This is a genomic window from Microbacterium sp. JZ37, from assembly GCF_035188445.1.
Lineage (GTDB): Bacteria > Actinomycetota > Actinomycetes > Actinomycetales > Microbacteriaceae > Microbacterium > Microbacterium barkeri.
This window is the reverse complement of the sequence record NZ_CP045253.1, coordinates 1934308-2044460: the sequence shown is the minus strand read 5'-3', so window position 1 is coordinate 2044460 and position 110153 is coordinate 1934308. Positions and strand designations below refer to the sequence as shown.

Annotated in this window: 111 protein-coding genes, 3 tRNA genes and 1 pseudogene (2 of these 115 only partly in view); 70 read left to right on the top strand and 45 right to left on the bottom strand. The window is 72.3% G+C overall.

Going from position 1 to position 110153, the window contains the following annotated elements; genetic code table 11:
- Both GC092_RS09445 and GC092_RS09440 read left to right on the top strand, forming a co-directional pair.
- Positions 1-365 carry the end of an HNH endonuclease signature motif containing protein gene (locus GC092_RS09445; RefSeq protein WP_324011578.1) on the top strand. Its footprint begins 1696 nt before the window's first position, so only the last 365 of its 2061 coding nucleotides appear in the window; its start codon lies off the left edge, out of view; it ends in the stop codon at positions 363-365.
- A 284-nt stretch (positions 366-649) separates the two neighbouring features.
- The gene (locus GC092_RS09440) at positions 650-958 is read left to right on the top strand and encodes a helix-turn-helix domain-containing protein (protein WP_271171613.1); all 309 of its coding nucleotides are present in this window, start codon (positions 650-652) and stop codon (positions 956-958) included.
- Positions 959-971: 13 nt separating this feature from the next.
- Here GC092_RS09440 and GC092_RS09435 read toward each other — a convergent pair whose 3' ends face one another.
- The 3 genes from GC092_RS09435 to GC092_RS09425 form a co-directional block, all read right to left on the bottom strand.
- The gene (locus GC092_RS09435; protein ID WP_324011576.1) at positions 972-1271 is read right to left on the bottom strand and encodes a hypothetical protein; all 300 of its coding nucleotides are present in this window, start codon (positions 1269-1271) and stop codon (positions 972-974) included.
- Between the two features lie 108 nt (positions 1272-1379).
- Complete coding sequence (locus GC092_RS09430) at positions 1380-2387, bottom strand: hypothetical protein (RefSeq protein ID WP_324011574.1); 1008 nt, start codon at positions 2385-2387, stop codon at positions 1380-1382.
- A gap of 35 nt (positions 2388-2422) precedes the next feature.
- Complete coding sequence (locus tag GC092_RS09425; RefSeq protein ID WP_324011572.1) at positions 2423-3118, bottom strand: phosphocholine cytidylyltransferase family protein; 696 nt, start codon at positions 3116-3118, stop codon at positions 2423-2425.
- 196 nt (positions 3119-3314) lie between these two features.
- Here GC092_RS09425 and GC092_RS09420 point away from each other — a divergent pair, with 196 nt between their 5' ends.
- Genes GC092_RS09420 through GC092_RS09410 form a run of 3 tightly spaced genes read left to right on the top strand, consistent with a single transcriptional unit; the run spans position 3315 to position 5955 of the window.
- Positions 3315-4109 carry an ABC transporter ATP-binding protein gene (locus GC092_RS09420; protein WP_271171617.1) on the top strand — a complete coding sequence of 265 codons (795 nt, stop codon included), beginning with the start codon at positions 3315-3317 and terminating at the stop codon, positions 4107-4109.
- Complete coding sequence (locus tag GC092_RS09415; RefSeq protein ID WP_324011570.1) at positions 4085-5641, top strand: hypothetical protein; 1557 nt, start codon at positions 4085-4087, stop codon at positions 5639-5641. Before GC092_RS09420 ends, GC092_RS09415 begins: the two co-directional genes overlap by 25 nt.
- Positions 5642-5688: 47 nt before the next feature.
- Positions 5689-5955, top strand: a complete 267-nt coding sequence (locus GC092_RS09410) for a DUF3039 domain-containing protein (protein WP_271171619.1) — start codon at positions 5689-5691, stop codon at positions 5953-5955.
- 39 nt (positions 5956-5994) lie between these two features.
- Here the strand turns inward: GC092_RS09410 and GC092_RS09405 are convergent, their stop codons facing one another.
- Positions 5995-7326, bottom strand: a complete 1332-nt coding sequence (locus GC092_RS09405) for a nicotinate phosphoribosyltransferase (protein WP_324011566.1) — start codon at positions 7324-7326, stop codon at positions 5995-5997.
- A gap of 59 nt (positions 7327-7385) precedes the next feature.
- Here GC092_RS09405 and murI point away from each other — a divergent pair, with 59 nt between their 5' ends.
- The 4 genes from murI to GC092_RS09385 all read left to right on the top strand — a co-directional run bounded on the left by murI (position 7386) and on the right by GC092_RS09385 (position 10534).
- Entirely contained in the window at positions 7386-8204 is an 819-nt protein-coding gene (gene murI, locus GC092_RS09400; RefSeq protein ID WP_271171621.1) for a glutamate racemase, read from the top strand.
- Positions 8205-8218: 14 nt separating this feature from the next.
- The gene (gene rph / locus GC092_RS09395) at positions 8219-8953 is read left to right on the top strand and encodes a ribonuclease PH (RefSeq protein ID WP_271171622.1); all 735 of its coding nucleotides are present in this window, start codon (positions 8219-8221) and stop codon (positions 8951-8953) included.
- Positions 8950-9546 carry an RdgB/HAM1 family non-canonical purine NTP pyrophosphatase gene (rdgB, locus tag GC092_RS09390; RefSeq protein ID WP_324011563.1) on the top strand — a complete coding sequence of 199 codons (597 nt, stop codon included), beginning with the start codon at positions 8950-8952 and terminating at the stop codon, positions 9544-9546. Before rph ends, rdgB begins: the two co-directional genes overlap by 4 nt.
- A gap of 76 nt (positions 9547-9622) precedes the next feature.
- Positions 9623-10534 carry a cation diffusion facilitator family transporter gene (locus GC092_RS09385; protein ID WP_324011561.1) on the top strand — a complete coding sequence of 304 codons (912 nt, stop codon included), beginning with the start codon at positions 9623-9625 and terminating at the stop codon, positions 10532-10534.
- 3 nt (positions 10535-10537) lie between these two features.
- Here the strand turns inward: GC092_RS09385 and GC092_RS09380 are convergent, their stop codons facing one another.
- A complete protein-coding gene (locus tag GC092_RS09380; protein WP_324011559.1) occupies positions 10538-11575 on the bottom strand; it encodes an NAD(P)H-dependent flavin oxidoreductase in 1038 nt (345 codons plus the stop codon).
- 50 nt (positions 11576-11625) lie between these two features.
- Positions 11626-11751: pseudogene (locus GC092_RS09375) on the bottom strand (DUF488 family protein); the annotation flags it as partial.
- Positions 11752-11824: 73 nt separating this feature from the next.
- Here GC092_RS09375 and GC092_RS09370 point away from each other — a divergent pair.
- A complete protein-coding gene (locus tag GC092_RS09370) occupies positions 11825-12442 on the top strand; it encodes a flavin reductase family protein (protein WP_324011554.1) in 618 nt (205 codons plus the stop codon).
- A gap of 3 nt (positions 12443-12445) precedes the next feature.
- Here GC092_RS09370 and gdhA read toward each other — a convergent pair whose 3' ends face one another.
- Together gdhA and GC092_RS09360 are read right to left on the bottom strand one after the other, a co-directional pair.
- A complete protein-coding gene (gdhA, locus tag GC092_RS09365; RefSeq protein ID WP_271171628.1) occupies positions 12446-13792 on the bottom strand; it encodes an NADP-specific glutamate dehydrogenase in 1347 nt (448 codons plus the stop codon).
- A gap of 62 nt (positions 13793-13854) precedes the next feature.
- A complete protein-coding gene (locus GC092_RS09360; RefSeq protein WP_324011551.1) occupies positions 13855-16242 on the bottom strand; it encodes an ATP-dependent DNA ligase in 2388 nt (795 codons plus the stop codon).
- Positions 16243-16317: 75 nt separating this feature from the next.
- Here GC092_RS09360 and GC092_RS09355 point away from each other — a divergent pair, with 75 nt between their 5' ends.
- On the top strand, positions 16318-17181 hold the full coding sequence (locus tag GC092_RS09355) for a non-homologous end joining protein Ku (protein ID WP_271171630.1): 864 nt from the start codon (positions 16318-16320) through the stop codon (positions 17179-17181).
- 5 nt (positions 17182-17186) lie between these two features.
- Here GC092_RS09355 and GC092_RS09350 read toward each other — a convergent pair whose 3' ends face one another.
- The 4 genes from GC092_RS09350 to GC092_RS09335 all read right to left on the bottom strand — a co-directional run bounded on the left by GC092_RS09350 (position 17187) and on the right by GC092_RS09335 (position 19240).
- The gene (locus GC092_RS09350; RefSeq protein ID WP_282977525.1) at positions 17187-17927 is read right to left on the bottom strand and encodes a DedA family protein; all 741 of its coding nucleotides are present in this window, start codon (positions 17925-17927) and stop codon (positions 17187-17189) included.
- 48 nt (positions 17928-17975) lie between these two features.
- Positions 17976-18057 (bottom strand) — tRNA-Leu (locus GC092_RS09345).
- Positions 18058-18106: 49 nt separating this feature from the next.
- Entirely contained in the window at positions 18107-18484 is a 378-nt protein-coding gene (locus GC092_RS09340; protein WP_271171632.1) for a PPOX class F420-dependent oxidoreductase, read from the bottom strand.
- A 21-nt stretch (positions 18485-18505) separates the two neighbouring features.
- Complete coding sequence (locus GC092_RS09335) at positions 18506-19240, bottom strand: hypothetical protein (protein ID WP_324011548.1); 735 nt, start codon at positions 19238-19240, stop codon at positions 18506-18508.
- Between the two features lie 171 nt (positions 19241-19411).
- Between GC092_RS09335 and GC092_RS09330 the strand changes: the two genes are divergently transcribed.
- Genes GC092_RS09330 through GC092_RS09300 form a run of 7 tightly spaced genes read left to right on the top strand, consistent with a single transcriptional unit; the run spans position 19412 to position 23812 of the window.
- The gene (locus GC092_RS09330) at positions 19412-20545 is read left to right on the top strand and encodes a TadA family conjugal transfer-associated ATPase (RefSeq protein ID WP_324011546.1); all 1134 of its coding nucleotides are present in this window, start codon (positions 19412-19414) and stop codon (positions 20543-20545) included.
- Positions 20536-21396: a type II secretion system F family protein gene (locus tag GC092_RS09325; protein WP_324011544.1), complete on the top strand. Its 861-nt coding sequence runs from the start codon at positions 20536-20538 to the stop codon at positions 21394-21396. The genes GC092_RS09330 and GC092_RS09325 overlap by 10 nt, the downstream gene beginning before the upstream one ends.
- On the top strand, positions 21393-22337 hold the full coding sequence (locus tag GC092_RS09320) for a type II secretion system F family protein (protein WP_324011541.1): 945 nt from the start codon (positions 21393-21395) through the stop codon (positions 22335-22337). Before GC092_RS09325 ends, GC092_RS09320 begins: the two co-directional genes overlap by 4 nt.
- Before the next feature lie 21 nt (positions 22338-22358).
- Complete coding sequence (locus GC092_RS09315) at positions 22359-22568, top strand: hypothetical protein (protein WP_271171636.1); 210 nt, start codon at positions 22359-22361, stop codon at positions 22566-22568.
- A gap of 2 nt (positions 22569-22570) precedes the next feature.
- On the top strand, positions 22571-22951 hold the full coding sequence (locus GC092_RS09310) for a TadE/TadG family type IV pilus assembly protein (protein ID WP_282977531.1): 381 nt from the start codon (positions 22571-22573) through the stop codon (positions 22949-22951).
- On the top strand, positions 22926-23393 hold the full coding sequence (locus GC092_RS09305) for a TadE family protein (RefSeq protein WP_271171638.1): 468 nt from the start codon (positions 22926-22928) through the stop codon (positions 23391-23393). Before GC092_RS09310 ends, GC092_RS09305 begins: the two co-directional genes overlap by 26 nt.
- Positions 23390-23812, top strand: a complete 423-nt coding sequence (locus GC092_RS09300; protein WP_324011538.1) for a pilus assembly protein TadG-related protein — start codon at positions 23390-23392, stop codon at positions 23810-23812. The genes GC092_RS09305 and GC092_RS09300 overlap by 4 nt, the downstream gene beginning before the upstream one ends.
- A 1-nt stretch (position 23813) precedes the next feature.
- Here GC092_RS09300 and GC092_RS09295 read toward each other — a convergent pair whose 3' ends face one another.
- Positions 23814-25109, bottom strand: a complete 1296-nt coding sequence (locus tag GC092_RS09295) for an MFS transporter (protein WP_324014885.1) — start codon at positions 25107-25109, stop codon at positions 23814-23816.
- Positions 25110-25149: 40 nt separating this feature from the next.
- On the opposite strand from GC092_RS09295, the gene prfB reads away from it, so the two are divergent.
- The 5 genes from prfB (at position 25150) to serA (ending at position 32200) form a co-directional block, all read left to right on the top strand.
- Positions 25150-26259 carry a peptide chain release factor 2 gene (gene prfB / locus GC092_RS09290; protein WP_271171640.1) on the top strand — a complete coding sequence of 370 codons (1110 nt, stop codon included), beginning with the start codon at positions 25150-25152 and terminating at the stop codon, positions 26257-26259.
- 101 nt (positions 26260-26360) lie between these two features.
- Positions 26361-29585 (top strand): lamin tail domain-containing protein, encoded by a 3225-nt coding sequence (locus GC092_RS09285; protein ID WP_324011536.1) that lies wholly within the window; start codon positions 26361-26363, stop codon positions 29583-29585.
- Positions 29586-29602: 17 nt separating this feature from the next.
- Positions 29603-30121: a DNA polymerase III subunit gamma/tau gene (locus GC092_RS09280; protein ID WP_324011535.1), complete on the top strand. Its 519-nt coding sequence runs from the start codon at positions 29603-29605 to the stop codon at positions 30119-30121.
- Positions 30118-30462: a M48 family metallopeptidase gene (locus GC092_RS09275; protein ID WP_324011534.1), complete on the top strand. Its 345-nt coding sequence runs from the start codon at positions 30118-30120 to the stop codon at positions 30460-30462. The genes GC092_RS09280 and GC092_RS09275 overlap by 4 nt, the downstream gene beginning before the upstream one ends.
- Positions 30463-30607: 145 nt before the next feature.
- Entirely contained in the window at positions 30608-32200 is a 1593-nt protein-coding gene (gene serA / locus GC092_RS09270; protein ID WP_324011533.1) for a phosphoglycerate dehydrogenase, read from the top strand.
- A gap of 51 nt (positions 32201-32251) precedes the next feature.
- Here serA and GC092_RS09265 read toward each other — a convergent pair whose 3' ends face one another.
- Positions 32252-32794 (bottom strand): TetR/AcrR family transcriptional regulator, encoded by a 543-nt coding sequence (locus GC092_RS09265; RefSeq protein WP_324011532.1) that lies wholly within the window; start codon positions 32792-32794, stop codon positions 32252-32254.
- A 101-nt stretch (positions 32795-32895) separates the two neighbouring features.
- On the opposite strand from GC092_RS09265, the gene GC092_RS09260 reads away from it, so the two are divergent.
- The 7 genes from GC092_RS09260 (at position 32896) to gltX (ending at position 42352) form a co-directional block, all read left to right on the top strand.
- The gene (locus GC092_RS09260; protein WP_324011530.1) at positions 32896-34425 is read left to right on the top strand and encodes an MFS transporter; all 1530 of its coding nucleotides are present in this window, start codon (positions 32896-32898) and stop codon (positions 34423-34425) included.
- Positions 34426-34465: 40 nt separating this feature from the next.
- The gene (locus GC092_RS09255) at positions 34466-35518 is read left to right on the top strand and encodes a 3-isopropylmalate dehydrogenase (protein ID WP_271171647.1); all 1053 of its coding nucleotides are present in this window, start codon (positions 34466-34468) and stop codon (positions 35516-35518) included.
- A 31-nt stretch (positions 35519-35549) separates the two neighbouring features.
- Entirely contained in the window at positions 35550-36644 is a 1095-nt protein-coding gene (locus GC092_RS09250) for a branched-chain amino acid aminotransferase (protein ID WP_324011528.1), read from the top strand.
- A gap of 88 nt (positions 36645-36732) precedes the next feature.
- Complete coding sequence (locus GC092_RS09245) at positions 36733-38772, top strand: acyltransferase family protein (RefSeq protein ID WP_324011526.1); 2040 nt, start codon at positions 36733-36735, stop codon at positions 38770-38772.
- A gap of 9 nt (positions 38773-38781) precedes the next feature.
- Positions 38782-39546, top strand: a complete 765-nt coding sequence (locus GC092_RS09240; RefSeq protein WP_324011524.1) for a fumarylacetoacetate hydrolase family protein — start codon at positions 38782-38784, stop codon at positions 39544-39546.
- A gap of 1 nt (position 39547) precedes the next feature.
- Positions 39548-40801, top strand: coding sequence for an MFS transporter (locus GC092_RS09235; protein ID WP_324011522.1), 1254 nt, complete (start codon positions 39548-39550; stop codon positions 40799-40801).
- Positions 40802-40843: 42 nt separating this feature from the next.
- Entirely contained in the window at positions 40844-42352 is a 1509-nt protein-coding gene (gene gltX, locus GC092_RS09230; RefSeq protein WP_271171652.1) for a glutamate--tRNA ligase, read from the top strand.
- Positions 42353-42368: 16 nt separating this feature from the next.
- Here gltX and GC092_RS09225 read toward each other — a convergent pair whose 3' ends face one another.
- Positions 42369-43151, bottom strand: coding sequence for an alpha/beta hydrolase fold domain-containing protein (locus GC092_RS09225; protein WP_324011520.1), 783 nt, complete (start codon positions 43149-43151; stop codon positions 42369-42371).
- Positions 43135-43671 carry a quercetin 2,3-dioxygenase gene (locus GC092_RS09220; RefSeq protein ID WP_282977545.1) on the bottom strand — a complete coding sequence of 179 codons (537 nt, stop codon included), beginning with the start codon at positions 43669-43671 and terminating at the stop codon, positions 43135-43137. Before GC092_RS09220 ends, GC092_RS09225 begins: the two co-directional genes overlap by 17 nt.
- Before the next feature lie 111 nt (positions 43672-43782).
- Here GC092_RS09220 and GC092_RS09215 point away from each other — a divergent pair, with 111 nt between their 5' ends.
- Together GC092_RS09215 and GC092_RS09210 are read left to right on the top strand one after the other, a co-directional pair.
- Positions 43783-44661: a LysR family transcriptional regulator gene (locus GC092_RS09215; protein ID WP_324011517.1), complete on the top strand. Its 879-nt coding sequence runs from the start codon at positions 43783-43785 to the stop codon at positions 44659-44661.
- A gap of 89 nt (positions 44662-44750) precedes the next feature.
- A tRNA-Gln gene (locus GC092_RS09210) sits at positions 44751-44822 on the top strand.
- Positions 44823-44918: 96 nt separating this feature from the next.
- Here GC092_RS09210 and GC092_RS09205 read toward each other — a convergent pair.
- Both GC092_RS09205 and GC092_RS09200 read right to left on the bottom strand, forming a co-directional pair.
- Positions 44919-45725 (bottom strand): hypothetical protein, encoded by an 807-nt coding sequence (locus GC092_RS09205; protein WP_324011515.1) that lies wholly within the window; start codon positions 45723-45725, stop codon positions 44919-44921.
- A gap of 33 nt (positions 45726-45758) precedes the next feature.
- Positions 45759-46082, bottom strand: coding sequence for a DUF6176 family protein (locus tag GC092_RS09200; RefSeq protein ID WP_324011513.1), 324 nt, complete (start codon positions 46080-46082; stop codon positions 45759-45761).
- Between the two features lie 22 nt (positions 46083-46104).
- On the opposite strand from GC092_RS09200, the gene GC092_RS09195 reads away from it, so the two are divergent.
- Together GC092_RS09195 and GC092_RS09190 are read left to right on the top strand one after the other, a co-directional pair.
- A complete protein-coding gene (locus tag GC092_RS09195) occupies positions 46105-46350 on the top strand; it encodes a hypothetical protein (RefSeq protein WP_271171657.1) in 246 nt (81 codons plus the stop codon).
- Between the two features lie 9 nt (positions 46351-46359).
- Positions 46360-46824 (top strand): NUDIX domain-containing protein, encoded by a 465-nt coding sequence (locus GC092_RS09190; protein WP_324011512.1) that lies wholly within the window; start codon positions 46360-46362, stop codon positions 46822-46824.
- Positions 46825-46840: 16 nt separating this feature from the next.
- Here the strand turns inward: GC092_RS09190 and GC092_RS09185 are convergent, their stop codons facing one another.
- Both GC092_RS09185 and GC092_RS09180 read right to left on the bottom strand, forming a co-directional pair.
- The gene (locus GC092_RS09185; protein WP_324011510.1) at positions 46841-47155 is read right to left on the bottom strand and encodes a hypothetical protein; all 315 of its coding nucleotides are present in this window, start codon (positions 47153-47155) and stop codon (positions 46841-46843) included.
- Between the two features lie 66 nt (positions 47156-47221).
- On the bottom strand, positions 47222-47413 hold the full coding sequence (locus GC092_RS09180; RefSeq protein ID WP_271171661.1) for a DUF1918 domain-containing protein: 192 nt from the start codon (positions 47411-47413) through the stop codon (positions 47222-47224).
- A 153-nt stretch (positions 47414-47566) separates the two neighbouring features.
- On the opposite strand from GC092_RS09180, the gene GC092_RS09175 reads away from it, so the two are divergent.
- The 9 genes from GC092_RS09175 (at position 47567) to GC092_RS09135 (ending at position 58305) form a co-directional block, all read left to right on the top strand.
- Positions 47567-47776, top strand: coding sequence for a heavy-metal-associated domain-containing protein (locus GC092_RS09175; RefSeq protein ID WP_271171662.1), 210 nt, complete (start codon positions 47567-47569; stop codon positions 47774-47776).
- Positions 47776-48750, top strand: coding sequence for a DUF8832 domain-containing protein (locus GC092_RS09170; RefSeq protein ID WP_324011506.1), 975 nt, complete (start codon positions 47776-47778; stop codon positions 48748-48750). The genes GC092_RS09175 and GC092_RS09170 overlap by 1 nt, the downstream gene beginning before the upstream one ends.
- Entirely contained in the window at positions 48750-50999 is a 2250-nt protein-coding gene (locus tag GC092_RS09165; protein ID WP_324011505.1) for a heavy metal translocating P-type ATPase, read from the top strand. The genes GC092_RS09170 and GC092_RS09165 overlap by 1 nt, the downstream gene beginning before the upstream one ends.
- Before the next feature lie 83 nt (positions 51000-51082).
- Positions 51083-51991: a DUF808 domain-containing protein gene (locus GC092_RS09160; RefSeq protein ID WP_271171665.1), complete on the top strand. Its 909-nt coding sequence runs from the start codon at positions 51083-51085 to the stop codon at positions 51989-51991.
- 70 nt (positions 51992-52061) lie between these two features.
- The gene (locus tag GC092_RS09155; protein WP_324011502.1) at positions 52062-53180 is read left to right on the top strand and encodes a FecCD family ABC transporter permease; all 1119 of its coding nucleotides are present in this window, start codon (positions 52062-52064) and stop codon (positions 53178-53180) included.
- 47 nt (positions 53181-53227) lie between these two features.
- Positions 53228-53992, top strand: a complete 765-nt coding sequence (locus GC092_RS09150; protein WP_324011500.1) for an ABC transporter ATP-binding protein — start codon at positions 53228-53230, stop codon at positions 53990-53992.
- Positions 53989-54987: an ABC transporter substrate-binding protein gene (locus tag GC092_RS09145; protein ID WP_324011499.1), complete on the top strand. Its 999-nt coding sequence runs from the start codon at positions 53989-53991 to the stop codon at positions 54985-54987. Before GC092_RS09150 ends, GC092_RS09145 begins: the two co-directional genes overlap by 4 nt.
- 4 nt (positions 54988-54991) lie before the next feature.
- A complete protein-coding gene (locus tag GC092_RS09140) occupies positions 54992-56668 on the top strand; it encodes an ABC transporter ATP-binding protein/permease (RefSeq protein ID WP_324011497.1) in 1677 nt (558 codons plus the stop codon).
- Positions 56665-58305 carry an ABC transporter ATP-binding protein gene (locus GC092_RS09135; RefSeq protein WP_324011496.1) on the top strand — a complete coding sequence of 547 codons (1641 nt, stop codon included), beginning with the start codon at positions 56665-56667 and terminating at the stop codon, positions 58303-58305. Before GC092_RS09140 ends, GC092_RS09135 begins: the two co-directional genes overlap by 4 nt.
- On the opposite strand, the gene GC092_RS09130 is transcribed toward GC092_RS09135, so the two are convergent.
- Positions 58283-58978, bottom strand: a complete 696-nt coding sequence (locus GC092_RS09130; RefSeq protein WP_324011495.1) for a helix-turn-helix transcriptional regulator — start codon at positions 58976-58978, stop codon at positions 58283-58285. The genes GC092_RS09135 and GC092_RS09130 overlap by 23 nt on opposite strands.
- 90 nt (positions 58979-59068) lie before the next feature.
- Between GC092_RS09130 and GC092_RS09125 the strand changes: the two genes are divergently transcribed.
- Entirely contained in the window at positions 59069-59506 is a 438-nt protein-coding gene (locus GC092_RS09125) for a hypothetical protein (RefSeq protein WP_324011493.1), read from the top strand.
- A gap of 2 nt (positions 59507-59508) precedes the next feature.
- On the opposite strand, the gene GC092_RS09120 is transcribed toward GC092_RS09125, so the two are convergent.
- From GC092_RS09120 to GC092_RS09090, 7 genes are all read right to left on the bottom strand, one after another.
- On the bottom strand, positions 59509-60759 hold the full coding sequence (locus GC092_RS09120; RefSeq protein WP_324011491.1) for a CoA transferase: 1251 nt from the start codon (positions 60757-60759) through the stop codon (positions 59509-59511).
- Complete coding sequence (gene putP, locus GC092_RS09115; RefSeq protein WP_282977560.1) at positions 60756-62258, bottom strand: sodium/proline symporter PutP; 1503 nt, start codon at positions 62256-62258, stop codon at positions 60756-60758. Before putP ends, GC092_RS09120 begins: the two co-directional genes overlap by 4 nt.
- 105 nt (positions 62259-62363) lie before the next feature.
- Positions 62364-63179 (bottom strand): shikimate 5-dehydrogenase, encoded by an 816-nt coding sequence (locus tag GC092_RS09110; protein ID WP_324011489.1) that lies wholly within the window; start codon positions 63177-63179, stop codon positions 62364-62366.
- Between the two features lie 36 nt (positions 63180-63215).
- The gene (locus tag GC092_RS09105; RefSeq protein ID WP_324011487.1) at positions 63216-63851 is read right to left on the bottom strand and encodes an MBL fold metallo-hydrolase; all 636 of its coding nucleotides are present in this window, start codon (positions 63849-63851) and stop codon (positions 63216-63218) included.
- Between the two features lie 67 nt (positions 63852-63918).
- A tRNA-Glu gene (locus tag GC092_RS09100) sits at positions 63919-63991 on the bottom strand.
- 122 nt (positions 63992-64113) lie between these two features.
- The gene (locus GC092_RS09095) at positions 64114-65157 is read right to left on the bottom strand and encodes a DUF4349 domain-containing protein (protein WP_324011485.1); all 1044 of its coding nucleotides are present in this window, start codon (positions 65155-65157) and stop codon (positions 64114-64116) included.
- Positions 65157-65699 carry an RNA polymerase sigma factor gene (locus tag GC092_RS09090; RefSeq protein ID WP_271171673.1) on the bottom strand — a complete coding sequence of 181 codons (543 nt, stop codon included), beginning with the start codon at positions 65697-65699 and terminating at the stop codon, positions 65157-65159. Before GC092_RS09090 ends, GC092_RS09095 begins: the two co-directional genes overlap by 1 nt.
- 237 nt (positions 65700-65936) lie before the next feature.
- Here GC092_RS09090 and GC092_RS09085 point away from each other — a divergent pair, with 237 nt between their 5' ends.
- The 7 genes from GC092_RS09085 (at position 65937) to GC092_RS09055 (ending at position 73543) form a co-directional block, all read left to right on the top strand.
- Complete coding sequence (locus GC092_RS09085; protein WP_324011482.1) at positions 65937-66941, top strand: TerC family protein; 1005 nt, start codon at positions 65937-65939, stop codon at positions 66939-66941.
- 238 nt (positions 66942-67179) lie between these two features.
- On the top strand, positions 67180-68649 hold the full coding sequence (gene leuC, locus GC092_RS09080; RefSeq protein WP_271171675.1) for a 3-isopropylmalate dehydratase large subunit: 1470 nt from the start codon (positions 67180-67182) through the stop codon (positions 68647-68649).
- A 10-nt stretch (positions 68650-68659) separates the two neighbouring features.
- Positions 68660-69256, top strand: coding sequence for a 3-isopropylmalate dehydratase small subunit (gene leuD / locus GC092_RS09075; RefSeq protein ID WP_271171676.1), 597 nt, complete (start codon positions 68660-68662; stop codon positions 69254-69256).
- 67 nt (positions 69257-69323) lie between these two features.
- Positions 69324-70691: a UDP-N-acetylglucosamine 1-carboxyvinyltransferase gene (murA, locus tag GC092_RS09070; RefSeq protein ID WP_282977567.1), complete on the top strand. Its 1368-nt coding sequence runs from the start codon at positions 69324-69326 to the stop codon at positions 70689-70691.
- Positions 70688-71434, top strand: a complete 747-nt coding sequence (locus GC092_RS09065; protein WP_324011480.1) for a lysophospholipid acyltransferase family protein — start codon at positions 70688-70690, stop codon at positions 71432-71434. The genes murA and GC092_RS09065 overlap by 4 nt, the downstream gene beginning before the upstream one ends.
- The gene (locus GC092_RS09060) at positions 71434-72549 is read left to right on the top strand and encodes an NAD(P)H-dependent glycerol-3-phosphate dehydrogenase (protein WP_374727769.1); all 1116 of its coding nucleotides are present in this window, start codon (positions 71434-71436) and stop codon (positions 72547-72549) included. Before GC092_RS09065 ends, GC092_RS09060 begins: the two co-directional genes overlap by 1 nt.
- Positions 72449-73543 (top strand): D-alanine--D-alanine ligase family protein, encoded by a 1095-nt coding sequence (locus GC092_RS09055; protein WP_324011475.1) that lies wholly within the window; start codon positions 72449-72451, stop codon positions 73541-73543. Before GC092_RS09060 ends, GC092_RS09055 begins: the two co-directional genes overlap by 101 nt.
- Positions 73544-73549: 6 nt before the next feature.
- On the opposite strand, the gene GC092_RS09050 is transcribed toward GC092_RS09055, so the two are convergent.
- Positions 73550-74059 carry a DUF3515 family protein gene (locus GC092_RS09050; RefSeq protein ID WP_324011474.1) on the bottom strand — a complete coding sequence of 170 codons (510 nt, stop codon included), beginning with the start codon at positions 74057-74059 and terminating at the stop codon, positions 73550-73552.
- Between the two features lie 49 nt (positions 74060-74108).
- On the opposite strand from GC092_RS09050, the gene thiL reads away from it, so the two are divergent.
- Positions 74109-75095: a thiamine-phosphate kinase gene (thiL, locus tag GC092_RS09045; protein WP_324011473.1), complete on the top strand. Its 987-nt coding sequence runs from the start codon at positions 74109-74111 to the stop codon at positions 75093-75095.
- Between the two features lie 6 nt (positions 75096-75101).
- On the opposite strand, the gene GC092_RS09040 is transcribed toward thiL, so the two are convergent.
- The gene (locus GC092_RS09040; protein WP_324011472.1) at positions 75102-75674 is read right to left on the bottom strand and encodes an RsmD family RNA methyltransferase; all 573 of its coding nucleotides are present in this window, start codon (positions 75672-75674) and stop codon (positions 75102-75104) included.
- Between the two features lie 61 nt (positions 75675-75735).
- On the opposite strand from GC092_RS09040, the gene GC092_RS09035 reads away from it, so the two are divergent.
- From GC092_RS09035 to GC092_RS09005, 7 genes are all read left to right on the top strand, one after another.
- Complete coding sequence (locus tag GC092_RS09035) at positions 75736-77904, top strand: ATP-dependent DNA helicase RecG (RefSeq protein ID WP_324011471.1); 2169 nt, start codon at positions 75736-75738, stop codon at positions 77902-77904.
- Positions 77905-77980: 76 nt separating this feature from the next.
- Entirely contained in the window at positions 77981-78481 is a 501-nt protein-coding gene (coaD, locus tag GC092_RS09030) for a pantetheine-phosphate adenylyltransferase (protein ID WP_271171685.1), read from the top strand.
- A 127-nt stretch (positions 78482-78608) separates the two neighbouring features.
- A complete protein-coding gene (locus tag GC092_RS09025) occupies positions 78609-79103 on the top strand; it encodes a YceD family protein (RefSeq protein ID WP_271172174.1) in 495 nt (164 codons plus the stop codon).
- A 2-nt stretch (positions 79104-79105) separates the two neighbouring features.
- On the top strand, positions 79106-79315 hold the full coding sequence (gene rpmF, locus GC092_RS09020) for a 50S ribosomal protein L32 (RefSeq protein WP_172989695.1): 210 nt from the start codon (positions 79106-79108) through the stop codon (positions 79313-79315).
- 26 nt (positions 79316-79341) lie between these two features.
- A complete protein-coding gene (gene rnc / locus GC092_RS09015; protein ID WP_282977575.1) occupies positions 79342-80022 on the top strand; it encodes a ribonuclease III in 681 nt (226 codons plus the stop codon).
- Positions 80015-80920 carry a bifunctional DNA-formamidopyrimidine glycosylase/DNA-(apurinic or apyrimidinic site) lyase gene (gene mutM / locus GC092_RS09010; RefSeq protein ID WP_324011469.1) on the top strand — a complete coding sequence of 302 codons (906 nt, stop codon included), beginning with the start codon at positions 80015-80017 and terminating at the stop codon, positions 80918-80920. The genes rnc and mutM overlap by 8 nt, the downstream gene beginning before the upstream one ends.
- A gap of 83 nt (positions 80921-81003) precedes the next feature.
- Complete coding sequence (locus tag GC092_RS09005; RefSeq protein ID WP_271171689.1) at positions 81004-81666, top strand: SatD family protein; 663 nt, start codon at positions 81004-81006, stop codon at positions 81664-81666.
- 1 nt (position 81667) lies between these two features.
- Here GC092_RS09005 and cofD read toward each other — a convergent pair whose 3' ends face one another.
- From cofD to GC092_RS08985, 4 genes are read right to left on the bottom strand one after another with little or no spacing between them, the layout of a single operon-like run.
- The gene (cofD, locus tag GC092_RS09000; protein WP_324011466.1) at positions 81668-82639 is read right to left on the bottom strand and encodes a 2-phospho-L-lactate transferase; all 972 of its coding nucleotides are present in this window, start codon (positions 82637-82639) and stop codon (positions 81668-81670) included.
- Between the two features lie 54 nt (positions 82640-82693).
- Complete coding sequence (locus tag GC092_RS08995) at positions 82694-83761, bottom strand: GNAT family N-acetyltransferase (protein ID WP_324011464.1); 1068 nt, start codon at positions 83759-83761, stop codon at positions 82694-82696.
- On the bottom strand, positions 83758-84921 hold the full coding sequence (locus tag GC092_RS08990) for a GNAT family N-acetyltransferase (protein ID WP_324011463.1): 1164 nt from the start codon (positions 84919-84921) through the stop codon (positions 83758-83760). Before GC092_RS08990 ends, GC092_RS08995 begins: the two co-directional genes overlap by 4 nt.
- Positions 84918-85202, bottom strand: a complete 285-nt coding sequence (locus tag GC092_RS08985) for a hypothetical protein (RefSeq protein WP_324011462.1) — start codon at positions 85200-85202, stop codon at positions 84918-84920. Before GC092_RS08985 ends, GC092_RS08990 begins: the two co-directional genes overlap by 4 nt.
- Positions 85203-85745: 543 nt before the next feature.
- Here GC092_RS08985 and smc point away from each other — a divergent pair.
- Genes smc through GC092_RS08965 form a run of 4 tightly spaced genes read left to right on the top strand, consistent with a single transcriptional unit; the run spans position 85746 to position 91831 of the window.
- Complete coding sequence (smc, locus tag GC092_RS08980) at positions 85746-89279, top strand: chromosome segregation protein SMC (protein WP_324011461.1); 3534 nt, start codon at positions 85746-85748, stop codon at positions 89277-89279.
- On the top strand, positions 89276-90397 hold the full coding sequence (locus GC092_RS08975) for a class I SAM-dependent methyltransferase (RefSeq protein WP_324011459.1): 1122 nt from the start codon (positions 89276-89278) through the stop codon (positions 90395-90397). Before smc ends, GC092_RS08975 begins: the two co-directional genes overlap by 4 nt.
- 38 nt (positions 90398-90435) lie before the next feature.
- Entirely contained in the window at positions 90436-91305 is an 870-nt protein-coding gene (ftsY, locus tag GC092_RS08970; RefSeq protein WP_271171696.1) for a signal recognition particle-docking protein FtsY, read from the top strand.
- 25 nt (positions 91306-91330) lie between these two features.
- Positions 91331-91831: a DUF2004 domain-containing protein gene (locus GC092_RS08965; protein WP_271171697.1), complete on the top strand. Its 501-nt coding sequence runs from the start codon at positions 91331-91333 to the stop codon at positions 91829-91831.
- Between the two features lie 6 nt (positions 91832-91837).
- Here GC092_RS08965 and GC092_RS08960 read toward each other — a convergent pair whose 3' ends face one another.
- The 4 genes from GC092_RS08960 to GC092_RS08945 are packed head-to-tail and all read right to left on the bottom strand — an operon-like array spanning position 91838 to position 96748.
- Positions 91838-93334, bottom strand: a complete 1497-nt coding sequence (locus GC092_RS08960; protein WP_324011457.1) for an ATP-binding cassette domain-containing protein — start codon at positions 93332-93334, stop codon at positions 91838-91840.
- A complete protein-coding gene (locus GC092_RS08955) occupies positions 93331-94131 on the bottom strand; it encodes an ABC transporter permease (protein ID WP_271171699.1) in 801 nt (266 codons plus the stop codon). The genes GC092_RS08960 and GC092_RS08955 overlap by 4 nt, the downstream gene beginning before the upstream one ends.
- Positions 94128-95114: an ABC transporter permease gene (locus GC092_RS08950; RefSeq protein ID WP_324011452.1), complete on the bottom strand. Its 987-nt coding sequence runs from the start codon at positions 95112-95114 to the stop codon at positions 94128-94130. Before GC092_RS08950 ends, GC092_RS08955 begins: the two co-directional genes overlap by 4 nt.
- Positions 95115-95119: 5 nt before the next feature.
- Positions 95120-96748, bottom strand: a complete 1629-nt coding sequence (locus GC092_RS08945) for an ABC transporter substrate-binding protein (protein ID WP_324011451.1) — start codon at positions 96746-96748, stop codon at positions 95120-95122.
- A 114-nt stretch (positions 96749-96862) separates the two neighbouring features.
- Here GC092_RS08945 and lipB point away from each other — a divergent pair, with 114 nt between their 5' ends.
- The 4 genes from lipB to ffh are packed head-to-tail and all read left to right on the top strand — an operon-like array spanning position 96863 to position 100676.
- Positions 96863-97501: a lipoyl(octanoyl) transferase LipB gene (lipB, locus tag GC092_RS08940; protein ID WP_324011450.1), complete on the top strand. Its 639-nt coding sequence runs from the start codon at positions 96863-96865 to the stop codon at positions 97499-97501.
- On the top strand, positions 97498-98487 hold the full coding sequence (gene lipA, locus GC092_RS08935; protein WP_271171703.1) for a lipoyl synthase: 990 nt from the start codon (positions 97498-97500) through the stop codon (positions 98485-98487). Before lipB ends, lipA begins: the two co-directional genes overlap by 4 nt.
- Before the next feature lie 20 nt (positions 98488-98507).
- Positions 98508-99107 carry a TetR/AcrR family transcriptional regulator gene (locus GC092_RS08930; protein ID WP_324011447.1) on the top strand — a complete coding sequence of 200 codons (600 nt, stop codon included), beginning with the start codon at positions 98508-98510 and terminating at the stop codon, positions 99105-99107.
- 12 nt (positions 99108-99119) lie between these two features.
- Complete coding sequence (gene ffh, locus GC092_RS08925; protein ID WP_271171705.1) at positions 99120-100676, top strand: signal recognition particle protein; 1557 nt, start codon at positions 99120-99122, stop codon at positions 100674-100676.
- A 1-nt stretch (position 100677) separates the two neighbouring features.
- Here ffh and GC092_RS08920 read toward each other — a convergent pair whose 3' ends face one another.
- Positions 100678-101553 carry an EamA family transporter gene (locus GC092_RS08920; protein WP_324011445.1) on the bottom strand — a complete coding sequence of 292 codons (876 nt, stop codon included), beginning with the start codon at positions 101551-101553 and terminating at the stop codon, positions 100678-100680.
- A gap of 79 nt (positions 101554-101632) precedes the next feature.
- Here GC092_RS08920 and GC092_RS08915 point away from each other — a divergent pair, with 79 nt between their 5' ends.
- Both GC092_RS08915 and GC092_RS08910 read left to right on the top strand, forming a co-directional pair.
- Complete coding sequence (locus tag GC092_RS08915) at positions 101633-102499, top strand: LysR family transcriptional regulator (protein ID WP_324011443.1); 867 nt, start codon at positions 101633-101635, stop codon at positions 102497-102499.
- Positions 102500-102509: 10 nt separating this feature from the next.
- Positions 102510-102923, top strand: coding sequence for a VOC family protein (locus GC092_RS08910; protein ID WP_324011441.1), 414 nt, complete (start codon positions 102510-102512; stop codon positions 102921-102923).
- Between the two features lie 51 nt (positions 102924-102974).
- On the opposite strand, the gene glpK is transcribed toward GC092_RS08910, so the two are convergent.
- From glpK to GC092_RS08895, 3 genes are all read right to left on the bottom strand, one after another.
- Positions 102975-104489, bottom strand: a complete 1515-nt coding sequence (gene glpK, locus GC092_RS08905) for a glycerol kinase GlpK (protein ID WP_324011439.1) — start codon at positions 104487-104489, stop codon at positions 102975-102977.
- Between the two features lie 39 nt (positions 104490-104528).
- Entirely contained in the window at positions 104529-105284 is a 756-nt protein-coding gene (locus tag GC092_RS08900) for an MIP/aquaporin family protein (RefSeq protein WP_324011437.1), read from the bottom strand.
- 108 nt (positions 105285-105392) lie between these two features.
- Positions 105393-107099, bottom strand: coding sequence for a glycerol-3-phosphate dehydrogenase/oxidase (locus tag GC092_RS08895; protein WP_271171711.1), 1707 nt, complete (start codon positions 107097-107099; stop codon positions 105393-105395).
- A gap of 109 nt (positions 107100-107208) precedes the next feature.
- Between GC092_RS08895 and GC092_RS08890 the strand changes: the two genes are divergently transcribed.
- Positions 107209-108183, top strand: coding sequence for a sugar-binding transcriptional regulator (locus GC092_RS08890; RefSeq protein ID WP_271171712.1), 975 nt, complete (start codon positions 107209-107211; stop codon positions 108181-108183).
- A gap of 12 nt (positions 108184-108195) precedes the next feature.
- On the opposite strand, the gene GC092_RS08885 is transcribed toward GC092_RS08890, so the two are convergent.
- The 3 genes in view from GC092_RS08885 to GC092_RS08875 are tightly spaced (at most 10 nt apart) and all read right to left on the bottom strand, a layout consistent with a single transcriptional unit that may run on beyond the window.
- A complete protein-coding gene (locus GC092_RS08885; RefSeq protein WP_324014883.1) occupies positions 108196-109083 on the bottom strand; it encodes a siderophore-interacting protein in 888 nt (295 codons plus the stop codon).
- Between the two features lie 10 nt (positions 109084-109093).
- Entirely contained in the window at positions 109094-109936 is an 843-nt protein-coding gene (locus GC092_RS08880) for an ABC transporter ATP-binding protein (protein ID WP_324011434.1), read from the bottom strand.
- Positions 109933-110153 carry the 3' portion of a FecCD family ABC transporter permease gene (locus GC092_RS08875; protein ID WP_324011432.1) on the bottom strand. It continues 838 nt past the right edge of the window, so the window shows 221 of its 1059 coding nt (coding positions 839-1059); the start codon falls outside the window, past its right edge — the gene reads right to left on this strand; the stop codon is at positions 109933-109935. The genes GC092_RS08880 and GC092_RS08875 overlap by 4 nt, the downstream gene beginning before the upstream one ends.

The following is a 110153-nucleotide window of genomic DNA, read 5'->3' as shown; positions in this document are numbered from 1 at the left end:
TCGCCGACGCCCTCGCCCGCCACCACCGCGACCGCGAGCAGGCCGAGCAGCGCCGCCGCGCCCGCCAGCACGAACGCGAACAAGAGCGCGAACAGGAACAGCACCAGCCGGAACGCGAACAGCACCAGCGGGAGGAGGAGCAGCGCCGGCGGGAGCAGGAGGAGCGGGAGAGGGAGCTGCGGCTGCACCTCGAGATCGAACAGGACATCCGGGAATGGTTCCGCCACTACCGGACAACCCCCGAATACCTCGCCCAAGCCCTCCTCGACGCCGATGACATCGCCCACCACGAAGACATCGACCACGGCCCCGGCACGCCCGCGCGCATCGAACCGCAACCGCAGCTCGCCACAGCAGCACCCTGAAACCGGCCCGCCAGCCGCCCGCCGGTGCGGATGCGGACGTATGGCGGCGGGATGGCGCCAAGATGAACACGTCGACGACAACACGCCAGGCGCGATGTCTTCGACGGCCGTGTCGAGTCGGATGCTTTGGGGTTCCTCGTTTCGTCCGTAGGTTGCTGCGAGCTCACGACTTCGACCTATGGACGAGGCACCTGACCCGCGTCGCGCAGGGCTTATATGCGGTAGCCCGAAAGCCAGGGCATGAGTACCTACGCTTTTCCTGCCACCGTCAGCAAGCTGGAAGGATGCCAGAGCCGCACTCCGACGCGTCGTTGAAGGTGGGGCGCCGCATCGCCCAGCTGCGACACGCGGCGACCCTGAGCGCGAAGAAGCTGGCGGAGTGCGCAGACCTCGATCTCACTCATCTGCAGCGGATCGAGAAGGGCGCGGGCAACCCGACGCTCTACACCCTGCTCCAGATCGCCGTCGCGCTCGAGGTGGAGGTCGGAGAGCTCCTCGTCGACCTCGACGCGGAAGACCTTCCTCAGGGCCGGCGGCCCTACGGATACTCGCGCCGTGACGAGTTCCGGCGTCAGCCCCGAACCTGGGGCTGACCGGCCGCACGCGTCAGAGACAGAACCGCCAGAGGTACTCATCGTCTTCGCCGGGCCGGAACCAGGCGAGCGTCACGAGCGTCGACGCGAGGGCGCGCTCGCACAGGCAGAGCTCGCAGATCTCCTCCGGCAGCACGAGTCCCCAGTGCTCGCTGGATGGCGGCGTCACATCGTCGTGCACGAACGCCCGCACGAAGTCGGCCGGCTCGCGCGATGCATTGAGCACGCGCGGATGGGCGGGGTCCGCTCGGTCTACGCGCCAGGGCACGCGATACGGGGGATCGAACCGTCGTGAGGGGAGCGGCGTGAGCATGCCGTGACGCTACGAGCGGCCTCGGACGAGCATGCGCGAGGGACGGCGGCCTGTCCACAGCCGGAGGCGGCCACGCCGTCGTATCGACGGCTGTGCGCGCGGCGTCGGCTACGGACGCTCGTCTCTCACGTCGCGCTCGTCGCTCGTGTCGACGTCCGCGGCCGGAGTGCCCGCGACATCCGCATCGTCTCGCCGTCCGCGCGGCAGGGCGCGTCCGACCGTATCGCGCCCGAGTCGCGCGACGCCGCGGCCGACGGCTCCGACGCCCGAGCCCATCGAGCCCGCCGCCGCGCGCAGCGAAGCGCCTGCCGTCTGGATCCCTCGCAGGGCGACGCTCTCGAGCCGCTCCGCTCCCGGCTTGGGGGCGAGCCACTCCGGAAGCCGCTCCGGTGCCGGGCCGAACGCCTTGCGCGACGCGACGACGACGCGACGACCGAGGAGGTGGTTGCCGACACCGCCCACCGCCGCGCCGACGCCGAACGGCAGGGCCTTGCCGACGACACTCGCGCCCCCGCGCACCGCGAACTGGTGGATGAACGCGGTCTTGAGACGGTCGACGATCGGCGCGAGAGCGGCGCGGGGGAGCGTCTTCGTGATGAGGTCGCCCCAGTGCGCCGACAGCGACGTGCCCTTGCCGACGACCTGCGCGGCGAGGTGCCGCACGAGATCGACGCCCTCCTCGCCCATCATCAGGGTGAGCACGAGCGCGCGGGCGCGATTCGGATCCTCGACGGCGAATCCGTGCAACTCGGCGAGTGACTGGGCATAGAGGGCCGTCGCCTCGACGAACCCGACCGTCTCGACGCCCGACAGGGCGAGCGTGACGCCGGTGCCGACACCCGGGACCACGGCGGCGGCCCCGACGGCCGCCCCGCCGGACGTGACGCCCAGGAGATAGCGGCGCTCGAGCATCCGCACGATCTGGTCCGGAGTCGCCTCCGGATGCCGCAGCCGGATGGAGCGCAGGTGCGCGAGCACGAGGGGACGCTGCACGCCGAGCACCCGATCGAGCGCGCGGATCGCGAACGGATGCTCCTCCGAGCCGACGGGCGGAAGCCCGCCGCTCCAGGGCGCGTCGTCCGGAAGCGAGTGGATGCGGTGAACCTTGTCGGCCATCACGCCGATGCTACCCGGCCGCCCCCTGGCGACGGTCAGAGGAGTGCCGCGTTGGCCCGCTCGAGGTCCTCGGCGAAGTCCACCTCGACGGCGTACAGGTCGGACACGTCCATCGGGAGGAGGCGCAGCCCGTCCTCGGCGATCGCGAGCTCGAGGCCGCGCTCGAAGTAGTCCTGGTCGTCGACGCGCGACAGCTGGCGCATGAAGGCGCGCTTGTCCCGCTGCGAGATGTAGTTGATGCCCACGGCCTCGCCGATGCCGCCGACGACGGTCTTCGAGAGCTCGTCGATCCAGCCCTCGGGCGTGACCGTGTACTTGACCTCCTCGTCGCTCACCTTGGCGGTGTTGACGGTCACGAAGGACTGGTCGGCCTGGATGTTGCCGATCGCGCGGTCGAGGATGCGCGGGTCGAACACGACATCGCCGTTCATCCAGAGCACGCCGCCGCGGCCGGTCGCCGAGAGGGCACGGAGGAGGCTCTTCGAGGTGTTGGTCTGGTCGTACCGCTCGTTGTAGACGTAGTTCGCGTCGGGGAAGCGCTCGACGATGTCCTCCGCGCGGTAGCCGACCACGGTCGTGATGCGGGCGTCGTCGCCGAAGGCCGCGCGGATGTTCTCGTGCTGCTGCTGCATGATCGAGCGTCCGTCGCTGAGAACCGTGAGGGACTTGGGCAGGACGCGGCCGAGGCGCGATCCCATGCCTGCGGCGAGGATGACGGTCTGGATGGTCATGCGTGACTCCCCTTGATCGGTTCAGTCCGGGTTCATCGAAGATTCACGACGAACTGGCTCTTTCAGGGTAGCGAAGAGACTGTGGATGAGCGACAATGCGGTCCCCATCGGCGGCACTTTGCCAGGACTCCTCCGGGAGGTCGTGACCGGATCGTGATGACCGGGGGCTCCCGATGCGACTTGATACCGTGGGGCGGTGACCGAGGCAGAGATCCGCGAAACCGAGCCGGGGAGCCCTGCGCTGACGCTCCAGGGCGTGTCCAAGTCGTACGGCGGAACGCATGCCGTCGCCGGCATCGACCTCGAGGTCCCCGCAGGCATGTACTACGGCCTCCTGGGGCCGAACGGCGCGGGGAAGACGACGACGCTGTCGATGATCTCCGGCCTGCTGCGCCCCGACCGCGGCGAGATCCGGGTGTGCGGCGTCGATCTGCGCACGCACCCGCGCGACGCGAAGAAGCGGATGGGCGTGCTCCCCGACCGTCTGCGGACGTTCGATCGGCTCACGGGCCGGCAGCTGCTGTACTACACGGGCATGCTCCGGGGAATGAAGCCCGGGGTGGTCGCGGACCGCACGGCCGACCTCGCGGGCGCGCTCGACCTCGGCGACGCGCTCGGCCGCGTGGTCTCCGACTACTCGGCCGGCATGACGAAGAAGGTGATGCTCGCGGCCGCGATGATCCACTCGCCGCAGCTCCTCGTGCTCGACGAGCCCTTCGAGGCCGTCGACCCGGCGTCTGCGGCGAAGGTGCTCGAGATCCTCGACGCGTACGTCGCGAGCGGGGGCACCGTGCTCCTCTCGAGTCACGGCATGGATCTCATCGAGAAGGTGTGCACGCGCGTGGCGGTGCTCGTCGCCGGACAGGTGCTCGAGGAGGGCACGGTCGACGAGGTCAAGGGCGACCTCACCCTCGAGCAGCGCTTCGTCGAGCTCGCCGGCGGACTCGGCGAGGTGGAGGGGCTCGAGTGGCTGCACACGTTCTCCGACTGAGGGCCGCGCTTCTCGTCGGCGCATTCCGCGAGCCGGGGCGCACGATCCCTCGGGCGGTCGGCTTCCTCGCGCTCGTCATCGGCACCGCCGTCACGGCCTCGCGCGCGCTCGCGCTGCCGTCGCTTCCCGACGGCTTCGCGGCGACCGCGCTCGTGCTCTCGGCGGCAGGGCTCGTGCTCTCCTTCGCGATCGCTCCCGCGCTGACGGCGACCGTCGACCCGCTGGATCCGCGCCGGTTCCGCACGCTGGGCGCTGCGCCCGACCCGCTGGCGGCCGTCCTGCTCCTCGCGTCGCTCGTGAGCGTGCCGACGTGGCTGCTGCTCGTCTACGAGGTCGTCGCGACGATCGTCTGGACGCAGCTCGGCGCATCCGCCGGCAGCGCGATCGCGGGCGCAGTCCTCCATCTTCTTGCGTGCGTGCTCGTGGCGCGCGTCGTGATGGCGCTGCGTGCCGCTCTCGGCGGACAGGGACGGCCGGCCGACGCCGCGGGCGTGTTCGTCGTGGCACTCGTTGTCGCGAGCGTGCCGGCGACCATCGCCTCCGCCGCGGTCTGGTCGCCCGGCGCCGCACGGGCCCTCGGCCGCGTCGCGGGGCTCATCGCGGCGCTCGTGCCGGGGACGGCGCTGCCTGCCGGCGAGGCCTCGGGCAGCGGGTCGGTCGGCCTGGCCGTCGCGATCGGGATCGTCGTCGTCGCCGCGCTCGCGGTCGCGTGGGTCGCGCTCGTCCGCCGCCTCCTCACGACGATCGAGCATCCCGTGGTGGCCCGCGGAGGTGCGGGACTCGGATGGTTCGCGCTGCTTCCTCGGACGGCGACCGGAGCGATCGCGGCGCGCAGCCTCGTGTACGGTCTGCGCGACAGCCGCTACCTCGCGAATCTTCTCGTCATCCCGGTCGCCGGCATCCTGCCGGTCATCCCGCTGCTCGTCGCGGGCGTCCCGATCGAGGTCGCCGCGCTCGTCCCGGTGCCGCTCATGGCTCTCTTCTACGGCTGGCTGCCGCACAACGACCTCGCGTACGACGCCTCCGCGGTGTGGCTCCACATCGCGAGCGGCGTGCGCGGCGTCGCCGACCGGGCCGGCCGGCTCGCGCCGGTCGTGCTCATCTCGGTGCCCGTCCTCGCGGTCGCGACCGCCCTCTCCATCCTCGTGAGCGGACGCGGCGACGCCCTGATGCCGGTCGTCGGGGTCACCGCAGCGCTCCTTCTGTCGGGCTTCGGGCTCTCGAGCATCGCGTCGGTCGTCGCGCCGTACGCCGTGGCGCGGCCCGGCGACGGTCCGTTCCAGCAGCCGCAGCGCACCGACTCGACGGGCGCCTGGTCGCAGGCCCTCGTGCTGCTGGGCGCGCTCGCCGCGAGCGCGCCGACCGTCTGGCTCGCGTGGCTCGCGATCGCGGACCGCCAGGTCGAGTCGGTCGCCGTGCTCTGGACGGGACTCGGCTCCGGGGCCGCCGTCCTCCTCATCGGCATCGGGATCGGCGCCGCCGTGTTCGACGTGCGCGGCACCCGCATCATGGAGTTCGCGGGCGCCACCTGACGCCGGAGCCCGCCACGGGCATCCGCCGCGCGATTAGACTGCAGGTCATGAGCACCCCGCTTGACAGTCCCGACCAGGGCGGCACGGCACTCCTCGACCGCGAGCTCGAGGAGCTCCTCCGCGAGGAGACCATCGAGCCCGGAGACCACGAGCGCTTCTCGCACTACGTCAAGAAGGACAAGATCCTCGAGTCGGCGATCACCGGCAAGCCGGTGCGCGCGCTGTGCGGGAAGAAGTGGACTCCCGGGCGCGACCCCGAGAAGTTCCCCGTGTGCCCCACGTGCAAGGAGATCTACGAGTCCATGCAGAAGTGAGACGAGCCGCCGGCGCAGAGGCCGGCGGCTCTTCTCGTCTCAGCGGTCGCCGGCGTCGGCGAACACCGTGGGGATGGCGGGATCGGACTTGCTGAGCGCGAGGGCGCGCACGGGCAGCTCCTCCCGGACGGCGAGGTGATGCGCGCGCGCCGCCTGGACGCCCTCGGGGCCCTCGTGTGCCGCGTCGAACGCGCCGTGATCGACGAGCGTGACCTGGAGCATGCGCCCGCCCTCGATGTCGGCCGCCGTCGGCAGCTCCTCGAACCCGTCGGCGATCTCGACGTACTCGTCGCGCGCCACGCCGTCCTCGAGGCGGCGGAACGCCCGCTTCCGACCGCCCTGGGAGCCCTTGCCCTCCGCCTTCTTCGCGACCGCGACCCATCCGCCCGACGCGTCCTGACGCGCGACGAGCTTGTAGACCATCCCCGCGGTCGGATAGCCCGACCCCGTGACGACCGAGGTGCCCACGCCGTACGCGTCGACGGGCGATGCGGCGAGAGCGGCGATGGCGTACTCGTCGAGATCGCTCGTGACGGTGATCCGCGTCTCGGTGGCGCCGAGTGCGTCGAGCTGGGCGCGCACCTCGGCTGCGACGATCGGGAGGTCGCCCGAGTCGATCCGCACGCCGCCGAGCCCGGTGCCGGCGACCGCGACCGCGCGCTCCACGCCGCGGCGGATGTCGTAGGTGTCGACGAGCAGGGTCGTGCCGCTGCCGAGGGCCGCGATCTGCGAGCGGAAGGCGTCCTCCTCGGTGTCGTGGAGGAGCGTCCACGAGTGCGCGGCGGTGCCCATCGTCGGGATGCCCCACTGGCGGCCGGCCTCGAGATTGCTCGTCGCGCCGAAGCCGGCGATGTAGGCCGCGCGCGCGGCAGCGACCGCCGACTGCTCGGCCGCCCGGCGCGAGCCCATCTCGGCGAGGGGCCGGTCGCCGGCGGCGATGCTCATCCGCGCAGCGGCCGTCGCGACGGCCGCGTCGTGATTCATCACGCTCAGAGCGAGCGTCTCGAGGATGACGGCGTCGGCGAACGAGCCCTCGATCGTGAGGATGGGGGAGCCGGGGAAGTAGAGCTCGCCCTCGCGGTAGCCCGTGACGGTCCCGCCGAAGCGGTAGCTCTCGAGGTACCGCACGGTCTCCGCGCTCACGACGTGCTCGTCCCGCAGGAAGCGCAGCTCGTCCTCGCCGAAGCGGAACTCGCGCAGGAGGGAGAGGAGGCGCCCCGTGCCCGCCACGACGCCGAAGCGGCGCCCGCCGGAGAGGCGCCGGGCGAAGAGCTCGAAGACGCAGTGCCGGTCGGCGGTGCCGTCGCGCAGCGCGGCGTCGAGCATGGTCAGTTCGTAGCGGTCCGTCAACAGGGCCGTGGAGGCGCTCATGGCGGTCAGCCTACCGGCGTGCGCGAGCTGCTCCGGCCCGGCGGGTACGCTGGGACATCGTGAACAACGCGCCGATCGGGATCTTCGACTCGGGCGTCGGCGGCCTCACGGTGGCCCGTGCGATCGGCGACCAGCTGCCGCGCGAGTCGATGCTGTACATCGGCGACACGCTGCACTCGCCGTACGGGCCGAAGCCGATCGCCGACGTCCGCCGCTATGCGCTCGAGGTGCTCGACACCCTCGTCGACCAGGGCGTGAAGATGCTCGTGATCGCCTGCAACACGGCGTCCGCGGCGATGCTGCGCGACGCCCGAGAGCGGTACGACGTGCCCGTCGTCGAGGTCATCGGGCCAGCCGTGCGCACGGCCATCGCGGCGACCCGCAACGGCCGGATCGGCGTGATCGGCACGGAGGGGACGATCGGCTCCGGCGCGTATCAGGACATGCTCGGTGTGAACCCCGGGGTCGAGGTGTTCACCGCCGCCTGCCCGCGCTTCGTGGAGTTCGTGGAGGCCGGCGTGACCGATTCGCCCGAGCTGCTCGCGGCCGCCGAGGAGTACCTCGCGCCGCTGCGGCGTGCGGGCGTCGACACCCTCGTGCTCGGCTGCACGCACTACCCGTTCCTCAAGGGCGCGATCAGCTACCTCATGGGCGACGGCGTCTCGCTCGTGTCGAGCGACTCCGAGACCGCGAAGGACGTCTACCGCCAGCTCGTGTCGGGCGACCTCCTCGCCGACCCGTCGGCGACGCCCGTCCACACCTACGAGGCGACCGGAGCCGACACCGAGACGTTCACGGCGCTCGCCAACCGCCTGCTCGGCCGCGAGGTGCGCGATGTGCGCCTCGTGCGCACGGGCGCGATCGACCTCCCCCGATGAGAGAAGAGGACACCATGACCCAGCGCGCCGACGGCCGCACCCCCGACCAGCTGCGTCCCATCACGATCGAGCGGGGCTGGAGCAGCCAGGCCGAGGGATCGGCTCTCATCAGCTTCGGGGACACCAAGGTCCTGTGCACGGCCTCCTTCACGAACGGCGTGCCCCGGTGGCTCACCGGCCAGGGGCGCGGCTGGGTCACCGCCGAGTACGCGATGCTCCCGCGCGCCACGAACGAGCGGAACCAGCGCGAGAGCGTGAAGGGCAAGATCGGCGGGCGCACGCACGAGATCTCGCGCCTCATCGGCCGCGCGCTGCGCGCCGTGGTCGACACGAAGGCGCTCGGCGAGAACACGATCGTCATCGACTGCGACGTGCTCCAGGCCGACGGCGGCACCCGGACGGCCGCGATCACGGGTGCGTACGTCGCACTCGCGGACGCGATCGAGTGGGGGCGCGACAAGCGGTTCGTCGGGCAGAAGTCGCGCGTCCTGCTCGACTCGGTCGCCGCGGTCTCGGTCGGCATCATCGACGGCGTCCCCATGCTCGACCTCCCGTACGTCGAGGACTCGCGCGCCGAGACCGACATGAACGTCGTCGTCACCGGGCGCGGTCTGTTCGTCGAGGTGCAGGGCACGGCCGAGGGCGCGCCGTTCGACAAGCGCGAGCTCGACGCGCTTCTCGAGCTGGGCGTGAACGGGTGCGCTGAGCTGCGCCGCCACCAGCTCGCCGCCCTGGGGCAGGAGGCGTGAGCCGGCGCATCGTCCTCGCGACGCACAACGCCCACAAGGTCGCGGAGTTCCAGGGCATCGTCGCCAGCACGCGACCCGACTTCGAGGTCGTCTCCTATGACGGACCCGAGCCGGTCGAGGACGGCACGACCTTCGCCGAGAACGCGCTCATCAAGGCCCGCGCGGCGGCCGCCCACACGGGGCTCCCCGCGCTCGCCGACGACTCCGGCGTGTGCGTCGACGTGCTGGGCGGCTCGCCCGGCGTGTTCTCGGCGTACTGGGCCGGGCACGCGAAGGACGACGCGGCGAACCTCGCACTCCTGCTGGATCAGATCTCCGACATCTCCGACCCGCACCGTGGCGCGCACTACACGTCGGTGATCGTCCTCGTCACCCCCGACGGCGGCGAGCACGTCGTCGAGGGCATCTGGCCCGGGCGCATCGCCCGCGAACCACGCGGTGCGGGCGGCTTCGGGTACGACCCCGTGTTCGTGCCGGATGGCCAGGGCGCCGACGAGCGCACGGTCGCGGAGTGGACGGCCGACGAGAAGAACGCGGCGTCACACCGGGCCCGTGCGTTCGCGCAGCTGGGGCCGCTTCTCGCGTCGCTCTGACGTAACGAGAATCATCCCCGTTCCCGACAGCGCGCAGAGCCCCCGAGCGGGCGTCCGACGCGCCTAGCCTGGAGTCATGCACGACCACGCACCGGGCATCCGCGGCGCCGACAGCCGTCGGCTGCTGACGATCTCACTGACCCTCACGGGCGCGGTGTTCGTCGTGCAGGTCGTCGGAGCGATCATGACGGGATCGCTCGCGCTGCTCGCCGACGCCGTGCACATGCTCACCGACGCCGTGGCCCTCGTCGTCGCGCTCATCGCGAGCGCGGTGGCCGCGCGGCCCGCGGACGACCGACGGACGTACGGATATCAGCGCGCCGAGGTGCTCGGGGCGCTCGTGAACGCCGTCATCCTCATCGTGCTGTGCGTCACGGTCGCGATCGAGGGCGTGCGGCGCCTCCTCTCGCCCGACGCCCACGAGGTGACCGGCGGATGGATGCTCGTCGTCGCCCTCGCGGGTCTCGTCGCGAACGCGGTGTCGCTGTGGCTGCTGAGCGCCGCGCAGCGGCACAGCATGAACGTGCGCGGCGCGTACCTCGAGGTGCTGGGCGACCTCGTCGGATCGGCGCTCGTGATCGTCGCCGCCGTCGTCATCCTTCTCACCGGATGGATGCCCGCCGACGCGCTCGCGTCGCTCGCGATCGCGGTGCTCATCGTGCCGCGCGCGATCTCGCTCCTGCGGGAGGTCGTCGGCGTGCTCGCGGAGTCGGCGCCGGCGGGGACGAGCGTCGCCGCCATCCGCGCGCACATCCTCGCGGCCCCCGGTGTCGCCGATGTGCACGACGTCCATGTGTGGCAGCTCACGCGCGGCGCGCCGGTCTTCACGGCGCACGTCGTCGTCGAGCAGTCGGTCATCGACGAGGGGCGCAGCGGCGCGGTCCTGAACGGGCTGCAGGAGTGCCTGGCCGAGCACTTCGACGTCGCGCACTCCACGTTCCAGCTGGAGCAGTCGGGCCACGTCGACCGCGACGACGCGCACTCCTGACCGTCAGCTCCAGCCCGCGACGAGCTCGGCGAACAGCTCGGCGACGTCGTCGTGGCGGGTGAGCCCCGCGCTCTGACCCGCCCACAGCGACAGCAGGTCGCCCCGGTCCTGCACGGCGGCCTCGGCCCGGAAGCGCCCGGTGAGCCAGTTCTGCGCCGGGAAGGGGACGATCGCTCCCGCGTGCTCGATCTCGCGCACGGCGCGGTTCGGGATGCCGCGGGCGAGGCGCCCGCTCATCGCGCGCGTGAGCACGGTGTCGGCTCCCGATGCGATCGCCGCGCGGTGCGACGCGGGCGCGGCCGAGACCGATGTGCGGAGGAAGGCTGTGCCGACCTGGACGCCGTCGGCGCCGAGGGCGCGCGCGGCGGCGACGCCGCGACGGTCGACGATGCCGCCCGCTGCGACGACGGGCACATCGACCGCGTCGACGACCTGGGGGATGAGGGCGAGCCCGCCCACGAGGGACTCCTCGGGCGGCCGCAGCCACGACACCCGGTGGCCGCCCGCCTCGGCGCCCGTCGCGACGACGGCGTCGACACCGCCGTCGGCGAGGGCGCGCGCTTCGTCGACGGTCGTCGCGGTGCCGAAGATCCGGATGCCCGCGGCGCGCAGGCGCTCGACGTGAGCGGGCGACGGGACCCCGAAGACGACGCTCAGCACATCGGGGCGGGCATCCACGACCGCGTCGAGCTGGTCCTCGAAGGGAGGGAGGAACGACGGCGGCTTCTCGGGGATCTCGATCCCGAGCTCGTCGAAGAATCCGCTCACGGCGGCGACCGCGGCCGTGAGATCGACCTCGTCGGGCGCGACCTCGTCGCCGCGCGGCAGCCACAGGTTCACCGCGACCGGGCGCGCGGTCGCCGCGCGCAGAGCGGCGATCGTGTCGCGGATCCGGTCGGGCGCGTAGCCGTACAGCCCGTACGAGCCGAGCCCGCCCGCGTCGCTCACCGCAGCGGTGAGCGCCACGGATGAGACGCCGCCGAACGGCGCGAGGACGACGGGGTGGTCGATTCCGAGCAGGTCTTCGAGGCGTCGGGTCACGGATGCTCCTCCAGATGGTCGCGCAGGACGACGGCGTGGTTGTGCTCGGGGTCGCGATGCCATGCCGCGCGCTCGCGGGAGACGCCGCGGGGCCACAGCCGGTCCACGAGCACACGCCATCCGTCGTCTGCCTCCGCCGCGTCATAGACGCGCTTCAGCCGCGTCACACGGGCCATCCCGGTCCGTCCGCCTCGATACGCTCGAACACGGGATCGACGCTACTCCCACCCGCACCACCCGAGGAGCTCCATGACGACCGTCCGTCATCTCGACATCCGCCCGTCCGTCCTCTACGTGGGGACGCCCGTGATGCTGATCGGCACGGTCAACCCCGACGGCACGCCGAATCTGGCGCCCGCGTCGTCGTACTGGGCGCTCGGGTGGATGCTCGTGCTGGGGCTCGAGAACGACGGCCAGACGCAGCGAAACGTGCGCGAGCGCCCCGAGCTGACCGTGAACTTCCCGTCGCCCGCGCTCTGGAACGCCGTCGAGGCGATCGCGGATACGACGGGGCGCGTCGACGTGCCGCCCGCGAAGGCGGCGCGCTACCGTCACGTCGCCGACAAGTTCGCCGCCGCCGGCCTGACCCCGCAGGCCTCGCAGCACGTCGCGCCGCCGCGCGTCGAGGAGTGCGCCCTGCAGCTCGAGGCGCGCGTCGCGCGGATCACCGACGGCCTCGGCGACTACGCGATCGTGGAGGCGGAGGTGCAGGCCGTGCACGCCGACCCGCGGATCGTGGCGCCCGGCACGGATCACATCGATCCACGGCTCTGGGAGCCGACCATCTACAGCTTCCGCCACTACTTCGGCATCGGCGGCGAGCACGGGCACCGGCCCACGAGCGATACCGCCGGGGCCGGTGCCTGACGCTCAGATGACGCCGAGGGCGAGCATCGCGTCGGCGACGTGCGTGAAGCCCGCGATGTTCGCGCCCGCGACGTAGTCGCCGGGAGCCCCGTACTCGTCGGCGGTCTCGAGGCACCGCGCGTGGATCGAGCTCATGATCTCGGACAGGCGCTGCTCGGTGTGCTCGAACGACCACGAGTCGCGTGAGGCGTTCTGCTGCATCTCGAGGGCGCTCGTCGCGACACCGCCCGCGTTCACGGCCTTGCCGGGGGCGAAGACGACGCCGCCCTCGCGCAGCACGCGCGTCGCCTCGGGGGTCGTCGGCATGTTCGCGCCCTCGGCCACGATGAGGCAGCCGTTCCGCACGAGCGCCGCGGCGGCATCCGCGTCGAGCTCGTTCTGGGTCGCGCAGGGCAGCGCGATGTCGCACGGCACATCCCAGATCGATCCGCCTGCCACGAAGTGCGCGCTGTCGCGGCGCGCGGCGTAGTCGGAGACCCGCCCGCGGTGGCCGTTCTTGATCTCCTTGAGCAGGTCGAGGTCGATGCCGGCCTCGTCGACGACGTAGCCGCTCGAGTCCGACGTGGCGACGACCTTCGCGCCGAGCGCCTGCGCCTTCTCGGTCGCGTAGATCGCGACGTTGCCCGAGCCCGAGACGACGACGCGGCGGCCCTCGAGGTCCATGCCGCGCGCCGCGAGCGCCTCCTTGACGAAGAAGACCGTGCCGTAGCCGGTCGACTCCGTGCGCACCTGCGACCCGCCCCAGGTGATGCCCTTGCCGGTCAGGACGCCCGACTCGTAGCGGTTCGTGATGCGCTTGTACTGGCCGAAGAGGTAGCCGATCTCGCGGCCGCCCACGCCGATGTCGCCCGCGGGGACGTCGGTGTGCTCGCCGATGTGACGGTAGAGCTCGGTCATGAACGACTGGCAGAAGCGCATGACCTCGGCGTCGGAGCGGCCCTTGGGGTCGAAGTCCGAGCCGCCCTTGCCGCCGCCGATCGGCATGCCGGTGAGCGCGTTCTTGAAGATCTGCTCGAAGCCGAGGAACTTGACGATCCCGAGGTAGACCGAGGGATGGAAGCGGATTCCGCCCTTGTACGGGCCCAGCGCCGAGTTGAACTCGACGCGGAAGCCGCGGTTCAGCTGCACGCGGCCGGCGTCGTCGACCCACGGCACGCGGAAGATGATCTGGCGTTCCGGCTCGCACAGCCGGCGGATGATCTCGGCGTCCGCGTACTCGGGCCGCTTGCCGAGCACGGGTCCGAGGCTCTCGAGAACCTCTCGGACCGCCTGGTGGAACTCGGCTTCGCCGGGGTTGCGCCGGATGACCTCGTCGAATACGGGCGTCAGGGCGTCATGGAGTGCTGCCATCGTGTTGCTCCTCTCGCTGGCACACAAGCGCCCACGATAGCGGTTCCTCGACACCCGTCGCGTCACGCCTCCGTGCGGACGTCGTCGGGGGCCTTGTCGGGGCGGAGCCCGCGCCAGCGCGCCTGCCGGAGGCTGCCGCTGCGCGTCCACTCCGCGAACTCGACCTCGCCCACGAGCCGGGGCTCCACCCAGGTGGCGTCGCCCGTGTCCTCGCGGGGGACGTCCTGCAGCGGGCACTCCCGGGTCTCGAGCGGGGCGAGCAGATCGCGCAGGCGCCGCAGCTCCCGATCGGAGAAGCCCGTGCCGACCCTGCCGACGTACCTCAGGCCATCCGCATCGGGCACGCCGAGGAGGAGCGAGGCGAACGAGCCGGCCCTGCCGCCCCTGCCGCGCCGGAACCCGCCGATGACGACCTCCTGCGTGTGCGTGAGCTTGACCTTGAGCCAGTCCTCGCTGCGCGTGCCGGGGCGGTAGGGCGACGACCGCCGCTTCGCGACGATGCCCTCGAGGGCGTGCTCGCGCGCGACGTCGAGGGCGATGTCGACGTCGTCGAAGACCGGCGGCACGATCACCGACGGACCGGCCGTCGCCGCCGTCTCCTCGAGCAGGTGCCGGCGCTCCTCCAGCGGCAGCGGCGTGAGGTCGCGGCCGTCGAGCCGCAGGATGTCGAAGAGGTACAGGAGCACGGGCGCCCGCGTGCTCTCGCGGGCGACGTCGTCGGCGCGCTCGAGGTGCATGCGGTTCTGGAGGAGCGAGAAGCTCGGCCGACCCTGCTCGTCGAGCGCGACGATCTCGCCGTCGACGAGCGCGTCCCACGCGTCGAGGTGCGTGCGGGCAGCTCCCGACAGCTCGGGGTAGCGCTGCGTGATCTCCGCGCCCGAGCGCGCGAAGAGCCGCAGGGCGCCCGAGCGCCACTCGCCGAGCGCGCGCACGCCGTCCCACTTGAACTCGACCCACGGCGGCGACGAGAGCGTCCGGGCGAGCCCCGGCGTGCCGTGCACCGCGAGCATGGGCGCCGGCCGCGCGGGCGGCGCCTCGTCGCGCGCGGGCTCCGCGGCCGCCCCCGGCTGCCGCTTCGTGCGGTGGAGGAGCCACGACGACTTCTCGCCGGATCCCTGGGTGCGGATGAGCGCGATCCGCACCTCGTGGAGCGGGCCGTCCTCGCGTCCGCGGAGCGTCACGATGACCTCGTCGTCGCGCCACTTCTCCGTCTCGTACGTGCCTTCGTCCCAGATGGTCATCGTGCCGGCGCCGTACTCTCCCTTCGGGATCGTCCCGTGGAAGTCGATGTACGCGAGCGGATGGTCCTCGGTCTGCACCGCGAGGCGGTTGCGGTCGGGGGTGTCGGGAATGCCCTTCGGCACGGCCCAGCAGGCGAGCACGCCGGCGCGCTCGAGCCGGAGGTCCCAGTGGAGCCGACTCGCGTGGTGCTCATGCACGACGAAGCGCGGGAGATCCCCGTCGTCGGGCTCAGGATGGGGCGTCTCGGGGACCGGCTCCGGCGTGCGCCCCGCCGTGCGCTTGGCGATGTAGGAGCCGAGAGGGCCGGTCGCGGCCGCGGGCGGGTCGATCCCGGCGAGCGGGTCGCCGATCGCGTCGGCGCGCGCGAGCACCTCGTCGAGCTCGAGGTGCCGCAGGTCGGGGTCGTCGAGCTCGTCCCACGTGCGCGGCGCGGCGACCCAGGGCCGCGCGCGTCCGCGCAGCGAGTAGGGCGCGACGGTCGTCTTCTTGCCGTTGTTCTGGCTCCAGTCGACGAACACGCGGCCCGCGCGCAGGTCCTTGCGCATCGCGCTGACCGCGAGGTCGGGATGGTCCGCCTCGAGTGCGCGCGCGAGCTCGCGGGCCAGCGCCGACGCGTCATCGGAGGGGAGCGGGCGGGGGAGCGCGGCGTAGAGGTGGATGCCCTTGCTGCCGCTCGTGACTGGCTGGGGGTCGAGTCCCATCCCCTGCAGGATCCCGCGCGCGAGCCGCGCGACCTCGGCGCACTCCGCGAGCCCCGCACCGGGGCCGGGGTCGAGGTCGAGCACGAGCCGGTCCGCCGGCCCCGGCGATCCATCCGGCGCGAACCGCCACTGCGGCACGTGGAGCTCGAGGCTCGCCACCTGCGCGAGGTAGACGAGTGTCGCGACCTCGTCGACGAGCGGGTAGTCCTTCGGCCCCGAGCTGTGCTGGATGGCCCTGCGCGGCACCCAGGACGGCGCGCCCGGCTCGAGCGCCTTCGCGAAGAACGCCTCCTCGGGCGCCTCCGTCGTCCCGACGCCTTCGACCCAGCGCTTGCGCGTCACGGGTCGCCCGGCGACGTGGGGCAGGAGAAGCGGCGCGATGCGCGTGTAGTACGCGATCACGTCGGCCTTCGTCGTGCCCGTCTCGGGATACATGACGCGCTCGAGGTGCGACACCCGCAGGCGGCGCCCGGCGACCTCGACGGTCTGCTGCTGGGGCACGGGCATGGTTCAGGCTATGCGCGCGGGGTCGATCCGCGTCAACCCCTGGCGGGCGGCGCGTGGGAGCGCTTCACTGGTGCCATGAGATCGATCTGGAAGGGCGCGCTGACGTTCGGCCTCGTCAACGTGCCGGTCAAGGTCTACGCGGCCACGGAGGACCACGACGTGTCGCTCCACCAGGTCCACGCGGCGGATGGCGGCCGCATCCGGTACCAGCGCAAGTGCGAGGTGTGCGGCGAGGTCGTCGCGTACCGCGACATCGACAAGGCGTTCGACGACGGCGAGCGCACGGTCGTGCTCACCGACGACGACCTGAAGTCGCTTCCCTCCGAGCGCAGCCGCGAGATCGAGGTGGTCGAGTTCGTGCCCACCGAGCAGGTCGACCCGATCACGTTCGACCGCGCGTACTACCTCGAGCCCGACTCGGCGTCGCCCAAGTCGTACGGCCTCCTGCGCGAGACCCTCGAGCGGACCGACCGGACGGCGATCGTGCGCTTCTCGCTGCGGCAGAAGACGCGGCTCGCGGCGCTGCGCGTGCGCGACGGGGTGCTCATGCTGCAGACGCTGCTGTGGGCCGACGAGGTGCGGCAGGCGTCGTTCCCGGCCCTCGAGGACCCGATCAAGGTCAGCGAGAAGGAGCTCGAGCTCGCCGAGAGCCTCGTGGAGAGCTACTCGTCCGACTTCGACCCGGAGGAGTACGTCGACGAGTACCAGAAGGAGCTCCGCACCCTCATCGAGGCGAAGCTCGAGAAGGGCGACGCGGTCGACACCGAGGCGACCTTCGGCGCCGAGGAGGAGAAGGGCGGCGAGGTCATCGACCTCATGGAGGCGCTGCGGGCGAGCGTCGAGCGATCGCGCGCCGCGCGCGGCGGCAAGAAGGAGGCCGAGGAGGCGGAGCCCGAGAAGGAGGCCAAGCCGCGCAAGCGGTCGAAGAAGGCCTCCTGACCGGATCAGAAGTCGGGCTTGCCGTCTCCGTCGATGTCGGGCGCGCGCTCGAACACCTCGGCGTCGAGCACGAGGTCGTCGGCCGGCGCCGCTTCGGCGGCCTTGCGCGCGCGGCGGCGCTCCTGCAGGTAGTGCCAGAGCACGATGAGCGCGGTGCCGCCCACGGCAGCCAGCAGGATCACGTCGATGTACTCCGTGACGATGTCGCGGACCCACGGGATGTACGCGATCACGTAGCCGAACATCGTGAGGCCGAAGCCCCACAGGAGCGCGCCGATGAGGTTGTAGAGCGAGTATCGCTTCCACGGCATATGACCGATGCCCGCCGCGACCGGCGCGAAGGTACGGACGATCGGGACGAAGCGCGCGAGCACCACCGTGATGCCGCCGAAGCGCTCGAAGAAGGCGTTGGTCCGCTCGACGTTGTGGCGGCTGAACACGCCGGAGTCCTTGCGCTCGAACACCGCGGGCCCGCCCTTGTGCCCGATGAGGTACCCGACCTCGCCGCCGACGAACGCGGCGAGCGCGATGAGGCCGCTCACGATCCAGATGTTGACGCCGAAGACGTCGACCGTGTGGGTGAGGAGCCCCGAGATGAGCAGGAGCGTGTCGCCGGGGAGGAGGAAGCCGACGAGCAGGCCGGTCTCGGAGAACACGATGAGGCAGACGACGAGCAGCGCCCACGGCCCTGCCGCGTCGATGATCGCCTGCGGGTCGAGCCACGGGATGAGAGCGATGTGGTGCACGATGCTCCGGATGTCGGTGGGAGGGGTGCGACGCGGGACCGCGTCTCGTGCGGAAGGTGGGACTTGAACCCACACGCCCGGAGGCACAGGAACCTAAATCCTGCGTGTCTGCCAGTTTCACCACTCCCGCGAGTCCGATCAGTCTACGGCGCGGGAGGGAGCGCGACCATGAACGCCGATCACGCCTTCATGCCGGCAGATCCCATCACCCGCTCGACGGCGATCTCGAGGACGACCCGGCGCGGGTTCTCGCGTGGCTGACGGTAGCGCTCCGTGTAGAGGCGCACGGCCTCCGCGACCGCCTCGGGCTCATCCCGCACGCGCGCGGGGCCCTCGAAGCTGATCCAGCGGGCGCCGTCGACGCTGCTCACGGTCGCGCGCCCTGCGCGCGCGGCGTTGACGAACTTCTGCGTGCCGCGTGTGCCGATGATCCGCACGACGCCGTCCCGGTAGGTCATGCCCACCGGGACGGCGTGGATGCGGCCATCGCGGCCGATCGTGGACAGGGTGGCGAGGTGGCGCTCGGAGACGAACGCGAGACCGGCTTCGGAGATCACCTCACCAGCGTGCCAGAGCGATCAGGCGCGGAAGCCCGCGCGGTCGACCTTGCGGTGGTAGCGCATGCCCGCGAGCCCGCCGAGCACCGCTCCGCCGAGGCTCACCAGGAGCGCGCCCACCGCGGTGATGATGCCCACCGTCGTGAGCTCGCCCTCGTTGAAGGGGAGCCGGGGGAACGTGTTGACGTCGGCGAGGATGTTCCACTGTGCACCCGCGACCGCCGTGACGATCGCGACGACGATCGCGATGACGACGGCCCACAGCCAGACCGCGAGGCCCTGCTTCGCGCCGCTGAACCGCGCCATCCGCCCCGCGACGTACCCGCCCGCGTAGTACGACACGAGCAGGATCACGAGCACCGCGACGGCGCCCGCGATGCCGATCGTGTCGGCGTTCTGGGCCGCCTCATCGGCGGTCACCTGCTCGCCGAGGCCGAGAGCCGCCCCTGCTCCCGCGACGAGGGCGGTCAGCAGCGCCGTCATGCCCATCGCGCACAGCCATCCGAAGAAGGCCGAGCCGAACTTGAAGCCGCCGAACTCCTCCTTCTCGCGCGCCACGACCTCCTCGCGGTCGGCGCGGACGGCCGTGGTGTCGGCGCGGGACGCTGTCGTGTCGTCGCGGACGTCGCGCACGTCGTAGGCGCGCGTGGGCTCGTCGCTGCCGTGGCCGGCATCGCCGTCGCCGGCGAGATAGTCCGCGTGCTCCGGGGCGCGCCGGTCGCGGCGCGATTCCGATGAGTTCTCGGGAGTGCTCATGATGCGGTCCTTTCGAGCTCGTCCGTGGTCTCCCCAGTAAGGCATCGGCGCGGCCGCGCACACAGGCCATTGCGCGAACGGCGTCGGCACGGTAGCGGACCGCGGCTGCGCTGTGGATAACTTTCGAGGCCGTCTCGGCGATTCGGCCAGGATGGCCGCGTGGGTCCCCTCATGACCGCGGTCGCGGAGCGAGTCAGGGATCGGCTGCGCGCCGACCAGACCGATCCCTCGCGTGCACCCGAGGCGGTGCTGCGCATCGCGCAGGCGGAGGTGCGCCGGCACAACGACTTCGCCCTCGCCCGCGGTCTCGCGATCGTCGACGACGAGCAGGCGGCCGTGCGCGAGGTGCTCGCCGCCGTGACCGGATACGGCCCCCTGCAGGAGCACCTCGACGACCCGACGGTCGAGGAGCTCTGGATCAACGCCCCCGATCGGATCTTCGTGGCCAGGGACGGCGTGACCGAGCGCCTCCCGCTCGCGCTCACCGACGCGGCGGTCCGCGACCTCGTCGAGCGGATGCTCCACGCGACAGGGCGGCGCATCGACCTCTCGCAGCCGTTCGTCGACGCCGCCCTCCCGGACGGCTCGCGCCTGCACGTCGTCCTCGGCGGGATCGCGCGGAGGCACTGGGCCGTGAACATCCGCAAGTTCCTCCCGCACGTGCGGAGCCTCGATCGCCTCGTGGAGATCGGATCGCTCGCTGCCGAGGCGGCCGACCTCCTGCGCGACGCCATGAGGCAGGGGCGCAGCGTGCTCGTCTCCGGAGCGACGCACGCGGGCAAGACGACCCTCCTGGGTGCTCTCGTCGCCGCGTGTCCGCCTGCGCACCGCATCGTCACGGTCGAGGAGACCTTCGAGCTGGGCGTGGACGCGCCCGACCTCGTCGCGCTGCAGGGCCGGCAGCCGAGCCTCGAGGGCACGGGCGAGATCACCCTCCGGCGCCTCGTCAAGGAGGCCCTGCGAATGCGGCCCGACCGGATCGTCATCGGGGAGGTGCGCGACGCAGAGGCGCTGGACCTCCTGCTCGCGCTGAACACGGGCATCCCTGGCGCCGCGACGATCCACGCGAACTCGGCGGTCGACGCCCTCGCCAAGCTCGCTGCGCTCCCGCTGCTCGCGGGCCGCAACATCGGTCGCGAGTTCGTCATCCCGGCGATCGCGACGAGCGTGGACCTCGTCGTGCACTGTCAGCGGGCCGAGGACGGGCGGCGCCGCGTCCAGGAGATCATCGCTCCCACGGGGCGCGTCATCGACGACGCTCCCGAGACGCGCACCCTCTACCGGACGGGGGAGCGATGGCGGTGATCCTCGTCCTCGGAGCTGCGCTCGCCGCGGGGCTCCTGCTGGCCCTGTCACCATGGCTCTGGCCGCCGCGGGAGCGCGCAGCGCGCGAGCGCCCGTCGGCCCTCGCGGCCCTGCTCGAGTCCGCGGGCTTCTCCCATGTCGCCCCGCGCGTGGTCGTCGCGGTGTGCGCAGGCGCGGCGCTCGTCGCGGCGTCCGTCGCGTGGCTCGTGACGACGGTGGGGGTGCTCGCCCTCCTCGCGGGGCTCGCGGGAGCCGCGTGGCCCCTCCTGTGGCTGCGCTCGCGCGCCGCGCGACTCGTCCGCGCCCGCCGTGCGCTCTGGCCCGACGTCTGCGACCTGCTCATCGCCTCGGTCCGCGCGGGGATGTCGCTCCCCGACGCGGTCTCATCGCTCGCGCGATCCGCGCCTGCTGCCCTCCGCGCGGCGTTCGCGGGCTTCGAACGCGATATGGCGGCGTCGGGGCACTTCGACTCGAGCGCCGATCGGCTGAAGTCCGCACTCGCGGATCCGATGGCCGACCGCATCGTGGAGACCCTGCGCATGGCGCGGCAGGTCGGCGGCACCGAGCTCACCCCCGTGCTGCGGGCGCTCGCCGCGTCGGTGCGCGCGGACGCCGCCCTGCGCTCCGAGGTGGAGTCCCGGCAGTCGTGGACGCGCGGGGCCGCGGTCCTCGGCGTCCTCGCGCCGTGGGTGATCGTCGCCCTGCTCGCCATGCGGCCCGAGGGGGCGGAGGCGTACTCGAGCCCCGAGGGCGTGGCCCTCCTGCTCGCGGGAGCGGCCGTGTCGATCGTGGCGTTCCGGGTCATGCTCCGGATCGGCCGGCTGCCCGAGCCCCGGCGGTGGTTCGCATGAGCTGGGCGACCGACGCGGCGCTCTCGCTCCTCCTGGGCGGGTGCCTCGGTCTCGGCATCTGGTCACTCCTGATTCTCGCTCCGCGCTGGAGCGCGCCGAGCCTCGCACGGCGCATCGCGCCGTACCTGCGCGACATCACCGATCCGGCGGGGACGACGGCGTGGTCGGCCGTCGCCGACCCGGGTGCGGCGATCGCGGGTGGGGCCAGAGCCCTGTGGGCGGCGGCGCAGCGTCGGCTGACGGCCCTGCTCGGGGGTGCGGACGGGATCGCGCGCCGACTCGCGCAAGCGGGCCGCCCGGTCGACGTCGCCGCGTTCCGCGGCCGCCAGCTGGCCGCGACCCTGATCGGGCTCGTCGCCGGCGGACTCGTCGTCGCCGTGCTCGCCGTCGGCGGCACGCTCTCCGGCCCGACGCTGGTGCTGCCGGTCGCGGGCGCCGCCGTCGGGGCAGTCGGCGCAGACCTCGCCCTCACCGGGCGCGCGAAGGCGCGGATGGCGCGGATCGGCGAGGAGCTCCCCACCGTGCTCGAGTTCCTCGCGCTCTGCCTCGCAGCGGGGGAGGGCATCTACGACAGCGTCGGCCGCGTCGCGCGTCTGGGGTCGGGCGAGCTCACGGCCGAGCTGCGCGCGGTCGTCCTCGACGTGCGCACGGGCTCGACCCTGCCCGATGCGCTCCTCGCGATGGCGCGGCGCCTCCAGGTGCCCGCGCTCAGCCGCTCCGTCGAGCACATCGTCGCGGCGCTCGACCGCGGCTCCCCGCTCGCCCAGGCGCTCCAGGCGCAGGCGGCGGACGCGCGCGAGGAGGCCAAGCGCGCGCTCATCGAGCAGGCCGGCCGCAAGGAGATCCTCATGCTCCTCCCGCTCGTGTTCGGCCTGCTGCCCCTCAGCGTCCTCTTCGCCGTCTTCCCGGGCATCGTCATGCTCCGCCTCGGGATCGGCTGACCCCTCGAGAAAGGAAACGACATGAGCAGAATCGACGAGCTCGCCATCCGCCTCCGCACCGCGTGGGGCGACACCCTGCAGGACCTCGCCGAGGACGAACGCGGCGACGTGCCGGGGTGGGTGCTGATCACGCTGATGTCCGCCGGCCTGGTCGTGCTCATCTGGGCCCTCGCCGGGCCTGCGCTCGAGGGGCTGTTCCAGCGGGCGATCAGCAGCGTCGACGGGATCTGACCGTGCTCGGCCCGAGCCTCCGCGACGAGCGCGGCTCGAGCTCGGTCGAGTTCGTCCTCGTGGGCGCCCTGCTCACGGCCCTCACCCTCGCCGTCCTGCAGCTGGGGCTCGCGGTGTACGTCCGCAACGTCCTGCACGATGCGGCCGTCGAGGGCGCGTACCACGCCGCGCTCGCCGACGTGGGGCCCGAAGGCGGGGCCGAGCGGACCCGGCTCGTGATCGCACGCGCGATCGGATCGGCCTACGCGCAGGACGTGAGCGCCGCGGTGTCGGGCGGCGACATCCGGGTCACGGTCCGCTCCGCGACGCCCGTCGTCGGGCTGATCGGCGTGCCGGGGACGCTGGAGGTGACGGCGCGTGCGCCGGTCGAGTCGATGGGCTGACGCGGCCCCGGACGACGAGCGGGGCTCGGCCGCGCTCGAGTTCCTCGTGGGCGGGATCGTGCTGCTCGTCCCGCTGGCGTACCTGGTCGTCGCGCTCGGCGTCGTCCAGGAGCACGCCCTGGGCGTCGAGGCGACGGCACGGCATGCGGCGCACACGCTCGCGCGGACCGGCGGGATCGACGACACGTTCGCGGCGCTGCCCGAGGTGCTCTCGTCGGTGCCGCCCGAGTACGGCATCGCGCCCGACGCCCTCGAGGTCTCCGTGACGTGCGTGCCCGCCCATGTCGGGTGCCCAGAGGCCGGCTCCACCGTCGTCGTGACGATCGGCGCGAGGGTCCCGCTGCCGCTCGTGCCGCCCGTCCTCGGGCTCGATCGCCTCACGAGCATCCCCGTTGAGTCGACGTCCGTGCAGAAGGTCTCGCGCTTCTGGGGCGGCACGTGAGCGCCCGGGGCCTCCTGCGCGACGAGAGCGGGAGCATCCTCCCGCTCACGATCGGGTACGCCGTCCTCGCGCTCGCGCTCATCATCGTGTGCGCGAACGCGACGTCGCTGTATCTCGCGCAGAAGTCCCTCGACGCGGTCGCGGATGCGGCGGCGCTCGCGGGCGCGGACGGCTTCACGCTGTCGCTCGAGGGCGATGCTCCTCTCGCACGACTCGACGACGGCGCCGTGCGCGCGCAGGCCGAGGCGATCGTGGCGGCCGCACCCGGCGACCAGACCCTCGTGGCGGCGGGAACGCCCGACGGCCTCTCGGCGCGGGTGACCGTCGCGACGACGTGGCACGCGCCGCTGCTCAGCGCGTTCGTCCCGACCGGGGTCGCACTAGAGGCGACCGCGACGAGTCGCACGGCGCTGCGCTGAATCAGTCGCGCCGCGGGGCGTAGCGGGGCACGTAGCGCACGAAGGCCGCGGCGCCGACGAGTCCGACGACGCCGACGAGACCGGTCGCGACCGAGAGCGACGCGGCGGCCGTCACGGCCGACACGATGAGCGGCGTCAGGGCCGCGCCGCCATCGGTCAACGTGCGCCACGCGCCGAGGAACGGCGCAGGGTCGCGCTCGGGGGCCACGTCGGCGCCGAGCGTGAGCAGGATGCCCGACGACAGGCCGTTGCCGACGCCGATGACGAGCGCGAGCACGCCGAACCACAGCACCGCGCTGTCGAGGTCGTGGGTGAACGCGAGCGCGCCGAAGCCCGCGCCCATGAGCAGGAGCGCGGGCACCGCCGCCCAGAGGCGGCCGAACCGGTCCATGACCTGCCCGCTCACGTAGAAGAGGGAGAACTCGACCGCTCCCGCGACGCCGACGACGAGGGCGAGGGTCTGCGAGTCCAGGCCGATCGAGACGCCCCACAGCGGCAGCACGGCCTGGCGAGCCGAGCGCACGGCCGCGAGCGACGCGGCCGCGGCTCCCAGCCGGGCGAGCACCCCGCGATGGCGGTGCATGGTCCGCAGAACGCCGATCCGCTCGGTCGCCGGGATGGAGCCGGTCACCGGCTCGCCCGTGTCCTCCTCGTCGAGATCGGCGCGCGCGTCGGCCCGCTCGCGCGCGGCGAGGCGATCGGCGATGAGCGCCTTCTCCTCGGGGTCGGGCCCGAACGCGACGAGCGCCGCGACGCCGAGCAGGCAGACCGCGAAGAACCACACCGAGGCGATCTCGTCGCCGAACAGGGCGAGCAGGCCCGCCGAGACGAACGGCCCCGTGAATCCGCCGAGGCGGAACGAGCCGCCGACGAGGGCGAGCGCGCGGGCGCGGTGCGCGTACGGCACGCGCGTCGTCATGAACGTGTGGCGGGCCACCGCGAACGACGACGCGCAGAACCCGATGAGCAGCACCGAGAGTCCCAGCAGGGCGATGTGCGGCGCGAGGAGCATCCCCGCGATGCCCACGAGCGACGCGAGCGACGCGATGAGCATCGTGCGCCGCTCCCCGGCCTTCGACACGAGCCAGCCTGCGGGGATGTTGCCCGCGAGCTGGCCCACGACGATCGCGGCCGACACGAGCGCGGCGACCGCGAGATCGGCGCCCAGGTCGGCGGCCAGCGCCGGGAGGAGCGGGAGGATGGCTCCCTGGCCGAGCGAGTAGAGGGCCGTCGGCCCGTAGATCATGGGCGCATACCGCCGGATCGGATCGAACGGGGCGTCGGCAGTCGAGGGCATCGGCTTCCACGTTACGCCGAGCAGGATAGGCTGGAGCGTCATGCTTGAGTTCGATCCTTCCGCCGAGATCCAGGCGCTGCGCTCCACGTTCGCGAACATCCGAGAGGTGGTCGACGTCGACAGCGTGCGCGCGGACATCGCGCGTCTCGAGAAGGAGGCGTCGGAGCCCGGCCTGTGGGACGACACCGCGAACGCCCAGCGCGTCACGAGCGCGCTGAGCCACCGCCAGTCCGAGCTCGCGCGCATCGAGGCGGTCGAGCGTCGCCTCGACGACCTCGAGGTGCTCGTCGAGCTCGCCAACGAGATGGGCGACGAGGACTCCGTCGAGGAGGCGCGCAAGGAGATCACTGACCTCGAGCGCGTCATCGGCGACCTCGAGGTGAAGACCCTGCTCGACGGGGAGTACGACGAGCGCGCGGCGGTCGTGACCATCCGCTCGGGTGCGGGCGGCGACGACGCGACCGACTTCGCCGAGATGCTCATGCGCATGTACCTGCGCTGGGCCGAGCGCCACAAGTACCCCGTCAAGGTGATGGACACGTCGTACGCCGAGGGCGCCGGGATCAAGTCGGCCACGTTCGAGGTCGACGCGCCGTACGCCTACGGCATCCTCTCGGTCGAGGCCGGCACGCACCGCCTCGCGCGCATCAGCCCGTTCGGCTCCGCCGACAAGCGCCAGACGAGCTTCGCCGCGGTCGAGGTCATCCCCGTCATGGAGGAGGCCGTCGAGGTCGAGATCCCGGAGAACGACATCCGCGTCGACGTCTTCCGCTCGTCGGGCCCCGGCGGCCAGTCTGTCAACACGACCGACTCCGCCGTCCGCATCACGCACATCCCGACGGGGATCGTCGTGTCGATGCAGAACGAGAAGTCGCAGATCCAGAACCGCGCGGCGGCCATGCGCGTGCTCCAGACCCGACTGCTGCTGCTGCAGCGCGAGGAGGAGGCCGCCAAGAAGAAGGAGCTCGCCGGAACGATCACGGCGAGCTGGGGCGACCAGATGCGCTCGTACTTCCTCTACGGACAGCAGCTCGTGAAGGATCTGCGCACGGGCTTCGAGGTCGGCAACCCCGCGACCGTCTTCGACGGCGACATCGACGGCCTCATCAACGCGGGCATCCGCTGGCGCAAGCGCAAGATCGAGGACTGATCGCCGCGGGCTGACGCCCGCGCCCGGGTGGTCTCCGCGCGTTCACACGCCGCGCGCACGACGGTCGCCGTCCGTTCACCGCGGGCGGCGACGCTCATCGCGTGACGCGCTCTCGTGCCCTCCGCCGGAACCGCTCCCTCGCTCTCCTCGCGCTCGCCGCGGCCCTCGTTCCCGCGTGCGCGACGCCCGCGCCATCCAGCGCCGTCGCCGCGCCGACCGACGGCGACATCGTCATCGACGAGGTGGGCGCCGGGACGCCGGACGACCCCGCAGCGAGCTTCTTCGAGCTGCGCAATCTGTCGCCGCACGCGATCGACCTGAGCGGATGGCGCGTGCACCGCTGCACGGGCGACGGCACGCGCCTCGCGGAGGCGGACCACGAGGTCGACCTCGCTGGCGTCGTCCTCGAGCCCGGCGAGCGGATCACGGTCGGGACGGGCGTCGACGCCGACGTCGCGATGCGCGGGCCCTTCTCGAGCGAGGGGTACGGGCTCGTGCTCGAGGATGCCCGGCGGCGAGCCGTGGACGCCTTCGCGGCGTATCCGTCCGAGCCGTGGCCGACGCAGAGCGAGTGCAGCGCGGCCGGCAACGTCCCGGATGCGCTCGGGGCCGCGCTCGACGAGAGCTGGCAGCGGGTCGCGCGCACGGGCGACCTGGCCGCCGACTTCGTGCGCACCCGCGCGACGCCGCGTGAGGCCGCCGCGCCCGCTGTCGAGCCGGCCGAGCCGCGGGCGCTCATCTCGGAGGTCGCGAGCGCGGGCCCCGGCGGACGTGACGACGACCTCGTCGAGCTGCGCGCCGTCGCCGACGTCGACCTCTCTGGCTGGGCGCTCTACCGCTGCACGCGCACGGGCGCGCTCACTCCGGAGACGCTGCAGGCGCGGTTCGCGGACGGGACGGAGCTGCGGGAGGGCGAGCGCCTGGTCGTGGGCGGCCCGGGATTCCGCGGCGACGTCGACATGCGGACGACGACCTCGCTCGCCGACACCGTGTCGGGCGTGCTCCTCGTCGATGCCGACGGCGCACGCGTCGACGGCGTGAGCGTCTCGAACCACGCCGACACGGCCTGCCAGACGGGCGACGCGAAGCTGCCGTCGGTCCTCGACCACCTGCGCGGCGAGAGCTGGCAGCGGCACGAGGAGACGGGGGAGTTCCTCATCGCCCCGCGCACGCCGGGTCGCGAGAACGCGACGGCCGACGACCGCCTCGAGACCGCCTTCGCGTACGGCGACCCCGGCGTCGCGCTGAGCGAGGTCGCGACCGACCCGGAGCTGCCGAGCGCCGAGCGGCACAATCTCGTCGAGCTCGCGAACTACGGCGACGCCGTCGTCGACCTGAGCGGATGGCGCATCCGCGCGTGCGCGCCGGACGGCTTCCGCGAGCGGACGCCGCTCATCGAGGTGCCGGCCGGCGTCCGGCTCGCGCCCGGGCAGACCTGGCTCGCGGCGCTCGAGGGCACCCGCGCCGCGCAGGGCGCCGACGCGGTGTACGCGACGGCCCTCGGCTACCAGGGATCGGGCGTGTGGATCGAGGACGCTGCCGGAGAGCGCGTCGACAGCGTCGGCATCTTCCACCGCAACGAGCAGGACGCGTCGAACGACGTCGTGAGCCCGTGCACGAAGGGGCTCGCCCTGTCGACCTTCGGAGTCGACCGCCTGGCCGGCGAGACCTGGCAGCGCGTGGGCTTCACGGGCGACGATGCGAACGACTTCCGAGGCGGGCCGTCGAGCCCGGGCGGGCTCGACCTCCACGACGAGACGCCCGTCGGAGAGCTCACAGCCGAGGCTGCGCTCCGGATCGCCGCGGCCACGCCGGCCGATGGCGCACGGGCCGCTCGCGCGGTCGCGGCAGCGGCGGATGAGCCGCAGGCCGTCGACGGCATCGATCCGGTCGTCGCCCGCGCCTTCACCGGAGCGAGCGAGGGCGGGGCCCTCACAGCCGAGGCAGCGGCGGGGGAGCGGCCCGCCGCGCTCGAGACGGCTCGGCTCGCGGCGAGCGACGACGGATGGGCGCACCCGTACGTGCGGTTCGAGCTCGCGCGAGCTGCCGACGGGACGGCCACCTGGTCGGGCGAGGTCGCCGGTCCGGCCCCCGCGCGGCTCTCGGCATGGGCCGCCGGGCGCTGGCACGCGATCGACGAGGAGGCCGCCGCTGACGACGGCACGGTGACGCTCTCCGGCACGCTGCCCGAAGGGACCACCGGCCTGCTCGTGCAGGTCGTGCCGAGCGGCCCCGCCATCGCGGACGCCGCCGACGGTCTCGCCGCTCCCGGCACCTACGACTTCGCCGTGAGCCACCTCACCGACACGCAGTACCTCAGCGAGGCCCACCCGGAGGTGTACCGCGAGCAGACGGCGTGGATCGCGGCGAACGCCGGGCCGCGCGACATCGCGTTCGCCGTCCACACGGGCGACCTCGTCCAGAACTGGGTCGACCCCGACCAGGGCGAGGAGCGTGCGCGTCGCGAGTTCGCCGTCGCGTCGGCGGCCCAGGGCGAGCTCGACGCGGCGGGCATCCCGAACAGCGTCCTCCCGGGAAACCACGACAACAAGCGCGGAGCGACGAACGATCTCTTCAACGAGCACTTCGGCCCGCACCGCTACGCCGATGCCCCCTGGTACGGAGGGTCCATCGCCTCCGATGACGGCAGCGCGAACTGGACCTCCTTCACACGCGAGGGTGCGGAGTTCATCGTGCTGTCTCTGCCCTACGCGTACGCCGAGCGCGAGCTCGCGTGGGCGGAGCGCGTGATCGCGGAGCATCCGCGCGCGAACATCATCGTCGCGACGCACGAGCATCTGCTGCCCGAGGGCGCGAGCGGCTCGGCCGAGCGGGCGACCGAGAACAGGTGGGTCTCGCGCGCCGACGAGCTGTGGGAGCGCATCGTCGCCCCGCACCGCAGCGTCGTCCTCGTGCTGTCGGGCCACTATCATGGGCTCGCCCGCATCGAGACGGATGACGCGGGAGGCATCCCCGGCCACGACGTCGTGGAGATCCTGGGCGACTACCAGGAGTTCCGCACCGAGACGGGGATGCGCGCGACCGGCTTCCAGCGGCTCCTCCAGGTGTCGCTCGCGACCGGAGAGATCGCCGTCGACACGATCTCGGTGACCCTCGGGGAGCACGCGAGCGCGCCGTTCGACTACCCGCAGGCAGTGGCCGACGACGGCCGCGAGACCACGCTCGCGACCGATCGGCCGTGGCGGATCGTCGAGGCCGGCGTCCAGGGGCGCTATGACGTCGCCGACGACGACTTCCGCGTGTCCGTCGGCCTGCAGTACCCGAAGGGGCTCGCCACGAGCGGCCTCCGCATCGCGGCGCCGTGAGCCGATAGCCTGGGCTCATGCCGTCCCGCGACGATGACGCCCTCCGCTGGGAGGGCGACGACGACCCCACGCTCGACGCGCGCTCCGAGACCGCGGCAGAGCCCGGCGAGAATGCCGCGCCGGACGCACCCGGCGAGAAGGATGACCCGTCTGTCCTGCCGGCGGGATGGCGCGCCGTCGGGAAGGGGCGGGACGCCGTCACGACGGCGGACGCCGGTGACGAGGCCGCCCCGCTCGGGAACGTCGCGCTCGTCTCGCTCGGCGTGATCGGCGGCGTCTACCTCCTGTGGACGATCGGATGGTTCCTCGGAGCGACGCGCCTGCGCGAGCGCATCGAGCAGAGCACGAACGCGGTGGCGGACTTCATGTTCCAGGGCAGCATGTGGCTCGCGATCGCGTCGCCCCTCCTGTGGTTCGCGGTGACCTGGCTCGGCACGCGCCGCGCGCCGCTCTGGCGGCGCTTCGCGTGGCTCGCCGCGGGAATCGTGCTGCTCGTGCCGTGGCCGTTCGTGATGGTGGGGGTGGTCGGACAGTGACCTCGACGACGCAGGAGCGCAGGACACCGGGATGGCTCGTCGCGGTCGTCGCCGGGGCGTTCGCCCTCCTCTACGCCTATGCCGTGTGGAGCGCGATCACCTACCTCGTGACGCTCGTGCAGACCACCTCGGCGCAGGGCATCTCGCTGTCGGCCGTCGCATGGGGCGTGCTGCTGCTCGCGGTTCTCGTGCCGATCGCGGCGTTCGCGATCGCCTTCGGCCTGGGCCGCACACGGGGGATCGGATGGCTGGCCGTCGCGCTGCTCGCGGGCCTCGCGGTCACGGCCGTGTTCTGGCTCGACATGCAGGCCTTCACGTCGAACCCGTCGAACCTCTTCTGACCGGCCCCCGCGTCGCCGGATGACGAGCCCGGCGAGAGCAGGGCGCGCGGCTCCGATAGAGTGGTCGCCGTCGCGCCCCCACGGCGTGTGGCGCGTCGAACCCGCCCCCGCGCGCCCGCGCCCATCCGCATCGAAGGATCCATCCGTGCCGAAGCCCGTCGTGCTCATCGCCGAAGAACTCTCTCCCGCAACGATCGAGGCGCTCGGCCCCGACTTCGACATCCGCAATGTGGACGGCACCGACCGCCCCGCGCTCTTCGACGCGCTCGCGGACGCCGACGCCATCCTCATCCGCTCGGCCACGAAGGTCGACGAGGAGGCCCTGGGCCACGCGAAGAAGCTCAAGGTCGTCGCCCGCGCCGGCGTCGGCCTCGACAACGTCGACATCAAGGCCGCCACGACCGCCGGCGTCATGGTCGTGAACGCGCCGACGTCGAACATCATCTCGGCCGCCGAGCTCACGTGCGGTCACATCCTCAGCCTCGCCCGCCACATCCCGGCCGCGCGCGCCTCGCTGGGCGCCGGGGAGTGGAAGCGCAGCAAGTACACGGGCGTCGAGCTCTTCGAGAAGACGCTGGGCGTCGTCGGCCTCGGCCGGATCGGCGCCCTCGTCGCCGCGCGGATGCAGGGCTTCGGGATGCGCGTCGTCGCATACGACCCGTACGTCACGAGCGCGCGCGCCCAGCAGCTGGGCGTCGAGCTGCTCAGCCTCGACGAGCTCGTCGCGCAGGCCGACTTCCTGACGATCCACATGCCGAAGACGCCCGAGACGACGGGCATGATCGGCGCCGAGCAGCTCAAGGCGATGAAGCCGACGTCGTACGTCGTGAACGTCGCGCGCGGCGGCCTCATCGACGAGGACGCGCTGTACGACGCGCTCGTGAACGGCGAGATCGCGGGCGCCGGCCTCGACGTCTTCACGAGCGAGCCGCCGACCGACACGAAGCTCACGGCCCTGCCGAACGTCGTCGTCACGCCGCACCTCGGGGCGTCGACGTCGGAGGCGCAGGAGAAGGCCGGCATCTCGGTCGCGAAGTCGGTCAAGCTCGCGCTCGAGGGCGACCTCGTGCCCGACGCCGTCAACGTCGCCGGCGGCGTCATCGACCCGTTCGTGCGCCCCGGGATCGCGCTCGTCGAGAAGCTCGGCCAGGTCTTCAGCGGTCTCGCCACGTCGGCGCTCACGAGCCTCGACATCGAGGTGCGCGGCGAGCTCGCCGACTACGACGTGAGCGTCTACCGCCTCGCCGCGCTCAAGGGCATCCTGTCGAACGTCGTGAGCGAGAACGTCTCGTACGTGAACGCCCCCGTCTTCGCCGAGCAGCGCGGCATCGAGACGCGCCTCATCGTGGAGAAGGAGAGCCCCGAGTACCGCAACCTCACGACGCTGCGCGGTGCGCTGTCGGACGGCACGGTGCTCACGGTCGCGGGGACGCTCGCCGGCACGCGGATGGTGCAGAAGATCGTCGGCATCAACGGCCACGAGATCGAGGTGCCGATCGAGAAGCACCACATCGTCATGCTCTACACCGACCGCCCCGGCATCGTCGCGGTCTACGGCCAGAAGTTCGGCGAGGCCGGCATCAACATCGCGGGCATGCAGATCGCGCGCCGCTCGGCCGGCGGCCAGGCCCTGTCGGTGCTCACGGTCGACTCGCGCGTCCCCGAGGACCTGCTCGCCGAGGTCGGCGAGGCGATCGAGGCGTCGGTCATCCGGCAGATCGAGATCGCCGAGGCCTGACCCCGGCGCACCGAACGCCCCCGCCCGTCGGGCGGGGGCGTTCGCGCGTGGTCAGGCGCGCGTCGCCCCCTCGACGAGGCGGATGAGCGCCTCCAGGGCCTCGCCGGTGGGGACCGGGCTCGGAACGTCGTTGAGCAGAGCGGAGTTCACGTAGAGGCCGTCGCTCAGCAGGAGCACGAGCTCGAGGGCGGCCTCGTCGCGCACGTGCGGGCGGATGGCGGCCGCCCACGCGTCGCGGAGCTCGGCGAGCGCGCCGCGCGCGAGCGCATTGCCGCCGTGCGCGAGGCGGCCGACGGCGGAGATGGCCCGGTCGAACGGGCCGCCGACGTGCGCGGAGGTCGCGATGTAGTACCAGATCGGCCCCTCGGGTGCGTCGTGCAGGGCCGCCATGTCGTCGGCCGCGAGCAGCCGGAGCCGGTCGACGAGGCCCGCATCGAGCGCGTCCCGCGAGCCGAAGTGGTAGAGCAGACCGCCCTTGGACACGCCCGCTCGGCGCGCGACCGCCTCGAGGGTCGCCGCCCTCTCGCCCTCCTCGAGGAGGATGCTCTCGAAGGCGTCGAGGACCTTCTCTCTGGCGCGGGGCGGGCGGCTCATGCAGACGAGCCTCTCACACGGCGCGCGCTGCCCAGGGCGTGCACAGCCATGGCAGTTACTGTACCATCTGGACGGTACAGTAATTGAGACAGGCGGATGAGATGACGACCGGCACGACGACCCAGCCCACGACGACGCAGCGCGCCGGATGGCGGGCATGGGCCGCGCTCGCGGTGCTCATGCTCCCCGTGCTCCTCGTGTCGATCGACAACACGATCCTCAACTTCGCGCTGCCCGCCATCGCGAAGGAGCTCGAGCCCACGAGCGCCGAGCAGCTCTGGATCATCGACGCGTACTCGCTCGTGCTGGCGGGGCTCCTCGTGACGATGGGATCGCTCGGCGACCGGTTCGGGCGCCGCCTGCTGCTCCTCACCGGCGCGATCGGGTTCACGGTCGTCTCCGTCCTCGCGGCCTTCGCCCCGACAGCCGGATGGCTCATCGCGGCGCGCGCCGTCATGGGCCTGTTCGGCGCGACCCTCATGCCGTCGACCATGTCGCTCCTGCGCTCGCTGTTCCCCGAGCGCAACCAGCGGCGCATCGCCGTTGCCGTGTGGGCCGGCATGTTCTCCGCGGGCGGGGCGCTCGGCCCGATCGTCGGCGGCTTCCTCATCGAGCACTTCCCGTGGCAGAGCGTGTTCCTGCTCGCGGTGCCCATGCTCGTCCTCATGCTCGTGCTCGCCCCGCTCTTCGTGAGCGAGAGCCGCGATCCGAACCCCGGCCGGATCGACCTCCCGAGCATCCTGCTCTCGATGCTCGCGCTCGCGCCCCTCGCCTACGGCATCAAGGAGATCGCCGTGCACGGTCTCGCCGGCGGCGCTCCCGTCGTCATCGGCGCCCTGTTCGGATGGCTCTTCGTGCGCCGGCAGCTGCGGATGACGCAGCCGATGCTCGACATGTCGCTGTTCGCGCGGGCCGGGTTCAGCGGCTCGATGCTCGTGAACCTCTTCAGCGTCATCGCGATGGTGGGCTTCCTCTACTTCGTGTCGCAGCACCTGCAGATGATCGTCGGCCTGAGCCCGATGATCGCGGGCCTCGCGCTCCTGCCCGGCGCCCTCACCTCGATCGCCGGCGGCTTCATCGTCACGCCGATCGCGCGGCGTGTGCGCGCGTCGATCGTCATCCCGTCGGCGCTCCTGCTCTCGCTCGCGGCGTACCTCATCGTGGCGCTCGTCGGCGCACACGACGTCGGGATGCTCGTGCTCGGGTTCGCGCTCCTCGGCGCGGGGATCGGCGCGGCCGAGACCGTGTCGGGGGAGCTCATCCTCGCGAACGCTCCCGCGGAGAAGGCGGGCGCCGCGAGCGCCGTCTCGGAGACCGCGTACGAGCTCGGTGCCGTGCTCGGCACATCCATCCTCGGCGGCATCCTCACGTGGTGGTACCGCTCGACCCTCGTCGTGCCGGAGGGGATCCCCGCGGAGCTCGCGCTGCATGCCGAGGAGACGCTCGCCGGAGCGATGAACGCCGCGGACTCCGTCGGGGGAGCGGCGGGAGAGGCGCTCCGGTCCGCGGCGGCGACCGCGTTCGACGGCGGCGTGACGATCACGTCGCTCATCGGCGCGGGGCTCGTCGTGCTCGCGATGGCGATCGCGGCGACTACCCTGGGAGGACGCCGGGAGCACGCGTCGCACTGACCGGAGCCCCGGCGGATGCCGAGACATCCGAAGGAGAGCAATGCCCCGCGTCGTGAAACTGGCCGTCATCCCCGGTGACGGGATCGGCCCCGAGGTCATCGCCGAGGCCGAGAAGGTGCTCGACGCCGTCACCGCGGGCGGCGACGTCGTCTTCGAGAAGACCCGCTTCTCGCTCGGAGCGGGCCGCTACCTCGAGACCGGCGACACGCTCACCGACGACGACCTCGACGCCATCAAGGCGCACGACGCGATCCTCCTCGGCGCGGTGGGCGGCACGCCCGGCGACCCGCGGCTCGCGGGCGCGAACATCGAGCGCGGCCTGCTCCTGAAGCTCCGCTTCGCGCTGGACCACTACGTGAACCTCCGCCCGTCCAAGCTCTACCCCGGGCAGGACGGCCCGCTCGCCGAGCCCGGCGACATCGACTTCGTCGTCGTGCGCGAGGGCACAGAGGGTCCGTACGTCGGCAACGGCGGCTCGATCCGCCAGGGGACCCCGCACGAGGTCGCGAACGAGACGAGCGTGAACACCGCGTTCGGCGTCGAGCGCGTCGTGCGCTACGCGTTCGCGCTCGCCGAGCGCCGCAGCCGTCGCCTCACGCTCGTGCACAAGACGAACGTGCTCGTCAACGCGGGCCGCCTGTGGCAGCGCATCGTCGACGAGGTCGCGCGGGAGCACCCGGACGTGGCCGTAGACTATCTGCACGTCGACGCCGCGACGATCTTCCTGGTCACGAACCCGGGTCGCTTCGACGTCATCGTCACCGACAACCTCTTCGGCGACATCCTCACAGACCTGGCCGGCGCCGTCACCGGTGGCATCGGACTCGCAGCCTCGGGCAACATCAACCCCGACGGCGACTTCCCCTCGATGTTCGAGCCCGTGCACGGCTCGGCCCCCGACATCGCGGGCACCCAGCAGGCCGACCCGACCGCGGCGATCGGCTCCATCGCCCTCCTGCTCGACCACCTCGGCCTGCAGGACGCGGCCGATCGCGTGTCGCGCGCGATCGAGGACGACATCGCCGCCCGCACGGGCGAGAAGCGCTCGACCGCCGAGATCGGCGACGCGATCGCGTCTCGCCTGAAGGCCTGACACCCACCGACGCGCAGACAGGAATCCGCACATGACGACCACCGACACCACGCTCCCGTCTCTCGACTTCGCGGTCACGAAGAACCTCGCCGCCGTCTCGCCCGCCCAGCGCGCCGAGCTGCTCGAGAACCCGGGCTTCGGCACGATCTTCACCGACCACATGGTCGACATCTGCTGGTCGGTGAAGGGCGGCTGGCACCGTCCGCGCGTGCAGCCCTTCGGTCCGATCAGCCTGTCGCCCGCCGCCGCCGTGCTCCACTACGCGCAGGAGATCTTCGAAGGCCTCAAGGCCTACCGCCACGCCGACGGCGGGATCTACACGTTCCGGCCCGATCAGAACGCGCGCCGCATGCAGCGCAGCGCGCGCCGCCTCGCGATGCCCGAGCTTCCGGAGGAGTACTTCCTGCAGTCTCTGCGCGAGCTCATCGCGGTCGACGGCGCCTGGGTGCCCGAGAAGGCCGACCAGACGCTCTACCTGCGCCCGTTCATGTTCGCGAAGGAGGCGTTCCTCGGCGTCCGCCCCGCGCACAAGTACACGTACTGCCTCATCGCGAGCCCCGCCGGCTCGTACTTCACGGGCGGTGTGAAGCCGGTCAGCATCTGGCTGAGCGAGAACTACGCGCGCGCCGCGAAGGGCGGCACGGGCGCCGCGAAGACCGGCGGCAACTACGCCTCGAGCCTCCTTCCTCAGGCCGAGGCGTACGAGAAGGGGTGCGACCAGGTGGTCTTCCTCGACGCCGACGGGAACGTCGAGGAGCTCGGCGGCATGAACATCGTCTTCGTGAAGAAGGACGGCACGCTCGTCACGCCGGCGTCGGACAGCATCCTCGACGGCATCACCCGCAACTCGCTCCTCGAGCTCGCGGCCGATCGCGGCCTCGCGGTCGAGCGCCGCGCGGTCTCGCTCGGGGAGTGGCGCGACGGCGTCGCGTCGGGCGACATCACCGAGGTGTTCGCGTGCGGCACGGCAGCGGTGGTCACGCCGATCGGCGCGCTCAAGGGCGAGGGCTTCGAGGACGCCCAGCCGCTCGGCGAGCTCGGCCTCTCGCTGCGCGAGGAGCTCACCGACATCCAGTACGGGCGCCGCGAGGACACGAAGGGGTGGCTGTACCGCCTCGACGCCTGAGCGCCCGCTCGCCGCGACGCCCGCCCGGGATGCCGGGGCGGGTGTCGCGCATCACCGTCCGTTCACCTGCGGACGGCACCCTGTCGGGATGATGCGCCGCGCCGGGTTCCGTCGAGACATCCAGGGGCTCAGGGCCATCGCCGTGCTGGCCGTCGTGGCGCAGCACGCGGGCGCGACCTGGGCGCCGGGCGGGTTCATCGGCGTCGACGTGTTCTTCGTCGTGTCGGGCTTCCTCATCACCGGCCTCCTCGTGCGCGAGCTGGCGGAGACCGGCCGCATCGACCTGCCGGCGTTCACGGCGCGCCGGGCGCGCCGCATCCTCCCCGCGGCGCTCGTCGTGGTCGTGCTCACGGTCGTCGGCGCGTACGGGATCGTCTCGCCCCTCCGGCGGGAGACGCTCCTCGCCGACGCGGTCGCCTCGGCCCTGTTCGTGCCGAACTACGCGTTCGCCGTGCGCGACGCGGACTACTTCGGCGACGAGACGCCGTCGCTCTTCCAGCACTATTGGTCGCTCGGCGTCGAGGAGCAGTGGTACCTCGTCTGCCCGGCTCTGCTGCTCGCCGCGTGGGCCGTCGGCCGCCGACTCGGGGGCCGGCGCGGTGCGCGCCGGGCGGTCGCCGTCGCGCTCGGGATCGTCCTCGCGGGATCCCTCGCCGCGGTCGTCGCCCTCACGCCCGTGTCGCAGCCGTGGGCGTTCTTCGCGCTCTGGACGCGCATGTGGGAGTTCGCCGTCGGCGCGCTCATCGCGCTCGTACCCGCCGCCGCTGTCGCGCGCATCCCCGGACTCGTGCGCGCCGCGCTCGGCTGGGCGGGCCTCGCCGGCATCGTCGCGGCGATCGCGCTCATCGGAGAGTCCTCCGCGTTCCCGGGCGTGCTCGTGCTGCTGCCTGTCCTCTCGACCGGCGCGGTCATCCTCGCGGGGATCGGGCAGGACGCGCCCCCGCGGGGGAGCGCGGGTGCCGTGATCGGCAACCGGCCGTTCGTCTTCGTCGGCGAGATCTCGTTCTCGCTCTATCTCGTGCACTGGCCGCTGATCGTGGCCGGCGCGCTGCTGGCCCCCGGCCTTCCCTGGCTTCCCGCGGCTCTCGGCGTCGCGAGCATCCCCGTCGCGTGGGCCCTGTTCCGGCTCGTGGAGCAGCCGACGCGCCGCGCGCGGGTGCTCGTCGATGCACGGCCGCGCCGGACGCTCCTCTCGGCGGCGGGCGCGACGGCGGCCGTCGCGCTGGCCGCGGGGACCGCGCTGGCCGTGGCGCCCGAGCCCGCGCTCGCGACGCAGACGCGGGTCGCCCACGCCGAGCCGGCCGTCCCTCCGGAGGTCACGCCCGTCGTCCCGGCCAACCTCGAACCGGGGCTCGCGGACGCTCCCGACGACGAGTCGGAGGTGTACGACGACGGATGCAACCTCGGCTATCAGGAGGAGCGCCCGCGCCCGTGCTCCTTCGGCGAAGGGGACGAGCGGATGGTCCTCTGGGGCGACTCGCACGCCGCGCACTGGGTCCCGGGGGTGCTCCGCGCCGCGGAGGAGCGGGGGATGGCGCTCACGACGCACACCAAGAGCCGCTGCTCGTCGGCGCTGGCGCGCCACGTGCTCGACGGCAGTGCGTTCGGCGCATGCGACCGCTGGCGCAGCGCGGTGCTCGACGAGCTCAGGGAGGACCCGCCGGAGGTCCTCGTGCTCGCCAACTACGCCGACGAGGAGGTGCCGGACGGCGTCGACGCGGGGCAGGCGTGGCGAGACGGCCTCCGCGAGGTCGTCGACGCGCTGCCCGAGACGCGCGTGCTCCTCCTCGCCGACACGCCGGATCTCGGCACGAGCCCGCTCGACTGCCTCGCGATGAACCTCGAGCACGCGGCCGTGTGCGCGGTCCCCGAGTCGGAGGCCGTCCGCGGGGCGGGACGCGACGCGGTGAGGGAGGTCGCCCGCGAGACGCGCGCGGAGGAGATCGACCTCCTGCCGTACTTCTGCGCGCCCATCGACGGCGCCCCCTCCGAGGAGCCCGCCTGCGCGCCCATCCTCGGCGGGCTGCTGGTCTACCGCGACTCGCACCACCTCACCGCGACCTTCGCGGAGGCGATGGGCGGCGCCCTGGCCGAGGCGATCGACTCCGCGGTGGACGGTCGTGGATAGGCTGGCAGGGTGAAGATCGCGCGGTTCAGCCACAACGACGCCATCACCTACGGGATCGTCGACGGGTCGGAGCTCGTCGTGCTCGCGGGAGACCCGCTGTTCGCGGGGTTCGAGACCACGGGAGCGCGCGTTCCGGTCACGGACGTCGCGCTGCTCGCGCCGGTCATCCCGCGCTCGAAGGTCGTCGCGGTCGGGCGCAACTACCGCGATCACGCCGCCGAGCTCGGCAACGACGTCCCCGCCGAGCCGCTGCTGTTCCTCAAGCCGAACACCTCGGTGATCGGGCCCGGCGACGCGATCGTCCGGCCGCCGCAGAGCTCCGACACGCAGTACGAGGGCGAGCTCGCGATCGTGATCGGGCGCATCGCGAAGAACGTGCGAGCGGAGGACGCCCTCGATGTCGTGTTCGGATACACCATCGCGAACGACGTGACGGCACGGGACCTGCAGCGCAGCGACGGGCAGTGGGCGCGCGCCAAGGGCTTCGACACGTTCTGCCCGATCGGGCCCGCGATCGAGACCGAGTTCGACCTCGCGCAGGGCTCCCTCACGACCCGCCTCAACGGCGAGGTCGTGCAGGAGGCCCCGCTGTCGGACATGATCTTCGACGTGCCGACGATCATCGCGCACGTGTCGGCGGCGTTCACGCTCCTCCCTGGCGACGTCATCCTCACCGGCACGCCGGCGGGAGTCGGCCCCTTCCGGGCCGGCGACACGGTCGAGGTCGAGATCCCGGGCATCGGGCTTCTGCGCAACACCGTGCGCGACGCGTGACATGACCGCCGTCACGGCTCCCGAGGAGGTCGCGCGGATCCAGGGCCGCGTCGTCCGCGTGCTGGCGCTCGGCCAGGTCCTCGGCGGCGTCGCCTTCGGCGCCACCGTCTCGCTCGGGGCTCTCCTCGCCGCCGACATCTCCGGTCAGGAGTCCCTGTCGGGGTTCGCGACCGCGTCCGTCACCCTCGGGGCCGCCCTGTGCGCCATCCCGCTCGCTCGACTCGCCGCCGCGCGCGGCCGCCGCACGGCGCTGACCCTGGGCAACCTCTTCGCCCTCGTCGGCATCGCGATCGTCGTGACGGCGGCGGCCCTGCGCGTCTTCCCGCTCCTCCTCGCGGGGGTCGTGCTCATCGGCGCGGGCAACGCGGGCAATCTGCAGTCCCGGTTCGCGGCGACCGACCTCGCCGCGGGCGAGCGCCGCGGACGCGACCTCGGCACGGTCGTCTGGGCGACGACGGTCGGCGGCGTGCTCGGGCCGCTGCTGCTGACGCCGGGAGAGGCGCTCGGCCGGCTGGTCGGCATGCCGCCGCTCACCGGCGCGTACCTCTTCTCCATCGTCGCGCAGGCGGCCGCGCTCATCCTCTACCTCGTCGCGCTGCGCCCCGATCCGCTTCTGCTCGCCCAGCGGATCTCGCGCCGCGCCGCGGGAGGCGCGGCGCCGCCGGTCGACGCGGACCGCCCCCTCGCGGCGCGCTATGCGATGTTCGCCGTGGCCGCGTCGCATGTCGTGATGGCGTCGGTCATGGCGATGACGCCGGTGCACCTCCAGCACCTCGCGCATGCCGGGCACGGCGGGGCCGTGGGCGCGAACGAGGCCGTGACCCTCCTCGTCGGCACGACGATCGCGCTCCACGTCCTCGGCATGTACGGGCTGTCGCCCGTGTTCGGCTGGCTGGCCGACCGCTGGGGCCGCGTCGCCGTCGTCCTCCTGGGCCAGGGGGTCCTCGCGTGCGCGCTGCTGCTGGCGACCTTCGGGTCCGACGTGCAGGGCATCGTGATCGTCGCGCTGTTCCTGCTCGGGCTCGGCTGGAGCGCGGCCACGGTGGCGGGCGCGGCGCTCCTCACCGAGAGCACGCCGGTCGACCTCCGCCCGCGGCGGCAGGGGATCGGCGACACGCTGATGACCTCGTCCGCGGCCGTCGGCGCCGTTCTCGCGGGCGTCGTCCTCGGGCAGTGGGGCTACGGGGCGCTCGCGCTCGTCGCCCTCGTGCTCGTCGCGCTCACGACCGTGCTGTCGCCCCTCGCGCGGCGCTGAGCGCTCACGGGCCACCGGGCGCCGCGAACTAGACTGGACGGGATGTCTGCTCCCGATCCCCGCACCACGACCGCCACCGGCGCCGACGTGCGCGTGCGCTTCTGCCCGTCGCCCACCGGCCTCCCTCACGTCGGCCTCGTCCGCACGGCCCTGTTCAACTGGGCCTACGCCCGCCACCACGGCGGCAAGCTCGTCTTCCGCATCGAGGACACCGACGCGGCCCGCGACAGCGAGGAGAGCTACCAGCAGCTCCTCGACGCGCTGCGCTGGCTGCGCATCGACTGGGACGAGGGCGTCGAGACCGGCGGGCCGCACGCGCCGTACCGGCAGTCGCAGCGGCATGACATCTACCGCGAGGTGCTCGACAAGCTCATCGCCGCGGGGCTCGTTTACGAGAGCTTCTCGACCGCCGAGGAGATCGACGCCCGCAACGAGGCTGCCGGCCGCGCCAAGCAGCTCGGCTACGACAACCACGACCGCGACCTCACCGAGGAGCAGAAGGCCGCCTTCCGCGCCGAGGGCCGCCAGCCCGCGCTGCGCCTGCGCGTTCCCGACGAGGACCTCACGTACGTCGACCTCATCCGCGGCGAGGTGACCTTCCCGGCCGGATCGTTCCCCGACTTCGTCATCGTGCGCCCGAACGGCGTCCCGCTGTACACGTTCGTGAACCCCGTCGACGACGCGCTGATGGGGATCACCCACGTGCTGCGCGGCGAGGACCTCATGCCGTCGACGGCCCGTCAGCTCTCGCTCTACCGCGCGCTCATCGACGCGGGCGTCACGACCTTCATCCCGCGCTTCGGGCACATGCCGCTCGTCCTGGGCGACGGCACGAAGAAGCTCTCGAAGCGCGACCCGCGCGCCGACCTGTTCCTGCAGCGCGAGAAGGGCATGATCCCCGAGGGGCTGCTCAACTACCTCGCGCTGCTCGGCTGGTCCATCGGCCCCGACCGCGACGTGTTCTCGCTCGAGGAGTTCGTCGCCGCGTTCGACATCGAGGACGTCAACCCGAACCCCGCGCGCTTCGACCAGAAGAAGGCCGAGTCGATCAACGGCGACCACATCCGGATGCTCGCTCCCGACGACTTCGCCGAGCGGATCGTGCCGTATCTCGCGCAGGCGGGCCTCGTCGACGCGACCCCGACCGACGACCAGCGCGCGCTGCTCGCGAAGGCCGCACCGCTCATCCAGGAGCGCCTTCCGCTTCTGGGCGACGCCCCCGGCCTCCTCGGCTTCCTCTTCTCGGACGAGGTCGCGTACGACGACGATGCGCTCGCGGGGCTTCCCGAGAACGCGGGCGTCGTGCTCACGGCGTGCGTCGGGGCCCTCGAGGTCGTGCCGGAGGCGGAGTTCACGGCGCAGGGCATCCAGGACGCGCTGAGCGGCGCGCTCGTCGAGAATCTCGGACTCAAGCCGCGCGTGGCGTACGGCCCGCCGCGCGTCGCGATCACCGGGCGCCGGGTCTCGCCGCCGCTGTTCGAGTCGATGGAGCTGCTCGGCAAGGCCGAGTCGATCCGGCGCCTGAGCGCCCTCGTCCAGAAGCTCGGCTGAGCGGACGCGCGCCGCGTCACCGGGTGACGCGGCGCGCGAAGGCGAGCGCGGGGGACAGGACGACGTCGGGGTCGTCGAGCCCCTGCCACAGGTGGCCCGCCCCCGGCACGAGCTGCAGCGTCGCGTCGGCGCCCGCGGCCACGAGCGCGGCGTGCAGCGCCTCGCTCTGCGCGGCGGGCACCGCCGTGTCGGCGAGCCCGTGCGCGATGTGGAACGGCGGCGCGCCGGCCGCGACCTGACGCGCGGGGCTCGCGGCACGCGCGCGCTCGGGGAGGTCGGCCACGACGCCGCCCAGCAGCGCCTCCTCGCGCGTGGGGCGCTCATCCGACGCCGCAGGTGCGGGGAACGAGACGAGGTCGCTCGGGCCGTACCAGTCCACGACCCCGCGCACCGCGCCATCCGAGAGCCCCGCGAGCGCCGCGAGGTGCGCGCCCGCCGACTCGCCCCACAGGACGATGCGCGTCGCGTCGACCGCGAGCGCGCCCTGGTGCTCGCGGAGCCATGCGAGCGCTGCCGCGACGTCGGCGAGCGGCGCGGGGAACACCGCCTCGCCGCTCAGACGGTAGTCGATCGAGGCGACGGCGAACCCGTCGGCGACGAGCCGAGGGAACCCGTGCTCGGGGGCGAACGTCGGGCACATGACCCGGCGGCTGCCGACGCGCCAGCCGCCGCCGTGCACGAACACGATCAGCGGGGCGCCGTCGGCCTCCGGTCGATGCAGGTCGAGGGAGAGCGGCCGGAATCCGGGGCGCGTCGCGTAGACGACGTCGCGCAGCGTCCGCTCAGTCGAAGAGCTCATAGCCCTCGACGAAGTTGACGTCGTGCTCGGCGCCCGCGGCCGCCATCCGCTCGAACGGGGGGATGTGGAAGCGGTCGGGCTCGGGGATCCCGGGGATGTCGGTGGGGGCGCCGACCGCGCGGAAGAAGTCGGTGAAGGGCGCGCTCGTGACGCCGAAGATCCTGCCTGTGCGCTCGATGCGATACGAGTGGACCGTGCCCTTCGGAACGAACCCGAAGCCGCCCGCCTCGAGGATGCGGGTCTCGCGGAAGCCGTTGCGGTCATCCATCCAGAGGCGGATGGCGCCCTCGAGCACGAAGAAGGTCTCGTGCGTGAGCGCGTGGTAGTGGGCGGGCACCGGACGACCGGGCCGTCCCTCCGTCACGAACGCGTCGAACTGCCCCTCGTTCTGCGTTCCCGTCGTGAGGAGCGTGAAGAGCTGGTCGAACATGACGAGCTTGTCGCCCTGCACCTCGTCGAGGAAGTACGGGGCGGGCGCGCCGGGCAGGGCGCTCGGGATGGCGGGGGCGGTGTCGGACACGGACGACCTCCTTGTCGAGGGGGAAGGAACGGGTTCAGCCTCGCGCGGAGCGCGGCCGCGCGTCCACGTGGAAGAGGCGCACGCGCATTAGCCGCGGGCTAACATCGACCCATGAACGTGTCGGCGACGCAGCTGCGCTACTTCGTGACGGTCGCCGAGCACCTGCACTTCGGCCGTGCCGCGGCGGCCCTCCACATCTCGGGCCCCACGCTCAGCCAGCAGATCGCGCGCCTCGAGTCCGTGGTCGGCGCGCGGCTGTTCGACCGGACGCCGCGGTCCGTGGCGCTGACCGAGCGCGGGCGGGCGTTCCTCCCGCTCGCGGTGGACGCGGATCGCGCGCATCGGGCGGTGGAGGCGTGGGCGTCGGAGTCGGCAGGGGGCGGCACGCTGCGCGTCGGGGTCGTCGCGGCTGGCGCAGGTCCGATCGTGAGCCGTGCGCTCGCCGAGCTCGTGGCAGCGGACGCCGACCTCGACGTCGAGCTCGTGCGGCTGGGCTTCTTCGCGGGGGCGCAGGCGCTGCGCGACGGCGTCGTCGACGTCGTGATCGCCCCACCGTCCGGCGCGAGGGAGGACGGGGTATCGTCCGAGCAGATCGCGACCGAGCCGCGCGTGCTCGTGCTGCGCGACGACCATCCGCTCGCGGCACGCGACAGCGTGCGCATCGCGGAGACCGACGACCTCCCGTTCGTCGTGGTCGGAGCCGCAGAGGGGCCGGTGCGCTCGTGGTGGCTGGTCGACCCGCGGCCGAGCGGCGTGCGCCCGCGCGTCACCGCTGTCGCCGACGACGTCGAGGGCCTGCTGGAGCTGTGCGCCGCGGGGATCGGCGTGAACATCGCGGCGGCCTCCGTCGCGACGCACTATCGGCGCCCGGGGATCGTGTGCGTGCCGATCGTCGACATCGATCCGGTGCCCATCCTCGCGAGCCGGCGGGCCACCTGCGTCTCGGCCTCGGTCGACGCGTTCCTCGAGGTCGCACGCCGCGTCGCGTGAGCGACACGCCATGGGGAACGCCCCGGTTTGGAGGCCCTCGCCGGTTCGGGTAGAGTAGACCCTCGGTACGGCCCAGGCCGGAAACCTCTTGGGGTATGGTGTAATTGGCAACACGGCTGATTCTGGTTCAGTTGTTCTTGGTTCGAGTCCAGGTACCCCAGCTCTGAAGAACCCCCGCTCCGGCGGGGGTTTTCTCGTATGCGGCGCTGTCGATCTGAGCTGCAGGCCGCGCAGGAACTCACTCCCTCGCGCCCCGGTCAGACCACGGGGAAACCGTGCGGCTCTCCTACGCATCCGCCGAGCCAGGACGACATCGCATAGTCGCATCCGACGTCGGTCGCGGTCACAGGCGCCCAGACCGTGTAGACGAGATAGGAGCTTGCGGTCAGCGGCTCGTCGACGTCGACGGTCGTGTGCGCCGTGCGCGGGCCGCCAGGAGCGGCGAGCATGCAGCGATCCGGCTCATCCTCGGGCGGTGCGCCGTCTGGGTCAATCCACCACAAGTCCGGGGTGTACGCGTCGGGGCCCACGGCACCGGCGTCAGGGGTGAGGACGTCGAAGATGAGCTCGCTGCACGTCGGGTCGCCCGCGGTGTGGCCTCCGAGCCATGCGGCGACGGATGCGCCGTCTGTGAGCTCATCCGGCACAGGGTAGAGCTCGATGCTCCGCAGCGAGCATTGCTGCGCATAGAACATCACGATGTCCTGTTCGCCGTCGCCGTCGCTGTATTGCGGTGCGAGCGAGCAGGCCACCTCGGTCCAGGAGCGCACGGGAGCGCCGAGCTGTTCGAGCGGGGCACGGAACTCTTCCCGCTTCGCGAGCAGCGTGTCGCGCTCGGCGGGAAGGCTGTCGACGAGCTGGTGGGCGTTATTCGTGTGGATGATCCGCAGAATCGGCCCCGGAGCGAAGGCGACGAGCCCGACGAGGATCAGGACGAGGAGGGTTCCCGTGAGCCGGCGACGCCGCGGCGACCACGGCTCCGTCTCCGGCGTGTCTGGTTCCGTCGGCTCCTCCATGCCCTTCACGATATCGAGGCGCTCAGCCGGCGGGCTCGGACGTGTCACGCAACCGAGTGTCCATGCGCGGAGTTCGGCGGGCTACGGCAGACGCAGGTCGAGGACGACTTCGAAGGGCGGTCTCCCGCCGACCGCAGACCGCATGACCTCGCGATGCTCCGCATCGATGGCGTGCTCCGACCGCTCGGCGACCGCCTTGGCGCGGTCGGCGTCCTCGCTTTCCATCGCGTAGACGAGAAGGGGCCCGTCCGACGTGTCCAGGATCACGGCCTTCTCATGGGTGATGCCTTCGGCGGCGAGTGTCGCCAGCGCCTCTGCACGACGGGGGCCGTCGACCTCTCGGAGCCAGTCCGCGAGACGCTCCCGCTGACCGGGCTCGATCTGGCGGATGACGAGGGAGATCATCTAGGCATCGTACGGTGGAGCGATGAGCACCGTGATCGAGGTCGAGGGAGAGACGTTCCAGGTCGACACGCGAGAGCAGCCGGGCGGACAGCGCTGCGTTGATTTCAGGTGGCTCACTGGGCCCGCCGACGGCACCTACGGCTTCACGGTGTCCGGGTTGCCGCTGGATCGGATCGAGGAGGAGGCCGCCCGCTTCGTGCGTGCGTTCTTCGCGGAAGACGGCATCGGACCCGCCGACTTCCCGGACTTCGTCGCCGGTCGTGCCTAGACTCCGTGCATGCCGATGTCGGACTACGTCGCCTCGATCCGCTCCCGCATCGGGACCGATCTCCTGCTGCTTCCCGGCGTCACAGCGGTGATCCGCGACGATGACCGCTTCCTGCTGGCGCGGCATCGTCACTCTGGGCTCTGGAGCCTGATCGGCGGCGGTGTCGAGCCGGGGGAGGAGCCGGCCGCGGCCCTGCTGCGCGAGGTCCTCGAGGAGACAGGTGCGCGAGTCCGCGTCCGCGGCATCGTCGGCGTCTACGGCGGCGAGCCCATGATGGTCACCTATCCGAACGGCGACCAGGTCGGCTATGTGACGACCGCGTTCGACTGCGAGCTGCTCTCCGCGGCGACCCCCGACCTCGAGGAGCTCCTCGAGCTGGGGTGGTTCCCGCGGGACGCGATCCCATCGCTCCCGCGTCGCGACTGGATCGACCGCGTCATCGCGGACGCGCCCGGCGGCTCCTCTTCCTCCTGAGGCGGTCTCCGCCCGGTCAGGCGCCGAGCCGGTCGTCGAGCTGCGGCACGGGTCCCGTGCGCGGTTCCGGCACGATCTCCGCCGTCGCGACGGGCAGTGCGCTGACCCGTGCGGACGCACCCGGCGCTCCTCGCCTGCGGGCACGCCGCTCGCGTGCCTCCGGCGAGAAGAGCAGGGCGATGAACCCCGAAAGGGCCAGGGCGAGCAGGCTGAGCGTCATCGCGCCGGCCTGTCCCGGGGCGAGCCGACCCAGCGCGCCGAGGAACGCGATCGAGATGAGCCCGGCGGCGAGCGTGCCGACGACGATCAGCGCCCACCCCTCCGGTTTCATGCCTCCATTCTGTGGCTGCCCGGGCATAACAGCCCGCATTGAACCCGGGTCGCGCGTGATGGTGCGTCAGGCTCCGTCGCGCGCGACGATGTGCGCGTCGGCTCCCGGGAAGACGAGGCCCTCGTGGCCGTCCTTCCAGCGCACGAGGAACGGCGGGCCGCCGTCCGGTCCGCGCACCTCCAGGACCTCCGCCTCGCGGCGCGGCTCGCTGTCTGTGTGGCCCTCCACGACGAGGCGATCGCCGGGCTTCACCTGCATCGTCCTCACCTCCGGTTCCGCCGAGGCCGATGTGTCTTCCAGCGTGCTCCGCCGAGGCCATGTCGGCAAGAGGGGGCACGTTGCGGGAATACCCCCGGGGGGTATACGGTTGGCGCAGGTGACACCCTTCCGAACCTGACGAGAGGACCGAAGATGACGGAGATCGAATACCGCGTGACGGGCATGACCTGCGGGCACTGCGAGATGTCGGTGCGCGAGGAGGTCGGCGAGGTGCCGGGCGTCGAGGGCATCGACGTGAGCGCGCAGACGGGCCGCCTCGTCGTGAGCGGCACGGCCGAGATCGACGACGCGAAGATCCTCGCGGCCGTCGAGGAGGCCGGCTACTCGGCGGAGCGCGTCTGATGAACGCGGGGGCGCGGCTCGCTCTGTACGGCGCCGGACTGGTGGCGGCGTTCGGCGCGGCCTTCGGGGTCGCGGCGGCCGTCGCCCCCGACGCGGTCGTCACCGCATGGAACGAGGAGGACAAGGTGGATGGTCACGGAGGCGGTCACACGACCGCGTCGACGGATGGCACGGCATCGGATGGTGCGCAGAGCGAGAGCGCGCACGGCGCGCACGCCCCGCAGGGCGTCTCGCTCAGCGCCGACGGCTACACGCTCACCGCGGTCGCCGCTCCGAGCGGGGCGGGGGAGCAGGGGGAGCTGAGCTTCCAGATCCTCGACAGCGCGGGCGAGCCGCTCACGTCGTACGCGCTCGAGCACGAGAAGGAGCTGCACCTCATCGTGGTGCGCTCCGATGGCGCGCACTTCCGCCACGTCCATCCCGAGCTCGACGCGCACACCGGAACCTGGAGCATCCCCTGGTCGTGGGACGCCGCCGGCACGTACCGCGTGTACGCCGACTTCACACCGGCAGGCGACGGCGCGCAGGGGCTCACCCTCGCGCGCTCGGTCGAGGTCGCGGGCGACTACACCCCCGTCAGCGCCGAGCCGTCGCGCGTGGACGAGGTGGGCGGGTACACCGTCGAGCTCGCGGGCGACCTCGCTCCGGGTGCCGCACAGGAGCTCACGCTCTCGATCACCCGCGACGGCGAGCCGGTCACCGCGCTCGAGCCGTATCTCGGGGCATTCGGGCACCTCGTCGCGCTGCGTCAGGGCGACCTCGCGTATCTCCATGTGCATCCCGAGGGGGCGGAGCCCGGCGCGGACGACCGCGGCGGTCCGGAGATCGCGTTCGCAGCGGAGGCGCCGACCGCCGGACGCTACCTGCTCTACCTGGACTTCCAGGTCGGCGGGCAGGTCCACACCGCGGAGTTCGTGCTCGACGCCGGCGCGGCCGCACCCGGGCACGGGCATGCGCATTCGGGAGGCCACTGATGAGCACGTCCGTCGGGGGCGCCGACATCGAGCTCGAGATCGGAGGCATGACCTGCGCGTCGTGCGCGAACCGGATCGAGCGGAAGCTCAACAAGCTCGAGGGCGTGTCGGCGACCGTGAACTACGCGACCGAGAAGGCGCGCGTCACCGTGCCCGAGGGGTACGACCCGGCGCTGCTCGTCGCCGAGGTGGAGAAGACCGGGTACACGGCCGCCCTTCCGAAGCCGCCCGTCGACGAGCCGTCGGATGACGGCGAGCCGGATGATCCGGAGCTGCGCTCGCTGCGGCAGCGGCTGATCGGGTCGGTCGTGCTCACGCTCCCCGTCATCGCGATGTCGATGATCCCCGCGCTGCAGTTCCCGTACTGGCAGTGGGCGTCGCTCGCGCTCGCCGCACCCGTCATCGTGTGGGCGGCGTGGCCGTTCCACCGCGTCGCGTGGCTCAACCTGCGGCACGGGGCGGCGACCATGGACACGCTCATCTCGATGGGCACCTCGGCGGCATTCCTGTGGTCGCTCTACGCGCTCTTCCTGGGCACAGCGGGCGAGCCGGGCATGACGCATGCCTTCGAGCTCTCCATCGCGCCCTCGGACGGCGCGGCGAACATCTACCTCGAGGTCGGTGCGGGCGTGACGATGTTCATCCTCGCGGGCCGCTACTTCGAGAAGCGCTCGAAGCGCCAGGCCGGCGCCGCCCTGCGGGCGCTCCTCGAGCTCGGCGCCAAGGACGTCTCGGTGCTGCGCGACGGCGTCGAGACCCGGATCCCCGCGTCGCAGCTCGCCGTCGGCGACGAGTTCGTCGTCCGCCCGGGGGAGAAGATCGCGACCGACGGCGTCGTGGTCTCCGGCACCTCGGCGGTCGACGCCTCGATGCTCACGGGCGAGTCCGTGCCGGTCGAGGTCGGCGAGGGCGACGCGGTGACGGGTGCGACGGTCAACGAGGGCGGGCGGCTCGTCGTGCGCGCGACGCGCGTCGGGGCCGACACGCAGCTCGCCCAGATGGCGCGGATGGTCGAGGACGCCCAGAGCGGGAAGGCCGAGGTCCAGCGGCTCGCGGACCGCATCTCGGGGGTCTTCGTGCCGATCGTCATCGCGATCGCGGTGGTCGCGCTCGGCGCGTGGCTCGGCGCGGGCTTCCCGGCGTCGGCGGCCTTCACGGCAGCCGTGGCGGTCCTCGTGATCGCGTGCCCGTGCGCGCTGGGACTCGCCACGCCGACGGCGCTTCTCGTCGGAACCGGCCGCGGCGCGCAGATGGGCATCCTCATCAAGGGGCCCGAGGTGCTCGAGTCGACGCGCCGGGTCGACACGGTCGTGCTCGACAAGACGGGCACGGTGACCAGCGGGCGGATGACGCTCGTCGACGTCGTGACCGAGCCGGGCGTCGAGCGGGCCGACGTCCTGCGGCTCGCAGGCGCGCTCGAGAGCGCATCGGAGCACCCGATCGCCCAGGCGATCGCACGCGCGGCGACGGCGGAGGTCGGCGCGCTGCCCTTCGTGGAGGGGTTCCAGAACCTCGAGGGAAGGGGCGTCCAGGGGGTCGTCGACGGCGCGGCCGTCGTGGTCGGCCGGGCGTCTCTCCTGTCCGACTGGGCTCTGCACCTCTCCGCCGACGTCGCGGACGCGCAGCGGCGCGAGGAGGCGGATGGCCGCACCGTCGTCGCGGTCGGATGGGACGGACGCGCACGAGGACTCCTCGTCGTCGCCGACACCGTCAAGCCGACCAGCGCCCAGGCGGTCGCCGAGCTGAAGGAGCTGGGTCTCACCCCCGTCCTTCTGACCGGCGACAACCGCGCGGTGGCCGAGCGGATCGCCGCCGAGGTCGGCATCGAGGTCGTCCACGCCGAGGTCCTGCCGCAGGACAAGGTCGAGGTCGTCGCGCGACTGCAGCGCGAGGGCCGCGTCGTCGCGATGGTGGGCGACGGCGTGAACGACGCCCCCGCACTCGCTCAGGCCGATCTCGGGCTCGCGATGGGCACGGGAACCGACGTGGCCATCGAGGCGTCCGACATCACGCTCGTCCGGGGCGACCTGCGAGCCGCGGTCGACGCCATCCGCCTCTCCCGGCGCACGCTCTCGACGATCAAATCCAACCTGTTCTGGGCGTTCGCGTACAACGTCGCGGCCATCCCGATCGCCGCGCTCGGCATGCTGAACCCCATGCTCGCGGGCGCCGCGATGGCCTTCTCGAGCGTGTTCGTCGTCGGCAACAGCCTGCGCCTACGCGGCTTCCGCGGCGTCGCGCAGCGGTGACGCGGCGCTGCCCGGCGGGGAGGGCCATCCCCGTCGGGTAGCGTTGCGTTGCCCGTCTCGTGCTCGGACCCGTGGGAGAACACATGTCTGTCGGCCTGCTCGCCGTCGTGGACGACATCCTGACCGCCGCTGTGAAGGCCTCGTCGAAGGCCGCCGGCGTGGTCATCGACGATGCCGCCGTGACTCCGCAGTACGTGCAGGGCATCACGCCCGCGCGCGAGCTGCCGGTCGTGGGCCGCATCGCGCTCGGCTCGCTCGCGAACAAGTTCCTCATCATCATCCCCGTGGCGATGCTGCTCACGACCTTCGCGCCGTGGGTGCTCCCGTTCCTGCTCATCCTGGGCGGTTCGTACCTCTGCTTCGAGGGCGCCGAGAAGGTGCTCGAGTGGTTCGGATTCGGGCACGGCCATGCAGACGAGGGCGCGCGCGATGAGAAGCGCCTCGTGTGGGGCGCGATCCGCACCGACCTCATCCTCTCGACCGAGATCATGCTCATCTCGCTCGCGAGCCTCGATGCGGGAATGGGGTTCTGGCAGACCCTCGCGGTGCTCGCCGTGATCGCGCTGCTCATGACGCTGCTCGTCTACGGGGCGGTCGCGCTGCTCGTGAAGATCGACGACATCGGGATGCGGATGGCCGAGAGCCCGGTCGGCAGCGTGCGGCTCACGGGCGCCCGCATCGTGACGTCCATGCCCGCCGTGTTCCGCGTCATCAGCGTGATCGGCACCGTCGCGATGCTGTGGGTCGGCGGTCACCTCGTGATCGTGAACCTCGGCGAGGTCGGCCTGCACGTGTTCGCGGATGCGCTCCATGCGGTCGAGCACGCGCTCGAGCCGCTCGGCGGCGTGGTGGTCTGGGTGGTCGACACGGCGATCTCCGCGGTGTTCGGCTTCATCGAGGGGCTCGTCATCGTGGGGGTCGTGCTCCTCATCGCGCGCCTGTTCGGCCGCCGTCCGACCTTCGACGAGGCGCACTCCACCTCCTCGCACTGAGCGCGGCCGCCCGAGGTCTGCGCTCGGGCCGATTTTGCAGTGAGAATGATTATCACTAACGTTAGCGTCCATGATGACGCTCGGCGCCGACCGCAGGCGCACTCCGGCGTACGCGCCGCATGACGCTAGCGCGCGCGCACGGCTCGCGCGCCGCACGACGCTCCTCTGTCTCGCGCTCGGCGCTGCCGCCGTCGCCCTGGTCATCGTCTCCGGTTCCGTCGGGTCCGTTCCGGTGACTGTCGCAGAAGCCGCGAAGATCGTCCTCGGCCACGTGCTGCCCGGTATGCCGTGGATGACGGATGGCACGCTCGCCCCGTTGCAGGACCAGGCGGTGTGGCAGTTCCGACTGCCGCGCGCGCTCCTCTCGGCGCTCGCCGGCGGCGGCCTCGCGCTCGCGGGGGCGCTCATGCAGGTGACCGTGCGGAATCCGCTGGCGGAGCCGTACATCCTGGGCGTGTCCTCCGGAGCCAGCGTGGGCGCGGTGCTCGTGATCGTCACGGGCTCGGCGGCGCTGGGGGGAGTGTCCATGAACGCTGCGGCCTTCGTCGGCGCGCTCGGCGCATGCGTGTGCGTGTGGGCGCTCGCCCGGAGAGACGGCATGCTGTCACCTACCCGCATGATCCTCGCCGGAGTGGCGCTCGGCACCCTGCTCAGCGCGGTGACGAGCTACCTCACCATCTCCACAGACGCACAGAACGTCGTCAGCGTGCTCTTCTTCCTCCTCGGCAGTGTGTCCGCGGCGACGATGTCCAGCCTCACCGCCCCCGCGCTGGCGCTTCTCGTCGCGGTGTTCGCGTCGTTCTTCCTCGCTCGCTCGCTCAACGCGCTCATGACCGGCGACGAGTCGGCGACCGCGCTCGGCGTGGACGTCGCGCGGCTCCGCGGTCTCCTCCTCCTCATCGCCTCCCTGCTGACGGGCGTCGTCGTGTCGGTCGCCGGAGGCATCGGGTTCGTGGGCCTCGTCGTCCCCCATCTGGTGCGGATCGCTGTGGGCGCGGATCACCGCAGGGTGCTTCCGGTGACGGTCCTCGGGGGCGCCGTGTTCCTCATGGGCGCCGATCTGCTCGCACGCACCGTCGCTGCGCCGACCGAGATCCCGCTCGGGATCCTCACCGCATTCGTCGGGGCGCCCTTCTTCCTCTGGCTCATGCGCCGCGGTGGCGCCGATCGAGCGGGCTTCGCGCGGTGAGAGTGGTCTTCGAACGCGTCACCGTCGCCCTGGGGGGACGGGAGGTCGTGCACGCCGCATCGTTCGCTGCCGAGGAGGGAGAGGTCGTGGGGCTCCTCGGCCCCAACGGCAGCGGCAAGTCGTCGCTGCTGCGGACGCTCTACCGGGCCGTGCGACCCGTGAGCGGAAGCGTGCGCATCGGAGATCGCGATGTGCGGGCTCTGCGCGGTCGCGAGGCCGCGAGGGCGGTGGCCGTCATGCTGCAGGACCCGGCGACGGACTTCGATCTCACGGTGGAGGAGACCGTCCTGCTCGGTCGTGCTCCACACCGCGCGTCATTCGGACGGGACAGCGCCGCGGATCTGCAAATCGCAGAGGATGCGATGCGCAGGACCGAGACCGAGCGTCTGCGCGATCGGATGGTCGCCACGCTCTCAGGCGGCCAGCGGCAGCGCGTCATGCTCGCCCGCGCGCTCGCGCAGCAGAGCCCGGTCCTCGTTCTCGACGAGCCGAGCAATCATCTCGATATCGCCCACCAGCACGAGCTCATGAGCACCGCGCGCGATCTCGGTCAGACGGTTCTCGCCGCGCTGCACGACCTCAACCTCGCGGCGCAGTACTGCGACCGCGTCGTCCTGCTCGATCAGGGCCGGGTTGTCGCGTCGGGAACGCCGGTCGACGTGCTCGAGCCGGCGGTCATCCGCTCCGTCTTCGGCGTCGAGGCACGTGTCCTCGGCGAGCCGTCCGCTCCCGTCTTCGCCTTCCGGCGTCTCGCCCGTGCGGACGCCTCATCCTCCCTTCCCGCCGATCCAGAGAGCACGCTCATCGCATGACCGTCAGACTCCGCCCCGCTTATGCCCTTCTCGTCGCCAGCACCGTCGTCCTCGCCGGGTGCGGGACATCCGTCGCGGTCGACGCGGCCCCCGAGGATGCCGTCGGGGAGGTGAGGATCGAGAACTGCGGCCGGGAGCTGGTCGTCGAGCAGGCTCCGGAGGCGGTGGTGGGCATGCACCCCGCCCAGACCGAGCTGCTCCTTCGACTCGGTCTGGCCGATCGCCTCGTCGGCCAGGCCCAGGCAGCAGCCCAGGCGCTTCCGGCGGACATCGCGGATCTCGCCGCGGACGTTCCCGCGATCGGGGACGTGATGCCCCCGAGCCGGGAGGACCTGCTCTCCGTGCAGCCGGACTTCGTCTACGCGCCGACGACCTACGAGTTCACCGCCGAACAGGGCTTCGCGAGCATCGAGCAACTCGAGCAGGCGGGGGCCGACGTGTATGTCGCGGCGGGAGGCTGCCCTGAGCGGCGGATGACCGGCGAGGTCGCCGACCTGCTGATCGATCTCGAGAACCTCGGGAAGATCTTCGGCGTCGAGGAGCAAGCCGCGGCACTCATCCGAGGCAGCGAGCGCGACCTCGAGGAGGTCGCGGCGGCCGTCGCCGACGTCGACCGCCTGAGGGTCGCCCAGGTGTTCGTCGACGGCACGACCCTTCAGGGCATCGGTGCCGGCGTCGAGTACGACATCCTCCAGCGCGCGGGCGCGCAGAGCGTCTTCACGCCCGAGCAGTCGGCGTTCTCCGACTTCTTCGCCGCCGCCATCACCCCGGAGGCGCTCGCCGCGGAGGCACCCGACGCCCTGGTGTTCTCCGTCTTCGACGATGAGCACGAGGCTGCGACACGCGAATACCTGTCGGAGACCTTCCCCGACATGCCCGCGGTCGCCGAGGGGCGCCTGATCGCGGTGTCGAGCGCCGACGTCTTCCCCGGCACCCTCGGGAACGTCGCGCTCGTGCGCGAGATCGCCGAGCAGCTCTACCCCGAAGCCTTCTGAGCCGATGATCCATCGGCGGCTTCTCGAGCTCGCCGGCGCGGTCTCGGGTGCGATCGCGGGCGTGGCCGCGCTCGGCCTTCTCCTCTCCGGGCTCCATATCGCCTTCGCGATGGCGATCGCCGCGGCCGTGGCCGCGATCGTGTCGGGCGGGCCAGGCGTGGTGGGCTCGGTCGCTGTGCTCGGGGCGGTCGCTGCGGCTCGCGCGCTCGTGGTCTGGGTGAGGGACACGACGGCAGCTCGGCTCGGCGCCTCGGTCCGGGTCAGACTGCGTGCGCGTCTTCTCACTCGCGCCGTCGGGATCTCCGCGACGGACCGGGACTCTGGTCGGATCGCCGCGATCGCGATCGACGGCGTCGATGGACTCGAGGCCTACTTCACGCGCTACCTCCCTCAGCTGATCGTCGTGCTCGTGGTACCGGCGACGGTCGTGGCGCTGACCGTCGGACGTGATCCGACCGCGGGCGTCGCTCTCGGCATCGCCGCGGCGGTTGCGGTTATCGCGCCGCGCGCATGGGACGCCCGCCTGCTGCGCACGGGACGGGAGCGCTGGGAGCGGTTCACCCGTCTTTCGTCGGACTTCGTCGAGAGCCTCGAGCACATCCCGCTCCTGAGGATCTTCGGCGCGACGGCGCGCGCGGCGGACCGGCTCTCGGCGGAGGGCGATGCGCTGAGGCGCGACACGATGGGTCAGCTGCGACTGTCGCTGGTCGAGACGGCCGTCAGCGCGCTCGCGATGCACCTCGGAGCGGCGGCAGCCGTGATCTTCGCGACCCTGGCGGTGTCCGGCGGAGACGGCGATGGCGCAGCCGCGGTCGCGGTCCTGCTGCTGGCGCGGGAGTGCTTCCGTCCTGTCCAGGATCTCGGGGCGTGCTGGCACGCCGGGTATCTGGGCCTGAGCGCGGTCGACGGCCTCGATGAGCTGCAGCGGTCCTCCTCGACAGCGCCCCGCATGGGGGGACGGCCCCGGCCGGCGCCGACCGGGCTCCTCGAGTTCGAAGGCGTGTCCTTCACCTATCCGGCTACCGGTCGCGGCGTCCGCGATGTCCGTCTCCGCGTCGAAGCGGCGGAGACGCTGGCCGTGATCGGCCCGTCCGGCGCGGGCAAGAGCACGCTCGCTCGGCTCGTGGAGCGCGACATCGACCCCGATGCCGGCATCATCAGGATCGGCGGCGTCGATATCCGGGACTTCGACCGCGTCGCACTCAGCGCGAGCGTCGCCGTCGTGCCGCAGGACCCCGTGCTCTTCGCATGGTCGGTACGGGACAATCTGCGGCTCTGCCGGCCGTCGGCCGCCGACGCCGAGGTGGAGCAGGCCGCGCGGGTCGCCGATGTGCACGACGTGATCGCCGGACTGCCGGAGGGCTACGACACCGTCCTCTCCGAGAACGGCGGACAGCTGTCGGGCGGCCAGCGGCAGCGGCTGGCGATCGCGCGTGCGCTCCTGTCGCCGGCGCCCGTGCTCATCCTCGACGAGGCGACCTCGGCGCTCGACGCGGAGTCGGAGCGGCGGATCGTCGACGCCGTGGCGACCGCGGCAGCGGGTTGGCGCACGGTGGTCGTCATCACCCACCGGGCGAGCACGGGAGCACGTGCAGACCACTGGGTCGCCATCGAGGACGGGCGCGTCGCCGCCCGCGGCCGCGGTCCCGTGCCGACCTCGCGCGGAGCAGTGCTTCGATGAGGCCGCTGCTGCGCCTTCTCCCGGTGGTGGCTGTTCGGCGAGGGCGATTCGTCGAGGCGATCCTGTGGAGCGTCGTCTGTCAGGCGGCAGTGCTCGGGATCGCGATCCTTCTCGCACGCATGGCCGGGCTCGCGGCGGTCGGTTCGCCGCTGCCGTCGTCTGCCCCCGTGATCGCCGTGCTGCTGGCGGTGCTGGCGGCGGCCGCGGCCTGGCGCGAATCCTGGGTGTCTCACGATCTCGCGTATCGGGTGATCGGAGAGCTCCGCTCCCGCGTCTTCGGGGTGCTCCGTCGCGCCCTGCCGTCGCGCATCCGTCCGCGTCGCACGGGCGACCTCGCGACCGCGGTGGTCGCGGACATCGAGACGCTCGAGTGGCTCTTCGCGCACACGATCGCACAGGCGCTCGGGGCCGTCCTCGTGCTCTCGACGGCCGTTGCCGTCTCGATCACGGTGAGCCCTCTGCTCCTGCTGGCCTGGACGCCGCCGCTCCTCATCGGCGTCGTCGTGCCGATGGCGACCCGTCGGCGGGCTGGGCGGGATGGTGCCGCTCTGGCCGCAGATGCGGGTGCACTGCGCGCCGAGCTCGTCGACACGCTCCGAGGCCTTCGCGAACTCGCAGGGGCCGCGGCACTCGAGCGTCAGCTCGATCGTCTCGCGGAGCGGACGCTCCGGCACACCCGTACGCAGGTTCGCGAGGCGTCTCGCGTCGGGGCGGAGCGCGCGATCGCGGACCTCGCCATCGCCATCGCCGTTGTCTCTGCGGTGCTGGTCGTGGTCGCGGACACGGGAATCCCACGCGCGGACATCCCACTCGCGGTCACGCTCGCCGCGGCGGGCGTCGCACCGGCCGCGCAGATCGCTGACCTCCTGCGCGGGGCGGGGACCTTGACCGCCGCAGCGGCGCGCATCGACTCCCTGCTCGCGGAACCGCCTGCGGTGACCGACGAGCTCTCGCCGACCCCGAGGCTCCGAGACGCGAGAGGGCTGTGCTTCGACGGTGTCTGCTTTGCGTATCGTGCGGGAGCTCCGGTCCTGCAGGACCTCCACCTTCACGTCCGGCCCGGCGAGATCGTCGCGTTGACCGGAGCATCCGGCTCAGGCAAGTCGACGGCGGCGGCGCTTGCCTCGCGGCAGTGGGATCCGGACAGGGGAGCGGTGCGGATCGACGGCGTGGACCTGCGTGCTCTCGCGGACGATGCACTTCGCGCGCGGATCGCCGTGGTCCCGCAGGGGTCGCCGCTCCTGCGCGGAACGATTCGCTCGAATATCGTCCTCGGCGATCCTCACGCGCCCGAGGAGCGGATCACGGCGGCCGCGCGTTCGGCGGGACTCCTCGACGCGCGGTCGGGGCTTCCACGCGGCCTCGACACCGACGTCGGCGAGCACGGGGCCGGTCTCTCCGGCGGTCAGCGCGCGCGTGTCGCGATCGCTCGGGCGCTCCTGCGCGATCCTCGCGTCCTCGTCCTCGACGAGGCGACGGCCTCGCTCGACGCCGAGGCCGACGCGGCGATCATGGCGCTCCTGGCCCGTCAGAGTGAACGCGCGGTTCTTCTCATCTCGCATCGGCCGGCGACGATCGCGGCAGCGCATCGCCTCGTCGCACTGAGCGCGGCCGCTAGGCCCCCTCGCGGAGGGTGACGCAGCAGCGGCCGTCCTCCGGCTCGAGGGCGACCACGGGCGAGTGCGGCGCGAGCGCGTCGCCCACTCCGTCGATGAGCGCGCAGTTCATGCCGCACACCAGGTCGCGGTGATCCTGGGCGAGTCGATGGAACGGGCAGTTCCGCAGCACCGTGGTGGGCCCCTCGCGCTCGGGCTCGTATCCCTCGCCTCGCAGGATGTCCTCGGCCGCTTCCCGCGCGGCGGACGCGGAGACGGGCGGCTCGGCGCCCCGCGCCGCGGCGATCGCGCGGCCCCTGGCTCGCGCGACGTCGGCGACCGCCTCCGCCACCGGGATGCCGTCGGCCGCGCTGCGCGTGATCGCGCGGGCGAGCAGATCACCCGCGACGTCGTAGCCACGCGGCGGCACCGAGACGGCGATCTCGCTCTCGGCAGGGCGGTACCGCTTGGCGGGTCGCCCCGCTCCCGGGCCGGTGCGCCCGGGCGGGCGGGCGTAGTCGACTGTCACGAGGCCGTCCTGCTCGAGGCGGTCGAGGTGGAACTTCGCCTGGTGATGCGGGATGTCGAGCGCGCTCGCGGCCTCGTCGCGCGTGACCGCGTGGCGCTGGCGGCTGAGGAACGCGTAGATGGCGCGGCGGAGCGGATCGGCGAGCCCGCGGATCCGGCGGGTGGCCTCGGAATCGGCATCGGTCATCTCGTCCGCCTTCTTTCGGAGAACCCTCTTGACGAAAGACTACCCCCGTTCTAACGTGCGGAGTAACTTCCGATAGAAAGGACGACGCTCATGTCGACACTCCGCAGTTCCCGAGCAGAGACGCTCACCGGGGTCGGCGATCTCCGCTCTCCGACGCACCAGGCGTTCCTGCTGCTCCGCACCGTGTTCACCGTCGCGCCGATCCTCTTCGGGCTCGACAAGTTCGCGAATCTCCTCGTCGACTGGACGATCTACCTCGCGCCCTGGATCGACGCGATCCTCCCCGGCGACGACGTGTTCGCCATGCGCGTCGTCGGGGTCGTCGAGATCGCCGCCGGCGTGCTCGTCGCGATCCTCCCGCGCTGGGGCGCGTGGGTCGTGGCGGCGTGGCTGCTCGGGATCATCGTGAATCTGCTCACCCTGCCCGGCTACTTCGACGTGGCGCTGCGCGACTTCGGCCTCCTCGTCGGCGCGGTCGCGCTCGCGCGTCTCGCCGAGGGAGAGCGCAGGGCTCGCGGCGCGCGCTGATTTCAGCGCCAGGCGGGTGCGGCCGCGCCGTACCCGCCGACGTCGCGCTCGATCGTGCGGCGGTCGAGGAGGACCGGGGGAGGGGGCAGGAAGAGCGTGCCGTGCGGGGAGCTGACGTTCACCATCGTCGTCCCCATCGACACCTCGTCGTCGGTCTCGGGCGGCGGCGCGGACGCGAGGAGCGCCCGCGCCGCGCCGAGGAGGCTCGCCCGCACGAGACCGCCGCGCCCCGAGGCGAGGAGCTCGAGCACGCGCGCGGCCAGCACGTATCCGGTCGCGAAGTCGAGCGCCTGCACGGGCAGCGCGCCCGGTCGTCCGTCGGCGTCGGCGCACAGGTCTGCGATCCCCGTCGCCGCCTGGACGATCGAGTCGAATCCCGCACGGACACCCCAGGGGCCGTCCTCGCCCCACGCCGAGAGGGTCGCGACGATGAGGCCCGGGTGATCGGCCGCGAGGGCGGTCGGCGTCAGTCCGAAGCGGTCGAGGGAACCGGGGCGGTAGCCCAGCACGACGACGTCGGCGTCGGCCACGAGAACCCGCGCGTCGGCGGCGCGGCTCGTGAGATCGAGCTCGATCGAGCGCTTGCCCATCCCGGTCAGGAGGTGCTGCTCGAGGATCTCCGGTCGGCCGGGCGGATCCACCCGCAGCACGTCGGCGCCGAGGCAGGCGAGGAGCTGCGTGCACGTCGGTCCCGCGAGCACCCGGGTGAGATCGAGGACCCGCACGCCCGCGAGCGGGGCGGTGTCGGATGGCCCGATGCGGCTCTCCCCGTCCGGGACGACCTCGCTCCAGGCCGCGTCATGCGTCACGCGTCCGTGCGGATGGTCCTTCCACTCATCGGCCGTGCGCACGCGGGCCGCGATGCCGCCCGCCGCGACGACCGTGTCCTCGAGCTCCTGCGCGGGCATGCCGGCAGCGCGCGCGTCGAGGTCGCGCCGCGTCTCGACCCCCAGCGCGCGGCGGATGGCGTCGGCATGGTGCGGGTAGTTGCCATGCAGACGCGCGAATCCGTCGGCGCAGGCGACGAAGCCCGAGAGCTCAGCCCACGGCGACACGCTCCGGCCGTCGACGCGGGCGTGCTCGACCGTCTCGAACGCCGATCGGATGAGCTCGGAGGAGGTGTCCACCGAGACGGACACTCCGCGGGTGCGCGCGACAGCACGCGCGCCATCCGCGGCCGCGGAGACCGCCGTGATCGCGAGGCCCTCGACGTCGAGCGGGCCCTGCCACCAGCGGCGGATGCCGATGCTCACGCGGGCGCCCCGGGCCGCGCGATGGTCAGAGCGGCGGTGTCCGTGAACTCCCGCTCGATGTCCGCGTTCGCGCGGTACGTCGCGAGGCTGACGAGCACGGCGATGATGAGGGCGCCGATGAAGCCCGGGAGCAGCTCGTACACGCCGGTGCCGAGCAGCGGCCATGTGAAGACGATGACGGAGCCGGAGACCATGCCGGCGAGGGCGCCCCACGCCGTGAGGCGCTTCCAGAACAGGCTGAGGAGGATGAGCGGCCCGAAGGACGCACCGAACCCGGCCCAGGCGAACGCCACGAGCCCGAGGATCGTGTCGTTGGGGCTGATGGCGAGGAGTGCCGCGACGATCGCGACGGCGAGGACGCACGAGCGCCCCAGGATCACCAGCGTGCGGTCACGCGGCGGAGCCTTGCGCACGACCTTGTAGAGGTCCTCGACGAGTGCCGAGGAGCACACGATGAGCTGGCTCGAGATCGTGCTCATGATGGCCGCGAGGACGGCGGCGAGCACGAAGCCGGCGATGAGCGGGTGCAGCAGGATCTGCGACATCCGCAGCACGACCGTCTCCGGGTTCGCGAGCTCCTCGACGCCGGGCTGGTCGAAGTAGGCGATGCCCGCGAGGCCCGCGATGACCGCGCCGCCCATCGAGATCACCATCCAGCCGATCCCGATGCGCCGGGCGGGCTTCGCCCCCGCCGGCGACGGCAGCGCCATGAAGCGCACGATGATGTGCGGCTGGCCGAAGTAGCCCAGACCCCACGCGAGGGCCGACACGATCGCGAGCACCGTGGCACCGGACAGCGCCTCGCCGCCCGTGAACGAGAGGGCGTCGGGCGACGCCGAGGCGATCGCCTCGCCGACGGCGCCCAGCCCGCCGACGTTCGCGATGGCGACGACCGGCACGAGGATGAGCGCGACCATCATGAGCAGGCCCTGGGCGACGTCGGTGAGAGAAGCGCCGAGGAACCCGCCGAACAGGGTGTAGGCGAGCGTGACGCCCGTGACGAGGAGCATGCCCACGAGGTAGTCGCCGTCGAACGAGCTCTCGAAGAACACGCCGCCGGCGACCATCCCCGATGAGATGTAGAGCGTGAAGAAGACGAGGATGATGAGGGCCGAGACGATCCGGAGCAGCCGCGACCGGTCCTTCAGCCGATTCTCGAAGAAGCTCGGCACGGTGATCGAGTTGTTGCTGACCTCGGTGTACGCGCGCAGCCGCGGCGCGACGATGAGCCAGTTCAGGTAGGCGCCGATCGTGAGCCCGATCGCGATCCAGGCCTCGATGAGGCCGGTCGCGTAGATCGCGCCCGGGAGTCCCATCACGAGCCATCCCGACATGTCCGACGCGCCCGCCGAGAGAGCGGCGACCCAGGGCGGCAGGTTGCGCCCCGCGAGCATGTAGTCCTCGTGGTCCTTCGTGCGGCGGGCGGCGAAGAAGCCGATCGCGAGCATGCCCGCGAAGTAGATGCCGAGCGCGATGTAGAGGTAGACCTGGTCGGACATCGTCGTTCCCGCCTTTTCCTGTCGAGGGGCCCCGCCCGCGCGGGCCTGTCGTGCACAGCACGGTACTCCCCGGCCGCGCGTCGCGGGGAAGGCGCTCCGCCGTGGTCAGCCGGCGCGCGAGAACTCGGAGGCCCGGCGCACCTGATCGGGCGTCGGCGTGATGCCCGTGTACCGGGCGAACTGACGGGCGGCCTGCAGGGCGATGACCTCGGCGCCCGTGATGAGCCGCTTGCCGGCGTCGCGTCCCGCCCGCACGAGCGGCGTCTCCGAGGGGAAGGCGACGACGTCGAAGACGACGTCGGCGGCCTCCACGTGCGCGGGCGAGAAGGCCAGCTCGTCGGCGTCGGGGCCGTCCATGCCGAGCGGCGTCACGTTGACGATCACGCCCTCGCCCGGCTCGGGGTCGGTCGGTGTCCACCCGTACCCGTAGGCGTCGGCGAGGGCCGGTCCGGCCTGCGGGTTGCGCGCGACCACGGTCACGCGGTCGAATCCCGCGCCCCGGAAGGCCGCGACCACGGCCTTGGCCATCCCACCCGAACCCCGCACGACCACCGGCAGCGCGGGGTCCACGTCATGCGCCGCGAGCAGCTCGGCGACGGCCTCGTAGTCGGTGTTCGAGGCGATGAGGCGGCCGCCGTCGTTGACGATCGTGTTCACCGAGGCGATCGCCTCGGCCGAGGGCTCGATCTCGTCGACGAGCGGGATGACAGCCTCCTTGAACGGCATCGACACCGAGCAGCCGCGGAAGCCGAGGGCCCGTACGCCGCGGATGGCGCCCTCGATGTCGTCGGTCGTGAACGCCTTGTACACGAAGTTCAGGCCCAGCTCCTCGTAGAGGTAGTTGTGGAACCGCGTGCCGATGTTCGAGGGCCGGCCCGAGAGCGAGATGCAGACCGACATGTCCTTGTTGAGGATGGGCATGACGCCATTCTGCCCGGGCCGCCCCTCGGCCCCCGATCAGCCGACGTCGATCGCGTCGCCCGCGTCGAGGTCGTGGAACACGCCGCCGCCCTGCTCGGTGGCCCAGCGCAGGCGCCCGCGGTGCATCGCGAGGCCCTGCGCGGACAGCGGCACGTCGTGGGTGCCGAACGCGGCGCGCGGCGCGACCGCCAGGACGAAGTCCATCGCCTCGCCGATCTTGAGCCAGGGCGCGCCGATCGGCGCGGCGAGCAGCGGCACCTCGCGCCCGGGGAGCGCGTACGAGTCCCCCGGGTAGTAGAGGAGGTCGTCGACGAAGACGCCGATGTTCTCGACGAGCGGGATCGAGGAGTGGATCTCGTTGTGCACACCGCCGTGGAACGAGAGGCGGAAGGGGCCGGCGGTCGCGCTGTCTCCCGATGCGACGACGACCGCGTCGCCGTCGAGCTGCGCGGCGACGGCGCGCGTCGTGAAGACGGGAGCCGACGGATGGCGCGCGCGGAGCGCCGCGATGTGCTCGGGGGTCCAGTGATCCGGATGCTCGTGGGTGATGACGATGCCCGCCAGATCGGAGATGTCCGGCAGGGCGGCGGTGAACGATCCCGGGTCGACGACGAGCGTCGCCCCGTCCTTCTCGATGCGGAGGGCGGCATGTTCGTGCTTCGTGACGCGCATGAGGATCAGTCAACCACCGGGAACGCGAAGAAGCCCGGATCCTCGGATCCGGGCTTCTTCTCTACGGTGACCCCAGCGGGATTCGAACCCGCGTTACCGCCGTGAGAGGGCGGCGTACTAGGCCGCTATACGATGGGGCCGTAGTCTGTGTTCAGTTCTTCGTGTTCTTCCCGTTCCCGGGCACCAGAAGAGTATGACACGGAGAGACAGGGGCGGGCAAATCGAGGCCCCCTCCTGCGGTCGCCCGCGCGTGTCTGGCCGATCAGCGCCGGTTTTCCGGAACGGCCTCCCCGCGTGCGCGCCGCCGCCTGCGCAGGCGGACCACGAGCCAGCACGCTCCTGCGACGATCGCGGCCGCCCCCAGCCACGGGAGGAGGAAGCCGAGCGCGACGACTGCGCCGCTCACGGCCGCCACGAGGCCGTTCCAGCCCGCCACGAGTCCGTCCTGGAAGCCGGCCGGGTCGGGTGCCGTCACGGGGGGCTCCGTGGTGAGGGTGATCGTGAGGCTCGACATCGCGACCTGGCCCTCGAGGAGCGCGAGCTCCTGCTGGTAGGACTCGAGCTGCGCCTGGCGCTCCGAGAGCGACTGCTCCGCCTCGAGCAGCTCCGAGACCGTCCCGGCCTGCGCCATGAGCTCGGTGAGCCGTTCGACCGACGCCTGCGCCGCCGCGATGCGCGCGCGCAGATCCACCGCCTGCGTCGTGACGTCCTGCGCCGAGAGCTCCGTGTCGTGGACCTCGCCGACATCGCCGAGCGCGTCGACGACGGCGTCGAGGTCGTCGGCCGGCACGCGCACCGTGACCCAGCTCGCCCCGGGGAGCGCGGCGTCCTCCGCGGTCGCCTCGGTCACGCGGAGCCCCTCGATGTGCCCTCCGTGCCGCTCGACGAGAGCGCGGATGTCGTCGATCGCGTCATCGACGTCGTCGACCTCGACCGAGGCGGATCCCGTGCGGATCACCTCCCTGTCGGCTGCGGCGTCGTCGCCCTCGACCGGCGCGGTGACGCTCTCGCCCTGGAGGGGAGCGGACTCGCCGCCCTCGCTCGAGCTCGCCGAGCCGTCGTAGTCGGCTTCCGAGCCGCGCGGCTGATCGAACCAGGACACGGCGGTCGGGGCGATCGCGAGCGCGAGGACGAGCACCGCGGCTCCCGAGACGATCCCCGGCCACATCCGACGCCGTCGCGGTGCCGGACGCAGCGCGCGATCGCGGTGCCGCTCGTCGTCGATCGCCGCGAACACCCGCTCCTCGATGCGGTCGATGACCTCGGCAGGCACCTCGGGCAGCACGGCGTACTCCCTCTCGTCCATCACGACTCCTCTCCGACGACGGCACGCAGGCGCGTGCGGATGCGGGAGAGACGATTGCGGACGACCCCGTGGCCGACGCCGAGCTCCTCGGCGGCCGCGGCATAGGCGTACCCGTCGACCGCGCACAGCCGGAAGATCCGCTGGTCCAGGGGGCTCAGCGTGCCGACCTCCTCGACGATGCGCTCGGCGAGCCGTGCGTCGAGCACCTGCTGCTCGACGCTCACGAGGCTCGGAAGCGCCTCGTCGACCTCGTCCGCGGCAGCGCGCCGTCGCGCGCGGATCCGGTTCGCGGCCTGGAGGCGGCAGATCGCGGCGAGCCACGGCAGCAGCGATTCGCCGACGAGCTCGAGCCCCGCGATCTTCCGCCACGCCGTGACGAACGTCTCCTGCGTGACGTCCTCCGCGTCGGCATCGGATCCGACGAGGCGGTGCGCGATCCAGTACACCGGCCGGGCATGCCGACGGTAGAGCGCGCGGAACGCGACCTCGTCGCCCGCCCTCGCGGCGGCGACGAGCTCGGCGTCGCGCTGTGCGTCGTCCATCGCGCCTCCCGATGCGGATACGTCGTCTCTCATCGATCAGGTGTCCGGCGAGAGCGCGTTCGTCTCACATGCAACCATCCGCCGTGGCCGCTTGGGTATCCTGATGGTCGAAGGGGAGTATCCCGTCAACGCCTGCTCGTCATCACGGACCTCGACGGAGGGGTCCCGGTCAGGCACCGTGCGCAGCACGGGGGAGAGACTTTCGCATACCGCCGTCCCCTCCGAAAGGCCCTGAGCTTGGACATCCCTGTCTGGTTCCAGGTCGGATCCCTCGTGATCCTGACCCTCATCCTCATCGCCGACCTCCTCATCATCCTCAAGCGGCCGCACATCCCGTCGACGCGCGAGTCGACGCTGTGGGTCGTGTTCTACGTCACTCTCGCGCTCCTCTTCGCCGGCGCCCTCTGGTTCCTCGGCGATGCGCAGCACGCGGGCGAGTTCGTCGCTGGCTGGCTGACGGAGTACAGCCTGTCTATCGACAACCTGTTCGTCTTCGTGCTGATCATGACGCAGTTCTCGGTGCCCCGCCGCTACCAGCAGGAGGTGCTGATGGTGGGCATCATCATCGCGCTCGTGCTGCGCGCCGCGTTCATCCTGCTCGGCGCCGCCCTCATCGAGAACCTCAGCTGGATCTTCTACATCTTCGGCGCGTTCCTCATCTTCACCGCCGTGCGCCAGGCCCTGCCGGAGAAGCACGAGGCCGACGAGCAGACCGAGAGCTTCATCGTCCGGACCCTCCGCCGATTCGTCGACATCAGCGACGAGTACGACGGCGCGAAGCTCCGCACCGTCGTCAACGGCAAGAAGATGCTCACCCCGATGATCATCGTGTTCGTCTCGATCGGCGTGACCGACCTCATGTTCGCGATCGACTCGATCCCCGCGATCTACGGCATCACGCAGGAGCCGTTTCTCGTCTTCGCGGCGAACATCTTCGCGCTCATGGGCCTGCGGCAGCTGTACTTCCTCCTCGGCGACCTGCTCGAGAAGCTCAAGTACCTGCACTACGGCGTCGCGTTCATCCTCGCGTTCATCGGCGTCAAGCTCATCCTGCATGCGCTGCACGTCAACGAGCTGCCGTTCATCAACGGCGGCCACCACATCGACTGGGTGCCCGAGATCAACAACTGGATGTCGCTCGGCGTCATCGTCGGCTCGATGGCCGTGGCCACCATCGCGAGCCTCATCTCGTCCTCGCGCGAGGCGCGCCGCGAGAAGGCCGTGACGGAGCCCGGACGCTGACCGGCTGAGCACTCTGACGACGCGGCGCGTCGATCTGCCCACAGGGCGGGTCGGCGCGCCGCGTCGCACTGTGCAGATCTCGCAGATCGACAGGGGTCGGTGAGCACCCTGCTATCCTGAAGGGGTGCGGTGCGCCCGACTTCTCCTTATGCGCCGCGACGGGATCACGCTCTAGGCCTCTCCCCGTCGCGGAGTCCGTCGTAGGCCGACACCGACGACCGCTAGGAGCAGGAAGAGCATGAGCACCAACGACATCCGGGTTCCGGATCGCCCCCGCACGCTGGCCGAGAAGGTCTGGGATGACCACCTCGTCGTGAAGGGCGAGGACGGCCAGCCCGACCTCATCTACATCGATCTCCACCTCGTCCACGAGGTGACGAGCCCGCAGGCTTTCGACGGCCTGCGCGCCGAGGGACGCGGTCTCCGCCGGCTGGATCTGACGATCGCCACGGAGGACCACAACACCCCGACGATCGACATCGACAAGCCGATCGCCGACCTCACGAGCCGCACCCAGATCGAGACGCTGCGTCGCAACGCCGAGGAGTTCGGCGTGCGCCTGCACTCGCTGGGCGACGCCGAGCAGGGCATCGTGCACGTCGTCGGCCCGCAGCTCGGGCTCACGATGCCGGGCATCACGGTCGTGTGCGGCGACAGCCACACGTCGACGCACGGCGCGTTCGGCGCGATGGCGTTCGGCATCGGCACGAGCGAGGTCGAGCACGTGATGGCCACGCAGACCCTCCCGCTCAAGCCCTTCAAGACGATGGCGATCACGGTCGAGGGCGAGCTGAAGCCTGGCGTCACGGCGAAGGACATCATCCTCGCGGTGATCGCGAAGATCGGCACGGGCGGCGGCCAGGGCTACGTCCTCGAGTACCGCGGCAGCGCCATCCGCTCCCTCTCGATGGAGGGGCGCATGACCATCTGCAACATGTCCATCGAGGCCGGGGCGCGCGCCGGCATGGTCGCGCCGGACGAGACGACGTTCGCCTACCTCGAGGGCCGCCCGCACGCACCCCGAGGCAAGGACTGGGACGACGCGGTCGCGTACTGGAAGACGCTGCCCACCGACGAGGGCGCGGTGTTCGACGCCGAGGTCTTCATCGACGCGAACGAGCTCGAGCCGTTCGTCACGTGGGGCACGAACCCCGGTCAGGGCGTCTCGCTGAGCGACGTCGTGCCGGCCGCCGACGACTTCGAGGACCCGAACGAGCGCGCAGCCGCCGAGCGCGCGCTCGAGTACATGGACCTCGTCCCGGGAACCCCGCTCAAGGAGATCCCGGTCGACGCGGTCTTCATGGGCTCGTGCACGAACAGCCGCATCGAGGACCTGCGCGCCTTCGCGTCGATCATCGAGGGCCGCAAGAAGGCCGACGGCGTGCGCGTCATGGTCGTGCCGGGCTCGGCGCGCGTGCGCCTGCAGGCCGAGGCCGAGGGCATCGACCGGATCGTCAAGGAGTTCGGCGGCGAGTGGCGCTTCGCCGGCTGCTCGATGTGCCTGGGCATGAACCCCGACCAGCTCGCGCCGGGCGAGCGCTGCGCGTCCACCTCGAACCGCAACTTCGAGGGGCGCCAGGGCAAGGGCGGGCGCACGCACCTCGTGTCGCCGCTCGTCGCGGCGGCGACGGCCGTGCGCGGCACGCTGTCGAGCCCGTCCGACCTCGCATCCGCCGACCAGCCGGCCCTGTCGGGCGCGGGAGCGTAAGGAGACCGTCATGGAGAAGTTCACCACCCACACCGGGATCGCCGCTCCGCTGAAGCGCTCGAACGTCGACACCGATCAGATCATCCCCGCGGTGTTCCTCAAGCGCGTGACGAAGACGGGCTTCGACGACGCGCTCTTCCACGGCTGGCGCCAGGACCCCGAGTTCGTCCTGAACCAGGAGCCCTACCAGGGCGCATCGATCCTCGTTGCGGGGCCCGACTTCGGCACCGGATCGAGCCGCGAGCACGCCGTCTGGGCGCTGCGCGACTTCGGGTTCAAGGTCGTGCTGAGCCCGCGCTTCGCCGACATCTTCCGCGGCAACTCGGGCAAGCAGGGCCTGCTGACGGGCATCATCTCGGAGGCCGACCTCGAGCGCTTCTGGGCGGCCATCGAGGCGCAGCCCGGCGTGCGGATGACGGTCGACCTCGTCGAGCGAACCGCCGTACTCGGCGACTTCACGGCCGGGTTCGAGATCGACGATTACACTAGGTGGCGGCTCCTCGAGGGGCTCGATGACATCGGGCTCACCCTCCGCAACGAAGACAAGATCGCGGAGTTCGAGGCCCGCCGCGAGGCGTGGCGGCCACGGACGATCCCCGTTCCGTGAGCCCGGGGCTCGGGGCCCCGTCAGCACGGCGGACAACCCGCCAGAACGGTAGTGAGGCCACCAGCACATGACACTCCTGGGCGACACGAAGGTCGCGGGCGCTTCGGCATCCCGCAGCGGCGAAGTGATCGAGATCCGCGGCGGACGTCCGCTGCGCGGGCAGGTCGACGTGCGAGGCGCGAAGAACCTCGCCACCAAGGCCATGGTCGCGTCCCTCCTCGGTGAGACCCCGAGCACCCTGCGCGACGTGCCGGACATCCGCGACGTCGAGGTCGTCCGCTCGCTTCTCGAGGTGCACGGCGTGGCCGTCTCCGAGGGCGAGGAGCCGGGTTCGCTCATCCTCGACCCGAGCGCCGCGAAGTCGGCGAACTTCGAGGAGATCGACGCGCACGCGGGCTCGTCGCGCATCCCGATCCTCTTCTGCGGCCCGCTCCTGCACCTCCTCGGACAGGCGTTCATCCCCGACCTCGGCGGCTGCCGCATCGGCGACCGCCCCATCGACTTCCACCTCGACGCCCTGCGCGCCTTCGGAGCGATCGTCGACAAGCAGCCCAGCGGCATCCGCCTGTCCGCGCCCGAGGGCCTCCACGGCGCCGACATCGAGCTGCCGTACCCGAGCGTGGGCGCGACGGAGCAGGTGCTCCTCACGGCCGTGCGCGCGAACGGCGTCACCGAGCTGCGCAACGCGGCGATCGAGCCCGAGATCATGGACCTGATCGGCGTCCTCCAGAAGATGGGCGCGATCATCTCCTACGAGCCCAACCGCGTCATCTTCATCGAGGGCGTGCAGGAGCTCCGCGGCTACGACCACCGCTCGCTGTTCGACCGCAACGAGGCCGCGTCGTGGGCCTCGGCGGCGCTGGCCACCGACGGCGACATCTTCGTCAAGGGCGCGCGCCAGTACGAGATGCTCACGTTCCTCAACGTCTACCGCAAGGTCGGCGGCGACTTCGACATCACCGACGAGGGCATCCGCTTCCGCCGCGGCGAGGCCCCGCTCAAGCCGGTCATCGTCGAGACCGACGTGCACCCCGGCTTCATGACCGACTGGCAGCAGCCGCTCATCGTCGCGCTCACCCAGGCGCACGGCACGTCCGTCGTGCACGAGACCGTCTACGAGAACCGCTTCGGGTTCATCGAGGCGCTCAACCAGATGGGCGCGGACATCGTCGTGCACCCGCGCGGGCTCGACGGCCCCTACCGTCGCGTGCCGCGTCGCGCGCTCGAGCAGGCCGCGGTCATCACGGGGCCGACGCCGCTGCGCGGCGCCGACATCGTCGTCCCCGACCTCCGGGGCGGATACAGCCACGTCATCGCCGCTCTCACGGCGGAGGGCACGTCGCGCGTGTCGGGCGTCGGCATCATCCGCCGCGGATACGAGAAGTTCTTCGAGAAGCTGACCGCTCTCGGCGCCGACTTCGACGTCGTGGGGTGACGGTGGGCGCTTCCGCCTCACCTGAGAAGAGCCGCCCGAGCATCTTCTGGCCGCTCGCGGCGATCGTCATCCCGCTCGTCGGGCTGCTCGCGCGGATCGAGCTCCGCGGCTCGGAGAACCTGCCCCGTCGCGGTGCGTTCGTCCTCGCGCCGAACCACCACAGCGAGATCGACCCGCTCATCGTCGCGATCGCGACGTGGCGGGCCGGGCGCGCGCCCCGGTTCCTCGCGAAGGAGAGCCTGTTCCGCATCCCCGTCGTCGGATGGGTGCTGAAGGCCTCCGGGATGGTCCCGGTCGCGCGATCCCGCGGCGCGGCCGCGCAGGCGCTCGCGCAGGCGAAGGAGCTCGCCTCGAGCGAGCGCGGCGTGATCGTCTACCCGGAGGGCACCCTCACGCGCGACCCCGGGCTGTGGCCGATGCGCGGCAAGTCGGGCGCGATCCGCCTCGCCCTCGCCGGCGACATCCCGCTCATCCCGCTCGCGCAGTGGGGCACGCAGGCGGTCATGCCGCGCTACGGCAAGCTGTCGCTGCTCCCGCTGCGCAAGCCGATCACCGTCCTCATCGGCGAGCCCCTCGACGTGTCCGACCTGCGCGGGCGGACCGACCAGGCCGCCATCCAGGAGGGCACGGAGCGCCTCATGGCCGCGATCACCGCACTGCTCGAGGAGCTGCGCGGCGAGAAGGCCCCGCCCGAGCGGTGGGACCCGACGCAGCACGGCCAGGCAGAGACGGGCAAACTGTGATCCCCGAGCGCGTCGTCGTCCTCGGCGCGGGCAGCTGGGGCACGACGTTCGGCAAGATCCTCGCCGACGGCGGCGCCCAGGTCACGATGTGGGCCCGTCGCGCCGAGCTCGCGCACGAGATCGACCAGGCCAAGCGCAACTCGCAGTACCTGTCCGGGATCAACCTGCCCCGGTCCATCCGCGCCACCCACGTCCTCCAGAAGGCCGTCGAGGGCGCAGAGCAGATCTACCTCTCGGTGCCGAGCAAGTCGGCCCGCGACACCCTCAAGCAGCTGCGCCCGCTCATCGGCTCGTCCGACGTGCCGGTCGTGAGCCTCATGAAGGGCGTCGAGAAGAAGTCGGGTCTGCGGATGAGCCAGGTCATCGAGCAGGCGCTCGGCTGCGACCCCGCGCGCATCGCCGTCGCGAGCGGCCCGAACCTCGCGCTCGAGATCGCGCGCGAGCAGCCGACTGCGGCGGTCATCTCGTCGTCGAGCCAGGAGACCGCCGACCGGATCGCGCGCACGGCGCGCAACCGGTACTTCCGCAGCTTCGTCAACACCGACGTCATCGGCACCGAGTTCGGCGGCGTGCTGAAGAACCTCATCGCCGTCGCGATCGGCATCGTCGACGGCGTCGGATACGGCGAGAACACGAAGGCGTCGATCATCACGCGCGGCCTCGTCGAGATGACCGACTTCGCGGTGGCGTACGGCGCGCAGGCCGAGACGATGCAGGGCCTCGCGGGGCTCGGCGACCTCATCGCGACGTGCCAGTCGCCCCTCAGTCGGAACAACACGGCGGGACGCCTGCTCGGGCAGGGCTACACGCTGCAGGACGTCGTGAAGCAGATGGAGCAGACCGCCGAGGGCCTCGGCTCGGTCGCCCCCATCCTCAAGCTCGCGAAGGCGAAGGGCGTCGAGATGCCCATCGTCGAGCAGGTGCGGATGGTGCTCGACGGCACGCTCGATCCGCGCGACATCGCGCCGCACCTCACCACAGACGACGACACCCCCCAGGGCGAGAGGACGACGAATGACGACGGCGACAGTGGCGGTGCTCTTCGGCGGGCGCTCCAGCGAGCACTCCATCTCCTCCGCGACGGCGGGCGGGGTGCTGGGAGCGATCGACCGTGACCGCTACCGGGTGATCCCGATCGGCATCACCCGCGACGGCGTCTTCGTGCTCGAGGACGACGACCCCGGCAAGTTCCGGCTCGACGCCGAGAGGCTGCCGGAGGTCGTCGACAACGGCACGCGGGTGATCTGGCCCGCAGGCGGCGGCGACCGCGTGCTGCGCGTGCGCGACGCGGATGGCCTCGAGCGCGAGCTCGGCGCGGTCGACGCGGTGCTGCCCATCCTGCACGGCCTGCACGGCGAGGACGGCACCATCCAGGGCTTCCTCGACATCCTCGAGCTCCCGTATGCGGGCGGCGGCGTGCTCGACTCCGCCCTGTGCATGGACAAGCACTTCATGAAGATCGCGCTGCAGGCGGCGGGCGTGCCCGTCGCGCCGTGGACGACCGTCCGGCGGTCGCGCTGGAGCACGGCGCCCGACGCCGTCCGCGCCGAGGCCGACGCGCTCGGGTACCCGCTGTTCGTGAAGCCCGCGCGCGCGGGCTCGAGCGTGGGCGTCTCGAAGGCGCACGACGCGTCGGAGCTCGACGAGGCCATGCGCATCGCCTTCGCGGAGGACGACAAGGTGCTCGTCGAGAAGGGCATCGGGGGGCGCGAGATCGAGGTCGCGATGCTCGAGGGCCGCGACGGGGGAGAGGCGCGCGCGTCGCTCCCCGGCGAGATCGTGCTCACGACGCGCGACTTCTACGACTTCGAGGGGAAGTACCTCGGCGGCGAGGGCGTCGACGTCGTGTGCCCTGCCGATCTGTCGGAGGACGAGATCGAGGCGATCCGCGCGGTCGGCATCCGGGCCTTCGAGGCCGTCGACGGACGCGGGCTCGCTCGCGTCGACGTGTTCCTCACGCCCGAGGGCGAGATCGTCGTCAACGAGCTCAACACGATGCCGGGCTTCACGCCGATCTCGATGTTCCCGAAGTGCTGGATCGCGTCCGGGATGACGTACTCCGAGCTCATCACGGAGCTCGTCGAGCTGGGCCGCGCCCGCGCGGCCTGAGCCGAGTCAGTCCTCCGGCTGCGTGCCGGTCGTCGGGGCGTCCTCGCCCTCCGGCGCGGCGTCGGGGTCGGTGCACTGGGCCGCGCGCGGCAGCGTGGAGACCGCGCTGCCGAGCGCGCTGCCCGCGAGCACCGCGTCGGCCGACACGACGGTCGTGTCGACGTAGACCTGCACGGCCGGCTCGCGGCCGTACGTCGTCATGCGCAGATTCGGCCGCTCGCTCTCGTCGACGATCCAGTCGACGCCGTCGATCGTCACGCACTGCTGGGTGGTGGGAGCGGGAGTGTCGTATCCGCACGAGAGGATGACCGCGGTCGGCTCGCCCCACGCCGCGGTCGCCTGAGCGTCGGTCCAGCGGCGCTCGAGGCCCGAGACCGAGTCGGGCATGCGCACGGAGACCTCGGCGCACAGCGGGTCGTTCGCGCGCGGAGCCGCCTCGAGGTGAACGGTCGGGGCGCACCCCGTGAGCGCGACGACCGCGGCGAGGCACGAGACGGCGGCGAGGCGGCGGTTCACCCCACCAGCCTACGTTCGGGCGTCCTGGGCGTTCGCCTACGCTGGAGGGATGCATGAGGATCCCACGGTCGGCGAGCTGAGCGAGGGCGAGATCCTCCGACGGATCCTGGCGCGCACGGGCCGCGCGGGCGCGGGCCTCGTCGGGCCCGGCGACGACGCCGCGGTCGTCGCCGCGCCGTCCGGGTCGGTCGTGGCGACGACCGACACGCTCATCCACGGACCGGACTTCCGGCTGGCGTGGTCGAGCGGCTACGACCTCGGCTGGAAGTCGGCCGCCGTCAATCTCGCCGATGTCGCGGCCATGGGGGCGCGGCCGACGGCGCTCCTCGTCGCGCTCGCGATGCCCAACGACACCCGCGCGTCGTTCGTGGAGGCTCTCGCCGACGGCCTCCGCGACGCGTGCGACGCCCTCGCGCCCGGCTGCGCCGTCGTGGGCGGCGACCTCACCGCGAGCGACGTGCTCACGATCGCCGTGACCGCCCTCGGAGACCTCGAGGGACGCGCCCCCGTGCTGCGCTCGGGCGCCCGCGCGGGCGACGTCGTCGCGATCGCGGGGGAGCTCGGCCGAGCCGCGCGCGGCCTGCAGGTGCTCTTCGCGCGCTTCCGCGACGCCGACGGCGCACCTGTGCCCGTCGACCCCGCCCTGCTGCGGGACGGCGACACGGGCGTCCTCGAGGCGCAGCTGCGGCCCGCTCCGCCGATCGGCCTCGGGCCGTTCGCCGCGCGCGCCGGCGCGACCGCCATGATGGACGTCTCGGATGGCCTCGCGCTCGACGCGCGGCGGATGGCCGACGCCTCGGCGGTCACGATCGCGATCGACAGCGGCGACCTCGGGGACGACCCGCGGATCGCGCTCGAGGGCGGGGAGGACCACGCGCTGCTGGCGACCTTCCCGGCAGGCGCCCTGCCCCCCGGATTCCGCCCGATCGGACGCGTCATCCCGCGCGACGAGGCATCGGTCCACGTGGACGGCGTGCCGTACCTCGGCGCGGGCGGCTGGGATCCGTACCGCGATTGGGATGCGGCCGCGGGCTGACGACGCTCAGGCGCTGAGCGGCTCGCCCCACCACAGGGTCGTGTCGCCGTACGCCTTCTCGCGCCACGCGGAGAGGCCGGCGGCGGCCCAGTCGGGGGAACCGGAGCGCGTCGCGCGCTCGACGATCACGAGCGCGCCCGGCGCGAGCAGCGGCGCGAGCAGCGCGAGGTCGTCGTCGAGGTCGCGCTGCGGCAGGTCGTAGGGCGGGTCGAGGAACGCGATGTCGATGCCGGGCGCCGTGCCGCGGAGGAAGGCGCGCACCGCGATGGGGTGGACGCGCACGCGGGGCGCGCTCGAGCCCATCGCGCGCCGCACGACCTCGACGTTCCGCTTCACGATCTCGGCCGCCGGCCGGGACCGCTCGACGAGGTCGACCGACGCGGCGCCGCGGCTCGCGCACTCGAGACCGAGTGCGCCCGATCCCGCGTACAGATCGACGACCGCGGCGCCCTCGATGAGGCCGGTGTCCTCGAGCGCGCCGAACAGCGACTCGCGCACGCGGTCGCTCGTGGGGCGGGTGCCCGAGCGCGGCACGTCGAGCCGGGCGCCGCCCGCGCGGCCCGCGATGATCCTCGTCACCCTGCCACGATATCCTCGGCGGGCGCGGCGTCCGCTCCGGGGCCCCTTCTAGACTCGACGCATGCCGCTCTCGCTCGACTCCTCGCTCACGGAGGCCGTCGGCGCGAAGTCCGCCGGCCTGCTCTCGCGGGCGTTCGGGATGGCGACCGTGGGCGACCTGCTCGCGCACTACCCGCGCCGCTACATGAGCAGGGGCGAGCTCACGCCCATCCGCGACCTCCCGCTCGGTGAGACGGTCACGATCGTCGCCGAGGTGCGGCGCGTGCAGTCGCGTCCCATGCGCAGCCGCGGCGGGCGCCTCCTCGAGGTGATCATCGGCGACGGCCAGGGCGAGATGTCGCTCACGTTCTTCAACCAGGACTGGCGAGAGCGCGAGCTCCGGCCAGGGCGGCGCGGCGTCTTCTCGGGCAAGGTCGGGGAGTACCGTCGCGAGCGTCAGTTCTCGCATCCCGCGTATGAGCTCTTCGACGACGAGGGCGATGCCGATGCGCGTGCGCAGGAGTTCGCCGGCCGGCTCATCCCCGTGTATCCCGCGACTTCCGCGCTCACGAGCTGGGCCATCCAGAAGCTCGTCGAGCAGTGTCTGACCCGCCTCGGCGACGTGCCCGAGCCGCTCCCCGACGACCTGCGGGAGCGGGAGGGGCTCATGGGCGCGCGCGACGCGCTCGACGGCGTGCACCGGCCCGCGAACGAGGGGCACGCCTACAGCGCGCGCAAGGCGCTGCGGTGGCACGAGGCGCTCGTGCTCCAGACGGCACTCGCTCAGCAGCGCCGTGACGTCAGGGCTCTCGCAGCCACGCGCCGCGAGGCGAAGCCGGGCGGCCTGCTCGAGCGCTTCGACGCGGCGCTGCCGTTCGCGCTGACCGACGACCAGCGCGAGACCGGCGAGCGGATCGCGGCCGACCTCGTCGCCGGATGGCCGATGAACCGGCTCGTGCAGGGCGAGGTGGGGTCGGGCAAGACGCTCGTCGCGCTGCGCGCCATGCTGCAGGTGGCCGAGTCCGGCGGCCAGGCGGCGCTGATCGCGCCGACCGAGGTGCTCGCCGGCCAGCATCTGCGCTCCATCACGCGCATGCTCGGGCCGCAGCTGGCTCCCGAGGTCATGCCCACGCTCCTCACCGGCCAGATGCCGGCGGCGGCGCGACGGAAGGCCGCGCTCCGCGTGGCGTCGGGTCAGTCGCGCATCGTCGTCGGCACGCACGCCCTGCTCAGCGAGGGCACGACGTTCGCCGACCTCGGGCTCGTCGTCGTCGACGAGCAGCACCGGTTCGGCGTGGAGCAGCGGGAGACGCTGCGCGCGAAGGGAACGAGTCCGCACGCCCTCGTCCTCACCGCCACGCCCATCCCGCGCACCGTCGCGATGACGGTCTTCGGCGACCTCGACGTGTCGACCATCCGCACGATGCCCGCGGGCCGCGCCGGCATCGAGACCTTCGTCGCTCCGGTCGCCGAGCGCCCGCGCTGGTTCGACCGGGTCTGGGAGCGCGTCGCCGAGGAGGTCGAGAAGGGGCACCAGGTCTTCGTCGTGTGCCCCGCGATCGACGTCGCGGCGAAGGGCAAGGCCGCTGCCGAGGACGACGCCCCGGAGGCCGCCGCGGAGGAGGGCGGCTCCGGCCCGCGCTGGGGCGTCGCGCAGGTCGCCGAGATGCTCGGGCGGCACCCCGCGGTCGGGCGGCTCAGGCTCGCGACCCTGCACGGACGCATGCCGGGCGAGGAGAAGGACCGCATCATGCAGGAGTTCGCGGCCGCCCGCGTCGACGTGCTCATCGCGACGACCGTGATCGAGGTCGGCGTCGACGTCCCGAACGCGTCGACCATGGTCATCCTCGATGCCGACCGCTTCGGCGTCTCCCAGCTCCACCAGCTGCGCGGACGCGTCGGACGCGGGGGAGTGCCCGGTCTCTGCCTGCTCGTGACGGAGGCGACAAAGGGAACGCCGGCGCGCGAGCGCGTCGAGGCGGTCGCGGCGACGCTCGACGGGTTCGCGCTCGCGGAGGTCGATCTCGAGCTGCGCGGCGAGGGCGACGTGCTCGGAGAGGCGCAGTCGGGCGTGCGCTCATCGCTTCGGCTGCTCCGCGTGGTCAAGGACCAGGCGCTCATCGCCCTGGCGCGGGAGGAGGCCGACCGCGTCCTCGCGGCGGACCCCGACCTCGCCCGGCATCCCGGACTCGCCGACGCCCTGGCCCGCCGGGTCACGCAGGAGGAGCGCGCGGCCCTGAGCAAGAGCTGAGCATGCGCCCCGCGCGGCGTGTCGCGGGCGCGGCGCTGCCCGGGCGCGGATGGGGCTCCTGGCTAGGCTGGATCGCATGAGCAACCGGATCGCCGTCGTCCCGGGGTCCTTCGACCCGCCCACCCTCGGTCACCTGGACGTCATCCGGCGTGCCGCCTCGCTCTACGACGAGCTCCACGTGCTGGTCGTGCACAACCCCGACAAGGAGGGGATGCTGCCGATCGCGCTGCGGCTGCAGCTCCTCGAGCAGTCGGTCGAGGAGGCGCAGATCCCCGGCAAGGTCATCGTCGGATCGTGGAGCGTGGGCCTGCTCGTCGACTACGCGCAGGAGGTGGGCGCCGGCGTGCTCGTGAAGGGCATCCGCTCGCAGGGCGACGTCGCGTACGAGACGCCCATGGCGGTCGTCAACAACCACCTCGCCGGCGTCGAGACGGTGTTCCTCCTCGCCGATCCCGCCCACTCGGTCGTGTCGAGCTCGCTCGTGCGCCAGGTGGCCGGCCTGGGCGGGGACGTCTCGCCCTACGTGCCGGCGGCGGTCGCCCGCTACCTCCGCAGCGCGACCTCGAAGGACTTCTGACCTCGCGTCCCTGCGCGCGCCACGGCCCTCGTCGTCCCGGGCGCGACTACGATTGATCCCCGTGAGAACGCGTAAAACCGGGCCCTTCGTGCTGCCCGTCCGCGACATCGTCCGCAAGCCGGGCGAGATGCGCGAGCACACGCTGACCATCCCCGCACCCGAGCAGTGGGGCGAGGGGATCGTCTCGATCCCGGAGGGGAAGGAGCTCGAGCTCGACGTCCGTCTCGAATCCGTGCACGAGGGCATCCTCGTGTCGGGGGAGCTCGACACGGAGTTCGAGGGGGTGTGCGGTCGATGCCTTCGCGACATCGCCGAACCGCTCGAAGTCGAGTTCCAGGAGCTTTTCGAGTATCCTGGTGAGGAAACTGCTGACTTCGAGGTTCAAGACGACCACGTGGATCTTGAAACTCTGGTCAGGGATGCGGTCGTCTTGTCGCTTCCGTTTCAGCCGGTGTGTCAGCCGGATTGCCCCGGCCTCGACCCGGTCACGGGCGAGCGGCTGACGCAGAGCCCCGGCACCGCGCAGCAGGCGCCTGTCGATCCTCGGTGGGCCGCGCTCCGAGAACTCACAGACCAGAATGGATCGGCGGACTCCGCCGCCCCGAGCACAGAAGAGAGCTAGTCATGGCAGGTAACCCCCCGAAGCGGAAGGTCTCCCGTTCGAACACCCGCTCGCGTCGCGCGCAGTGGAAGGCGGAGGCTCCGGCCCTCGTCAAGACGGTGGAGAACGGCAAGGTCGTCTACAGCCGCCCGCACCAGGCCAAGGTCGTCACCGACTCGCAGGGCACCGAGCTGTTCCTCGAGTACAAGGGCCGCAAGGTCGCCGACGCCTGAGCGGCGGATACGACTCCGTGGCGCGCATGCGGCCACTCTCCGAGAAGCTCGGCGTCGAGATCGACGCCGAGCTTCTCGCTTTGGCCATGACACACCGCTCGTACGCGTACGAGCACGGCGGCATCCCGCATAACGAGCGACTCGAGTTCCTCGGCGACTCGGTGCTCGGGCTGGCCGTCACCACCATGCTGTATCGCCGGTTCCCCGACCTCGACGAGGGCGCGCTCGCGAAGCGCCGCGCCAGCGTCGTCTCGACCGTCGCCCTCGCAGAGGTCGCACGCGGCATCGGCCTCGGCGAGCATCTCCGTCTCGGCCGCGGCGAGGAGCAGACGGGCGGCCGCGACAAGGACTCGATCCTCGCCGATGCGACCGAAGCCGTGTTCGGCGCCGCGTACCTGTCGGCAGGGCCCGAGGAGGCGTCGGCTCTCGTGCTGCGCCTCATCGAGCCGCTCCTGGAGAATCCCGAGCGCTACGGCGCGGCGATCGACCCGAAGACGAGCCTTCAGGAGCTCGCCGCGCGCCTCGGCCTGGGAGCGCCGTCGTACTCGGTCGCTTCTCGCGGCCCCGACCACGACCGTCGCTTCACCGCCACGGTCGAGGTCGGCGATCACGCCTCGACCGGCGAGGGCACGAGCAAGAAGCAGGCCGAGATGGCCGCGGCTCTCACGGCCTGGCACGCGCTCAGCGCGCGGACCGTCGGTGCCTGAGCTCCCCGAGGTCGAGGTCGTGCGAGCGGGCCTCGAGCCGGCCGTCGTGGGATCGACCATCGCGGGAGTCGAGGTGCTCGACGGCCGTGCGCTCACCCGGCACGTGGGCTCCCACGACGACTTCACCGCGCGCCTGAGCGGACGCGCCGTGACGGCCGCCGTGCGTCGCGGCAAGTTCCTCTGGCTGCTGCTCGTGTCGGCGGCGATCGAGCCGGCGGAGGCGCTCATCGGGCACCTCGGCATGAGCGGGCAGCTGCTCCTGCGCGCACCCGGCGCCCCGCGCGAGCGCCACGAGCGCGTGCGGCTCGCGATCGACCATCCGGCTCACGGCGAGCTCGCCGTCGTGTTCGCGGATCAGCGGACGTTCGGGTCGCTCGCCGTCGACGCGCTCGTGCCGACGGCGGATGGCGCGCCGGGCGGATGGGGGAGCGAGGCGCCCCTCGTGGCATCGCAGGCCGCGCACATCGCGCGCGATCCGCTGGATCCCGCGTTCGACGACGCCGCGTTCGCGCGAGGGCTCGGCCGCCGCGCGTCGGCGATCAAGCGCGTGCTGCTCGATCAGACGGTCGTGAGCGGCATCGGCAACATCTACGCGGACGAGGCGCTCTGGGCCGCGCGCATCCATCCGGAGACGTCCGCGTCCGCGCTCTCGACGCGGGCCGTCCGCACGCTGCTCGCCGAGATCCGCGCGGTGCTGCAGAAGGCCCTCGCGGAGGGCGGCACGAGCTTCGACGCGCAGTACGTGAACGTCAACGGGCAGGCCGGCTACTTCGCGCACAGCCTCAATGCCTACGGGCGACACGGCGAGCCCTGCCCGCGCTGCGGTGGAGCGATCCGCCGTGAGGCGTTCATGAACCGCTCGAGCCATTACTGCCCGAGGTGCCAGCGGAAACGCTGACCGGTGAAGCATATCGCTGAACACCTCGCCGAATTGAGCAAATCCGCTTAATTCTGGCTCTGGTTCAGTGATATGCTTCACGGATGGCGGTGGCAGTGATCGCGGACATCATCTCCTCGCGCGCATCGACGTCGAGAGACGCCGTGCAGCGCGAGATCGAGAATGCGGCCGTCGAGGTGGATCGAACATACCCCTGGGCGCTGCAGAAGTGGTACCCGACCGTGGGAGACGAGTTCCAGGCCGCCTTCCGCACGATCGACGACGCTCTGCTGTCGACGCTCTACCTGCAGCTCGCGCTGCCCGACAACGTCGGCTGCCGGTTCGGCATCGGGCTCGGGGGCATCGTCACGGTCGAGTCGAAGCTCGCCGACCGCATCCAGGACGGCCCAGGATGGTGGGCGGCGCGCGACGCCGTCAACCGGGCGCACGAGATCGAGCGGTCGCAGCTGTCCGCCGTGCGCTCGTGGTTCCTCGTCGACCCCGACTCGTCTGCACACGACCGCGCGATGGAGGGGCCGATCAACGCCTACCTCGTCGCGCGCGACAGCCTCATCGCCGACATCTCGCCGCGCGGACGACGTGCCGTCTTCCTGCAGTGGTGCGGGTACCCGCAGAAGGAGATCGCCCGCATCGAGGGGGTGTCGCCGTCGGCGATCTCGCAGCTGCTCAACAAGCCGTCGGCGCAGGCTCTCCGCCTCGGCACGGAGGCCCTCGAGCTCGGCGTGCGGCCGCGGCGCGTCCACTGACTCAGGGGTCGACCGCCGCCGCGAGCGCGAGCGCGTCCGCGGCGACCTGCGCCGACGAGTCGGCGTCGCGCAGCCACAGGGGCACGGCTCGCGCGGCGATCCCCGCACGCTCGAGCGGCGCGACCTCAGCGGCGTCGGATGCGTCGACGAGCCAGCCGTCGAGCAGGCCTCCGTCGGTGCGCGGGCCGTAGTGACGCGCGACCGCCCCGGCCGACGTCTCGACCCCGATCGCCGCGAGGCAGGCATCGGCCATGCCGCGCACGACGGCGCCCGCGATGATCCCGGACACCCCGACGACGGGAGCTCGCGCCGCGCGCACCGCGTCGCGCATCCCGGGGACCGCGAGCACGGGGCCGATCGACACGACCGGGTTCGACGGCGCGAGGAGGATGGCATCCGCCTCCGCGATCGCCTCGAGCGCTCCCGCGGTCGGCACCGCCGCGGCGATCCCGGCCTGCTCGAACCCGACCGCCGGGAGGCCGGCGCGGTGCCGGACCCACCACTCCTGGAAGTGCATCCGGCGGCCGTCCGCCGTGCGCACGTGCGTGTCGATCTCGCTGTCGGTCGCGGGATGAAGCCGCACGCCGAGATCCCAGCGCTGCGCGAGCCGCTGGAAGACCTCGGACACGCTCGCGCCCTCGCGCAGCCAGGCTGTCCGCGCGATGTGGGTGCCGAGGTCGAGATCGCCCAGCGTGAACCACTCGGGAGCGGCGCCCCACGCGGCGAGCTCCGCGGCCACGCGCTCGGTCTCGCCGGCGCGGCCCCAGCCGCGCTCGGCGTCGTTCACGCCGGCGAGCGCGTAGAGCAGGCTGTCGTGATCGGGGGAGATCCGGAGCCCCGACACCCACCAGTCGTCGGCCGTGTTGACGACGACGTCGATCCGGTCGTCGCCGCCCGTCCGCCGGACGTGCTCGCGGAGACCCTTCACGAAGCGGGCGCACCCGACGCCGCCTCCGATGACCGTGTAGCGCACCTGACCACGCTACCCGCGAGCGGATGGCCCGGGCGCGCACCCGGGCCATCCGCGTCACGAGAGGGTCTTCTCCCAGGCCGCCGCGTAGGACGCCGGACGGAACCCGACCGCCTCGTTGACGTCGAGCATGAACCGGTTCTCCTCCGCGTTGAACGTCGACACGCACGGCGACTCCGGAACGGCCTCGTGCCAGCGCCGCAGCCCCACGCACTTCACGATGGCGCCGAGGCGACGCCCGCGGTGCTCGGGCATGACGAGTGTTCCCCACTGGGAGGTCGGCCGGGTGCGGTCGGCGCCGATCTGCAGCTCGTTGAACGCCGCGACCTCGCCCGTGGGCGCATGCACGACGAGCGTGACGCCCAGAAGCTGCCCGGCCGCGGCGAGGCGCGCGTCACGCGCGCGGACCCGCTCGGCGTCCCATGCCGACTCCTCGGTGACCATCTCGCCCGCGGGCACGTCGGTGCTCATCCGCGCGATGGCGCGGGCGTAGCCCTCGGCGTGCTCGCCGGGGGTCGCGCCGGTCCACCACACCACCCGGTACTCCGGCCCGGCCTTCTCGAGCGCCGCCTCGAGCAGGCGATCGACCGCATCGTAGGGCCCCTGCAGATCGAAGACGCTGTTGCGCTCGACCTGGCTGAGCGCGAACCCCGCGCGCAGCATGCGCTGCGCGGACGCGTCGTCGGCGGGGATGGCGCCGGCACCCGTCGGCGGGACGAGCTGCTCCCCGTCGACGCCGGCGCGGTGGATGGTCCACCCCTGGAGGACGGAGCGCCCCTGCGCCGCCGCGATCTCCTCGAGCGCCGAGAGGAGCGCGTCCCCTGCCGCGTCGTGCGCGTCGGCGACCTCGACGTCGATCTCGGCGGTGCGCTGCTTCGAGCGCTCGGCGTCGAGCGCGCCCGCTGCGACGATGCGGTCGCCCTCGCGCGCGACGAGCGGCGTGATCACGTGGTAGGTCTGCTCCTGCCAGCGGCTCAGCACGTCGGCCGGGTCGTCGTCGTGGAGGTCGGTGCCCGAGTCGCGCCGCCACGCGGCGTTGCCGAGGCGGACGAACTCGAGGAAATCGGTCGCGTCGGGTGCGTCGAGGCTCTCGGGGGCCGTCAGGCGGTCGATGCGCAGCGTCATGTCAGCTCCTTGGTCCACTCGCCCGTGTACGCGGCGGGGCGGAAGCCCACGGCCTCGTTCACGTCGAGCATGTAGCGGTTCTCCTCGGCGTTGAACGTCCGGACGACGGGGGAGGTCGGGACGAGCTCGCGCCAGCGGCGCAGGCCGACGCACTTGACGATCGTGCCGAGGCGGCGACCGCGGTGCTCGGGCATGACGAGCGTCCCGTAGTTCTCGGTGGGGGCGGTCCGATCGGCGCCGATCACGAGCTCGTTGTACGCCGCGACCTGCCCCGTCGGCTCGTGGATGACGACCGTCACGGCCATCGTCTGCCCGGCGCGGCGCTTGAGGTCCTCCCGATCGCGGATGCGCTGCGCGTCCCAGGGGTCGGCCTCGACGGGCAGCTCTCCGCTCGGGGCGTCCTCGTCCAGCCGCGAGATGGCGGCCGCGTAGCCCTCGATGTGCTCCTCGGGCGTCGGCGTCTGCCACCACGCGACCCGGTAGTCGGGGCCCGCCTTCGCGACCGCGGCCTCGAGAAGCCGGTCGACGGCCTCGAACGAGCCCTGCAGGTCGAAGACGCTCGCCCGCTCGACCTGGCCGAGCGCGTAGCCGTTGCGCACGAGGAAGCGCGTCTGCCAGGCGCCGCGCGGGAGGGATCCGGATCCGGTGGGAGAGGGGAGCCGGTCTCCGCCCGCGTCGGCGGAGGCGAACGCGAAGGCCCGCAGCGACGTGCGCCCGCGCTCGCGCGCGCGGCGCTCGATCTCGGCGAGCAGGGCGTCGGCCTCGTCGTCGTCTCTGCGATCGGGGTGGATCACGATGTCGACGTGCGCCGTGCGCTTCGCAGCGCGCGGGCACGCGAGCCCCGCGAAGCCGACGATCTCCTCGCCGCGTCGCGCGACGATGCCGGACTTGTCGACGTAGGTCGTCTCGCGGAGGCCGACGAGCCACTCCGCCGGGTCCTCGCGAAACAGTTCGGTGCCCGAGTCGCTGCGCCACATCGCGTTCGCGGCGCTCGTGAACGCCAGGAACTCGCCCGCGTCGGGCGACTCGACCGATCCGGGAAGGTGCATCGGCGCGAACGCGATCGAGGGGCGACCCGCCGAGCGGCCCGCGGGCCGGCGCCCCGCGGAGTGGGAGGCTCCGCGGGGCGCCGGGTGCGCAGCGGTCGTGCGGGCGCTCATCGCATGCCGCCCAGGCCGTACACGAGGGTGATCCGCTGGATCTGCGCCTCGTGCTCGGCGCGCGCGGCGGCCGCCAGGCGCTGACGCTCGTACCGCGCGCGCGTCTGGTCGGGCGTCTCGGACGGGCGGGTGCTCCACAGGAGCAGCCACAGGCCGATGCGCATCGCGATCCGGTCGGCTGCCGAGGTGCGCGGGGTGCGCTCGGGGATGGCCGAGAGCGCGCGCGGCACGCCGCTCGGTTGCGGGGGATGGGCGGACGGGGACAGGTGAATCGTGTTCACGGTGATTCCTTCGTGGGAGAGAGATGTTCCGGATGGGAACGGGGAGACGACCCCGGGCGATGCCGGGGACGGGTGCGGAGCGCGGGGCCGGAAGCGGCCCGGGTGGCGCTCGGAGGCGGACGCCGGAGGCGGCGCGGAGAGACGGCTGTCGCCTGGTCTCAGGGGCGGATGAGCCGCGCGTGCGGGCTCAGGGCAGACCTCTCGCTAGGAGAGTCGGCCTGCGCGGCGGAGTCCGCCTGCGACGATCCCTGCGACCTGACGTCGAGCGAAGCCGACGGGGACGGAAGCCGAGAGCGCGATGCGCGCTGCACCTGGGTTCGTGGTGATATCCATGTCGGCTTCCTCCTCTCGTGCCGGTTCGCTGGGCGGAGCGCCCAGAGGTGATCGTGCGATCACACACGTTACGCAGACGGCGCGGGCCGCGTCAAGCGGATTCCCAGGATTCGTCGCGCCGAGCCGCAGCGCATCGCGTCCCGCACAGGGGCCGTCCGGTACCGTGAGACCTGATTTTCCAGGGCGACGACAGGGAAGGGAGCCGCGCGGATGCACTTGAAGAGCCTCACGCTCAAGGGCTTCAAGTCGTTCGCTCAGCCCACGACGTTCGCGCTCGAGCCGGGGGTCACGGCGATCGTCGGGCCCAACGGCTCGGGGAAGTCGAACGTCGTCGACGCGCTCGCGTGGGTGATGGGCGAGCAGGGCGCCAAGACCCTCCGCGGCGGCAAGATGGAGGACGTCATCTTCGCCGGCACCGCGACCCGCGGCCCTCTCGGCCGCGCCGAGGTGCAGCTCACGATCGACAACTCGGACGGGGCGCTCCCGATCGAGTACAGCGAGGTCACGATCAGCCGCACGCTGTTCCGCAGCGGCCAGAGCGAGTACGCGATCAACGGCGAGTCCTGTCGGCTCCTCGACGTCCAGGAGCTCCTGAGCGACTCCGGACTCGGCCGCGAGATGCACGTGATCGTGGGACAGGGACGCCTCGACACCGTGCTCCAGGCCTCGCCGGAGGAGCGCCGCGGCTTCGTCGAGGAGGCGGCCGGCATCCTCAAGCACCGTCGCCGCAAGGAGAAGACGGTCCGCAAGCTCGAGGCCATGGAGCAGAACCTCACGCGTCTGAGCGATCTCGCGGGGGAGATCCGCCGACAGCTCAAGCCGCTCGGCCGCCAGGCCGAGATCGCCCGGGAGGCGCAGACGATCGCGGCCGTCGTGCGCGACGCGAAGGCGCGCCTGTACGCCGACGACGTCGTGCAGCTGCGGCACGCGCTCGCCGATCACGCCAGGGACGAGCACGAGCGCCACACCGAGCGCCTCGCGCTGCAGGAGCAGGCCGACGCCGCGAAGGCCCGGATCGCCGCGCTCGAGCGGGAGCAGAACGCCGAGGCGGTGGATGAGGCGCGTCGCATCCTCTTCGGCCTCGAGCAGGTGCAGGAGCGTCTGCGCGGCCTCTACACCCTCGCGAACCAGCGTCTCGCGCTCCTGGGCGAGCGAGACGACGACGCGGACGCGAAGGTCACGGTGAGCCGCGGCGACATCGACGACGCCCGCGCCGAGATCGTGGAGATCGCCGACGGCGTCGGCGCCGCACAGGACGCGGCGCAGGAGGCCACCCGCCAGGTCGCCGCCGCGCGGGCCGAGCTGGATGCGCTCGACGTCGAGATCGCCGAGCAGAGCGCGCTCGTGTCGGCGCACGACATGCGGATCACGACGCTGCGGGGAGCCGCCGAAGCGGCGCAGCAGACCCTCGCGGCGGTGCGCGGCGGCGTGCTGCGGCAGCAGAACGCGCTCGACGCGGCGGAGCAGCGCCGGCGCGAGGCGGCGGAGGCGTTCGAGGCGCTCGAGGACATCGCCGTCGCCGAGGGCACCGCAGCCGACCTGCAGGCGCGCTACGAGGACGCGCAGCGCGAGGCGGCCGAGGCGGAGGCCGCCGTGGAGGAACTCCGCGAGGCGCATCGTGCGGCAGAGCGCGAGGCGGACGCGCTCACGGCGAAGGTGTCGGCGCTGGGCAGCGCGCTCGACGTGCAGGGCGGGGCCGCCGAGCTGATCGCCCGCGGCGGCGCCGGCGTGCGCGGGCTCGTCGGCGAGAGCGTGCACGTCGCGGGCGGGTACGAGGCCGCCGTCGCCGCTGTGCTCGGACCGCTCGCGGAGGGCATGCTCGTCGACGACGAGGACGCCGCCTTCCAGGCCGCGCGCGACGCGGTCGATGTCGGCGTCGTGGACATCGTGATCGCGGGCGGCCGAGCCGGCGACCCCGTCGCCGCGCCGCGAGGCGCGACGCCCGCGCACGCGGTCGTGACGGCGCCGGACGGCGTCCTCGGGCTGCTCGCCCGCGTCGTCATCGTCGATGACCTCGACGCGGCGCGGGAGGTGCTCGCGACCGCCGGCTCGGATGACCTCGGCATCACGGTCGTGACACGCGCCGGCGAGGTGTGCACGGCGCGCACCCTGCGCGCCGGCTCCGGCGGCAGCCGCTCGCGCCTCGAGCTCCAGGCCGAGCGCGACGCCGCGTCCGAACGACTCGCCGAGGTGCAGCGCACGCTCGACGACCTCGGACCGCGACGCGAGGAGGCGGCGGAGCGCCTCCAGGCGGCGCGGCGCGCGACGCGCGAGCGGCTCCAGGAGCTCCGCGAGCACGACGCCCAGCTCGCTCAGCACGCCGAGCACGTGAACCGGGTGACCGTGCGCCACGAGGCCGCGATCGCGGAGTGCGAGCGCCTCGAGGCGGGTCTCGCGCAGGCGGCCGGGGCCGTGTCCGACGCCGAGGCGAAGGCCGCAGCGGCCGCCGCGGAGCTCGAGCGCGCCCTCGAGGAGCCCCGCCCCATCCTCGACGCCTCGGCGCGGGACGGCCTGCTCGCCGCCGTGGAGGCAGCGCGCGAGCGCGAGATGGCCGCTCGCCTCGAGGTGGAGACCCTCCGCGAGCGGGTGCGCGCGGCGGAGGCGCGCGCCGTCGAGCTCGAGCGGCAGCGCGAGCGCGAGCAGGCGGCCGCCGAGCAGGCCGCGCGGCGAGCGGTCATCCGGCGCGCCCAGCGCGAGGTCGCGGAGGGCGTGACCGCCGAGCTCCCGCGGGTGCTCGACTCCGTGGACCGCTCAGCGGCCGAGGCCCGCCTCGCCCTCGCCGAGGCCGAGAGCGCCCGCTCGGCCGTCACGGCCGAGCTGCGCGACCTGCGCCAGCAGGAGGGGCGCCTGCGCGAGCGGCTCTCGGGACTCACCGAGAGCGTGCACGGCATCGAGCTCCAGATCCACGAGAAGAAGCTCCACCTCACGAGCCTCCTCGAGCGCGTCGCGAGCGAGCTCGGCCTCTCCGAGGAGATCCTCGTCGCGGAGTACGGACCCGACCAGCCCGTGCCGCGCGACATCGGGGATCTCGGCGCCGCGACGGGAGACGACGACGCCGACGAGCCCTCGACCATCCCCTACGACCGGCGCATGCAGGAGCGCCGCCTCCGCGAGGCCGAGCGGAAGCTGTCGCAGCTGGGGCGCGTCAATCCGCTCGCGCTCGAGGAGTTCGCCGCACTCGAGCAGCGGCATCGCTTCCTCACCGAGCAGCTCGACGATCTCGTCCAGACCCGCAAGGACCTCATGACGATCATCGCCGATCTCGACGAGCGCATGCAGACGATCTTCGCCGCGGCCTTCGAGGACACCCGAGCGGCGTTCCAGGAGGTGTTCCCGATTCTCTTCCCCGGCGGCACCGGCAGCATCTCGCTCACGAACCCCGACGACATGCTCACGACCGGCATCGAGGTCACCGTGCGGCCCGTGGGGAAGAAGATCGAGCGGCTGTCCCTGCTGTCGGGCGGCGAGCGGTCGCTCGCAGCCGTCGCGCTCCTCACCGCGATCTTCAAGGCGCGCCCCAGCCCGTTCTACATCCTCGACGAGGTCGAGGCCGCGCTCGACGACGCGAATCTGGGCCGGCTGCTCGGCGTCTTCGAGCAGCTGCGCGCCTCGAGCCAGCTGCTCGTCATCACGCACCAGAAGCGCACCATGGAGATCGCCGACGCGCTCTACGGCGTGTCGATGCGCCAGGACGGCGTCTCGGCGGTCGTCGGCCAGCGCGTCGGCGATCGCGTGGCCTCGTGAACGCGCTCGAGGCGTTCGACGCGATCGCGCCGCGGCTGCGCCGCGCCCCCGACGTCGAGGCGCACGACCTCGTCGCGGCAGACGCGAGCGATCGCCTCATCCTGTCCGAGGCCGACGCGGGCGACGCGCCCGTCGTCGTCATCGGCGACCGATACGGCGGGCTGTCGCTCCCGCTGCTGCGCGCGCACCCGACCAGGGCCATCCGACTGCACCAGGACGCGATCACGGGCCGCCGCGCGCTCGAGCGCAACGCCCGGGCGCTCGACATCGACCTCGCACCCCTCGCGATGCACGCGCTCGACGCCGACCTCGTGCGCGACGCGCGGGTCGTCCTCGTGCAGCTGCCGCGCGCCCTGGACGCCCTCGACGAGATCGCGGGGCTCATCGCGGCGCACGCCGCGCCCGACGTGCGCGTCGTCGCGGGAGGGCGCATCAAGCACATGACGCTCGGCATGAACGACGTGCTCGCGCGGCACTTCCGCGAGGTGAGGGCGAGCAGGGCGGCGAGCAAGAGCCGCGTCCTGCACGCGGCCGGCCCCGATCCGCGGCGATCGGGTGGCTGGCCGCGCTGCGTCCGCCACGACGACGTCGGCATCACAGTGTGCGCGCACGGCGCGGCCTTCGCGGGGGCCTCCGTGGACATCGGCACGCGGTTCCTGCTCGGCTTCCTCCCCGACATGCCCGCCGTCCGGGACGCGATCGACCTCGGCTGCGGGACGGGCGTGCTCGCGACCGCGTACGCGCTCGCGCATCCCGATGCCGCGGTCGTCGCGAGCGACCAGTCGGCGGCCGCGGTCGCGTCCGCCCGCGCGACCGCGGCCGCGAACGGCGCCGACCGCATCGCGGTCGTGCAGGACGACGGCCTCGGCTCGCGTGCCGACGCCTCGGCCGACCTCGTCATCCTCAACCCGCCGTTCCACTCCGGAGCCGCCGTGACCGACGCGATCGCACCGCGCCTCTTCGCCGACGCCGCGCGCGTGCTGCGGCCGGGCGGCGAGCTCTGGTGCGTGTGGAACTCGCACCTCGCGTACCGGCCCGCGCTCGAGCGCATCGTCGGCCCCACGCGCCAGGTCGGCCGCAGCACCCGCTTCACGGTCACCGCGTCGACCCGCCGCTGACGGTCGGCCGCCCGCGCGCCGCGAACTAGGCTGGGAGCATGGCGGAGAAGTGGTCACTCGGGCGCGCGCTGCGCGGGATGTTCGTCAAGCCCACGATCGACGAGGGCACGTGGGAGGACCTCGAGACGGCCCTCATCACGGCGGACTTCGGCCCCGAGATCACCGAGCGCATCGTCGACGAGCTCCGCGAGAAGGTCGATCGGTACCGCACGACCGACCCCAAGGACCTCCAGCGGATGCTGAAGGAGACGCTCGAGGAGCACTTCGCGCGGTTCGACACCACGCTCAAGCTCACCGAGCGCCCCGCGGTCGTGCTCGTCGTCGGCGTGAACGGCGTCGGCAAGACCACGACGATCGGCAAGTTCGCGCACTTCCTGCGCCGCTACAACCGGTCGGTGGTGGTCGGCGCGGCCGACACGTTCCGCGCCGCCGCCGTCGACCAGCTCGCGACGTGGGCGGAGCGCGGCGGGGCAGCGATCGTCCGCCCCGAGCGCGAGGGGCAGGATCCGGCGTCCGTCGCCTTCCAGACGATCGACCACGCCAAGCGCACGGGCACGGAGATCGTGCTCGTCGACACCGCCGGCCGCCTGCACACCAAGGGCGGCCTGATGGACGAGCTCACGAAGATCCGCCGCGTGATCGAGAAGCAGGCCCCCATCAGCGAGGTGCTCCTCGTGCTCGACGCGACGACCGGGCAGAACGGCGTGATGCAGGCGCAGGCGTTCCTCGAGCACGCCGGGGTCACCGGTCTCGTCCTCACCAAGCTCGACGGATCGGCGAAGGGCGGCTTCGTGCTCGCGGTGCAGGAGCGCACGGGCATCCCCGTCAAGCTGCTCGGTCAGGGCGAGGGGATCGGCGACCTCACGGGCTTCACGCCGCACGTGTTCGCCGCGTCGCTTGTCGACTGACGGCTCGGATGGTTGAGTAAGCGACATGGCGATCGAACACGACTTCTTCGGACTGCTGGAGTCCGGTCCCGACGGCTCGATCTTCTGGTCGGAGAACGTCGAGCTCGGCGACCAGACCGTGTCCGTCGACCTGACGGCGCCCGATCAGGAGGACGTGTCGCAGGAGGCGCTGGACGCCGCCGCGGCGATCGTGTCGTCGCTCGAGGAGGTCGACCGCCGCAGCCGGATCGCCATGCTCGGCGAGGTCGATAACCGCGCGAGCGAGGTGACCGAGTACATCCTCATGCAGCAGGAGACGCTCGGCGACGGCCTCGAGGACTTCCTCGTCGACATCTCCGGCGATCCGGCGGTCGACATCATCCGCTCGCTCAATCTCATGAGCATGACGATCCTCGCGGACGAGCACGGCGGATCCGACCCGTTCGCGGTGCTCGAGTACGCGCTCGACCCCGACGCGACCGACGACGTGCTGCTCGTGAACCTCACGAGCGACGGCAGCATCCACTCGGTCACGAGCGCCGAGTAGCGCGCCTCAGCGCGACGCCGCGATGAGCTCGCGCGTGAAGGGGTGCGCCGGCGAGGCGTAGACGTCCTCGGTGGCGCCCGTCTCGACGATCCGCCCGTCCTGCATCACGGCGACGCGGTCGCTGACGAGGCGCACGACCGCGAGGTCGTGCGAGATGAACACGATGCCGAGGCCCTCGTCGCGCTGGAGGCCGTCGAGCAGCCGGAGGATGCCGGCCTGCGTCGTGACGTCGAGCGCCGAGACCGGCTCGTCGCAGACGAGCACGTCGGGACGGCCCGCGAGAGCCCGGGCGATGGCGACGCGCTGGCGCTGCCCTCCGGACAGCTCCGCCGGGCGCCGCGCGAGGATCGACGCGTCGAGGCCTACCCGCGCGAGCAGCTGTGCGGGCGCGGGTGCGCCATCCCGATGAGAGTGCCGCAGGATGCGCGCGACGTCGTGGCGCGGGTCGAACGAGGCCAGCGGGTCCTGCGGGACGAGGCGCACGCGCGGCGCGGGGTCGGCGAGCACCCGCCGACCCGCATCGGGCGCCTCCGCTCCGATGAGGAGGCGCGCGAGCGTCGACTTGCCCGAGCCCGACTCGCCGACGACGCCGAGCGTCTCGCCGCGGCGCACGACGACGTCCACGCCGTCCACGGCCGCCGTGGGCGCGCCGGATGGCCCGCGATACCGCCGGACGAGGCCCTCGCCCCGCAGCAGCACGGGGCCGGGAGGGGCGGATGGCGCGGGCCGCGGCCCGCGAGGACGCGCCGCGAGCAGCGCGCGCGTGACCGCGTGGGTCGGCGCGGCGAGGACGGTCTCGGCCGCGCCGGCCTCCACGATGCGTCCGGCGTCGAGGACCGCGACGCGGTCCGCGACACGGGCGACCGCGCCGAGGTCGTGGCTGATGAGGAGGAGAGCCGCCCCCTCGTCCCGCAGGCGCGCGAGCAGATCCAGCACGCGGACCGCGGTGGTCGCGTCGAGCGCCGTCGTCGGCTCGTCGGCGACGATGACGCGCGCGCCGCCGACGATGGCGGACGCGATGAGCGCGCGCTGGCGCATGCCGCCCGAGAGCGCACCGGGACGCTGCCGCAGCCGGCCGACGGCATCGGGCAGCCCCGCGCTCTCGAGGGCGGCGATCACGCGGCGCCGGCGCTCGGGCCGCGGCACACGGCGCACCGCGAGCGCCTCGCCGACCTCGTCCTCGATCGTGCGCAGGGGGTCGAGCGACTGCAGCGCGTCCTGCAGGACGAGTGCGATGTCCGCGCCCCGCAGCCGGCGCCATCCGCGCCCGCCGAGCCGCCGCACGTCCCGCCCCGCGAACGCGAGACGCGATGCCGTGACCGCGGCGCCGGGCGTCGTCTGGATGAGGCCGAGGAGCGTCCGCGCGAGCACGGACTTGCCCGCGCCCGACTCCCCGACGACGGCGAGGCACTCGCCCGCGTCGAGCGCCAGGTCGACCCCCTTCAGCACCTCGCCCGCCCCGCGCAGGCGCACGCGCAGATCGGCGACGTCGAGCACGCTCATCGGCCGGCCCCTCCCAGTCGGCGGCCGACGACCGTGAGCGCCGTGGCGGTGGCGACGATCGCGAGGCCGGGGAAGATCGTCAGCCACGGGGCGTACGAGATGTAGACACGGCCCGCATCGAGCATGGCGCCCCATTCGGGCGACGGCGGCGGCGTGCCCAGCCCGAGGAAGCTGAGGGCCGACACCCACACGATGGCCTGCCCGATGCCGAGGGTCGCCGTCGCTACGAGGGGCCAGAGCGTGTTGGGCGCGATATGGCGCGTGAAGGCGCGCAGGGGAGGGGTCCCCTCGAGGCGCGCGTAGGCGACGTAGTCGCTGCGCGCGACGCCGCGCACCCGCGAGCGGAGGATCCGCGCATAGCCCGGAGCGGTCGCGAGCCCGATCGCGAGGACCGAGCTCTGGGTGCCGGGGCCGAGCACCGCGACGAGGAGGAGCGCCATGACAAGCGTGGGCAGGGCGAACAGCACCTCGACCACGCGCCCGAGGGCCGCCTCGAGCCAGCGCGGACCGAGGCCGGCGGCGAACCCGATCGCGACGCCGAGGCCGATGCCGAGCGCGGTCGCCCAGACGCCGATGCCCGCCGACGCCGCCGCTCCGTGGACGATGCGGACGAGCACATCGCGCCCCGACTCGTCCGTGCCGAGCGGATGGCCGGGGGAAGGCGGGCGGAACGCGGATGCCGGGTCGATCGCGAGCGGATCCTGCGGCGCGAGCACGGACGGCGCGATGATCGCCACGCCGAGGAGGGCGAGGCACGCGAGCGCGGCCGCTCCCGACCAGCCGAGGCGCGACCTCACGAGCCCACCGCCACGTCGGGCATGCGGACGGCACCCGGCCGCGGACCGCGCAGGCGCGGGTCGACGAGCAGCTCGGCCGCGTCGGAGAGGACGACGACCGCGACGTAGAGGAGCGCGACGATCGAGACGGCGCCGATCACGACGGGCACGTCCCGCGCGAGCGCGGCCTCCTGGAGCAGTCGGCCGAGACCCGGGCGCGCGAACAGCACCTCGACGACGACCGCTCCGCTCAGGAGGTTGCCGAAAGCCCATCCCGACAGCGCGATCGCGGGCAGCGCGGCGTGCCGCAGGGTGTGGCGCAGGAGCACGCGCGGCTCGCCGGCGCCCCGAGCCCGCGCCGTGGTCGCGAACGGGGCGCGATCGGCCTCGAGCAGCGCATCGCGGGAGACCTGGGCGAGGAAGCCGGCGATCGGGATCGCGAGCGTCACGACCGGGAGCACGAGCTCGGCGGGCGAGCTGCCGGCGCTCGTGGCGGGGAGGGCGCCGAGCGTCGACGCGAAGACGAGGATGAGCACCGCGCCCAGCCAGAACTGCGGCATGACCGTCGCGGTCACCTCGACGCCGCGGAGCGCGGCGCCGACGACGCGGCCCACACGGCCGCGGGCCGACGTGGCGACGATCGCGCCGGCGACGGCCAGCACCCACGCGAGACCGAGGGCGAGCACGGCCAGGAGCAGCGTCGAGGGCAGCTGCTGCCCGATGAGCTCGGCCACGCTCTGGCGGCGCGCATAGGAGTCGCCGAGCTGCAGCGTCGCGACCCGCGCGAGCTGCACGGCGTACTGCACGACGAGCGGCTGGTCGAGCCCGTACGCGCGCTCCGCGGCGGCGACCGCCTCGGGCCCTGCCTGGGATCCGGGGCCGCCCAGGATCGCCTCGAGCGGGTCGCCCGTCGCGCGCAGCGCGAAGAAGACGACCGTCGCGACGATCCAGACCACGAGCGCCGCGCGCGCGAGGCGCGCGGCGATCCAGCGCAGGGCGGCCATCCGGCTCAGTCGGCCAGGCGCGCGTTCACGAACGTGGGCGTGGCCACCGTGCCGAGGGTCGTGACGCCCGTCGCGCCGCCCACGAGGAAGTGGTTCTGCTGGTCGTAGAGGGGCAGGATCGCGAAGCTCTCGAGCACGATGCGCTGCGCCTCGGTGTAGCGCTCGGCGCGCTCGTCGGGGTCGAGCGTCGACGCCGCGGCGTCGAGGGCCGCATCGAGCTCGGGCAGCTGGAGCATCGCGTGGTTCGCGAAGTACCCCGACGGCGCGGGGACCGTTCCGGACGAGTGGTAGAGGATGCGCAGCACGTCCGGTCCGACGATCGTGTAGGGCGCGCTCACGGCCTCGTACTCGTGCGCGCCGAGCGCGCCGTACCAGGTGGAGAGGTCGACCGGGTCGAGCACGACGTCGAATCCGACCGCCGCGGCATTGGCCTGGACCTGCTCGAAGAGCGACTGCTCTGCCGCGGTCGACTGGTCGGTCGAGACGGGGAACCGCACGGTGAGGCGCGCCCCGTCCTTCATCCGCGTCCCGTCGTCGTCGGCATCGGTCCAGCCCGCCTCGTCGAGGAGCGCCGCTGCCGCGTCGGGATCGGTCGCGAAGAGCTCCTCGTCGGAGTAGGCGAGCGGCTCGACGCTCGACAGCGGCGAGTACGACCGCTCGGCCGTGCCGAGGAACAGCGACTCGATGCCGGGGGTGGGGTCGGCGGCGCGGATGAAGGCCTCGCGCACGCGCACGTCGTCGAACGGGGGCTGGGCCGTGTTCAGCTCGATGCGGTTGGACGAGGCGGGGCGGGGCGCGTCGATGTGCTCGATGCCCTGCTGCTCGGCCGCGACGATGTCGGCGGGCAGCGGGTTGTCGATGACGTCGACCTCGCCCGAGGCGAGTGCGGCCTGGCGCGTGGCGGCGTCGGGGATGAAGCGCCACTCGATGCCGTCGAGGTGCGCGGGCCCGTCGTGGTCGGCGTGCGGGTTCGACGCGACGTAGTCCTCGTTGCGCGTGAGCGTGACGCTCTGCTGAGGGGTCCACTCCTGCACGACGAAGGGGCCGGTCCCGATCGGGGCGAGGCAGTTCTCCTCCTGCCCGCGTGCGAGGCCCGCCGGCGACTCCATGGCCGTCCAGGGCTGGCTCAGGGCCTCGAGCAGGGCGGACTTCGGCGTCGAGAGGCGGAAGCGCACGTGCGTGTCGTCGACGACCTCGATCTGCTCGATCTGCTCGACGGCCAGGTAGCCCGTCGAGGACGCCGTGTCCGGGTCCTGCAGGTGCTCGATGTTGGCCTTGACCGCCTCGGCGTCGAAGGGCGTTCCGTCGGTGAACGAGACGTCGTCGCGCAGCGTGATGTCCCAGGTCAGTCCGTCCTCCGACGTCTGCCAGTCCGTCGCGAGCCAGGGTCGCATCGTGCCGTCGGCGTCGCGGCCGAAGAGCGGCTCGAGGTACTGCGAGCTGAGCAGGGCCTGCGGGTAGTTGCCGCCCACGTGCGGGTCGAGGCAGGTGGGCTCCGCATCGCCGGTCGCGTAGACGAGCGTTCCGCCGGCGGATGGCGACGCCGCGCCGTCGCCGGGCGCCGCGGGAGCGCAGGCCGCGAGGAGCGCGACGGGGAGGATGAGGACGGCGGCGGACAGGGCGCGTGAGGACATGGCTGCTTTCGACGGGAAAGGTGGACAGCGTCCAACTTTACCGGCGCCGGCAGCCCCGGGGCGCGGCGGCGGGTATTGTTGGACGGGATCCAGAAACACCGAGGAGGAGACGCCGTGATGGACGTCCTGCTGGCGGGTCTCGCGCCCGACTACGTTCCCTATCTGGAGGGCTGGTCCCTGCAGCGCCGCATCCACGCCGAGGTGGTCGCCGGCGAGCGCTCCGACACGCTCATCCTGCTCGAGCACGAGGCCGTGTACACGGCGGGCAAGCGCACCGAGCCGCACGAGCGCCCTCAGGACGGCACCCCCGTCGTCGACGTCGACCGCGGAGGCAAGATCACCTGGCACGGGCCCGGCCAGCTGGTCGGCTACCCGATCCTCCGCCTGCCCGAGCGGTTCGCCGTCGTCGACCACGTGCGGCGGCTCGAGCGGATCCTCATCGGCGTGCTCGCCGAGCACGGTGTGGAGGGGTTCCAGGTCGACGGCCGCAGCGGCGTGTGGGTGCAGGGCGTGCTCCGCGAGGAGAAGGTCGCCGCGATCGGCGTGCGCGTCGCGCAGGGCGTGTCGATGCACGGCTTCGCGATCAACTGCGACAACACGCTCGAGGGCTTCGGCGGCATCATCCCCTGCGGCATCACCGATGCGGGGGTGACGACGATGAGCTCGCACGCCGGCCGGATCATCTCGCCCGCCGACGTCGTCGACTCGGTCGTGTCGGCCTTCGCCGCCGAGGACGCGGAGGTGACCGCGTGAGCGCCGCTCCCGACGGACGCCGCCTGCTGCGGCTCGAGGTGCGCAACGCGCAGACGCCGATCGAGCGCAAGCCGTCCTGGATCAAGACGACAGCCAAGCTGGGCCCCGAGTACCAGGCGCTCCACTCGCTCGTGAAGAGCGAGGACCTGCACACGGTGTGCCAGGAGGCGGGATGCCCCAACATCTTCGAGTGCTGGGAGGACCGCGAGGCGACCTTCCTCATCGGCGGCTCGCAGTGCACCCGCCGCTGCGACTTCTGCCAGATCGACACGGGGAAGCCGGCCGAGTACGACACCGACGAGCCGCGCCGCGTCGCGGAGAGCGTCCAGCGGATGGGCCTGCGCTACGCGACGGTGACGAGCGTGGCCCGCGACGACCTGCCCGACACGGGCGCGTGGCTCAACGCCGAGACCGTGCGGAAGATCCACGAGCTCAACCCGAACACGGGCGTCGAGCTCCTCGCGAACGAGCACAATGCGGATCCCGCGCTCCTGGGGCAGATCTTCGACGCGCGCCCCGAGGTGTTCGCGCACAACGTCGAGACGGTGCCGCGCATCTTCAAGCGGATCCGGCCGGCGTTCCGCTACGAGCGCTCGCTCGACGTCCTCACGCAGGCGCGCGCCGCCGGGCTCATCACGAAGTCGAACCTCATCCTCGGCATGGGCGAGGAGCCGCACGAGGTGGTCCAGGCGCTGCAGGACCTCCACGACGCGGGCTGCGACATCATCACGATCACGCAGTACCTGCGGCCGTCGCCGCGTCACCTCCCCGTGCACCGCTGGGTCAAGCCCGAGGAGTTCATCGGGTTCAAGGAGGAGGCGGAGCGCATCGGGTTCCTCGGCGTGCTCGCGGGTCCGCTCGTGCGGTCGTCGTACCGTGCCGGGCGCCTCTGGGCGCAGTCGATGATCTCGAAGGGGCGGGAGATCCCCGAGCACCTCGCGCACATCGCGGCGTCGGCCGACCTCGGCTTCGCCCAGGCGGTCTGACGGCGGCTAGCCTGGAACGGATGGCCAGGACGAGGGGAGCGGGGCGACCGCGCGCGTCCTCGCTCGAGATGCTCGCCGAGGCCGCGTGCGAGCTCTTCCTCGAGCAGGGCTTCGATGCGACGTCGATCGCCGACATCGCGAACCGCGCGGGCGTGAGCCGCTCCAGCTTCTTCAACTACGCGTCGTCGAAGTCGGCGCTCCTGTGGGCCGGCTTCGACGAGCGCGCCGCGGCCCTCGAGCGCGCGCTGGATGCTCCGGGCGTCGACGGGCCCGCGATCGTCGAGGCGCTGCGCGCCTTCGCCGACGGGCTGCGGCCCGACGCGCTCGCCCTCGCGATCGCGAACGCCGACGCCATGGGCATCGCAGCGGACCTCGAGCGCGAGTCGGCGGTGCGGATGGCGCGGATCGCCGCGACCGTCGCCGCCGCGCTGCGGCACGCCGGTCGCGCGTCCATCCCGGCCGACGTGCTCGGAGCCGCGTACGCGGGGGCCGTGATGAGCGCGCTGCGTCACTGGGCGCACGTCGGGCCCGGAGCGCGCTCGCTCGGCGACGTCGTCGCCGAGGCGCTCGGCTCCGTCCCCGTCGACCCGCCGCGCGCGTCGACGTCCGGCGCCGGGTAAAATCGACCCATCATGGCTACTTTCGGCACGCTCTCCGAGCGCCTCACCGACACCTTCCGCAACCTCCGCACGAAGGGCAAGCTCTCGCCCGCGGACGTCGACGGGACCGTGCGCGAGATCCGCCGCGCACTCCTCGATGCGGATGTCGCGCTGCAGGTGGTCAAGGAGTTCACGGGCCGCGTGCGCGAGCGCGCGCTGGGCGACGACGTCAACCGGGCGCTCAACCCCGCGCAGCAGGTCGTGCAGATCGTCAACGAGGAGCTCGTGGGCATCCTCGGCGGCGAGCAGCGCCGTCTGGCGTTCGCGAAGAACCCGCCGACGGTCATCATGCTCGCGGGCCTTCAGGGCTCGGGCAAGACGACCTTCGCCGGCAAGCTCGCCAAGCGTCTCGAGAAGGACGGCCACACGCCGCTCCTCATCGCCGCCGACCTGCAGCGCCCCAACGCCGTGAACCAGCTCCAGGTCGTCGCCGAGCGCGCGGGGGCCGCGATCTACGCGCCCGAGCCCGGCAACGGCGTCGGCGACCCCGTGCGGGTCGCGCGCGACGGCGTCGAGCACGCGCGCCGCCAGCTGCACGACGTCGTGATCATCGACACCGCCGGCCGTCTCGGCGTCGACGCCGAGCTCATGAAGCAGGCCTCCGACATCCGCCGCGCGACGCAGCCCGACGAGGTGCTCTTCGTCATCGACGCGATGATCGGACAGGACGCGGTCAACACCGCGAAGGCCTTCCAGGACGGCGTGGACTTCACCGGCGTCGTGCTGTCGAAGCTCGACGGCGACGCGCGAGGCGGCGCGGCGCTCTCGGTCGCGTCCGTGACCGGGCGCCCGATCATCTTCGCGTCGACCGGCGAGGGCCTCGACGACCTCGAGGACTTCCACCCCGACCGCATGGCGAGCCGCATCCTCGACCTCGGCGACATCCTCACCCTCATCGAGCAGGCCCAGCAGGCGTTCGACGAGGAGGAGGCGCGGAAGGTCGCCGAGAAGTTCGCGACCGACCAGTTCACCCTCGACGACTTCCTGCAGCAGATGCAGCAGCTGAAGAAGATGGGGTCGATGAAGAAGATGCTCGGGATGCTCCCGGGCATGGGCCAGATGAAGCAGCAGCTCGAGGATTTCGACGAGCGCGAGATCGACCGCACCGAGGCGATCATCCGCTCGATGACGCCCGCGGAGCGCGCGAACACGAAGATCCTCAACGGCTCCCGCCGCCTGCGCATCGCGAAGGGCTCCGGCGTGACGGTCACCGACGTCAACCAGCTCGTGAACCGCTTCGAGCAGGCGGCGAAGATGATGAAGACCGTCGCCCGCGGCGGCACCCCGAGCATCCCCGGCATGGGCGCGATGCCCGGCATGGGCCGGCCGGGTGCCTCCGCCAAGCGCGGCAAGAAGGGCAAGAAGGGTCAGGGGTCGCGCTCGGGCAACCCGGCCAAGCGCGCCGCCGAGAACGCCGCTCTGCCGGCGGCGCCCGCGCCCAGCGGCTCGGGCTTCGGTCTCGGCGCGGGCGCGCCGGCGCCGAGCGAGGCCGATCTCGCCGAGATCCAGAAGCTCTTCGGCAAGGGCTGAGTCAGGCCCCGCCCACGACCTGGGCGCGCCGCGCGGGCACCTGACCGATGATGAGCGCGCCGAGAGCGAGCGCGATCCCCGCCGCCTGCACGGGCGTGAAGGTCTCGCCGAGCACGGCGACGCCGATGAGCGTCGCGACCACGGGCGAGAGCAGGCCGAGCAGCCCCGCGGCGAATGCCGGCAGCCGCTGGATCCCCCGGAACCACAGGGTGTACGCGACGATGCCGCCCGCCGTCGCGAGCCAGACGTACCCGGCGACCGCAGCGCCGTCGATGCGCGCGGGGACGCCCTCGACGGCGAGCACGGCCGGCAGCAGGACGAGACCGCCCGCCGTCAGCTGCCAGCCGGCGTAGGAGATCGCGCCCACGCCCTCGGGGCGCCCCCAGCGCTTCGTGAGGACGAGCCCGAGCGCCATCGAGGCGGTCCCGCCGATCGCCGCGGCGACGCCGATCGGATCGAGAGCGGCGCTCGGCCCGAGGACGACGAGCGCCACGCCGACCGCGCCGGCCGCGCCGATCGCGAGCGGCCGCGGGCGCACCGGGGTGCGCAGCACCACGGCCGACAGGAGCACGACGATGACCGGCTGCGCGCCGCCGACGGCCGCGGCGACGCCGCCGGGAAGGCGCTCGGCCGCGAGGAAGAGCAGCGGGAAGAACGCGCCGATGTTCAGCGCGCCCAGGAGCGCGGCGCGAGCCCACCAGACGCCGCGGGGCAGCGCGCGGCCGATCGCGAGCGCGAGGAGCCCCGCGGGCAGCGCGCGCAGGAGCGCCGCGAAGAGGGGATGCCCTGGCGGCAGGAGCTCGCTCGTCACGATGTAGGTCGTGCCCCACGCGATCGGCGCGAGGGCGGTGAGGAGGACGGTGACGGGAGCGCTCATGGCTCCAGCCTCCGCTCCGCTATGGGGATGAGTCCAACGCATCCTTCTCATCTGAATGATGAAGCGGGATCATGGATGCATGGAGCTCCAGCAGATGCGCTACGTCGTCGCCGTGATCGAGGAGGGCGGGTTCACGCGCGCCGCGGCGCGCTGCCACGTGACGCAGTCGGCCCTCAGTCACCAGATCGCTGCGCTCGAGCGCGAGATCGGGACGCGCCTGTTCGCGCGGACGAGCAGGGCGGTGCGCGTGACGGAGGCGGGCGAGGCGTTCGCGGCGCACGCGCGCGAGGCGCTCCTCGCAGCCGACCGCGCCAGGGAGGAGGCCGCGTCGGCCGCCGGAGAGGTGCGCGGGACGCTGCGCATGGGCGTCATCCCGACGGTCACGGCCGTCGACGTCCCGGCGGTGCTCGGGCGCTTCCGCGCGGCGCATCCGCACGTGCGCGTCGAGCTGCGGATGGGCAACAGCGACGAGATGGTGCCCGCCGTGCGCGCGGGCGCGCTCGATGTGGCCCTCCTCGGCCTGCGGGACGGCCTCGTGCCCGAGGGTGTCGCCTCGCGGGTGCTCGCACGGGAGGCCCTGGTCGCGGTGCTGCCGGGCGGCCATCCGCTCGCGTCCCGCGAGATCCTCTCGCTCGCCGACCTCGCGGACGCGGTCTTCGCCGACTTCCCCTCCGGCACCTCAGGGCGGGAGCAGTCCGATCATGCGTTCGCGTCGGCCGGCATCGCGCGCGACGTCGCGTTCGAGGCGGGCACGGCCGATCATCTGCGCGGCCTCGCGGCCGCGGGCCTCGCGGTCACGCTCCTGCCGCCGGGGGTCGTCCCGATGGACGACCGGGCGATCGCGGCGGTGCCCGTGAGCGACGGTCCGGTGCGCGCCGAGCACGTCGCGTGGGACGCCCGCGCCCCGCGCGCGGCGGCGCGTGCGCTCCTGCCGCTCATCGTGTGAGACTGGCGCCATGGACCAGCGGATCAGCCTCATCACGCTCGTGGTCGACGACGTCGCGGCCTCGCGGCGGTTCTACATCGACGGACTCGCATGGCGCGCCGAGTTCGAGGCGCCCGGCGAGGTGCTCATGATCCGCGTGGGGGAGCGGCTCCTCCTCTCCCTCTGGGATCGCGCTCACGCCGAGGAGGAGATCGGCGCGGTCACCCGCGGAGGCACACCGCCGGTCACGCTCGCGCACAACGTCGCCGAGCCCGCGCAGGTCGACGCCGTGCTCGCGCAGGCGCGGACGGCCGGCGCGACGGCCGTCGTCGCGGCGCAGCAGCGCGCGTGGGGCGGCTACTCCGGCTACTTCGCCGACCCCGACGGCTTCCGATGGGAGGTGGCCGTCAACCCGTCGCCCCTGGGCGAGAGCCTGCTGCCCTGACACGACGGCGGGCCCGGAGGATCGCTCCTCCGGGCCCGCCGTGCGCACAGGTCACGCGACGTCGTCGTCGACCCAGTCCATCGACTTCGTGACGGCCTTGCGCCACTGCCGAAGCAGGCGGTCGCGCTCGCCCTCGTCCATCGTCGGCTCCCAGCGCTTGTCCTCCTGCCAGTTCGCGGACAGGTCGTCGAGGCCGTTCCAGAAGCCCACGGCGAGGCCCGCGGCGTAGGCAGCGCCGAGCGCCGTCGTCTCGGCGACGACGGGGCGGACGACCGGCACGCCGAGCACGTCGGCCTGGAACTGCATGAGCGCGTCGTTGGCGACCATGCCGCCGTCGACCTTGAGCTCGGTGAGGTCCACGCCCGCGTCGGCGTTCACGGCGTCGAGCACGTCGCGCGTCTGGTACGCCACGGCCTCGAGGGCGGCGCGCGCGATGTGGTTCCGGTTCGCGTAGCGGGTCAGGCCCACGATCGCACCGCGCGCATCCGGCCGCCAGTACGGAGCGAACAGGCCCGAGAACGCGGGGACGATGTACACGCCGCCGTTGTCCTCGACCTGGCGCGCGAGCTCCTCGACCTCGGGCGCCGTCTGGATGATCCCGAGCTGATCCCGCAGCCACTGGATGAGCGAGCCCGTGACCGCGATCGAGCCCTCCAGGGCGTAGTGCGTCGGCCCGTCGCCGAGCTTGTAGCCGACGGTCGTGAGGAGCCCGTTCTTCGAGTGGACGATGTCCTCGCCCGTGTTGAAGATGAGGAAGCAGCCCGTGCCGTAGGTGTTCTTGCTCTCGCCCTTCTGGAAGGCGGCCTGGCCGAAGGTCGCGGCCTGCTGGTCGCCCAGGATGCCGGCGATGGGGGTCTCGCGCAGGAGCGACGAGCTCTCGGCCGCGCCGTAGACCTCGGAGGACGAGCGGATCTCGGGCATCATCGAGCGCGGCACGCCGAACGCCTCGAGGATGTCGTCGCGCCACTCGAGCGTCTCGAGGTCCATGAACATCGTGCGCGACGCGTTCGTCACGTCGGTGACGTGGACGCCGCCGTCCGTTCCGCCGGTGAGGTTCCAGAGCACCCACGAGTCGGTCGTGCCGAACGCGAGGTCGCCCGCCTCGGCCTTCTCGCGCGCGCCCTCGACGTTCTCGAGGATCCAGGCGATCTTCGTGCCGGAGAAGTAGGTGGCGAGCGGGAGGCCGACCACCTGCTTGAACCGGTCGCCGCCCCCGTCGGCCGCCAGGCGGTCGACGATGTCCTGCGTGCGCGTGTCCTGCCAGACGATCGCGTTGTAGACCGGCTTGCCCGTCGTGCGGTCCCACACGACGGCCGTCTCGCGCTGGTTCGTGATGCCCACCGCCGCGATGTCGTGGCGGGTGAGGTCTGCGCGGCTCAGCGCGAGGCCGATGACCTCCTGCACGTTGCGCCAGATCTCGATCGGGTCATGCTCGACCCAGCCGGCCTTCGGCAGGATCTGCTCGTGCTCCTTCTGACCGGTCGCGACGATGCTGCCCTTCTTGTCGAAGATGATCGCGCGGCTCGACGTCGTGCCCTGGTCGATCGCGATGATGTAGTCGGCCATGGTGATTCTCCTTTGAACGCGGATGCGGATGGCGGGTGCTCAGGCGGCGAGGCCGAGGAGCGCGGGTGCGGCGAGGGCGGCGATCGCGCCGCCGATGAGCGGGCCCACGACGGGGACCCACGAGTAGCCCCAGTCGCTCGAGCCCTTGCCCTTGATGGGCAGGATGGCGTGCGCGATGCGCGGGCCGAGGTCGCGGGCCGGGTTGATCGCGTAGCCCGTGGGGCCGCCCAGCGAGGCGCCGATGCTGACGACGAGCAGCGCGACCGGCAGGGCCGTGAGCGGGCCGAGGCCGCCGGGCACGCCCACCTCGATGTCGCCGTAGTCGGCGAACGCGAAGATGATGAACACGAGCACGAACGTGCCGATGATCTCGGTGATGAGGTTGTGGCCGTAGGAGCGGATGGCGGGGCCCGTCGAGAACACGCCCAGCTTGTTCGCGGGGTCCTCCTCGACGTCGAAGTGCTGGCGGTAGGCCGCCCAGCACAGGACAGCGCCGATGATCGCGCCGACGAGCTCGGCGGCCGTGGCCACGAGGAACATCGTGAAGGTGATCTTGCCCGCGAGGAGCAGGCCGATGCCGACGGCGGGGTTGAGGATCGCGCCGGAGTACGCGGAGGCGAGCACGCCCGCGAAGACCGCGAGGCCCCATCCCCAGTTCACCATCAGGAAGCCGCCGCCGAAGCCCTTGTTCTTCGCGAGCACGACGTTCGCGACGACGCCGCATCCGAGCAGGATCAGCATCCCCGTTCCGACCATCTCGGACAGGAAGTAGAGCCCGAGGTTCACTTCGTTCATGTCTTCTTCGACCTTTCGTGAGTGCGGCGGCCCCTCTGCCGTCGCACGGGAGTGAGCGGAGATGTCTCCGGTCGGGGCCCCGAGGAGGGAGGCCCCTGCGACCGTGCGTCAGTGACGCGTGCGGTCGGGGATCGTGAGTCCGTGGAAGTCGTTGAGGATCGTGCGGGCCTGCTCGACCTCATCATCGCGCCGAGCGGCGTCCCAGCCGAGCAGCGGCGCGAGCGCGTCGGCCAGCTCGTCGAGGATGTCCGCGTCCGCGCCTCCGGTGAAGGCGATGCTCGTGCGGCGCAGCACGACGTCGGCGAGGTGGACGACGTGCTCGTCCTGCACCATCCACGCCAGTTCGCGCGTGGAGAGGTCGCCGCGCGCGAGCGGCGCGTCGTCGCCCTGGGCGATGAAGTCCCAGACGGCCGCGGCGCGTGTGCCGTACCGCGTGAGAAGGGCGTCGGCGCGCTCGCCCGCTCCGGCGAGGTGCGCGGAGGTCCACGCCCGGCGGTCGGCCGGCGTGCGCGGGAAGTCGCGGCCGCCGCCGATCGGGCGACCGGCCGTCTTGACGGTGCGGGTGCGGCCGAGGAGGTCGAGGACCGTGTTCGACAGCGACTCGCCGAGCGCGCGGAAGGTCGTCCACTTGCCGCCCACGAGGCTGAGGAGCGGGACGCGCCCCGAGCGGTCGATCTCGACCCGGTAGTCGCGCGAGACGAAGCCGGGTGCGGTGTCCTCGTGGCGGGGGAGCGGGCGGATGCCCGCGAAGCGGTAGACGATCTGGCCGCGGTCGACGGCGATCTGGGGGAAGACGTGGTGGATGAGGTCGAAGAAGTAGTCGACCTCCTCCTCGGTGCACACCGCCGGCGTGCTCGGGTCGGCGTCGATGTCGGTCGTCCCCACGAGCACGCGGCCCTTGAGCGGGTAGATGAGCACGATGCGCCCGTCCGAGTGCTCGAAGAAGATCTCGCGCCCCTTGGTCGCCGCGAGCAGCTCGGGGTGATCGAGGACGATGTGCGAGCCCTTCGTGCCGCCCATGAAGCGCGTCTCGGTGCCGAGCGCCTCGTTCGTGAGGTCGGTCCACGGGCCCGACGCGTTCACGACGACGTCCGCCGCGATGGGGAACGTCTCGCCGGTCTCCCGGTCGCGCACGATCACGCCGTCGTCGGTGCGGCCGACGGCCTCGACGTAGTTGAGCGCCTGCGCCCCCGGGTGCGCCGCGATGCCGTCGAGCAGGACGTCGAGCGCGAGGCGCTCGGGGTCGTGCATCGACGCGTCGAAGTACGTCGCCGTGTACTTGATCCTGGGGTCGAGGGCGGGAAGCTCCTCGAGCGACCTGCGGCGGCCGAGGAAGCGGTGCCGCGGCACCATGCCGCCGTCGCGCGAGAAGGTGTCGTAGATGGTCAGGCCGATCTTGATGAGCGCGGCCCCGCGCTCCTGCGGCTTGCCCGATCGGTGCGTGAGGAAGCGCATGGGCGCCGAGAGGATGCCCGAGAAGGTCGAGTAGATCGGGATCGTCGTCTCGAGCGGCTTGACGTAGTGCGGGGCGATCTTGAGGAGTCCGTTGCGCTCCTGGACCGATTCCTGGACGAGGCGGAACTCGCCGTTCTCGAGGTAGCGGATGCCGCCGTGGATCATGTGGCTCGACGCCGAGGAGGCTCCCGAGGCGAAGTCGCCCCGCTCGACGAGCACGACATCGACGCCCTGCAGGGCGAGGTCGCGGAAGGTCGAGATGCCGTTGATGCCGCCGCCGATGATGAGGACCGTCGTGCGGCCGGTCTCGCGGACGGCCGCGACGGACGGGCGCTCGGCGGAAGGACGGGAATCGATCATCGTCGACCTCTCTTCTGTGTCGGTTCGGGTATAGCCTCGGACCCGAGGACACAAGTGCACAACTCGAATGCACATATGTGCAGCGGGGGCGCGGCGGAGAGGTGGCGGAATGGACGCGGAGAGGCCGGGAGCCCGGGATGCGAAGCTCGTGCAGGCGCTCAAGGCCGCGCAGCTCTACTACATGCAGGACCGCACGATGGAGGCGATCGCGCGCGAGCTCGGCACCTCGCGCTCGTCGGTCTCGCGCCTGCTGAGCCACGCGCGGGACATCGGGCTCGTGGACATCCGGATCAACTCGCCGCTCGAGCGCGGGGGCATGCTCGAGCAGCGGGTGAGCGAGCGGTTCCGGGTGGCCGCGCACGTCGTGCCCGTGCCCGCGAACGTGAGCGAGGTCGATCGCCTCGAGCGCGTCGCGATGACGGCCGCGCGTCTGACGGCGCAGTTCGTCGACTCGAACATGATCGTGGGCGTCGCGTGGGGATCGACGCTGAGCGCCGTGAGCCGCAACCTCCCCCAGAAGGAGACCCACAACACGACTGTCGTCCAGCTCAACGGCGCGGGCAACACGCAGACGACCGGCGTCGAGTACTCGAGCGAGATCCTGCAGCGGTTCGGGCATGCGTTCGGCGCGAAGGTGCAGCAGTTCCCGGTGCCCGCGTTCTTCGACGACCCGGCCACGCGTGAGGCGATGTGGCGCGAGCGGAGCACCCGGCGGGTGCTCGACCTGCAGGCGCGCATGGATCTCGCGCTCTTCAGCCTGGGCTCGCCGTCCGCCGAGGTCCCCAGCCGGGTCTACGTCGGGGGCTACCTCGACCGGGACGACTACCGGAGCCTCTCGGAGGACCGCGTCATCGGCGACGTCGCGACGGTGTTCTTCCGGGCGGACGGCAGCTGGCGCGACGTGCGGCTCAACGCGCGCGCGACGGGTCCGACGCTCGACCGCCTGCGCCGCGTGCCGCGTCGCGTGTGCGTGGTCGCCGGCGCGCACAAGCTCGCGAGCCTGCGCGCCGCGCTCGGCGCGGGGCTGGCCACCGACGTCGTGCTCGACGAGGCCCTCGCGAACCGCCTCCTCGACGCGAGCTGAGGGCGCCCGCGGTCAGATCTCGGATCGGCCGAGACGCCAGTAGCCCATGAACGCCACGGCGCGGCGGTCGACGCCGTGCTCGCTCACGAGGTGACGCCGCAGCGTCTTGATGCCGGCCGACTCGCCCGCGAGCCACGCGTAGAGCGGAGCGCTCCGGAGCGCCGTCGCGCCCTTCCTCCTCGTCGGCACGTCCCACAGGATCTCGCTGTCGACGTCGATCTCCTCCACCTCGGAGCCGCGGCCCGGCGCGCACAGCGCGGGCGCGACATCCCGCACCGTCTGCACGAGGTGCTCGTTGCGCTGTCGGGAGCCGCGCCCTGTCACGTGCACCGCGAACCCGGGGTGGTCGGGCAGGTAAGCGGCGTCGCGGTCGTCCGGCACCTCGAGGACGACCGTGCCCCGCGCGGTGCGGGGGAGCTGCTCGAGGATCACCGCGATCGCGGGCGCGGCCGTCTCGTCTCCCGCGAGCAGGACGTGCTCGACCTCGGCCGGCGGCACGAAGTCGACGCCGAGGCTCACGCCCTCGCGCTCGACCGTCGGCGCGAGGATGAGCAGCTCGTCGCCCACCTGCGCGCTCTGGATCCACGCCGAGGCAGGGCCAGAGACATCGTGCGCGACCATGTCGACGTCGACCTCGCGGAGGTCGCCGCGCACGGCGCGCGTCGTGTAGGTCCGGAACGGAGGACGGCGATCGACCGGGAGCTCTCGCCAGGTCGTATACCAGTCCTCGCCCGTCGGCATGTCGTCGATCGACGCTGTCGCGCTCGGGAAGACGACCTTGATGCGCTGGTCGAAGCCGGGGTCGCCGTAGCGGTGCAGCTGCTCGCCCGTGAACGTGAAGCGCCGGAAGCTGGGGGTGAGGTCGGCGATGCGCGCGACGGACACGCGGAAGAACTCCATGTCGGACACGTCAGACTCCTGTCGGGGTGGAGTGCTCGGCCGTGAGCGCGGCGGGGAGCACGTGGTGGCGGCCGCGGGGGAGCACGAGGGGCGTGCCCGAGACCGGGTCGGTGATGACGAGCGCGTCGAGGTCGAACACGTCGGAGATGAGCTCGCTCGTGACGACGTCGCCGGGTGCGCCCGAGGCGATGAGCCGTCCGGCGCGGAGCGCGAAGAGGTGGTCGGCGTACCGGGCCGCGAGGTTGATGTCGTGGAGCACCATGACGATGGTCGTCCCGCGGCGCCGGTTGAGGTCGGTGAGCAGATCGAGCACCTCGATCTGATGCGTGACGTCGAGGAAGGTCGTGGGCTCGTCGAGGAGGAGGATGCCCGTCTCCTGTGCGAGGGCCATGGCGATCCACACGCGCTGGCGCTGGCCGCCCGACAGCTCGTCGACCGACCGGTCGGCGAGATCGGCGATGCCGGTCGCCTCGAGCGCCTCGGCGACCGCGCGCTCGTCCTCGGCGGTCCACGAGCGGAAGAGCTTCTGGTGCGGATGGCGACCGCGTCCGACGAGGTCGGCGACGGCGATGCCCTCGGGCGCGATCGGCTGCTGGGGCAGGAGCCCCAGCGTGCGCGCGAGTTGCTTGGTGGGGACCTCGTCGATGCGGCGCCCGTCGAGGACGACGCCGCCGCTGCGCGCGGGGATCAGCCGGGAGATGGTCTTGAGCAGCGTCGACTTGCCGCACGCGTTGGCGCCCACGATGACGCTGATGCGCCCGGCGGGGACGACGAGGTCGACGCCGTCGACGATCGTGCGGCCGCCGTAGCCGGCGACGAGGGACTGTGCTTCGAGGGTGTGCTGCACGGTCATGAGGAACCTCCGAGGCGGCTCGTGCGGACGAGGAGGAAGAGCAGATAGGGGGCGCCGAGGATGCCCGTGATCACGCCGACGGGGAACTTCGTGTCGAACGCGAACTGGCCGAGGAGGTCGGCGCCGAGGACGAGGCAGCCGCCCACGAGGGCCGCCGGCACGGCGAGGAAGGCGCCGGGGCCGACGATGCGCGCGGCGATCGGCCCGGCCAGGAACG

Excerpts from the sequence above, each read along its gene's own strand:
- GC092_RS09435 (WP_324011576.1), bottom strand. The coding sequence starts at position 1,271 with ATGCTCACGCCGCTCCCCTCACGACGGTTCGATCCCCCGTATCGCGTG.
- GC092_RS08885 (WP_324014883.1), bottom strand. The coding sequence starts at position 109,083 with ATGGAGTTCTTCCGCGTGTCCGTCGCGCGCATCGCCGACCTCACCCCC.
- GC092_RS09135 (WP_324011496.1), top strand. The coding sequence starts at position 56,665 with ATGAGGCCGCTGCTGCGCCTTCTCCCGGTGGTGGCTGTTCGGCGAGGG.
- GC092_RS09405 (WP_324011566.1), bottom strand. The coding sequence starts at position 7,326 with ATGAGCGCCTCCACGGCCCTGTTGACGGACCGCTACGAACTGACCATG.
- GC092_RS08930 (WP_324011447.1), top strand. The coding sequence starts at position 98,508 with ATGGCCAGGACGAGGGGAGCGGGGCGACCGCGCGCGTCCTCGCTCGAG.
- ffh (WP_271171705.1), top strand. The coding sequence starts at position 99,120 with ATGGCTACTTTCGGCACGCTCTCCGAGCGCCTCACCGACACCTTCCGC.
- GC092_RS08995 (WP_324011464.1), bottom strand. The coding sequence starts at position 83,761 with ATGACGCTGCGCATCGACCGCCTGACGGCCCCCGAGAGCCTCGACGCA.
- GC092_RS09410 (WP_271171619.1), top strand. The coding sequence starts at position 5,689 with ATGAGCACCCCGCTTGACAGTCCCGACCAGGGCGGCACGGCACTCCTC.
- leuD (WP_271171676.1), top strand. The coding sequence starts at position 68,660 with ATGGAGAAGTTCACCACCCACACCGGGATCGCCGCTCCGCTGAAGCGC.
- GC092_RS08965 (WP_271171697.1), top strand. The coding sequence starts at position 91,331 with ATGGCGATCGAACACGACTTCTTCGGACTGCTGGAGTCCGGTCCCGAC.
- GC092_RS09195 (WP_271171657.1), top strand. The coding sequence starts at position 46,105 with ATGAGCACCGTGATCGAGGTCGAGGGAGAGACGTTCCAGGTCGACACG.
- GC092_RS09130 (WP_324011495.1), bottom strand. The coding sequence starts at position 58,978 with ATGACCGATGCCGATTCCGAGGCCACCCGCCGGATCCGCGGGCTCGCC.
- GC092_RS09110 (WP_324011489.1), bottom strand. The coding sequence starts at position 63,179 with ATGCCCATCCTCAACAAGGACATGTCGGTCTGCATCTCGCTCTCGGGC.
- GC092_RS09385 (WP_324011561.1), top strand. The coding sequence starts at position 9,623 with ATGCACGACCACGCACCGGGCATCCGCGGCGCCGACAGCCGTCGGCTG.
- GC092_RS09165 (WP_324011505.1), top strand. The coding sequence starts at position 48,750 with ATGAGCACGTCCGTCGGGGGCGCCGACATCGAGCTCGAGATCGGAGGC.
- GC092_RS09190 (WP_324011512.1), top strand. The coding sequence starts at position 46,360 with ATGCCGATGTCGGACTACGTCGCCTCGATCCGCTCCCGCATCGGGACC.
- leuC (WP_271171675.1), top strand. The coding sequence starts at position 67,180 with ATGAGCACCAACGACATCCGGGTTCCGGATCGCCCCCGCACGCTGGCC.
- rpmF (WP_172989695.1), top strand. The coding sequence starts at position 79,106 with ATGGCAGGTAACCCCCCGAAGCGGAAGGTCTCCCGTTCGAACACCCGC.
- GC092_RS09370 (WP_324011554.1), top strand. The coding sequence starts at position 11,825 with ATGACGACCGTCCGTCATCTCGACATCCGCCCGTCCGTCCTCTACGTG.
- GC092_RS09360 (WP_324011551.1), bottom strand. The coding sequence starts at position 16,242 with ATGCCCGTGCCCCAGCAGCAGACCGTCGAGGTCGCCGGGCGCCGCCTG.
- GC092_RS09180 (WP_271171661.1), bottom strand. The coding sequence starts at position 47,413 with ATGCAGGTGAAGCCCGGCGATCGCCTCGTCGTGGAGGGCCACACAGAC.
- GC092_RS08950 (WP_324011452.1), bottom strand. The coding sequence starts at position 95,114 with ATGGCCGCCCTGCGCTGGATCGCCGCGCGCCTCGCGCGCGCGGCGCTC.
- prfB (WP_271171640.1), top strand. The coding sequence starts at position 25,150 with ATGCTTGAGTTCGATCCTTCCGCCGAGATCCAGGCGCTGCGCTCCACG.
- GC092_RS09295 (WP_324014885.1), bottom strand. The coding sequence starts at position 25,109 with ATGCCCTCGACTGCCGACGCCCCGTTCGATCCGATCCGGCGGTATGCG.
- GC092_RS09105 (WP_324011487.1), bottom strand. The coding sequence starts at position 63,851 with ATGCGCGTCACGAAGCACGAACATGCCGCCCTCCGCATCGAGAAGGAC.
- GC092_RS09315 (WP_271171636.1), top strand. The coding sequence starts at position 22,359 with ATGAGCAGAATCGACGAGCTCGCCATCCGCCTCCGCACCGCGTGGGGC.
- GC092_RS09425 (WP_324011572.1), bottom strand. The coding sequence starts at position 3,118 with ATGACCATCCAGACCGTCATCCTCGCCGCAGGCATGGGATCGCGCCTC.
- GC092_RS09185 (WP_324011510.1), bottom strand. The coding sequence starts at position 47,155 with ATGAAACCGGAGGGGTGGGCGCTGATCGTCGTCGGCACGCTCGCCGCC.
- GC092_RS09095 (WP_324011485.1), bottom strand. The coding sequence starts at position 65,157 with ATGGACGAGAGGGAGTACGCCGTGCTGCCCGAGGTGCCTGCCGAGGTC.
- GC092_RS08920 (WP_324011445.1), bottom strand. The coding sequence starts at position 101,553 with ATGAGCGCTCCCGTCACCGTCCTCCTCACCGCCCTCGCGCCGATCGCG.
- GC092_RS09200 (WP_324011513.1), bottom strand. The coding sequence starts at position 46,082 with ATGATCTCCCTCGTCATCCGCCAGATCGAGCCCGGTCAGCGGGAGCGT.
- GC092_RS09245 (WP_324011526.1), top strand. The coding sequence starts at position 36,733 with ATGATGCGCCGCGCCGGGTTCCGTCGAGACATCCAGGGGCTCAGGGCC.
- GC092_RS09025 (WP_271172174.1), top strand. The coding sequence starts at position 78,609 with ATGCGCGAGCACACGCTGACCATCCCCGCACCCGAGCAGTGGGGCGAG.
- GC092_RS08890 (WP_271171712.1), top strand. The coding sequence starts at position 107,209 with ATGGACGCGGAGAGGCCGGGAGCCCGGGATGCGAAGCTCGTGCAGGCG.
- GC092_RS09325 (WP_324011544.1), top strand. The coding sequence starts at position 20,536 with ATGGCGGTGATCCTCGTCCTCGGAGCTGCGCTCGCCGCGGGGCTCCTG.
- rph (WP_271171622.1), top strand. The coding sequence starts at position 8,219 with ATGACCCAGCGCGCCGACGGCCGCACCCCCGACCAGCTGCGTCCCATC.
- GC092_RS09280 (WP_324011535.1), top strand. The coding sequence starts at position 29,603 with ATGCCGTCCCGCGACGATGACGCCCTCCGCTGGGAGGGCGACGACGAC.
- coaD (WP_271171685.1), top strand. The coding sequence starts at position 77,981 with ATGAGCAACCGGATCGCCGTCGTCCCGGGGTCCTTCGACCCGCCCACC.
- thiL (WP_324011473.1), top strand. The coding sequence starts at position 74,109 with ATGCATGAGGATCCCACGGTCGGCGAGCTGAGCGAGGGCGAGATCCTC.
- GC092_RS09155 (WP_324011502.1), top strand. The coding sequence starts at position 52,062 with ATGATGACGCTCGGCGCCGACCGCAGGCGCACTCCGGCGTACGCGCCG.
- GC092_RS09320 (WP_324011541.1), top strand. The coding sequence starts at position 21,393 with ATGAGCTGGGCGACCGACGCGGCGCTCTCGCTCCTCCTGGGCGGGTGC.
- GC092_RS09260 (WP_324011530.1), top strand. The coding sequence starts at position 32,896 with ATGACGACCGGCACGACGACCCAGCCCACGACGACGCAGCGCGCCGGA.
- GC092_RS09035 (WP_324011471.1), top strand. The coding sequence starts at position 75,736 with ATGCCGCTCTCGCTCGACTCCTCGCTCACGGAGGCCGTCGGCGCGAAG.
- GC092_RS09430 (WP_324011574.1), bottom strand. The coding sequence starts at position 2,387 with ATGGCCGACAAGGTTCACCGCATCCACTCGCTTCCGGACGACGCGCCC.
- GC092_RS09335 (WP_324011548.1), bottom strand. The coding sequence starts at position 19,240 with ATGAGCACTCCCGAGAACTCATCGGAATCGCGCCGCGACCGGCGCGCC.
- GC092_RS08895 (WP_271171711.1), bottom strand. The coding sequence starts at position 107,099 with ATGATCGATTCCCGTCCTTCCGCCGAGCGCCCGTCCGTCGCGGCCGTC.
- GC092_RS08880 (WP_324011434.1), bottom strand. The coding sequence starts at position 109,936 with ATGACCGTGCAGCACACCCTCGAAGCACAGTCCCTCGTCGCCGGCTAC.
- GC092_RS09090 (WP_271171673.1), bottom strand. The coding sequence starts at position 65,699 with ATGGACGACGCACAGCGCGACGCCGAGCTCGTCGCCGCCGCGAGGGCG.
- GC092_RS08915 (WP_324011443.1), top strand. The coding sequence starts at position 101,633 with ATGGAGCTCCAGCAGATGCGCTACGTCGTCGCCGTGATCGAGGAGGGC.
- GC092_RS09145 (WP_324011499.1), top strand. The coding sequence starts at position 53,989 with ATGACCGTCAGACTCCGCCCCGCTTATGCCCTTCTCGTCGCCAGCACC.
- GC092_RS09225 (WP_324011520.1), bottom strand. The coding sequence starts at position 43,151 with ATGAGCTCTTCGACTGAGCGGACGCTGCGCGACGTCGTCTACGCGACG.
- GC092_RS09255 (WP_271171647.1), top strand. The coding sequence starts at position 34,466 with ATGCCCCGCGTCGTGAAACTGGCCGTCATCCCCGGTGACGGGATCGGC.
- GC092_RS08900 (WP_324011437.1), bottom strand. The coding sequence starts at position 105,284 with ATGAACGAAGTGAACCTCGGGCTCTACTTCCTGTCCGAGATGGTCGGA.
- GC092_RS09140 (WP_324011497.1), top strand. The coding sequence starts at position 54,992 with ATGATCCATCGGCGGCTTCTCGAGCTCGCCGGCGCGGTCTCGGGTGCG.
- putP (WP_282977560.1), bottom strand. The coding sequence starts at position 62,258 with ATGTCCGACCAGGTCTACCTCTACATCGCGCTCGGCATCTACTTCGCG.
- GC092_RS09175 (WP_271171662.1), top strand. The coding sequence starts at position 47,567 with ATGACGGAGATCGAATACCGCGTGACGGGCATGACCTGCGGGCACTGC.
- GC092_RS08990 (WP_324011463.1), bottom strand. The coding sequence starts at position 84,921 with ATGAGCGCCCGCACGACCGCTGCGCACCCGGCGCCCCGCGGAGCCTCC.
- GC092_RS08910 (WP_324011441.1), top strand. The coding sequence starts at position 102,510 with ATGGACCAGCGGATCAGCCTCATCACGCTCGTGGTCGACGACGTCGCG.
- GC092_RS09170 (WP_324011506.1), top strand. The coding sequence starts at position 47,776 with ATGAACGCGGGGGCGCGGCTCGCTCTGTACGGCGCCGGACTGGTGGCG.
- GC092_RS09005 (WP_271171689.1), top strand. The coding sequence starts at position 81,004 with ATGGCGGTGGCAGTGATCGCGGACATCATCTCCTCGCGCGCATCGACG.
- GC092_RS09440 (WP_271171613.1), top strand. The coding sequence starts at position 650 with ATGCCAGAGCCGCACTCCGACGCGTCGTTGAAGGTGGGGCGCCGCATC.
- gltX (WP_271171652.1), top strand. The coding sequence starts at position 40,844 with ATGTCTGCTCCCGATCCCCGCACCACGACCGCCACCGGCGCCGACGTG.
- GC092_RS09355 (WP_271171630.1), top strand. The coding sequence starts at position 16,318 with ATGAGATCGATCTGGAAGGGCGCGCTGACGTTCGGCCTCGTCAACGTG.
- GC092_RS09235 (WP_324011522.1), top strand. The coding sequence starts at position 39,548 with ATGACCGCCGTCACGGCTCCCGAGGAGGTCGCGCGGATCCAGGGCCGC.
- murA (WP_282977567.1), top strand. The coding sequence starts at position 69,324 with ATGACACTCCTGGGCGACACGAAGGTCGCGGGCGCTTCGGCATCCCGC.
- rnc (WP_282977575.1), top strand. The coding sequence starts at position 79,342 with ATGCGGCCACTCTCCGAGAAGCTCGGCGTCGAGATCGACGCCGAGCTT.
- GC092_RS09215 (WP_324011517.1), top strand. The coding sequence starts at position 43,783 with ATGAACGTGTCGGCGACGCAGCTGCGCTACTTCGTGACGGTCGCCGAG.
- GC092_RS09265 (WP_324011532.1), bottom strand. The coding sequence starts at position 32,794 with ATGAGCCGCCCGCCCCGCGCCAGAGAGAAGGTCCTCGACGCCTTCGAG.
- GC092_RS08960 (WP_324011457.1), bottom strand. The coding sequence starts at position 93,334 with ATGAGCGTGCTCGACGTCGCCGATCTGCGCGTGCGCCTGCGCGGGGCG.
- GC092_RS09330 (WP_324011546.1), top strand. The coding sequence starts at position 19,412 with ATGACCGCGGTCGCGGAGCGAGTCAGGGATCGGCTGCGCGCCGACCAG.
- ftsY (WP_271171696.1), top strand. The coding sequence starts at position 90,436 with ATGGCGGAGAAGTGGTCACTCGGGCGCGCGCTGCGCGGGATGTTCGTC.
- GC092_RS08945 (WP_324011451.1), bottom strand. The coding sequence starts at position 96,748 with ATGTCCTCACGCGCCCTGTCCGCCGCCGTCCTCATCCTCCCCGTCGCG.
- gdhA (WP_271171628.1), bottom strand. The coding sequence starts at position 13,792 with ATGGCAGCACTCCATGACGCCCTGACGCCCGTATTCGACGAGGTCATC.
- GC092_RS09055 (WP_324011475.1), top strand. The coding sequence starts at position 72,449 with ATGACGACGGCGACAGTGGCGGTGCTCTTCGGCGGGCGCTCCAGCGAG.
- glpK (WP_324011439.1), bottom strand. The coding sequence starts at position 104,489 with ATGGCCGACTACATCATCGCGATCGACCAGGGCACGACGTCGAGCCGC.
- smc (WP_324011461.1), top strand. The coding sequence starts at position 85,746 with ATGCACTTGAAGAGCCTCACGCTCAAGGGCTTCAAGTCGTTCGCTCAG.
- GC092_RS09250 (WP_324011528.1), top strand. The coding sequence starts at position 35,550 with ATGACGACCACCGACACCACGCTCCCGTCTCTCGACTTCGCGGTCACG.
- GC092_RS09125 (WP_324011493.1), top strand. The coding sequence starts at position 59,069 with ATGTCGACACTCCGCAGTTCCCGAGCAGAGACGCTCACCGGGGTCGGC.
- GC092_RS09160 (WP_271171665.1), top strand. The coding sequence starts at position 51,083 with ATGTCTGTCGGCCTGCTCGCCGTCGTGGACGACATCCTGACCGCCGCT.